This window comes from Saccharomonospora sp. NPDC046836, from assembly GCF_040645195.1.
GTDB lineage: Bacteria > Actinomycetota > Actinomycetes > Mycobacteriales > Pseudonocardiaceae > Prauserella_A.
Window position 1 is genome coordinate 1 of record NZ_JBEYXW010000019.1, and the last position, 113,750, is coordinate 113,750.

The window sequence follows — 113,750 nt, forward strand, 5'->3', positions numbered from 1 at the left end:
CCACCACCGCCGCTATGGTCCACATCATCTGGTAGTCGAGGTAGCCGCGGGACTCGCCGAGCACGCCGCCGAGCCCGGTGCCGGTGATCAGCTGTTCGGCCAGGACCACGCCGAGCAGCGCCCTCGGCACCGCCAGCCGCGCGGAGGCGAACAGGTGCGGCATCGCGTGTGGCAGCGTCACCATCCGCAGCACCGTCCACCGCCCGGCGTCGACGGACCTGAGCACGTCGAGTGCACCCTTCGGTGTGGCCGCGATGCCCTGGGTGATCGTCACGAAACTGGGGAAGAACGTCACCGAGATCGTCACGACGACGGTGGTGAGCGTCCCCCTGCCGAAGATCAGCGCCAGCAGCGGGGTGAGCGCCACCAGCGGCATGGTCTGGCTGACGAACGCGAACGGCAGCACCGTGCTCGCGACGGCGGGGAACTGGCTCAGTGCCACGGCGAGCAGCAACGCGACCAGCAGCCCCGCGACCACGCCGAGCAGTGCGACCGGCAGGCTCTCCCCCAGACCGGTCAGCAGGCGCTCGCGGGCGGTCGCGGCGGCAGGCGAGGAAGTGAGGCCCTCGACGAGGTCCACCGGCGAGTTGACGACCGGACGGGGCAGGCCCGTCGACCACAGGAACGCGTACCAGGCGAGCAGCACGACGCCGAGCCCGGCGAGCAGCACCGCTACCCTGCCCGCGCGCCCACCGCCTGCGCGGCCCAGCATGTCCGGCGACACGACGGCCAGCTGCTCGCCGGTGCCCCTGAGCGAGCGGCGCAGCGCCGCGAACAGCCCGTACCCGATGGCGCACACCGTGGTCGCCACGAGCCCGATGGCCCACAGTTTCGCCGGTTCGCCGCGGCCCATGGAACCGAGCAGGTAAACGCCGAGCCCGGTGCTCCCACCGAGGAACTCACCGAGGATGGCGCCGAGCAGCGCGCCGGGCGCGGCGACCTGGAAGCCGGCCAGCAACCCCGGCAACCCGGCGCGCAGCCGCACGAGCCACAACTGCCGCACCCGGCCGCCGCCCGCCGAGCGCACGACCGCGAGTGCGCCCTCCGGCGCCGAACGTAGCCCGACGAGGGTGGACACCGTGGTCGGGAAGAACACCGACAACGCGGCCAGAATGATCTTCGGCTGGTCACCGTCGTACGCGACGCCGAGAATCGGCGCCACGACCACGATCGGCAGGCAGAACAGGGTCACCAGCAGAGTGCGACTGACCCGCTCCAGCACGGGCACCAGCGCGAAGAGCACGGCCAGCAGCACGGCAACCGTGTTGCCCGCGACGAAGCCGATCCCGGCCACGCGCAGGGTGGCCAGCAGGTGCGGCGGATAGTCGGCCCAGTCGGCCGCGAGGCTCTGCCCGATCGCCGACAACGCGGGAAAGGCGCCACCGGCGATGAGCCCGAGCCTGCCGACGACCTCCCACAGCAGCGCGACGACCAGCCCGGCCAGCACGACGTCGAGCACCCTCCGCCGGAGGGTCACGGCACCGCTCCCGCGCTCGCCGGCGCGGCCAGCAGTTCCGACAGCTCGTCGCACAGCGAGTGGAACTCCGTGCTGCGCAGGAGATCCGGGGCGCGGGGCCGCTCGAACGGCACGTGCACGACCGCGGTGACCCGGCCTGGCCGCGGGCTCATCACCACGACCTGATCGGCGAGGAACACCGCCTCGGAGATCGAGTGCGTGACCATGACGGTGGTGTGCCGGTGCCGCAGCCAGATCCGCTGCAGCTCGGCGTTCATGCTGGTGCGCAACAGTTCGTCGAGCGCGCCGAACGGCTCGTCGAGCAGCAGCAGGTCCGGCTCGATCGCCAGCGCACGCGCGATGGCAACGCGCTGGCGCATACCACCGGAGAGCTGCCCGGGCAGGCTGCGTTCGAACCCGGTGAGCCCGACCAGCGCGATGAGACGGTCGATGGCCTCGCGGGACGGTTTACGTCCCGACGCCTGCAGGGTCAACGCGATGTTGCGGCGCACATCGCGCCACGGCAGCAGCGATGCGTCCTGGAAAGCCACCCCGATGCGCCCGCGCTTGCGCAACGACGCGGGCGCATCGCCGTGCACAGTCACGGTGCCTTCCGTCGGGTGCTCGAGATCGGCGAGCAGCCGCAGCAGGGTCGACTTGCCACAGCCCGATGCCCCGATGACCGCGGTGAACGACGAAGCGGGCAGTTCGAGCTCGATGCCGTCGAGCGCGTGCACCTCCTGCCCTTTGGCGCGGTAGCGATGGGATACCCCGCTCAGGTGGATACCGCTCATGCCTTCGCCAGCTCGCGCGCGAACGCGATCGTGTCGACAGGGCGCTCCTGACGAGCGCGGGTCCCGTCATCCTCAATGGCGCCCCGCCGCCCCGATAGCGGGCCTGACGGCACTGCGCGCGCGTTGTGGTCACCTTGACTGCCGCGGCTTGACACAGCACCGCTCATCAGTGCGCCTCCTCGGCGAGCAGCCCCCTGAGCTCCTCGATGGGCGGCAGGTGCTCGTGCTCGGTACCTGGCAACAGCTCCCACCGAACGCGTCCCGGTTCGCGGCCGTGGTCGGGCACGTGGATGGTCCGCGTTGGCGTGACGATCCAGTCGACAGGGACGTCGTGCGGCTCGCCGGTGAGCACCTCGTCGACGACCTGCGCGTCGTGCACGATGTCGACGATCTCGGACTCGCCGGTGGTCAGCCCGATCTCCGACAGCATCGCCCACTCCAGGTCGAAGTACCCGTGCCCCTTGCCGAAGCGAATGCCGTTGCGGCTGATCGCGGAGCCGCCGGTGACCAGGAGCCGCAGCGGTTCACCGCCGCGCAGCCGGGCCAGCGGCGTGGGGGTGGCGTAGCGGTCGAGGCCGTCGAGTGTGGCGGCGTAGCTGACCTCGTGCGGCGGCACGTCGGCTGGATCGAGCTGGAGGAAGCCACGCCGGATGCCGTAGGTGGTCGCGAGCACCGTCTTGCCGGCCCTGATCGCTTCCCTGCGGAGCAGTTCGGTGGAGTTGTCCGGGGTGATGAACACCCGCTCGGCCTGCTGCCAGGCAGGCAGCTGGAGGATGCGCGCGGTCGCGGCGTCGCTGCCGGCGAAGTCGGCGATGAAGGACGAGAAGTCCCAGTGGAACCGGGAATCCGGCCTGCCGACCCGGCGCAGTGCCGCCCAGATGCGTTCCCGGTGCTGCTGCGTGCCGTCAGCGCGCATGATGCTGGTGCTCCATTTCGGCGAGGTAGGCGATGGTGTTCACGAGGTCAGGGCGCAGTGCCTGCCACGTGATCCCGTGCGGGCGGGGGAAGGCGGCACCGGTGTCGAGCACACCGTCCGGGGTGACGATCGTGTCGAGCGGCAGGTCGAACCGCTGCGGGCGCAATGGCGCGTCGACGACCTGCACCGGGTGGACCACGGCGGCGACCGTGGTGGCCTGCCCGGCCAGCCCGAGTTCGGTGAGAATGCCCCACTCCAGGTCGAGATAGGCCTGACCGCCGCCGATGTGCACGCCCTGGCTGGTCACCGCCATGGCACCGGTGACGAGCAGGTCGACACCGCCGATGTCGGTGAGCTGCGCCAGTGTCAGGCGCTGCCCCTTGCGTTCGAGGCCGTCGAGCGTTGCCGCGAGCTCCCTGTCGGCGGGCGGCACGGCGTCCGGGCGGAGCGCGACGATGCCCCTGCGCATGCCGAACGTCGGCACCAGCACGGTCTTGCCGTCGTCGAGGGCAAGCGCGCGGAGCCGTTCGAGGCTGTTGTCCGGCGTGATGAACACGGTGGCTGCGGCGTGATAGGCGGGCAGCTCGCGCAGAAGCTCGTGGCAGCGCGCCGAACCGGCGAAATCGGGGACGAACGCATCGACGTCCAGATGCCAGCGGCTGTCCGGCAGCGCGATGCCGGCGAGCGCGTCGTGGATGACCAGCCGCACCTGGGTGCGCCGGTCCACGAACGTCCCCCGCCCGGGTTCCGCACGTAGCAGCCCAGCGCGGACGAGCTCCTCGGTCGCTCTGCGCACGGTGCCCCGGCTCGCACCGAAGCGCTCCATGAGCTGCCCCTCCGGCGGCAGCGGCTGGTCGTCACCCCACGGGTGGGCCAGTGCCAGCTCCCGGAGCGCGACGGCGATCTGCTGGTAGATCGGCGGCGCTCCGGCATGCCGGGCGAGCTGGGAACGGGGTGCGCTCATAGCTCGGCGATGAGGGAGGCGTCGAACATCTCAGGGGTCGCTGCCAGGCCGAGCTGCTTCAGTGAGTCCACGCAGTCGGCGATCGCCTGCTCCGACATGGCGAAAACGCCGCCGCCTGCTTCGATGAGTGGCTTGCTGTGCTCGTTGAAGTAGATCTCGTTGTCGATGGTGCGGCCAGTGCCCTTGAACCAGCTGTCGGCGTAGCGCGGCGGGAACGCCGTCGGGTCGGCGAAGTTGCGTTGCCACCCCTCGCGGCTGGCCCGCAGCCACGCGACGAGTGTCTCGCGCTTGTTCTGCAACACATCGCGGGTGACCACGACCGTGTCGTTGAAGATCTTGAACCCGACGTCGTAGAGCAGGAACGACGTGGGCTCACCGCCGGCTTGCCTGATCGTGTAAGGAATATTGACGGTGAAGTCGACCGTGGCGTCGACCTCGCCCTTGAGCAACGGTGTTGGGTCGTAGGCGTAGGGCACGATGCGCACGTCGTCGACCGGGATGTCGTTGATCTTGAACATCGCCTCGACAGCGAGCCGGTTGACGTCCGGCACGGCGAGCCGCTTGCCGACGAGGTCCTGCGGCTTCGTGATGCCGTTGCCCTCGAGGCTGACGACGCCGAGCGGGTTCTTCTGGTACTGCGCGCCGATGATCACGAAGGGCGCGTTCTGCTCGGCGATGGCCTTGATCGTGGTGTCTGGCGTGGTGAGCGCGACGTCGGCACGGCCGGCGAGCAGCGTGCTCTCCGGGATGACGCTCGGACCGCCGGACAGGTAGGTGAAGTCGATGCCGGCGCGCTGGTAGTAGCCCTCGTCCTTGGCGATGTAGTAGCCCATGAACTCGGCGTCGTTGATCCACGCCGACTGCAGAGTGATCGCCTTCGGATCGCTGCCACTGGAGGCCGCGCCGGGCGAACCGCAGCTCGCGAGCATCCCGGTCAGCCCGGCTCCCGCGCCGACGACGGCGGCGGCACGCACGGAGTTTCGCAGAAAGGCACGGCGGTTGGGTGTGTACATGGCGCTCCTGGACTCGCTCGGGGTGAGCCCACAGTGCGCCGCCGATGTGACGATCACACGCCGCCGTATTGCAGCGGTGTAAACGTATAGACGTTTGAACCGTTGCTCACGCCGACGCGGCGTCGGCAATGCTCCTGGCCTCGCGGGCCCCGGCCTGCAACGCCTCGCACGAGAACAGCAGCCACTCCCGCACCCCATCGGCCTGCCCGGTGGCGAACGACTCCGCAGCCGCGCGGTAACGCCGCACGTGCCGGAAGTACGTCACCTCCGGCACCGTCAGTGCCTTGGGATCGAGCCCCGTCGCGAGCATGGTGAGCCGCGCGGCCGCTCTGGCGACCACGCCGTCGGCGGAACCGAACGGCCGCAGTGCCAGCAGCTCGCCGTGCACCACCGCCACCAGCACCGGGCCCGGCACCGCCGTCGCACCGGTGACGAGCTGGGCGAGCAGCTCCAGCCGGGCCGTGATGTCCTCGACAGCCCGTGGGCGGCCCAGCTCGTCAGGCTCGGTGACCAGATCGGCCGCGGCGAGGACGTGCAGCCGCGCGAGTGCCTGCAGCGGCGCCCTGCGCCAGGTCGGCAGCAGCGCCTCGGTGGCCTGTGCGGCACGAAGGGCTCCGGCCAGCACCGGATCCGTGACCGCGCCCTCGGCAGGCAGTTCCGGATCTGCGCCCTCGACACCCGCCGACGCCCGTGCGGCGCGGACCGACGCCTCCGCGGCGGTCGCCGAGCCACCACGCAGGTTGGCACGATGCCGGTGCACAGCGAACACGGCGTCCTGCGCGGTCTTCGCCGCCGCGGCGACCCCGTCGAGTTCCAGCAGCGGCGCCAGCACGTCGGCCATGAGTCGAGAACCTGACCCTTCCGGTTGGTCACCGGCGGGTCCGACCGCCGGTACGGCGAGCCTATTCGCCTGTGTCCGACCGCTCGTCAGCCGCTCGTCGTGTCGTGCTTGTCGCCTCCCCGACCTGGCTGCAACCTTTTAGGTGCCGTACTAACGTCGTATCCGTCACCGCGGACGTAGCCCATTCGCCTTCCAGGAGGGCCTTGCACAATGACAGAGCAGTCGCCGGCACTCGCTAACCTGCTGACCGAGAGCCGTACCTTCCCACCGAGTGAGGAATTCGCCGCGGAGGCCAACGCGACCGCCGACTGGTACGCCGAAGCCGACACCGACCGGGAGGCGTTCTGGGCCCGGCAGGCCGAGCGCCTGCACTGGGACACCAAGTGGACGCAGGTGCTCGATTGGTCGCAGGCGCCGTTCGCCAAATGGTTCGTGGGCGGCAAGCTCAACGTGGCCTACAACTGTGTCGACAGGCACGTCGAGGCCGGGCACGGCGACCAGGTGGCCATCCACTGGGTCGGGGAGCCGGGCGACAGCCGCGACATCACCTACGCCGAGCTGCAGCGGGAGGTCTCGAAGGCCGCGAACGCGCTGGTGTCGCTCGGGGTGACCGCGCATGACCGCGTCGCCATCCAGCTTCCGATGATCCCCGAGGCGATCGTCGCGATGCTGGCCTGCGCCCGCATCGGCGCCACACACAGCGTCGTCTTCGGCGGGTTCTCGCCAACGGCGCTGCGGCAGCGGGTCGACGACGCCGAGGCCAAGATCGTCATCACCTCCGACGGGCAGTTCCGCCGCGGCAAGGCCGTGGCGATGAAGGCGAACGTGGACGAGGCACTCGCCGGGGCCGAGACCGTCGAGAAGGTCATCGTGGTGCGGCGCACCGCAGGCAACCTCGACGGCGACGTGCCGTGGTCCGAAGGCCGTGACCTGTGGTGGCACGAACTCGTCGACAGCCAGCCCGACCACCACACGCCCGAGGCGTTCGACTCAGAGCACCCGCTCTACATCCTGTACACCTCAGGGACCACCGGGAAGCCGAAGGGCATCCTGCACACCTCGGGTGGCTACCTGACGCAGGTGGCCTACACCCACGACGTGGTGTTCGACCACAAGCCAGGTGAGGACGTCTACTGGTGCACCGCCGACATCGGCTGGGTCACCGGGCACTCCTACATTGTCTACGGGCCGCTTGCCAACCGCGCGACCCAGGTCGTGTACGAGGGCACGCCGAACACCCCGCACGAGGGCAGGCACTGGGAGATCGTGCAGAACCACAAGGTCTCCATCTACTACACGGCGCCCACGCTGATCCGCACGTTCATGAAGTGGGGCGCCGACATCCCCGCCAAGTTCGATCTGTCGTCGCTGCGGGTGCTCGGTTCCGTCGGTGAGCCGATCAACCCGGAGGCGTGGATGTGGTACCGGGAGAACATCGGCGCCAACGGCTGCCCGATCGTCGACACCTGGTGGCAGACCGAGACCGGGGCGATCATGATCTCCCCGCTGCCTGGCGTCACCAGCACCAAGCCCGGCTCGGCACAGCGCCCGCTGCCCGGCATCTCGGGCAAGGTCGTCGACGACCAGGGCAACGAGGTCGGCAAGGGCGGTGGCGGTTACCTGGTGCTGGACAAGCCTTGGCCGGCGATGCTGCGCGGGATCTGGGGCGACGACGAGCGCTACCGGGAGACCTACTGGTCGCGGTTCGCGGAGCAGGGCTTCTACTTCGCCGGTGACGGGGCGAAGTACGACAACGATGGCGACATCTGGCTGCTCGGCAGGGTGGACGACGTCATGAACGTCTCCGGTCACCGCATCTCGACCACCGAGGTGGAGTCGGCGCTGGTGTCGCACCCGACGGTCGCCGAGGCCGCCGTGGTCGGCGCGACCGACCCGACAACGGGCCAGGGCATCGTCGCGTTCGTCATCCTGCGTGGCGGCGTCGCGGAGGACCAGGCCCACGGCGAGGAAGCCATCCAGGCCCTGCGGGACCACGTCGCCAAGGAGATCGGGCCGATCGCCAAGCCACGGCAGATCATGATGGTGCCCGAACTGCCGAAGACCCGATCCGGCAAGATCATGCGCCGCCTGCTGCGGGACGTCGCGGAGAACCGGCAGATCGGTGACGTCACCACGCTGGCCGACGGCTCAGTCATGGACCTCATCGCCAGCGGCCTGAAGTCGCGCGGCGACGAGGACTGACACCCGGCCTGCAAAGAAATGCGGCCTTCACCCCGGGCGGGGTGAAGGCCGCATTTCTTGTGGCCGTTGCCGGTCAGACGATCAGCCGGTCACGTCCAGGTGGGCCGCGACCGGGGTCGGCACCGGGGCCTTGCCGTTCGCGTCGGCCTGGGTGCCCGAGCCGCCGTTGTTGTTGCCACCGGAGCCGTTGTCGGTACCGGAGCCGTTGTCGTCGCCCCCGTTGTCACCGCCGTTGTCACCGTCGTCGTCGCCACCGTTGCCGGGGGTCGTCGTGGGCGGAGCGGTGGTGGTCGGCGTGCCGCCACCGTTGTCGTCGTCATCGTCCTCAGCCGGGGCACAGGTCGCCGACGCGATGTCGAGCGTCTGCAGCTCGCTGACCTTGACCGACAACGCGGTCACCGTCACCGAGCCGTCCGGGTTGGTGACCTGCTTGTTGAGCAGCACCGAGGCGAGGCCGGGGATGTCAATGCCGGTGTTCGGCGGCGCCGTCACGTCGACGGTGACACCGGCGACCGCGACCCTGGCCAGCGACGAGGTGGCGACGCCGTCCTCGCAGGAGGCCTCGATGGCCTGGGCGGACACGAGCGGCTCGGTCAGCCCGAGCTGGCCCAGCGAGCTGACGTCGACCCGCAGGTCCGCCACGCTGGCCTTGGCGTAGCCCTCACCGGCGCGTGCGTTGAGCAGGTCGAGCCCGACCAGGTTGCCGGGGAGGTTCAGCGAGGCGAGCGACTGCTCCGCGGCGCCGTTCGAGTCGTCCACGTAGGGGGTCGGGTCGATCGTGAGCAGACCCGTGGCGGCGATCGCGTACGCCGAGTTCGTGGGCTCCTCCTGGGCCGCAGCCGCGGGAGCGAACACCAGGCCGGCTGCCATGACGGCGGAAGCCGCACCGACACCACACACGGCCAGAGACTTTCTAGACAATGAACTACCTTTCGAGGTATTGCGAGCAATTACCGCGTTCAGCGGTTCTTTCCAGTGCTGAATTGCTTCCGATCGAGAAATCAGACGATGTTGACGATCGTGCCGAGCGGAAGCTTGACGAGCTCGTCGAGGGCCTCTTTCGTCACCCTGATGCACCCGTCACTGTTCGCCTGCCCAACGAAACTGTCGTCGGGCCAGGTGTGAATGCCGACGGTGCCTGGGCCACCGCCGAATGTTTCGTGCGAGTCCGAGTGATAGCTCAGCGGAAGCACGATGGGGCTGTAGGTGTTCACCGTCTCCGCGATGGAGGCGATGATGTAGGCACGCCCCTTCGGCGTCGGATACTGCGCCTTACCGATGCCGATTGTCCATTTACCGAGAGACTGGCCGTTCTCGGTGATTTCGAGTTCGAACGCGTCGCGGTTGACCGTAACCACGAAATCGTTCTGCGCCGTTTCCACCTCACTGCCGGTGTGCACCCAGCCGCTGGCCCCGTTGGGGCGGCTCGGCAGCAGGATCTGCGCCCAGCCTTCCTGCTCGGCGATCACGGGCACCCAGGTCGGCGAACCCATCTGCCGCGAGGGCAGCTTCGCGAACGGCTCGCCGTTGACGGACTTGTAGACGACCAGGTCCTGCTTCGGGTGCAGCACCTTGCCGGTGCTCTCGGCACCCGGGTCCAGTGGCGCACCCGCGAGGTCGCCGAATGTCGTGGCGTCGGGCAGGGTGGTCAGGTCCTCCTGGCTGACGGCCACGGGCTCGACGGCCTGCGGCTCCTCGCTGCCACTACATCCGGAGACGAGCAGCGCCAGCAGCGCCGCACTCCCAGCCGCAACGAGCCTTGCCGACCGAATCCTCCCGCGCAGGCGGAAGGTGCCACGTCTATCCATCGATCACTGTCCTGAAGCAGTAGGGACACGGGTAGCGCGCAGGCGGAGACCCCGACGCCTGCGCCGACGAGCACAGCAACAACTACTGACTGCGCACGAGATGATTCGCATTGTTAACCCGTTAAGAACCCGCGATCAAACTCGTTGCTTTCTCACTGCGAGCCCCACAACTGGGCAAACATCGCGTTTGCGCAGGCCAGCGCCTCGGGAGTGGATCACACGATCGTGTTACTTCGAATCACTCCAGGCAACCTCCGGTTCAGCGCATAGTCGTGACGCTCCGGAGAAGAGCCCCCGGATAGTGATCATTCGGTCGTGGATTCCCCCACCTGAAAGTGCGAGAAGGGCCACATAGTCAGCCGTCCCGACAGCCGGGAACAATCGCCGTCGCACGAGAAACACCACGACCCCGCGCCGACCTTTGTCGAACGTGTGTTCTACAATTGGCGGTCGTCGTAGCCGGACGTCACCGACAGGGAGACACCCGCATGAGCTTGGACACTTCGATCACTCCGGACGCGCAGGTGGATTTCGCCGGCGCGGCTGTCACCGAAGAGGCACCACTGGCGGAAGCCGCCGAGCAGGAACCGGCTGCGGAAGCCGGCGAGGAGGGCAAGCCGAAGCGGGGCCGCCCCAAGGGCACCGCCGCACGCAAGACCCGCACTGTCGAGCTGACCCTCACGGTCACCGGCACCGCCGACGGCGACTGGCAGGCCGAGCTCAAGCACGGCAGCAAGTGGGTCGCTCGTGGTCTGGACATCCCGGCGTCCGCGGTCTCGCGGGCCGCGAAGGAACTGCACGCCGACCTCTCCGCCCCGATCGACGAGGTCATCAACGCCGCGCGGGACCAGCAGCAGGCCAAGGTCGCCGAGCTGGAAGCCCAGCTGGAGCAGGCCAAGCAGGCGCTCGCCGAAATGGAGCGCTGACCCCATTCCGGCGTGCCGCGGACAGCCTCGCCCGCGCCGGAGTGTTTGCGTTGCCTCACCTGGCATTGCGTCTTGTTGAATGAGGCGGTGACGAACGCACCACAGCCGCCGCACACCGGTGAGCCGCACCACGAGGACCTCAGCGGCAAGCTCAACTGGCTGCGCGCAGGCGTGCTCGGCGCCAACGACGGCATCGTGTCCGTCGCAGGCCTCGTGGTCGGCGTCGCCGGTGCCACGACGGATCGCACGGCGCTCATGCTCGCCGGTATCGCCGGGCTGGTCGCAGGCGCGCTGTCGATGGCAGGCGGCGAGTACGTCTCAGTGAGCACCCAGCGCGACACCGAGCGGGCGATGCTGCGGCTGGAGACGCACGAGCTGCACACGATGCCCGAGGCGGAGGAGCGCGAGCTCGCCGAGATCTACGAGACGAAGGGCCTCTCTCCCGAGCTGGCCAACCGGGTTGCCAAGGAGCTGACCGCGAACGACGCGCTGCAGGCGCACGCCGAAGCGGAGCTGGGCATCGATCCGGCGAACCTCACCAGCCCGTTGCAGGCAGCGTTCGCGTCGATGGTCGCCTTCACGACCGGCGCGCTGCTGCCACTGCTCGCGATCATCCTGCCGCCCACGCCGGTACGGATATGGGCCTGCGTGGCCGCCGTGATCGCCGGCCTCGCGCTCACCGGCTGGACGAGCGCGCGGCTCGGCAACGCGCGCGCCGGCCACGCCATCGCCCGCAACGTCGGCGTCGGTGCGCTGACAATGCTCGTGACCTACCTCGTGGGCCTGCTCTTCGGTGTGACAACGAGTTAGCGCACGAGGTCGCTATCGGCTGGACTGGTCCACCGTTCGGAGAAGAGCTCGTATCCCGGTGGGTCTCCTGGCAGCACGTGCGGCGCCGGAGCGCGGAGGCCATCGAGTGCGATGGCGGTGACGCGGGTCCGGGCGTTCAGGGCCGCTTCGGCCAGGTCGGTTCGCCCTTGCCTGTTGAGTTGGTCGAGTAGCGGCGACTTGGCGAGCTGTTCGATGAGCAGTTCCAGGTCCACGGCGGTGACGTCAGGCCGCAGCGCACCCGCGGCGTGTGCGCGATCGACCAGTGCCTTGACCGCCGCGTCCGCACGCTTGTTCTTGTCGGCCATTTCCGGGGTGACGGTAATGGTGCCGGCGATCGGTGCAAGCGAGCCCGGGCCGCGCGCGATCGAGGCCATGGCGTAATGCACTAGACCTTCCCACGGGTCACCGTGAGCGAGCCCTTCTTCGGCCGCGGCGCTGTACTCCTCGAGGGCGATTACACACAGGCGTTGGAACAGCTCGTCTTTGCTCCGGTAGCGGCGATACAGACTCCCGATCCCGACGCCCGCCCGCTCCGCGATCGTGGCCACCGACGCATGTGCCCCGTCGGCCGCGAGCGCCTCTCGCGCGGCTTGCAGCAAGGCGCGGTCGTTGCGTTCAGCCTCGGCTTGGCGAGGGGCTCTCCGGGTGTGCTCGGTCATCGACGATCATCTTAGCTCTTGCGGAGCGGATCACTCCGATTGTAGGTTGGTGTTCAAACGGAGCGTTTTGCTCCGATATGCGCATAAGGAGAAAGACCATGGAACACGGCGCTCACGACACGATTCGAGATGACGACACGACGGCAATCCGGCAGGTGGTTGCGGACGCGCAGCGGTACCAGAGCGAGCCCGAGCCGTTCGTTGCTCTGCACGCCCCTGATTCGCTCGTTGTCAACATCGCGGGACGCCGGGTGTTCGGCAGGGACAGCATCCACCACAACATGAAAAGGGCACTCGACACGCCGTTGGCACACGTACTGACACGAACCGAGATCGAGGACATCCGTTTCGCGACCCCCGACGTCGCCATCGTCAGTTGCATCAAGCACGTATCAGACAAGCGCGACGCTGCACTGAAACAGGACGCGGGTGCAAGGCTTCCCGAAAAAGGCAGCCTCACCTACGTCATGGTCAAGGACCACGGCGCATGGCGCATCGCCTCCGCGCAGACCACCCCGATCATCGAACCCTGATCAGAACTACTTAGCGCACGCCGCTCATCAGCCTGGACACGAACGGCGACACCGCGGCGATCAGCAGGCCGATGCCCACCGCGACGGCGCCGACCACGCCGAAGTAACCCGCTTCGGCATTGACGTTGTAGTACTTCGCCAGTGAGCCGGACAGCGCGGTGCCGAGCGCAACCGAAAGGAAGTTCAGCGCGACCATCTGCGTGCGGAACGCCGTCGGCGCGAGCTTGGTGGAAAGCGAAAGGCCGACCGGGGAGAGCAGCAACTCGGCAACCGTGAAGACCAGCAGGACGCCGACCAGCGCGAGCACGGGACTCGTGTTGCCGTGGCCGCCCGCCATCGGCAGGAACAGCAGGAACGCGCAACCCATCAGCACCGTGGCGAGCGCGAACTTGATCGGTGTCGACGGCTGGCGCGGGCCGAGCTTCGTCCACAGTGCGGCGAAGATCGGCGCGAGCGCGATGATGAACACCGGGTTCACCGAGTTCACCCAGGACACCGGCATCTCCCAGCCGAAGAGGTGCCGGTTGAGCCGTTCGTCGGAGTACACCGTGACCACGGTGAACTGCTGCTGGTAGAGGGAGAAGAACGCAGCACTGGCAATGAACATCGGGATGAACGACAGCACGCGTCTGCGTTCGACCTGCGTGATCTTCCGACTGGTCAGGATCACCGCGAAGTAGACGACCGATGCCGCGCCGATGACCCACACCGTGACGTCGGACAGGTTGGCCGACGTCACCACGCCGGACAGCACGAGCAGCAGGATCACGGCCACCAGCGCAGCGAGCACCATGGCAGCCAGCGGCCACCGGGAGGACGGCAGCGGGTTCGGCACGACACTCGCCCGCTCGCCGAGGTTCTTCCGGCCAAGGGTGTACTGGATCAGGCCGATCGCCATACCAATCGCAGCGAGCCCGAACCCGAGGTGGAAACCGACCTCGGACTGCGCGAGCCCGGTGAGCAGCGGGCCTGCGAACGCGCCCAGGTTGATCCCCATGTAGAAAAGCGTGAAACCGGCGTCGCGGCGCTCGTCCCCTTCTCGATAGAGCGTGCCGACCACCGCTGTGGCGTTGCCTTTGAGCCCGCCACTACCGAGTGCGACGCAGGCGAGGCCGACACCGATGCCGGTCACACCGGGCAGCAACGCGAGCGCGATGTGCCCGATCATGACGAGCACGGCGCTGTAGAAAAGGGTGCGCTCCGGTCCGAGCAGCCGGTCGGCAATCCACGCTCCGGCGATCGTGGAGAGGTAGACGAGCCCGCCGTAGGCGCCGACGATGCCGACCGCGGTGGCCTTGGGCATCGCGAGCCCGCCATCGGCCACCGAGTAGTAGAGATAGATCGGCAGGATGCCGAGCATGCCGTAGAAGGAGAAGCGCTCCCACATCTCGACGCCGAAAAGATTCGCCAGCCCTCGCGGGTGACCGAAGAACCGGGTGTCCTGGCTGGCCTGTGTGGTGGCGGTGGGTTCCACTGGCTATCGGTCCCTACGTGCTCGCTGATCGAAAACGACCAACGCGATAGGCTATCAGTAGGTAAACGATCTACCTGCCCGGTTCTCGGGTCATGCGTCGCGGCAGCTAAGGTCGATGGTAGGTGTGCCGGGAAGTCTGGTCGGCGTCGACGAATCGCCGACCCCTGGAGACGCCCGTGAGCACCGAACGCCGCCCCACCGTGGCCATTTCCGAGTTCGCCCGCTTCCTGCGCACCGAGACCACCGGCGGGATGATCCTGCTCGCCGCCACGGCGATCGCGCTGCTGTGGGCGAACTCCCCACTGGGCGACGTGTACCGGGACATCCGCGATCTGCACATCGGCCCGGAGTCGCTGCACCTTTCTCTGTCCATTGGGGACTGGGCGAAGGACGGCCTGCTCGCGCTGTTCTTCTTCGTCGCGGGGCTCGAGCTCAAGCGCGAGCTGGTGGTCGGCGAGCTGTCGAACGTCAAGGCCGCCGCGCTGCCGATCATCGCCGCGTTCGGCGGCATGGTCGCGCCTGCGCTCATCGCGCTCAGCATCGGCTGGGGTGAGCCCGGCATCGAGCGCGCGTGGGCGATCCCCGTCGCGACCGACATCGCGTTCGCGCTCGGGGTGCTCGCCCTCACCGCCTCGAGCCTGCCCACCGCGGCCAGGGTCTTCCTGCTCTCCCTGGCCGTCGTCGACGACCTCGGTGCGATCGTCGTCATCGCGGTGTTGTTCACGGAGACCTTCAGCCTCGTCGCCGCCGGAATCGCGGTGGCGGGGCTCGCGCTCTACGCCTACCTGCAGCACAAGCGGGTGCGCGCATGGTGGCTCTACGTACCGCTGGCCCTCATCGCGTGGGGCGCCGTGCACGGTGCGGGCATCCACGCGACGATCGCCGGTGTCGCGCTCGGCCTGCTCACCCGCGTCCGTGCCGACGAGGGCGAGGCCGAATCGCCCGCCGTCCGCCTCGAGCACCGGCTGCAGCCGTGGTCGGCCGGCCTGGCGGTGCCCGTCTTCGCGCTGTTCGCCGCCGGCATCGCGATCAGCGGCGACTCGCTCGCCGCGGTGTTCGGTGACGCCATCCCGCTCGCCGTGCTCATCGGCCTCCTGGCGGGCAAGGTAGTGGGCATCCTGGGCGCGAGCGCCCTCGCCGTCCGGCTGGGGCTGGCCAGGCTGCCCGGCTCGCTGAGCTGGCTGGATCTCGGCGCGCTGTCGATGCTCGGCGCCGTCGGCTTCACGGTGAGCCTGCTCATCGCCGAGCTCGCGCTGGAAGGCGAGGCAGCCGAGCTCGCCAAGACGGCCGTGCTGATCGCGTCCGCGATCGCCTCGCTCACCGCCGCCGTGCTGCTGCTGGCGCGCGGCAAGGTGCATGCCAGGGGCGCGCCTGCCGAGCCTGCTAAGTGATCACATGGCACGATGAGGCCCGTGAGCAGCCCCAAAAACGATCCGGTCGGCGGTGATCGCGCGGGTTCCGTGCCCTACCTCCCGCTGTCCGAAGACAACGAACCCACGGCCGACGCCCAGTCGATCGGTGCGCTCGTCAAAGACGCGACGCAGCACCTTTCGACGCTGTTCCGCGCCGAGGTCGAGCTGGTCAAGGCGGAAACGGTCGGTGAGGCGAAGAAGGCAGCGAAGGGCAGCTTGTTCTTCGCCGTCGCCGGCGTGATCGCGCTGTACAGCTCGTTCTTCTTCTTTTTCTTCCTCGGTGAGCTGCTGTCCGAGTGGTTGCAGCGCTGGGCGGCGTTCGGCATCGTGTTCCTGCTGATGCTGATCAGCGCAGGCCTGTTCGGCTTCCTCGGCTACCGGAAGTGGAAGAAGGTCAGGGCTCCACAGCGCTCGATCGACAGCCTGAAGGAGACGGCCGCCGCCCTCAACCCGCGGCGCCTGGCCGAGCCGGCCGTTGCGGAGCCGGGCCCGCCGGTGCAGCGCTGACCACAGTGGCGCAGGTGACCGTGGAGCCACCCGATCCGTCGACCGTCCGGCTGCCCGGCCCGTGGACGCATCGTGACGTCTCCGCCAACGGCATCCGGCTGCATGTCGCCGAGGCCGGAACCGGCCCGCTGGTGCTGCTGCTTCACGGGTTCGGGGAGTTCTGGTGGACCTGGCACCACCAGCTGCGCTCGCTGGCCGAAGCCGGGTTCCGTGTTGTCGCCGCCGATCTGCGCGGTTACGGCGACTCGGACAAGCCGCCCCGCGGCTATGACGCGTGGACGCTCGCCGGTGACATCGCCGGGCTGGTCCGCGCGCTCGGGGAGCGGCAGGCGCACCTGGTCGGCCACGCGTGGGGCGGCATGCTCGCCTGGACGGCGGCGACCTTGCATCCGCGAGTGGTGAGCTCGGTCAGCGTGGTCTCCGGCGCGCACCCGCTGGCGCTGCGCTCGGCGATCTCCCGCACCGTCCTGCGCAGGCGGGGCAGCCAGGCACGGGCCATGGCGCACCTGCTGCGCTTCCAGGTACCCATGGCTCCGGAACGCTGGCTGGTCAAGGACGATGCCGCGGCGGTGGAACGGTTGATGCGGGCCTGGTCGGGAGAGGCGTGGCGGCGCAGCGCCGATTTCGCCGGCACCGCCGGCACGTTCCGGCACGCGATGCTCGTCGCCGGTGTGGCGCACAGTTCGCTGGAGTACTACCGCTGGGCTTTCCGCTCGCAGTTCCGCGGGGAGGGCAGGCGGTTCACCGAAGCCGTCGACGCGCGCCTGCGGATGCCGGTCCTGCAGCTGCACGGCTCGGCAGACCCCTGCATCCTGCCCGCGACAGCCCGCGACTCGGCGCCATGGCTCGGACCGCGTTCCCGGTTCGAGACGTTGCCCGGCATCGGCCACTTCCCGCAGCTCGAGGACCCAGAGCACACCACGAAGGCACTGGTCGCCTTCCTGCGCGGCAGCTGATCATGCCGTGCAGGGACCGGTGCTCACCTCCGCGTCCAGCCTCGGTGCCGACGCCACCTCGTCCCGCACCTCGTCGGCGGTGAGCACGAACCCGGTCTCCGGGTCCTCCACCGACGCACCGAAGACAACCCCGGTCACCCGCCCCTCCGGGCTGATCATCGGACCACCCGAGTTACCGCTGCGCACCTGCCCGCGCACCGTGTAGACGTCACGCTGCACGGTGTTGGCGTCGTAGATGTCCGGGCCCTGCAGGTTGATCCGCTGGCGCACTCGCAGTGCGCTCGCGGTGTACGGGCCGTCCAACGGGTAACCGAGCGCGATCGCGTCATCGCCCTCCTGCGCGGACTGGTCGGTGAGCGTGAGTGCACGCGCGGTCAGCCCCGGCACCGCGAGGATCGCGACATCGGTCTCCGGGTCGTACAGGACGACCTGGGCGCTTTCCTGGCCGTCGACCGTCTCCACGGCAACCTCGTCGGTACCGGCGACGACGTGTGCGTTGGTCATCACCCGCTCCGGCGCGATCACGAAACCGCTGCCCTCCAGCGAGCGCGAGCACGAGGGCGCGACGCCGCGGATCTTCAGCACGCTGTCCTGCATGCCGCGAACGACCCTGCTGTTCTGCAACGCGGCGTTCGGCGGGCCGATCTCGCGTACGGGCGCCCTCTGAAACGGGTCTACAATGGACGGAAAGCCGGACGCATCCAGCAGCTGGCGGAGGTCACCGGGCAGGCCACGCGCTTGTTCTGGCATCACCGTGTTGACGCCACCGAGAACGACGGAGTTGTTGATCTCCCTGGCCAGTCCCGGAATCGCCGCGACACTGGTGAGCGGAAGTGCGATCAACCACGCCACCAGGAACACGACAGCGCCCTGCACAACGGCGCCCAGCGCGCTGTCCACACTCGAGACCTTCGGCGAGTGGATCCTGCGTTTGAGCTTGTTCCCGAGCCAGACACCGATCGTCTCGCCGAGCGCCACCAGGATCACCACCGTGGCAACGGCGAACGCGACGCGTGCGGCTGGCTGCTGGAAGAAGTCGATGATGATGGGGGCGAGCTGGATGCCGAGGATCGCGCCGCCGAGCACACCGAGGAAGGCTGGCAGCGCGATCACCACCCCCTGACGAGCACCGGAGATCGCCGCCAGCACGGCCAGCAGTATCACCAGCACATCGACCCAGTTCAACGTCTCTCCCTACTAGGCCACCTACTCCGGCCGCGCCGACTCCGCGCGGCGGCTGCGAGCCTCGTGTCGAGCCAACGCTACGTCAAGGTCCCGCACATCCGTGTGATCCCACTCCTGCTCCCAGCCACCGAGAGTGAGCAGGACCGAGAGCAGACCGGCCGTGAAGCCCCACACGAACATGTCGCGAACCTCGAAGGCCGGACCCTTCCACTCGACACCCGGCCTGCTCACCTGGAACCGGTTGGCCGGGTCGGTCAGCTCCCCCAGCGGAACGCGCGCCACCGCCGCCGTCTCGGCGGGGTCAACGGCGTGTACCGGCGATGGCGCATGCCAGTGCGCGAGTACCGGGGTCACCGCGAAACCGGATACCGGCACGTACAACTCGGGCAGGATGGCGACCGGGGCGACACCGGCAGGGTCGACGCCGGTCTCCTCCTCCGCCTCCCGCAGCGCGGTGTCCACGGGCCCGTCGTCGTGCGGCTCCGCACCTCCGCCGGGGAACGCGACCTGCCCGGCATGCGCACCGAGCGTGTCGGCCCTGCGCAGCAGCAGCACATCGGGACCGTCGGCACCGTCCGCGCCGAACAGGATCAGCACGGAAGCCGGCCGGGCCGCCGTGCCCGTGGGCACAGCGAAGCGGGTGAACGTCTTCGAGCTCAGCCCACCGCTGAGCTCAACGAGCCCGCGCAGCCATGCGGGGGCGTCGGCCGGGTCGATCAGCGGCCCGTTCACCGGGCGGCTCCGACGGCGGCACGAATCTGCTCGATCGAGGTGAACAGCCGTGGGTTGCTGATGAAGTGCACCGTCCCGTCGGCGGTGATGAGGTAGGACGCCGGAAGCGCCCGCGGCACCTTCAGCGCCTCGCGCGCCGGTCCCGAGGCGCCCTCACCGTCGTACACGGTCGGCAGGCGCACGCCGAGCTGGGTCAGCAGGTCGAGGCCGTCCTTGGCGTTGCTCTGCACCTGCACGGTCAGTACCCGCACGGCACCGGGCTCCGCCGCGTAGGCGGCCAGCAGCGGCAGCTCCTCCCGGCAGGGCGCACACCAGGTGGCCCACACGTTGACGAGGGTGGCCTGCCCGCCCAGCGCGCTGCCGAGGTCGACGGTGGAACTGTCACCAAGGCATGGCACCTCGACACCGGCCAGCTGCTCGACCGAGCCGCTGTCACCGGTGGGGCATGGTTGCAGCGCGGCGGCCGCCCTGGCAGGCCCGAGGTCCGCGGCGGGAAGCTCCGGGCCGCGGTTGGAGACCACGGGCAGCACAGCGATCAGCGCGGCGAGCGCGAGCACACCCACCGCCAGCGCCCATTTCGTCGCAGTGGTCATCGCCGTGCCGTCCTGCCGTCAACTCGCATCGTGTACCAGTGACAGAAGGTGATCGCGCTCCGCGCCCTTGACGAGCTTGGCCGCGACCTCGAACTCGGTCGGCCCAGTCCCGTAGGAAGGACAGTCGACCGCGAGCGGGCACGCGCCGCAGGCGGGCTTGCGGGCATGGCAGACCCGCCTGCCGTGGAAGATCACGCGGTGGGAGAGCATCGTCCACTCCTTGCGCGGGATCAGCTCGCCGACCTCGTTCTCGACCTTGACCGGGTCCTCGTCGCTCGTCCATCCCCAACGGCGCACGAGCCTGCCGAAATGGGTGTCCACAGTGATGCCGGGTACGTCGAACGCCTCACCGAGCACGACGTTGGCGGTCTTGCGGCCGACACCGGGCAGGCGCACGAGGTCCGCGAGTGTGCCGGGCACCTCGCCGTCGTGGCGTTCCACCAGCGCCGCACCGAGTCCCATCAGCGACGTCGCCTTGTTGCGGTAGAACCCGGTCGGCCGGATCAGCTCCTCGAGCTCGATGCGGTCGGCTCCGGCGTAGGCGGCGGCCGTCCGGTAGCGGGCGAACAGCGCCGGGGTGACCTCGTTCACCCGTTGATCGGTGCACTGGGCCGAGAGGATGACCGCAACCAGCAACTCGAGCGGCGTCGTGAAATCCAGTTCGCAGTGCGCGTTTGGATAGGCTTCATCAAGGCAACGCTTCATCCGGCGTGCCCGCCGCACCAGCGACAACCTGGTCTCATTGGCAAAAGAGCGCCGCTTGCGGGGGGCGCGACCGACGGCTGACGACACCCAGCTAGCCTACGTGCGCCGTCCGACCGGGTGGCATGTGCTTCGCTAGGGTCGGTCGGGACACACCACGAGCGAGGAGTCGGAGACTCATGACAGTCTGGTTCGTCATCGCGGTGCCGCTCGTGGTCATGCTGTTCGCGCTCGGCATGGAGCGGGTCGAGAACCGCCTGCGCTATGTCGCCGTCCGCGGTGAGGACGTCGAGGAGTTCCTGGAGCAGGCAAGGCCCGACGAGGTCAGAGCACTCTACGGGCACGGCATCGGCCGCGCGCTCGAGCTGTTCCGGCTGCGCAGACTCGGCGGAAAGGCAGCTAGGCAGAAGCCGCGCCGCGTGCGGAACTAGGCCCGTCTCCCGCCACCACCCAAACAGAGACGCGGCGCGTCGCAGTTAGACTGCTCGGTCGGACGAGATCACGCCCCTACCTGAGTGACACGCGGTAACCGTGCAAACGCGCTGCGATTGCCGCGGATATCACCCGCTCAGGGTGCTTTCGCGGTGTAGCGGCAAGCCGGGAAGTGATCTCGGGGGCACGCCCTACACTGCACGTAGTGATCGGCGACACGCTCCTCCTCTCGAGGATCGTGAGCGCTTCTCAAAGGAGGCACGAGGTGGACGAGACCCTGGCCCGGGCGGGCATTTTTCAGGGTGTGGAACCGGCAGCAGCCGAGGCGCTCGCACAGACCTTGGAGACTGTGGACTTTCCTCGCGGCCACGTGATCTTCAGCGAGGGCGAGCCGGGCGACAAGCTGTACATCATCAAGTCGGGCAAGGTGAAGATCGGGCGCAAGTCGGCGGACGGCCGCGAGAACCTGTTCCAGATCATGGGCCCATCCGACATGTTCGGTGAACTTTCGATCTTCGACCCCGGCCCGCGCACCTCGACCGCGACGACCGTGACCGAGGTCAGTGCCGTGACGATGGACCGGCCTGCTCTTCGGCAGTGGATCTCGACGCGACCGGAGATCGCGGAGCAGTTGCTGCGCGTGGTGGCGCGCAGACTGCGTCGCACGAACAACATGGTCGCGGAACTGATCTTCACCGACGTTCCCGGCCGCGTGGCGCGGGCGCTGCTTCAGCTGGCGCAGCGCTTCGGTAGCCAGGAAGCCGGACTGCTGCGGGTCACGCACGACCTCACGCAGGAGGAGATCGCGCAGTACGTCGGCGCTTCGCGGGAGACCGTCAACAAAGCGCTGGCCGACTTCGCGCACCGCGGCTGGCTGCGGCTCGAGGGCAAGAGCGTGCTCATCCTCGACCCGGAACGCCTGGCTCGCCGCGCGCGCTGAAGCGAACCGCCTGATAGGCACGTTCTGCGGGCGACGGTCCACATTGGAACGTCTCGCCGGCTGAACGTGTCCCAGACATGACAAGGGGCCGGGCGCCACCCCCGACGTGGCGCACCGGCCCCTTGCCTGTGCGCGGACCATCCCCCGACAGCCCGCGCTCCCCGCCCTCCGGTTGTAGGCCCCGACCCGAATCCGGAGGGAAGTATTCAGTTCACTACCACGATCGCACGAACCCCACCGGGTAGTTCAAGGTCGTTCACTCTCAAGGACGCTTCAGGTGGACGTGCGATGCCCGGAACCTGCGCACCGTTATCCAACTGAGATCGAGTACCCCACCCAGGCGCTTTCACACCTCGAGCCGCAAGAAAATAAGTGGTACTGTCGTACCATTGTGCGGCATACTAGTCCGCATGCCCCAGCCCGACTCCCATGGCAGCACGTCGCTGTCCGATTACCGGCTCGCGCTCAGCGCCCCGAATGCCCGCCGCCCCATGGTGGCGGCTCTGTTCGCACGGCTGCCGATCGCCATGATCGGCATCTCGGCATTGCTTTACGTGCAACGTGAAACGGGCTCGTTCGCCGCAGCGGGTCTGGTGTCGGCGAGCTCGCTGGTCGGCGTGGCGGTCGGCTCGGTCGCCCAGGGCAGGATCATCGACCGCTTTGGGCCGACCCGGCCGTTGCTACTCGTGTCGGCGCTGTTCGTAGTCGCCATGGCCGCACTCGTGGTGGCCATCGAGGCGCACTCACCCACCCCGTTGCTGGTCGTGCTGGCGGCTGGAATCGGTGTCACCGAACCGATGACCGGATCCGCATCCCGCGCACTGTGGGGGCGCCTGCTGCCCGAGGGACCCGCCCGCAACGCCGCGTTCTCGTACGAGGCGATCAGCATGGAGGTGTTCTTCATCCTCGGCCCCGGGCTTGCCGGCCTGCTGATCGCGGCGCCGTGGCCCGGAACCGGAATGGTGCTTGGCGCGGTGTGCATGGTGGGCGGTGCGGTGATGTTCGCGCTGAGCCCGGCGGTGCGGGCATGGGGTCCGGCGCAATCCGGTGGCGGGCGGCTACTAGGTGCGCTCGCGAGCCCCGGGATGCGCACGCTGGCACTCGCCGCGCTCGGCTTCGGCATGGTGATCGGTTTCGTGGAGGTCGCCGTGCCCGCCGCCGCCGAGGAGGCGGGTCAGGTCGCGATCGGCGGGCTGCTGCTGTCGCTGTGGTCGGTCAGCTCCGTGGCGTTCGGTGTGGCCTACAGTCTGCGCCCGTGGCCCCGGCCGATGGCACTGCGGCTGCCCGTGCTGCTCGCCGGGTTCGGTGCGCTGGTGGCGTTGCTCGCGCTGCCGTCGACGCTGTGGGGCCTCGCGCTGGCGATGCTCGCTGCCGGTGCGCTGATCACGCCGCAGTCCACGACACACTCCGCGGCCATCGAGATCGTCGCGCCGAAGGGCACCGCCGCGGAGGCCTTCGGCTGGGTGATCACCGCCGTCACGCTGGGCCTGGCCTTCGGGCAGTCGGTGAGCGGGTACCTCGTCGAGCTCAGCGGCCCGCCCGCGGCGTTCCTTGCAGGCGCGGCGTTCGGTCTCGTACTCGCCGTGGTGGTGTGGTTGCTGCGCGGCACTGTCCGCGCACCCGACTCCGCACCGGCATCGCGGCGCACCGCCGTTTCCGCGTAGCGGATTTCTTTCACAGGAGCAGTTCGGTTCCGTCGGTGGGGACTTCGGCACCTGCGGCGTCGAGATCGGCTCGTTCAGCCGAGCCGGGATCCAGCACCGGGTTGGTGTTGTTGAGGTGCGTGAAGAGCCAGCGGGTGCGGCCGGTTGCCTCCCGGATCCTGGCGAGGCTGCCGTGCGGGCCCGCCATCGGCAGGTGGCCCATCGCCAGTTGGGCCCGCGCGCCGACATCGCCCCTCGTCGCGCTCGCCATCTCGTCGGGGGCATAGAACGATCCGTCGAGCACCACGCAATCCGCCCCGGCGCAGAACTCGTCGAAACCCGGCGGCCACGCGGCCAGGCACGGCGCGTAGACGAGCACCCCGCCGGTCGCCGGATCGGTGATGCGGTAGGCCACCACCCATGGACCGGCCACAGTGGACTCCGCGGCGTACTTGGGCCGCTTGTCGCTGACCGGGAACACCGTGACCCGCAAGCCGTCGAGCCGCACCTCAGACGCCGACGGCGACCACGTCCAGGTCTGGTAGCGGCCAACGACATCGCGTGCGGGCACATGCCGCACCACGGCATCCGGTGCCCACACGCACAGCCCGGCGGCCTCCTTGAGCTGGAACAAGCCGAGCGTGTGGTCCAGTTCGCCGTCCGTCAGCAGCACGCCGCGGATCGGGGTCTCCCGCGGTCCCGGCCCCGCCGCCAGCGCCGCAGACGACGTCAGCTGTGTGCGGATGTCCGGCGAGGCATTGAGCAGGTACCAGTTCCGGTCATCCGCACTCACCGCGAGGCAGTCCTGGGTGCGGGCCGGCGCCCTGCCACGCCGTGCCGCCACGCAGTTCGGGCACGCACAGTTCCATTGCGGCACACCGCCACCCGCGGCCGTGCCGAGCACGATCATCCTCATCGCGGCCCACTATCCCTGCGAGCGCAGATACTCCAGCTGCGCCACCACACTCGCCTCCGCGGGACGCCACAGCGAGCGGTCGACCTCGGCGTAGACCACCTCGACGACCTGGCGTGCCGTCGCGTCCGCACCGAGTTGCCGTAGCGCGGCACGCACCTGATCGAGCCGCTGCTCGCGATGCTCGGCGTACTCGCGAGCCGTCGCGGCCAGATCGGTCAGCTCCGGTCCATGGCCGGGCAACCCCAGCGCCGCACCGGGCAACGCACACAGTAGCTGCAGCGAGCGGAGGTAGTCGCCGAGGTCGGACAGCACGGTGGTGCCCCGGCCGAGCACGGTGTCCCCGGTGAGCACGTGTGTGCGGCCGGCGTGGTCGAAGCGCAGGGTCACCGAGTCCGTGGTGTGGCCCGGTGTGTGCAGCACCTCGATCTCCAACCCGGCAGCGGATACCGCCTGCCCGTGCCCGATCGGCTCGCCGCCACGGCACAGCTGCTCGTCGAACGCCCGCACCGGCGCGCCCATCCGCTCGGCCAGCCACGGTGCGCCCTCGGAATGGTCGGGATGATGGTGGGTGAGCAGGATCAGCTCGATCGGCCCCACACCGGCGACACGCTCCAGATGTTCGAGGTCCTCGTAGCCCGGGTCGACCACGACGCAGCCCGCGGCACCAGGCGCGCGCAGCACCCACGTGTTGGTGCCTTCCAATGTCATCGCCGACGGGTTGTTCTCCAGCAGCACCGAGGCCACCGGCGACACCGGGCGCAGGACACCGTACGCGGGATGGTTCATGGCACCTCCACTCTGATCACCTCACCATCGACCACGATCCGTGGCGTGACCTTAGGAATGGACCGCGTCATCGCCAGCGCCTGGCCGACCGACGTGCACCGGGACAGCTCGTCGAGCATGAACCAGGTGGGCGGCAGCAGGGCGCTCGTGCCGGCCGCGGCCTCGTCGATCGCATCGGCGGGCCTGCGCCAGCCCGTCGACTCCGCCTCGGTGGTCCTGCCGTCGGCGTGTTGCCCCTCGGGGAGCGCGGCGACGAAGAAGCGCGCGTCGTAGCGACGCCGTTCCTCCTCGGGGGTCACCCAGTTCGCCCACGGCCGCAACAGGTCCGCCCGCAGCAGCAGTCCGGCATCGGCGAGGAACTCCGCGAGCGACAGCTCACGGGAGACGAGCGCGGCACGTGCGGCGCGATACCGTGCGGTGTCGGGGACCGTGGCCGACTCCGAACCGGCCAGCAGCACACCGGACTCCTCGAAGGTCTCCCGCACGGCGGCGCAGACCAGGGCGCGCGCCAGCGACTCCGAGCAGCCGAACCACTCCGCCCACTGCCCAGGCGGCGGACCGGCCCAGCGCACCGGCGCGTCGGCGTCCCTGGCATCGACCCCACCACCAGGGAAGACGGTCATCCCGCCCGCGAACGCCATCGCGGCGACGCGGCGCTGCAGGAACACCTCCACGCCCCCGGCGTCCGCCGGACGCAGCAGCATGACCGACGCGGCGTCCTTCGGCACGGCCGGGATCACGGGCGGCTCGGCAGGCAAGGGCGGCACGGAATGCTTCGGCACATGGAACGTCGCTGGCACATACCGCAACATACCCGCCGCGCAGGCCGGTCGAGGGTCCTGTCAGCTGCCGGCCCAGCGCTGCTCGCTGCCGTTCAGCTTGGCCTTGGCTGCCTCCGCACGCTCGCGTTCGGCCAGCTCGGCATGCAGCTCACGCAACAGCTGTCTGTCGCGTTCGGACAGCTGCGGATCGTCGAGGTCGAGCTCGGGCAGGTCCACCACGTCCTCGGCCCCATCGGACCGGATGCCCACACCGGCGATCAGGCGGCCCTTCTCCGGGTCCTCCGCGATCGCGGCCCGCAGCTGCGCGACCTCCTCCGCGCTGAGCTCGGTGGTCGCAGCCGCCCGGTTGCGACGCTCGTCCTCGGTCGGTGCCGGTTCCGGCTCCGCGGGCTGGTCCTGCTCATCCACCGCGGCGCTCTGCGCTGGCACGACTAGAGCAGGCTCCTCGAAGTCGGGAGCCGCATGTGACGGCTCGCGGGAAACCTCCACGCTGGCGTGGGCGCGTGCCGTCGCCCGGGAGGTGCGCTTGCTCCACGACGAACGGCTGCCGGACGACTCTGAGGTCGCCAGCCACACCGGCGTCGCGGCCGCCAGCGCGGCCTCGTGGTAGTCGGCCCGCTCGGCACTCGGCCCCGTGACCTCCACGACCGACCGGATGCCGGCCTTGCGCAGTGCATCGTCGACGCGGAACGCCACGGCAGGCGGGTGCGCCTCCGGGCCGATCTCCACGAGCACCACGCGCTGGGGCAGCGGGCCCGGCACGCTGCCAGCCGGGGTGTTGCGCCAGACCGCGTGTACCGAGCGCAGGTCGGGCAGCACCTGCAGGGTGCGCTCGAGCGCCTCGGCGATGCCCCGCTCCGGTTCGTTGTCCCGGCTGAACCGGTGGGTGTAGGCCGGGACCCCGTCACCGACGGTGAGGTGGTCGGCCAGCGTCGCGTCGGAGCGGCTCATCTCGAGCACGAGCGCCAGCTCCCGCTGTTCCGCGGGGCGGACCATGATCCGCCCCGCGATCAGTGTGCCGGCGATGAGCTCCGCCGAGTCGTCCAGGTGCGAGCGGGCAACCAGCTCGCGGGCGTCCGACAGCGCACTGTCGTCCAGCCGGCCTGCCAGTGCGAGCAGGACGTTGTGCAGTCGCAGCGGTACCGCGAAGCCGTCCTGCGGCAGGCCGTCGTGGACCTCCACCATCGCCGATCTCCCTCCAGCCCGCTGGCCGAGCGAGCGTTACGCGGGTACGAGTGTGTGATGACCGGCGTCCACGGAGCCCACGCACACGAACCGGGAGTTCGCGAGCGCCGCCCGGTGATACGGGGGTAGGTCGGCCTGTGTTGGCAGTACCTCCACGCTGGGTGCTTCTTCACCAAGCACCCGGAGGACCCGTTGCAGCTCCCCAGTGAGGCGCGGGAGTCCGGCGACGGCGGTGACGAGCAGAATGCGCTTCGCCTCGCCTTCACCGGATTCACGGTCGTGCCGCCAGCTCTCCCGGACCTCGCCCACATCCGGGCGTCCACGCAGAGTCGCGTGAACCACCACGGACACCGAATCGACGGTGTTCACCCAATCGGGTGCACCCGTCGTGAATGTGTACCGGTTCTCGGCTGAGGCGTCTACCCCAAGTGTGGAACTCACCTGGTGCCAGTCGGCACCGTGCGGGATCAGACCAGCGACCAGCAGGCGATACTCTGCCTGGTCAAGATCGATCCTGTGCTTAAGCAAAGACTTCGGGAGCGTACGGGCGAGGGTGCCCATCGCGCCCTCACCCAGCCAGTCCCGAAACCGCCACAACAACTGGTCCGGCATGCGCCCGGCCAGCCGCAGCAGCAGCTCGTGACAGGCGTTCTCGATGTCGGGATCCACTGCGCCTCCCTATTCGCCGGCGGACGTGTCCACCTCGACGATCAACTCCACCTCGACAGGGGCCCCCAGCGGCAGCTCCGCGACCCCGACGGCGGCGCGAGCGTGCTTGCCCGCGTCGCCGAAAACCTCACCCAGCAACTCGGATGCGCCATTGATCACAGCCGGCTGCCCCGTGAAGCCCTCACTGGACGCCACGAAACCGGTGACCTTGACGACCCGGACCACCGCGTCGATACCGACGAGGTCGTCCACCGCGGCGAGCGCGTTGAGCGCCGCGGTGCGGGCGTGCTGCTTGGCCTCCTCAGGGCTGACCTCGCCGCCGACCTTGCCGGTCGCCGCGAGCGAGCCTGCAACGAAGGGCAGCTGCCCAGAGGTGTAGACGAGTGTGCCGCTGCGCACCGCGGGAACGTAGGCGGCAACCGGCGCGGCTACACCGGGCAGTTCGATACCGAGCTCGGCGAGCCTCGCAGTCCAGCTCATGCTCAGCCCTTCGGCCGCTTGAGGTAAGCGACGTGCTGCTCACCGCTCGGGTTCGGCAGCACCGTGACCAGTTCCCAGCCGTCCTCGCCCCACTGGTCCAGGATCTGCTTGGTCGCGTGGATCAGCAGGGGAACGGTGGCGTACTCCCACTTCGTGGCACTCATGCCGCACACCCTAACCAGTACCGTGTGCTCGCGTGGAGACCTGGCGGATCATCGCGACAGCACTGCTCGGTATCGCCGGTGTCCCCGGCATGCTGATCGTCATGGCGAAGGTGCGCGATCGACTGGACAGCTCGGCGGCCGTCGCCATCGCCGGGCTCGTGGGGATCACCACGCTGGCCGTGTTGTGCGTGCTGACACTCACCGTGCTGCCCGCCGCCGTGACCTGGGGACTCGTCGCGGTGATCGCGGTCGCGCTCGCCGTGCTCGTCCTCGCCAGCTGATGGCTTGGCTTACGCTGCGAAGGTGACCACGCTGGCTGGCTGGACCGATGAGCTCGCCCGGACCCGGCTTCACTTCGTCACCGGCAAGGGCGGCACGGGCAAGACGACCCTCGCCGCGTCGCTCGGTCTGGCGCTGGCCAGCGGCGGCAGACGAGTGCTGCTGATCGAGGTCGAGGGACGGCAGGGGTTCGCCCAGCTCTTCGACACCGAGCCGCTGCCCTACGCCGAGCAGCGCATCGCCGCCGCACCGGGCGGCGGTGAGGTCCGCGCGCTGCACATCGATGTCGAGGCGGCGCTGCTCGAGTACTTCGAGATGTTCTACAACCTCGGCTTCGCGGGGCGGACACTGCGCCGCATGGGCGCGATCGAGTTCGCCACCACGCTCGCGCCCGGTCTGCGTGACGTGCTGCTGACCGGCAAGATCAAGGAGTGCGTCGGGCGAGCCGAGTCCGATGGCAGGCACACCTACGACGCCGTGGTGGTCGACGCACCGCCCACCGGGCGCGTGGTGAAGTTCCTCGACGTCACCAAGGCCCTCACCGACCTCGCCAAGACCGGGCCCATCAGCACACAGGCCGAGGGCGTGGTGCGGCTGCTGCACTCCGGCGAGACGGCGGTGCACCTGGCGACGCTGCTGGAGGAGATGCCCGTACGGGAGACCCTCGACGGCGTCGCCGAGCTCGACGGCGCGGACCTGCGGCCGGGCGCGGTGCTGATCAACCGGGTACGCCCGCCGCGGCTGCCGGCCAGGTCGGTGACGGCCGCCGCCGACGGCAGGGTCGACGCGTCACGGGTACGCACGGGGCTCGCCTCCGCCGACGTGCGGTTGCCCGAGAGCACTCTCGACGCACTGGTCGAGGAGACCGTCGAGCATGCGATCCGGCTCGCCGCCGAGCAACGCGCACGCGAGCAGCTGGCCGAGAGCGACCTGCCGACGCTGGAGCTGCCCGACCTCAGCGGCGGGGTGGATGTGGCCGCGCTCTACGAGCTGGCCGAGGCGCTGGTCGAACAGGGGGTGCGATGACGACGACGCTGGACGTCGACGCCCTGATCGATGACCCGCAGACCCGGATCGTCCTGTGCTGCGGTTCGGGCGGTGTCGGCAAGACCACCACCGCGGCGGCACTGGCACTGCGGGCCGCCGAGCGCGGCAGGCAGACGGTGGTCCTGACCATCGACCCGGCACGCAGGCTCGCTCAGGCGCTCGGCCTGCGGGAGCTGGGCAACCACCCGCGCAAGGTGTCCGTCGCCGGGTTCGAGCCCAAGGGTGAGCTGTGGGCGATGATGCTCGACATGCGGCGCACCTTCGACGACATGGTGCGCAGGCACGCCGGGCCGGAACGCGCAGAGCAGCTGCTGCAGAACCGCTTCTACCAGACCATTTCCACGTCGTTCTCCGGCACGCAGGAGTACATGGCGATGGAGAAGCTCGGCCAGCTCGCCGCGACCGGCGAATGGGAGCTGATCATCGTCGACACCCCGCCCAGCCGCTCCGCTCTGGACTTCCTCGACGCGCCGACCCGGCTCTCCTCGGTACTGGACGGCCGGATGATCCGGCTGCTGACCGGGCCGGCGAAGGCAGGCGGGTGGGGCCTGCGCAAGGTGGTCACCGCGGGCTTCTCGATGTTCGCCAAGGCCGTCTCGACCATCCTCGGTGGTCAGCTGCTTGCCGACGCGTCGGCATTCATGCAGGCGTTCGACTCCACGTTCGGCGGCTTCCGCGAGCGCGCCACCAAGACCGCCGAGTTGCTGCGCTCGCAGGGGACCGCGTTCCTGGTGATCGCCTCGCCAGAGCCGGATGCGTTGCGCGAGGCCAGTTACTTCGTCGAGCGGCTGTCGTCGGAGTCGATGCCGTTGACCGGGCTGGTCGCCAACCGCACCCACCCTGTACTGGCCGACCTGTCGGCCGTCGACGCGCTGGCCGCCGCCGACGCTCTCGACCGCAGCGGCACGAGCGCGCCGCTGGCGACCGCGGTGCTGCGCCTGCACGCCGACCGGGTCGCGCTCGCCGACCGGGAGAACCGGCTGCTCGCTCGCTTCACCCGGGCCCATCCCGGGGTGGCGGTGACGCAGGTCCCCGCGTTGCCGGGCGACGTGCACGACATCGCAGGCCTGCGCGACATCGGCGACCGCCTCGCGGGCCTGTCCGGCTAGAACTACTGGGCTCGTTAGTCAAACAGCTGTTCTACATTGTCCGCGGTGGCGGCTTGGCGGATCCACGTCACGAGCTGTTCGGGATCGGTGCATGCGGTGATACGGGCCAGGTCGTCCTCGGTGACGTCGATGCCTCGGGCAGCCAACACGGCCAGCAGCGCCTGGGCCTCACCTTCGACGCGGCCCTCGGCGCGGCCTTGGTGGACGTACTTGCGGACGAAGTCACTTTGGTACTCGTATGTACCAGTGGTCATCAGTGCCTCCAGGTGGCGTCGGGCTGCCCCGGGCAGCGCCGCAAGCACAAGGTCATGATACAGCGTGGTGTGCTGTGCATCGACGGTCGTGAGTGCGGTGAGCAAGGCATGGAAGATCTTGTCCCGGTCCGGGTGAGTGCTGTGAGCGATGGCCGACAGCACCGCCAGCTCCGGTGCCCGAGTGGCCTGATCGGTATCGGTCACGACCGGGACCCGGTCAGGGCCGATCACCAGAGGTATGAGCACCCAGCCAGGATGCCCGAGTTCGATCGGGGTAGCGCACCACGCGGCTGTCGCCGCGTCAGCGCACAGGACCAACAGCATCGTTGGGCAGCCCAGCCGCGCTCGCAGTGTTGTGAGGTACACAGGCCAGCTTCGGCGCTTGCCCGGGTCGCGGCGGAGCTGCGCCTCCACGACCACGGCAAGCGCCGGCGTCGTGGCACGACTGAGCACTATTACGGCATCGGCCCGATATTCGGTCGGATTCAGGTCGGTGAGGTCGCCCGATTCGAGCCGTGCGTGCTCGTAGGCAGGCAGCTCTATCCCGAGCGGTTCGGTCAGCAGTTCGGCTGCCAGGGAAGGCCGATGCCGGAACAATTCCAGCAGCCCTTCGTGGAGGTAGGACGGCACGGATTGTGACGATATCGGTACCTACCGACAACTCTGATTGCCTGTAGTACTAGGAACCCTGCCCGGCGGGCTCGTACTGTCGTTTGGCGGTCTCCAGCAGGTCACGCCAGCTGTCGACGTCCGGGCGCCTGCGCAGCAACGCCCGCCGCTCCCGCTCGGTCATGCCTCCCCAGACCCCGAAATCGATGCGGTTGTCCAGCGCCTCGGCGAGGCATTCGGTGCGTACGGGGCACCCCATGCACACGATCTTCGCGCGGTTCTGCTCGGCGCCCCGGACGAACAGGCCGTCCGGGTCCACTTCCCTGCAATAGGCGCGAACCCGCCAGTCCGGCTGCTCGGTCTTCATACCCCCAGCTCCTACCCTGTCGTGACCCCCGTGGGCAGCGAAGCCGTGCCGACCTCACCCCCGCGAGCCGGTCGATGTGCTCACGTCCCTCCAAGCAGTGCCTCCCCTGGCACCGTTTTCGTGAGATGTTGACGGACTGTAGGGGTCAGCGGTTCCATCCGCCAACCCCGCCAGCGGAACACGTCACCCCCAGCCAACGCCGCCTTGCGTACTCTGGCGGGGTGCGCACGAGGGACGGTCTGATCAAAATGCTCGGCCTCTGCTTGCTCGCGGGGGTACTGGTGGCGGGAATTCTGTTCCCGGTCGTCGGCGCGGCCGGCGTGATCTCCAACCAAGCCAGCGACACCGTGGAGTCGATGTCCTCGGACCTGGCCGACGAACCGCCGCCGCTGGTCACGACCATCACCGACCGGGACGGCAAGCCCATCGCCACGCTCTACAGCCAGTACCGGATTCCGACCAAACCCGACCAGATCTCCGACGCCATGAAGTGGGCGCTGATCTCCGTCGAGGACCGGCGCTTCTACGAACACCACGGCGTCGACTGGCGGGGCACGCTGCGAGCGGCCATCAGCAACAGCTCCGGTGGCGACACGCAGGGCGCCTCGACACTGACCCAGCAGTATGTGAAGAACTACCTCATCAACGTCACGTACCGGGACGACAAGCTCGGGCAACAGCGCGCACAGGAACAGACCATTGCGCGCAAGATCAAGGAAGCGCGGATCGCGATCCAGCTCGAGACGAAGATGAGCAAGGAGGAGATCCTTGCCGGTTATCTCAACGTCGTCGAGTTCTCCCGGCAGATCTACGGCGTCGGCGCCGCGGCGCGCGCGTACTTCGACACCACGGCCGACAAGCTCACGGTGTCGCAGGCGGCGATGCTCGCCGGCATGGTGAACAACCCCGCGGTGAACGACCCGTGGAACAACCCGGAGCGCGCCACCGAACGGCGCAACTCCGTGCTCGACAGGATGGTCGACAACCTCAAGCTGTCCCGCGAGGACGCCGACCGCCTGAAGAAGGAACCGCTCGGCGTCGTGCCGGACGGCCCGAACAAGTCCGCGGCGAACTGTGTCGGCGCAGGCCCGGAGAACGGCTTCTTCTGCCAGTACGTCGAGGACTACCTGCTCGAAGCCGGCATGTCGAAGGACGATCTCTACAGCGGTGGGTACACGGTCCGGACGACGATGGACGGCCGCGCCAACCACCTGGCCAAGCAATCGGCCGAGGAGCAGGTCCGCAAGGATCAGGAGAACGTCGCCAACACGCTGTCGCTGATCCGGCCTGGTAAGGACCGGCACGAGGTCATCGCGCTCGCCGCGAACCGCGACTACGGACCGGACGCCTCCGCTGGCCAGACCGAGTTCGCCCTGCCCTCGGAGATCGCCAATGTCACGGGCGTCGGGTCGAGCTACAAGATCTTCACCGCGGCGGCCGCTCTGGAGCGGAAGGTCCTCGGGATCTACGACTCGATCGACGTGCCGAACTTCTACACCTCGCGCGTGTTCATCGGTGGCCCCGAAGGCTGTCCGATCGTCGCGCCGAACACGACCGCCTACTGTCTCGGCAACGCGAGTGAGGGCTCCGGAGGACGGATGAGCCTGCAGCAGGCGCTGGCGACCTCGCCCAACACCGCGTTCGTCATGCTCGAGGAGCAGGCAGGCATGCGGTCGGTCGTGGACATGGCCAGCAGGCTGGGCCTGCGCAAGACGATGGCCTCCAACGCCGCCAACGGCGGCACGCCCGATCCCAACGCCGAGAGCGCGGAAGCGCGGCAGACCCAGACCGAGTGGTTCGGCCCGAAAGCGAACTCGCCGGGCCTTGGCGCCTTCACCCTCGGGGTGAGCCCCACCAGCGGGCTCGAGATGGCGAATGTCGCGGCCACGATCATGAGCGGCGGCGTGTGGTGCCCGCCGACACCGCTCATGCAGGTCACCGACCGCAACGGCAACCCGTACCCGATCAAGGAAGAGCCGTGCGAACAGGCTGTTCCGGAAGGCCTCGCCAACACCCTCGCGGTGGGCATGAGCAAGGACGACCAGGCGGGCGGCACCTCGGCCGCCGCCGCGGCGGCGGCCAACTGGACCCGGCCGATGATCGGCAAGACGGGAACCACCCAGGTCAACGGCTCTGCCGCGTTCATCGGCGCAACACCGCAGCTGGCGGGCGCCGCCATGGTGTTCCGGCCCGACTACCCCAACGGCGGGCTCATCGATGGCGGTCCTGGCAATGTCTACGCGGTGGAGGGCGCCAACAGCACCGGCAACATGTTCGGCGGCAGGACGCCGGCGCGTACCTGGTTCGGCGCCGTGAGCAAGATCCTTGAGGGCCAGCCCGCGCTGCCGCTGCCACGGTCGGACCCGCAGTACGAACGGGCGCGGGGTTGAGCCACTGGGGCCTAGGGCCCACTGACGTCCACCGATCAGCGGGCCCTAGGCTACGCCAAACGGGTTCCCCAGCCAGGTGAACGAACACGCATCTTGGATGACGCGGGTACGCTGGGTAACACAAGCAGCCCCAAGGATGAGTGATGAAACGCCTTGTGACGGGGACGGCGGCGGTGGGTGCCGCGACCCTCGGTTACGCCGTCGGCATTGAGCGCCGGCGCTGGACACTACGTACCGCGGAACTGCCGGTACTCGGCAACGGCGCGCGGCCCATCCGGGTGCTCCACGTGTCGGACCTGCACATGCTGCCCGGGCAGGAGTCGAAGCAGCGCTGGGTCGCTGCGTTGGACAGGCTCGAGCCCGACCTGGTGGTCAACACCGGCGACAACCTCGCCCACCGGCGTTCCGTGCCCGCCGTCCTGCGTGCCTTCGGGCCACTGCTCAACCGGCCTGGTGTCTTCGTGTTCGGCAGCAACGACTACTACGCCCCCAAGCCGAAGAACCCCGCCCGGTACCTCATGCCGAAGGGCCGCAAGAAGCGCACCCACGGCAAGCACCTGCCATGGCGCGACCTGCGTGCTGCGTTCATCGAACGCGGCTGGCAGGACCTGACACACGTGCGGCGCTCATTCACGGTCGCGGGGCAGGAGATCTTCGCGGCCGGGGTCGACGACCCGCATCTACACCGGGATCGCTATGTCGACATCTCCGGACGCGCGACCAATGGCGCAGTCCTGCGGCTCGGCATCACCCACTCGCCCGAACCGCGGGTGCTCGATCCCTTCGCCGCAGACGGCTACGACCTCGTGCTGGCCGGGCACACCCACGGCGGCCAGCTGCGGATCCCCGGCATCGGCGCACTGGTGACCAACTGTGATCTCGATCGGTCACGGGCACGTGGCGTCTCGCGATGGGGCGCCGACATGTGGCTGCATGTCTCGGCCGGGCTCGGAACCTCGCCTTACGCCCCCGCGCGGTTCGCCTGCCCACCGGAAGCCACGCTGTTGACGCTGGTCCCGCACGATTCCGCAGCGCCTGCGCAACGGAAGGCAGCCCGCCGGAAGGCCTCCAGCGACGTCCGCTAAACTGTGTGCCGACCCAAAGAGCAGTACCTCGGGGTGTGGCGCAGCTTGGTAGCGTGCCTCGTTCGGGTCGAGGAGGTCGTGGGTTCAAATCCCGCCACCCCGACGGAAGAGCTGGAAGAGCCGTGTTCGCTGGAAAGCGCGAACACGGCTCTTCCTTTTTGTCTTGTGGGGGCGCAGCCCCCACGCCCCACCCGGGGGGCCCGCCCCCCGGACCCCCGGTGACCCGGCCCCGGATCGGCTTCGGTGGAACCGGTCATTCGTGAGTCGTGAGGGCTATCGTCTCTGCCTCGTGCCTAATCGGACGGTCTCCTCAGCGGGTGGCTAGTAGTTCTGTCCAGCATTGGCTGAACTCGCCCTTGCCGTCACGCACCCACATCCATGCCGACCGCGCGGCGCTCGCCAGCTGCAGGTCGTGCTGGACCCCGATCGCCGCGGCGAGGTTCGTTTCCACCTGCTCGGCCAACTCCCCGTAACCGACACCCGGATGGTGCCGGGCACGGGTCCGGACATCCCGGAACCCTGCACGCTCCGCCCAACCGGCCACATGTCTGCCCGCGAAGGGGTCACCACCCGCCCTGCGCTGCAACAAGTACAGCCCGCGCAGGGCGGCGTCGACATTCGCCGTCCTCGGCCGCAGCTTCGCTCGACTCCAATCCGATGTGGACAGAGCAAGCAGTCCGCCGGAACGCAGAACCCTGGCGAACTCCGCCAGCGCCAGAAGCGGATCGGCCAGCTGCTCCAACAGCGCATGCGAATACACGACATCGACGGTCGACGGCGGCAGGGGAATCCGGTACGGCTCCGCCACCACGAAGTCCACTGTGGACACATGGGCGCGGTCCGCCGCCTTGCGCGCGAATGCCACGCTGGCCGGATCGGCATCCATCCCGAGCACGTGTATCGGGTGCGTGGCGGTGCCGAGACTCAGCGTGATCGCGCCACGGCCGCAGCCGACGTCGAGTACCCGCATCCCCGGCCGCAGCAAGGGCAGGACGAAACCCGCGTAACCCTCCAGCACCCCGGTAAGACTACGGACCTGGCAAAATTGCAGGGGTGACCACACAGCATCCGGCAGCTCAGGTTCCCGACCAGCTCTTCGCCGACCCGGTCGTCGAAGCGCGGTGGCGGGCCCGGTTCGAGGCGCCCCGGGTGTCGGTGCCCGACTGGACGCTCGACGCCCCGGACGCCAACACCTACGTCTCCAATGCCAGTGGGGTGTGGGAGGTCTACGCGTGGGACCGCTCCACCGGCGAGCATCGGCAGGTCACCGACCGGCCGAACGGCACCCTGCACGCGACGACCTCCGCGGACGGCAAGTGGATCTGGTGGTTCAACGACACCGACGGTGACGAGTTCGGCTCGTGGGCACGAGAGCCCTTCGCCGGCGGCAGCGCGGCGGCCAAAGCCCTCGCTGATGTGCCCGACGGCTACCCTGCCGGGCTGGAGATCGGCCACCAGCTCATCGCGGTCGGCGTGTCGACCGACGACGGCAGCGCGCTCTACGCGCACCGCGACGGAACCACCGTCTGCTTCTACACCCACGAGGACGACGCGGGCGTGTCCGTGCTCTCCCGGGACGAGCGCCTGCTCGCCATCTCGCACTCCGAGCACGGCGACTCGCGCCACCCCGCGGTGCGTGTGCTCGCGTGTGACGGCTTCACCACCGTCGCCGACAAGTGGGACGGCGAGGGCAAGGGCCTCACGGCGCTGGCGTTCTCCCCCAGGCACGGCGACACCCGGCTGCTCGTGGTGCACGAGCGCCGCGGCCGCGAGGAACTGCTGATCTGGGACGTCGCCACCGGCGCCGAGCAGGAGATCGAACTGGACCTGCCAGGAGAGGTCTCCGGTGACTGGTACCCCGAGGCCGACGCGCTGCTGATCATGCACTTCCACGAGGGCCGCAGCACACTGCACCGCTACGACCTCGCCACCGGTGTCCGGTCGTCAGTGGACACACCGGCGGGCTGGATCGGCGACGCGAGCGTGCGGCCGGACGGCGCGGTGGAGTACTCCTGGTCGAACGCGGCACAGCCCACGCTCGTGCGGGCACGGGCGGCCGACGGCACCGACGCTGTGCTGCTCACGCCACCCGGCGACCAGGCACCCGGATCGCTGCCGGTGACCGACGCGTTCGTGACCGGACCGGGTGGGCGGATCCACGCGCTCGTCTCCCGCCCAGAAGGCGATGGCACCGCGCTGCCGACCGTCTTCCTGCTGCACGGTGGCCCGCATGCCGCTGACGAGGACCGCTTCTCCGGCTACCGGGCAGTCTGGCTCGATGCCGGATTCGCCGTGGTGGAGGTCAACTATCGCGGTTCGACCGGATACGGGTCGGCGTGGCGGGACGCGATCGAGGGCAGGCCCGGTATCACCGAGCTCGAGGACGTCGCGGCCGTGCACGACTGGGCGGTCAGCAGCGGGCTGGCCGATCCTGCGCGGTGCATCGTGGCCGGTGCGTCCTGGGGCGGGTACCTGACGCTGCTCGCGCTCGGCACCCAGCCGGGGCGCTGGGCGGCCGGGGTCGCGGGGGTACCGGTGGCCGACTACGTGGCTGCCTACGAGGACGAGATGGAGCAGCTCCGGTCGTTCGACCGCGCCCTCTTCGGCGGATCGCCGACGGATGTGCCCGCTGTGTATGAGGAATGTTCACCCATCACCTACGTCGACAACGTCGACGTGCCGGTACTCGTCCTGGCCGGCGACAACGATCCGCGCTGCCCGATCCGCCAGGTCGAGAACTACCTCGACAGGCTCGCCGCACGAGCGGTGCCGTATGAGTTCTACCGCTACGACGCCGGTCACGGTTCCCTGGTGATCGCCGAGACCATCAAACAGACCGCCATCGAGGTCCACTTCGCACTGCGCGCACTGCGCTGAAGTCGTCAGGCCTGCTGGGCCTGCCACATCCAGTGCTGCTTCTCGAGCTCGGCAGCGATGTCGAGCAGCAGGTCCTGGGTGACGAGGTCACTCTTGTCCGTCTCGTCGATGCGAGCGCGCAGTCGCCGGATGATCCTGGCGAGGCTCTCCACGATGGCCTCGATCGTGGCCTGCGTGGTCTGCCAGTTGTCGGGATACTCCGGCATGCCCGAACTCGTCACGACCGTCTTCGCCTTGCCGTTGGGCGACACACCGATCGCGTTGGCACGCTCGGCGACATCATCGGTGTAGCCCCGCGCGGCCGACACCAGGTCGTCGAGCTGCAGATGCACGCTGCGGAAGTTCTGGCCAACGACGTTCCAGTGCGCCTGCTTGGCGATCAGCGAAAGGTCGATGAGGTCCACGAGAGTCGACTGCAGCACGTTCGCCGTCTGCTCCTTGTCGCTCTCCTTGAGCGGGCTCGTGATCGGCGAGTTGGCCATCATCCCTGTCCTCTCTACGCGAGTGCCTGGACGGGGCTACCCGTTTCGGGTTGGCCGAAACCGCTACAGGGCGCGCCGGGCGATGCCGAACTCGACGACCTGGCGCCCGATCAGTCGCAGGTTTTTGACGACCTTCTCCTCGGAGGCGCCGCCGGCCTCGTCGAACTTGACCTCGGCCGTGTTCACGGCGGCGCCGAGCGGGGTCGGCCACCCGCGCAGCGCATGCGCGATCGTGCGCAGCTGGTTGAGCGTGGTGACCGCGGCCTGCCAGCCGTATGCGACGGCGATGAGGCCGACGGCGCGCCCGTCGAGGTAGGGCCGGGTGTCACCGCGCAGGTCCTCGACGTAGTCAAGGGCGTTCTTCACCAGCCCGGACAGCGCACCGTGGTAACCGGGTGACACCACGATCAGCCCGTCGGCAGCGCGGATCGCCTCCACCAGCTGCACCGCTTCGGCAGTGCGGTCACCGATTCCGGCGTCGTAGAACGGCAAAGTCAGCGCGCTCCCTGTGACCGCGGAGACCTCGGCGCCGGCGTCCTGTGCACCGGCGAGCGCGATTCGCATGGCACGCTCAGACTGTGAACCGTCGCGGAGCGAGCCGCCGATACCGAGCACCCTGATCGCACGAGTCGAAGTCACCAGTCGAGGCTAGACCTTCTAGTTAGGTCGAGGGCTAGGCCGATTGACCGGGACCTCGATCACACCTGGCACCGATTGCTACTGACGGGAGCAAGCATGGCCGTACCGCTTCAGATTCGCGTGCAGGCCGCTGCAGCACAACTGCTGTACTCGCTGCCCCGGCCGCTCCGCCGACTTCTCGCGGGCTCGCCGATTCGCCTCGATGGGCAGGAGCTGGCACTCGACGCACAGCTGCTCCTGCGCCTGCAGCGGTTGTCAGGAGCATCGCTGACCCGCGATGGCGTGCCCGTCGAACGCGCCAGGGCCGAACTCGAGATGTCGCGGCAGCTGGTGAGCGGCAAGCCCATCGAGCCAGTGCGAACTCGGGACATCGCCATTCCCGCCGACCACGGGGAGCTGCCTGCGACGCTCTACACGCCGGAGAATCTCGCGCCGGGTTCAGGGCTGCTCGTCTTCTACCACGGCGGCGGCTGGGTGCTCGGCAACGGCGCCAGCCACGACAACACCACGCGGTTCCTCGCCAAGCACGCGGGAGTGCGCGTGCTGTCGGTGGACTACCGGCTCGCCCCGGAACATCCGTTCCCCGCCGCGCAGGAGGACGCGATCACCGCGTTCGACTACGCCCACGCCAAGGCCACCGAACTCGGCGCCGACCCCAGCCGGATCGCTGTCGGCGGCGACAGCGCGGGCGGCAACCTGGCAGCCGTGACCGCGCAGGTCACCACCCGGCGTGGCGGCCCGGCGCCTGCCTTCCAGCTGCTGATCTACCCCGCCGTGGACGCATCCGTCCGCCGCCGCTCGCGGGAGCTGTTCGGCGATGGCTTCTTCTTGACCGACGAGGGCATGACGTGGTTCCTCGACCGCTACGCACCGAATGCGGTCGACTGGACCGACGCCCGGCTCTCCCCGCTGCTCAGCGTGGACCTCACCGGGCTGCCACCCGCCTACATCGCCACCGCAGGGTTCGATCCGTTACGCGACGAAGGCGAGGCCTACGCCGCACGGCTGGCCGACGCGGGGGTGCCGGTCGCGCTGAGCAGGCAGGAGGACCTGATCCACGGATACGTCATTTTCCTGGGCATCGGCACCCGATTCCGCGAGGCGACGGCGGAAGCAGCAGGCGCATTGCGAATGGGACTCGGAATAGCCAACGCAAAATAGCGGAATCCGGCGTGGAATTGCTTCCACGCCGGATTCCGCTCCCCCCTCAGGTGATGTGGATCAGGGCACCGGCACCGGGACCGGCAGCGGGGGCAGCGCCGGTACCGGAAGCGCGCCGAGCAGGGAGCCCAGCAACGCCTTCAGTGTGTCCAGCAGCCCCTGCAGCAACCCGTTGAGCATGCTCAGCGGATCAGGCAGCCCAGGCAGGCCCGGCAGCTGGTTGGTGTACGCGCGCGGCTCAGCGGCCGAGTCGGCGAGGATCCTGCTGGCCTCCGACTGCTGGTCCTTTGCCATGCCGGCCTGGTCCTTCGCCTCGGCCTGGATCGAGTAGACCTGTCCCACGGCCAGGTCCGTGAGCAGCGGGTCCAGTGCCGCAAGGGTGTCCTGCGTGCCCTTGACGTCGCCCGCGTAGGCGACCCTGGCCAGCTGGTCGCGCAGCTCGAGAACCTGCGCGCTGGCGGCCTCGGTGCTCGACGATCCCTTGCCCCCGCCGACCGTGCCCGCCGCCGCCACTCCCGACGACGTCACAGCCAGCACCGCTCCCGCAGCAACTGCAGCGATAGCGCGAGCAATTTTGCCTTTCATTTTCTACCTCCCGGCCTCCATAAGCCCAACGGGATAAATGAATACCAACCGTGTCGGGGATCCACCACCGGATCACCGAGAGGGGAAGTTTCCAACAATTACCGGACGGATTCGCCAGCGGCACATGAGACCCGCAACTGATGAAAATCGCGGGTCCCTCGTTCGCCCGGAAGACCACAGTGTCCGCAGTGGACACTACGCTCCGCATGCGGTTCACCCGTGCGCGCAGCCGGGTAACCCGTACCGGCGTAATCGGCAGCGGCCGCGTCAGGTCACCCCGTGGTGCGGGCGTGTCGGGTAGACCACAGCTCCTCGGTTCACCCACGCATGTCGCAACCACCACAAGCGAACGGATCCAAAAGAAGTTGCACGAGCGTACCAACTTGGGGTTATCTCGATGCCGTGCCGCTGCAGCCATACCTCCGAGTCCTGCGCATCCCCGGAATGCCGGCATCAACCGTGGCGATCGCACTCGCGCGACTGCCCATGACCGCGATGAGCATCACGCTGACGCTGCACATCGTCAGCGACCTCGGCCGCGGCTACGGCGCCGCGGGGCTCGTCGGCACAGCGACGACGGCGGGGACGGCCGTGGCTGCCCCGCTCGTCGGGCGGATGATCGATCGGCACGGGCTGCGCCCGGTCGTGGCGGTCTGCGGCATCGTCTCGGCGGCGTTCTGGACGAGCTCGCCGCACCTGCCCTACCCCGTGCTGCTGGTCGCGGCCCTGCCCGCCGGTGCTCTCGTGCTGCCCGCAGGTTCGATCGCACGCCAGGTGATCACCGCGCTCGTGGCCGAACCGCAGCGACGGACGGCCTTCTCGCTGGACGCGATCTCGCTCGAGGCGACGTTCCTGATCGGCCCGGCAATCGGCATCGCGGTGGCCACCGGGCTCTCCTCGACTGTCGCGCTGACCGGAATCGGCGCGGTCTCCGCCGTCTGCGCCGCGGCGCTGTACCTGCTCAACCCACCGACCCGCACCCCGGAGGAAGCCGAGCGGTCCACTGGCCGGCGGCCTCCGCTGCGGGTGTGGCTCGACCGGCGCCTCTTCGCGACGCTGCTCATTGCGATCGGCGCGCTGTTCGTCCTCGTGGGCACCGAGCTCGCGGCACTGGCGGCCCTGCGCGAGTCCGGCGACGTGGCCTGGACCGGCGCCTTGATCGCGGTGATGGCCGTTGCCTCCCTACTGGGCGGATTGGTACACGGCGCGGTGCGGCGTTCCCTGTCGCAGCTGCCGTTGATGGTCCTGCTGGCGGTCCTCGTGCTCCCGGCGGGGCTCGTGACCGAGCCGTGGTGGTTGCTGGCGCTGGTGCTGATCCCGACGAACGTGGTCTGCGCACCGACGCTGGCCGCCACCACGGAATCGGTGAGCAGGCTCGCGCCGCCCGAGGTGCGGGGCGAGGCAATGGGTCTGCAGGACTCGGCGACCCGCATCGGGCTCGCCCTCGGCAGCCCCGTCGTCGGGTTCGTCATCGACAGTTCCCAGCCCGGCTGGGGTTTCGTGGCCGCGGGCGCGGGCGGGTTGGTGTTCGCCGCGGTGGGCGCGGCGCTGCAACGGCGCCCGGCCCGCGCTCGCGTTCGGGTGCCCGTCTAGAGGCAGGCCTGCCGCAGCTGTTCCAGGTTGTTGAGGTTGCGCTGCAACCACTGACTGAACGCCGACAGGTTGTCCAGCCGCTGCCGCTCCAGCTCGAGATAGCCATCGGCCATGGTCAGCAGCGTCTGCTTGACGTCCTGCTCGGCCACCTGGCTCGCCAGCTCCTGCAGGCGGTTGGCTTTCTCCTCGGCCTGCGCGATCACCTGCTCGGGGTCCACATTGGGGTTCAGGTTGGCCAGCCCCAGCGCCTCAGTGCAGACACTCGCCTTGCTCGCCACGGTGTTCACCTGGTCCACCGCCTCGTTGACCTCATCGCAACCCGTCAACAGCAGTAACCCGAGCGCGGCAAGCACACACCTCGTCAGCATGTGCCGAACTTACCGGTGCGGCTCGATCTCATCCTTTGTGCCCACCCTCGGTCCGACCTGGGGACGACGCCTTGAGCGCATCCCGATCCCTAACGTCGACGCGCGGTGGAACATCGAACAGGGGAGGGACATGGTGCGCACCGAACGGGTCGTGGCGCTCGACGTCATCCGCGGCGTCGCGATCCTGGGCACGCTCGGCACGAACATCTGGATCTTCACCGATCCGCAAGGCGCGGCGGGCTTTCTCACCCTGCCGGAGCCGGACTCGTTCGCCGGCGCCGTGGAGACATTCCTGCGGTTCACGACCAACGGGAAGTTCCTTGCGCTGCTGTCGATCCTGTTCGGTATCGGGCTGGAACTGCAGTACCGCGCGGCGCGGCGGCGGGGTGAGCGGTGGCCGGGCTGGTACCTGTGGCGATCGGCCCTGCTGCTCGTCGAGGGACTGCTGCACTACGTGCTCATCTTTGAGTTCGACGTCCTCATGTACTACGCGGTCGTGTCGGTGCTCGTGGCGTTCCTCGTCGGCCGCAGCGATCGTGTGGTCCGCGTCTGGATCGCGGTACAAGCCGCGTTACACGTGACGATCATCGGCCTGCTCACGACGGGCCTGCTGATCTCAGGGGACTCGCTGACCGGTGGCAGCGGCAGCAGCACTGGTACCGACAGCTGGCCGGCGCAGGTGAGCGACCGGCTCACGGGCATGGCGCTCTACCGCTCGGAGGCGCTGTTCGTGATCCCGCTGAGCACGGTGCTGTTCCTGGCCGGCTCGCGGCTGTGGCGCGCGGGGGCTCTGGAGAATTCCGCGCGCGGGCTGGGTATCCAGCGACGGCTCATGGCCGTCGGACTCGGCGTGGGCGTTCCGCTCAACCTGCTGACGTCGTTCGCCGGGCCGGAGTGGTTCCTCCTCGACCGGTACCTGGCCGCCCCCCTTGTCGCTTTCGGCCTGCTCGGGCTGGTGCCGTGGCTGCTGCACCGGATGCATGCCGAGTCGGGACCGTTACGCCGCGGGCTGACCGCCGTCGGCCGCACCGCGCTGTCGTCTTACGTGCTGCAGAACCTGCTCGCCGGAATCCTGTGCTACGGCTGGGGTTTCGGGCTCGCCGCCGCGCTCGACGATGCGCGGCCGTGGTGGGTCCCCGGCCTTTTCGTTGCGCTGTGCGGGCTGCTCATGGTCCTCGCGACGGTGTGGTTGCGCCGGTTCTCCCGCGGCCCGCTGGAACTGGTCTGGCACCGTGCGTACCTCGCCCCGCAACGGACCGGCGCAGCACACGAACCGGGCGGCGACCGGGCCGATATGCCGCGATGAGGCGTGTGCCCCGCTCCGGAACGCGGAACTCGCGCTCCGGAGCGGGCAACTCGCGGGCTTGAGCGGGGGACTCGCGGCTAGGCGAGCTTGGCGGCCACCTGCTCGGCGATCTCGTAAGTGTTGAGAGCGGCTCCCTTGCGGAGATTGTCCCCGCACACGAAGAAGTCGAGCGTGTTCGGGAAGTCCAGCGCCTGCCGGACCCTGCCGACATAGGTCGGGTCCGCACCCACCACGTCGGCGGGCGAGGGGAACTCGCCGTTCTCCGGATCGTCAACGAGCACGATCGACGGCTGGGCCTCGAAGACCTTGTGCGCGGCCTCGAGGGTCACCTCCCGCGCGAACGTCGCGTGCACGGCGAGCGAGTGCGTGGTGACCACCGGAACCCGCACACAGGTCGCCGAGACCTTGAGGTCCGGGATGCCGAGGATCTTGCGCGACTCGTTGCGCACCTTGAGCTCCTCGGAGAACCAGCCATCGCCCTTGTACGAACCGGCGGAGGGAATCACGTTGAGCGCCAACGGTGTTCCCGCGAACGGAGTGTCCGCAAGGGACAGTCCCGCCGCCTCGACGGCGGCACGCACGTCACCGGCCTTCGCCCCGAGACCCTTACCAGCCACGGCTTCCAGCTCGGCGTAGAGCCGGTCGATGCCGCCCTGTCCCGCACCGGACGCGGCCTGGTACGACGCGACGACGAGCTCGGTGAGGCCGAACTCGCGATGCAACGCACCGAGCGCGGCCATCATGGACAGTGTGGTGCAGTTGGGGTTGGCGATGATGCCCTTGGGATAGGACTCCCGCGCGGCGAGCTTGCCTGCGTTGACCTCGGGCACGACGAGCGGCACCTCGTCATCCAGCCGGAAGGCGCCGGAGTTGTCCACCGCGACGGCGCCACGCGCGGCGGCGATCGGGGCCCACTCGGCGGACACCTCGTCGGGCACGTCGAACATGGCCACGTCGACGCCGTCGAACGCCTCGGGCTTCAGCTCGATGACCGTCAGCTCCTCGCCGCGCACCGTGATCTTCTTGCCGGCCGAGCGCGCCGAGGCGATCAGCCGGATCTCACCCCACGGCACGCTCGCGCGCCCGTTGATGATGTCGATCATGACGGTGCCGACCGCGCCGGTAGCACCGACCAGTGCGAGCGTGGGTCCCATCAGCGTCCACTCCCTGCGTAGACGACGGCCTCTTCGTCGCCGCCCAGTTCGAATGCCTCGTGAATTGCGCGCACCGCATCGTCGAGCTGCGCATCCCTGATCAACACCGAGATCCGGATCTCCGAGGTGTTGATGATCTCGATGTTCACTCCCGACTTCGCCAGCGCTTCGCAGAAGGTCGCGGTGACGCCAGGATGCGAGCGCATTCCCGCGCCGACGAGCGAGACCTTGCCGACGTGGTCGTCGTAGAGCACCGCGGCGAAGTCCAGTTCGGACTTGATCTTCTCCAGCTCGCTCACCGCCTTGGGACCGTTCGCCTTCGACAGGGTGAACGTGATGTCGGTACGACCAGTGGTGTTGGAGATGTTCTGCAACACCATGTCGATGTCGATCTCCGCATTGGCCACGGTGCGGAAGATGCGGGCGGCCGCACCGGCATGGTCGGGAACGCCGGTAACCGTGATCTTGGCCTCGGACCGGTCGTGGGCCACACCGGTGATCAACGCTTGTTCCACGGAGAGCTCCTCGATAGAACCGGTCACCGTCGTGCCCGGCTTGTCACTGTAGGAAGAACGGACCCGGATCGGCACGCCGTAACGGCGGGCGTACTCGACCGAGCGCAGGTGCAGAATCTTCGAGCCACTGGCGGCGAGCTCGAGCATCTCCTCGTACGGCACCGTGTCGAGCTTGCGCGCGTTGGGCACGATCCGCGGGTCGGCGGTGTACACACCGTCCACATCGGAGTAAATCTCGCAGACGTCGGCATTGAGAGCGGCGGCCAGCGCCACCGCCGTGGTGTCCGAGCCACCTCTGCCGAGTGTGGTGATGTCCTTTGTGTCCTGAGAGACGCCCTGGAAACCGGCAACCAGTGCGATGTAGCCCTGTTCGAGCGCCTCGGTCACGCGACTCGGCGTGACATCGATGATGCGCGCGTTGCCGTGCACAGATGTGGTCACCACGCCCGCCTGTGAACCGGTGAACGACCACGCCTCGGCGCCGTGCGCCGAGATCGCCATCGCGACAAGCGCGTTCGAGATCCGCTCCCCCGCCGTCAGCAGCATGTCCATCTCACGCTCCGGCGGAACCGGGTTCACCTGCTCCGCGAGATCGAGCAGCTCGTCGGTGGTGTCACCCATCGCGGAGCACACCACGACGACCTCGTTGCCCGCCTTCTTCGTGGCAACGATGCGCTCGGCGACGCGCTTGATCCGGTCTGCGCTCTCCAGTGACGAACCGCCGTACTTCTGGACTACGAGCGCCACTTGCCCGAACCTCCTCGCTCGAACAGGAACACCTCGCGGCTGGATTCGCAAAGGCCCTGCTCACCGTCTTCCGAAACAGCGTACCGGGGCTGCCTTTCCCAGACACCTTGCTTTGTGGCGGCGACCACTCACCGGACGCCTACAGTGGGCGCATGAGCGACAAGGAAGCCGAGACGAGCGTCGCCGTCCACGACCTGATCGCCCGCCGCTGGAGCCCCCGCGCGCTCGACAGCATGGCCGAGGTCACACCCGAGCAGTTGCAGGCGCTACTGGAGGCGGCACGGTGGGCACCCTCGTTCGGCAACACCCAGCCGGCACGCTTCCTGGTCGGACGGCGCGGCGATACGACGTTCGACCGCATCCTCAGCACGCTGACCGTGCGTAACCAGTCGTGGGCGCATCGGGCGGGTGCACTGCTCATCGGGCTCGCCCGCACGCACAACGAGAAAGGCGAGATTCCCTACGCCGAGTACGGCGTGGGACTGGCCGCGGAGAACCTGGCGCTCCAAGCCGTCGCCGAAGGGCTGGTCGCTCACCAGATGGCGGGGTTCGATCCCGGCGCGGTACGCGGAACGTTCAGGGTGCCCGACGGGGTACGCCCGCTCGTCGCGATCGCTGTCGGCGTGCTCGCCGACCCGGAGGTCCTCGGCGACGAGCGAGCCATCACCCGCGAGACGGCGCGGCGCGAACGGGTCCCGCTTGCCGAGTTCGCGCTGCGCGACTGGGACGACCCCGCGTTCTGAGCTACTCCGGCCGCCCGTTCCAGTGGACGATGCCCGGGGGCCCCAGGTACTTCCGCAGGTGCTGGTTCTCGGTGTTGCCGTGCAGCGGGAACGTGAAGCTCGATCCGTCCGGCCAGCTGATGGTCCGCGTGCGCAGGTTGACCTCCGGAGCCTGTGGTTTGCGCGCCTGCCAGACAATCTGTGGCTGGGACGCGTCGGCCGGGTCGAGGAACGTCGATCCGGTGTCCACCACTGCGAGGCACGACGGCGAGTACACCAGCCAGGGCCCCTTCGCCGACCTGAGCCTGTCGACCAGGTCGAGTGCCATCGCGTTCGCCGGGCCCTTGACGTGAAATTCCCGCTTGGCCGACGTGCCACTGCCCGCGTTGTGCGCCAGATAGAGGACGTAGGCCACCGCAGCGCCGATGCCGCGCGCGATGTTCCAGAAGAAGCGCCGGACGAGCTTCTTTCCCTTGACCGTGCCGTCCAGGCGCCTGCCGGACACGTCGAATGCCAGACCGTTGTCACTGAGGCGCAACACGATGACCGGCTCGCGCCACTGACCCCGCATCAGCTCCTCGACCCGTTCCCGGAAGCCGGGTCGAACCAACGTGTCGTCGCGTTTGGCCTGAACGCGGTCTTCGTGAGCGAAGATCTTCTGCGCCGCCCTTCGCCGAGCGTCGGTCGGCGCCCGCTCGGCGAACTCGCTCGGTTCGGCGGCTAGATGTCCAGGTTCCCGCGGGTCTCCTCCGGGCTCTGGTCCCCGCCGATCTCGCTCTTGTTGAACCACGGCTCGTCCCCTCCAAGGCTGACGTCTTCCGTGCCTTCGCCGTAGACGGTTTTCCCAGCGCCGATACCGGCCTTCGTACCCATACCGGCGATCAGCGGTTTGGCACCGACCGAGGTGCCGAACATCGTGGTCAGCATCCGGTTGCTCGGCTGGAAGCCCTGTGCGACCGCGCCGAACCCGAACTTGGTTTCCCCAGGCATCACGCCGACCCGCAGCTTCCTGGCGAAGACCTCGATCTTCCCGGAGTACCTGACCAGGAACTCCATGAAGGTGTCGAGCAGCTTGCCGAACTTGCCGAGGTAACGGGTCACCTTCTGCAGCACGCTGGCCGCCTTGGCGATGGACGCGGTCATCGCGGCGGCGACCGAGCCGCCGAAGCTGATCACGGACGCGGCCAGCGCGGGCAACCAGATGGTGATCAGCCAGGAAACCAGCTCGGTGATGATCGCCTTGATCACCTCTTCGATGACCTGCATGACGATCGACCACATCTGCAGCACCTCGGCCACCGAACCGGCCGCCGAGCCGATACCGCGGATACCGGAGGAGAAGTCGCCGAGCGCTTCCTTCGCCGCGTTACCGGCCTCGTCCACCCACTCGGCCAGCGCGGTGTCGCCGGTCTGCTCGAAGTCCTCGGCGAGCGCGACGAAGCCCTGCGCGATCGTGACGAAGTTGTCGGAAGCGTGCGCGATGGCCGGGCCGTCCCCGGTGACCTGGTGCAACGCGTCCTGCAGCGGCTGGACCAGTTCGAGCAGCATGTTCAGCCCGTGGCTGACCAGCCAGCCGATCGGGTCCATGGCGAAGGTGACCATGTCACCGGCCGCCGCACCGACGAACGCGGCCCCGTCGCCGACCAGCGCGGCACCCGCGGAGGCCAGTTCGGCCGGGTTGTCCGCCTCGGCCGCCTGCTGGGCGTGCGAAACGATCGACTTGCCGGAGTTGTAGATCGTGCCGGCCACCGGCACATGGCCCATCGCGCGGTCGAGGTTCGCGCTCGTGCTCTCGTCGTACCCCTGGACGTTCAGGGCGTCGGCGATGCTTTCCCGCTCCGTCATCGGCCCTGCTCTCCCATCGCATCGATCTCCGCCTGGTGCCGGCCGAACGTGATCGCTCCGGCGTCCTCGGCGTTCTGGTACATCTCCGCAGCCTTGTTCAGCTTGGTGACGAACGCGTCGACGCCGTCCTTCATGTCGGTCAACAGCGAGCGCAGTTCAGCCAGGCGCTCGGTGTAGCCCTGCTTGGCGAAGATGCCGACGACTCCCCACGCCTCGTCGGTCACGTCGGCGGCGTCGATCAGGTTGCCGAACTTGTCCGCTTCCCCTTCGTAGTGCGGGAGCTGCCGAGCGTAACCGGAGATCGCTTCGATACTTGTCTGTATTCCCTCTGGCATCGGGGCCCCTCGGTCGGATTGGTCAGCGGCGGAAGATGGAGCTCTGGTCGAAGTAGTCGTCGTTGTCGTCGTTCGGCCGGCTGGGCCGGCGACTGGACGACGGCGCTTGTTGCGGCGACTGCTGTTGCGACGCAGGCTCCTGCTCAGGGGTTCCGAACGCCTCCGCCTGTGCCTGACGAACCTGCTCCGAAGTGTTGATGCCGAAGGCATCCCCGAACGCGTTGTCCACGATTCCGGCTTGCTGCTGGACGGCATCCGCGACGGCCCGGCGCATGGTGCTCATGATCATCGCGGACAGCTGCGCCGCGTCGAGGCGCATGGCGCCCGGGGCGAGCCGCAGGTCGGTGACAGTCCCGCTGGCGCCCGCGACCACCGTCACGTTGCCGTCCGGCGAGGTCGCGGTGCTCTCGACCTGCGCGATCCGCTCCTGCATGTCGCTTACCCCGGCGAAGTTGGCCTCGGCCTGCCGCACTTTGGCCCGGAAGTTCTCGAACTGGGCGAGCAGCTGATCCATGTGGGCGGACATCGTTTCCCCTGTGCGGTACGTGGATAGGTGGGGCGATTATGACAGGTCCGCACCTGTGCCGATCAGTTTTCGCCGCCGATCCGGCGGATGATGCGGGCGACGACGCTGGAGACGATCAGCCAGAACAACGCAGCGATGCCGTAGTTGACCAGCACGGTGAGCTTGGGGTCATCCGGCTGGAACAGGTCCTTGAAGCCCATCAACAGACTCTCCGACCAGCCGGCCACCCACGAGACGATGCCATTGTCCGGGTTGGCCTCGCCGATGACGAAGACCACGTGCAGGACAAGGATCAGCGCGAAGATCAGGCCGACCCAGCGTGCGATGCCGGCCAGCAGGCCGACCACCTGGTCCTTGATCGCCTTCCAGTCCGCCCCGCCCTTGGGCGCAGGCTCGGCCTGCCCGCCGCTGAACGTCGACGTGGTCCAGGCGGGCGGATGCACCTGCGTGGCCTCGCCGCCCTGCTCCCTGTCCTCGGCCTGCTCACCCATCTCGGCAGTGTCCCACGCACCCCAGCCGATTGCTACGCGCCAGTAACCGATGCGGTCACGCTGTGGTCTCGTGCCCGGCTTTCCCATTCGATCAGCCCGTGGTTAAGCTGGCTGACGTGGCACGTGCTCTCCTGCTTCGCTGCCGCGACGGGGCCTGATCAGACCGGCTCCCCGTCGCGGGGCCTCGTGGTGCCGCCGGTCGTTCACCGAGCCATCCACCAGTGAGCAGGAGCCATTCTCATCATGACCACGTCCGAATTCCCAGTATCGTCGTCCAGCCGTGTCCGCAAGCCATCCCGGCCCACGCCGCAAGGGCAGCCCTCGTGGAACCCCCAGCGCGGCTCGTCGATGCCGTTTCACCGCTACCAACCGTGGTACCGCCTGGTCGAGGACATCACGCTGCCCGACCGGACCTGGCCGGACAAGCGCATCGAACGCGCGCCGCTGTGGTGCGCGGTCGACCTGCGTGACGGCAACCAGGCCCTGATCGACCCGATGTCGCCCGCCCGCAAGCGCAAGTTCTTCGACCTGCTCGTGCGCATGGGCTACAAGGAGATCGAGGTCGGCTTCCCGGCGGCGAGCCAGACCGACTTCGACTTCGTGCGCGAGATCATCGACGACGGGGCGATCCCCGAAGACGTCCGCATCCAGGTGCTGACGCAGTGCCGTCCCGAACTGATCGAGCGCACGTTCCAGGCTCTGGAGGGCGCACCGCGCGCAATCGTGCACATCTACAACTCGACGTCGATCCTGCAGCGGCGCGTCGTGTTCCGTGAGGAGCGCGAGGGCATCAAGAAGATCGCACTGCAGGCCGCCGAACTGGTGGTGGAGTACGCGGGCAAGTACTCCGACACCGAGTTCCGCTTCCAGTACTCGCCGGAGTCCTACACCGGCACAGAGCTTTCCTACGCGGCCGAGGTCTGCAACGCGGTGACCGACATCTGGCAGCCGACGCCCGAGCAGCCGGTCATTCTCAACCTGCCGGCGACCGTGGAGATGGCGACGCCGAACGTGTACGCCGACTCCATCGAGTGGATGAACCGGAACCTGGAGCGCCGGGACGCCGTGATCCTGTCGCTGCACCCGCACAACGATCGCGGCACCGGCATCGCCGCCGCGGAGCTGGGCTACCAGGCGGGCGCGGACCGCATCGAAGGCTGCCTGTTCGGCAACGGCGAGCGCACCGGCAACGTGGACCTCGTCGCGCTGGGCATGAACCTGTTCAGCCAGGGCATCGACCCGCAGATCGACTTCTCGGACATGGACGAGATCAAGCGGACCGTCGAGTACTGCAACCAGCTGCCGGTGGCGGAACGCAGCCCATGGGGTGGCGACCTGGTGTTCACCGCGTTCTCCGGCAGCCACCAGGACGCGATCAACAAGGGCTTCGACGCACTGCACGCGGCGGCCGAGAAGGCAGGTGTGCCGGTCGACGAGTTCCCGTGGGAGGTGCCGTACCTGCCGATCGACCCGAAGGACGTCGGCCGCACCTACGAGGCCGTCATCCGGGTGAACTCGCAGTCCGGCAAGGGCGGCATCGCCTACATCATGAAGACCGAGCATCAGCTCGACCTGCCGCGCAGGCTGCAGATCGAGTTCTCGCAGACCATCCAGCGCCACACCGACACCGCGGGCGGCGAGGTCGCCCCGGAGACCATGTGGAACGCCTTCGCCGCCGAGTACCTCGAGCCGAACACCCCGCTGGAGCTGGTGCGCCAGCACGTCACGGCCAACGGTGACTACGAGCTCAGGGCGACCGTGCGGGTGGACGGGGACGAGCAGGAGATCACCGGCCGCGGCAACGGTCCGATCGCGGCGTTCTTCGACGCGCTGAGCACGGTGGGCTACGACCTGCGGTTGCTGGACTACAGCGAGCACACACTCACCCCCGGCGACGACGCGAAGGCCGCGTCGTACATCGAGTGCGCCATCGACGACAAGATCTACTGGGGTGTCGGCGTCGACCCGTCGATCGTCACCGCCTCGCTGCGCGCCGTCGTCTCGGCGGTCAACCGCTCGCACCGTTAACGGGCAACTCGCGTCGCTCTGAAAACACCCAAGGCCACCTTGGTTGCATTCAACGCAACTAAGGTGGCCTTGGGGACAGCCCGCTGAGGGGTTCTCAGTTAGCTCGACGTTCTGTAGTACGTGGACGTCTCGACCGTCAGCCTGCTCGTGCTGTTCGTCATCGCGGTGGTGCCGCTGGCGCCGACCGAGGTCACCCTGGTCGGCATGGGGGTGGTGGCCGCGGCGCAGGACGGCCCGCTCACGCCGATCATCCTCGTCGCCTCGGCAGGCTGCCTGCTCTCCGACTACCTGCTGTACCTGGCCGGGCGGCGAGGCGGACCACGGGCACTGCAACGGCTGCGCAGGCGTCCCAACGCCGACGCGACCCTGCGCTGGCTGACCAGGCGCGTCGAGCGCAGACCGGCCACCGCCCTCGTCATCGCACGCTGGCTTCCCGCGGGCGGTACCGGCGGATCGCTGCTCGCCGGGTCGCTGCGCTGGCCGCTGCCGATGTTCCTGATGGCGTCCGCGATCGGCGTGACGCTGTGGTCGGCCTACGCCACTTTGCTCGGCTACCTCGGGGGCACGTTCGTACAGGAGCCGTTCGTGAGCCTCGGGCTGTCGCTCGCCATCGCCGTCGTGCTGGCCACCACCGTCGCCGTGCTGTTCCGCCGCCGCACGGGGCATGATCTGGGTTATGCGAGCAGAACGTCTGGTGGCACTGCTGTTCACCCTCCAAAGCCGGCGTAGCGCCACGGTGCCCCAGCTCGCCGAGGCGCTCGGCGTTTCCGAGCGCACAATGCACCGCGACGTCGCCGCGTTGCAGGCGGCGGGCGTTCCGCTGTGGACGGAGCCGGGGCGCTATGGCGGTGTCCGGCTCGTCGAGGGCTGGCGGACCAGGCTCGACGGGCTGACCTCGCGCGAGGCGGTCGCGATCTTCGCAATGGGCGTACCGCGCGCGCTCGCCGAACTCGGGCTCGGCACGGCCGTGTCCGCCGCGCACGCCAAGGTGTCGGCGACCCTGCCGACACCGCTGCGCGAGCAGGCTCAGCATCTCGCGCAGCGGTTCCACCTCGACGCACCAGGCTGGTTCCGCTCCGCCGAGGACGCCGAGCACCTGGCCACCATGGCGCAGGCGGTGTGGGAGCAGCGGCGCACCAGGATCACCTACCGGCGGGGGGACGGCACGATCGAGCGCGTGCTGGACCCGCTCGGGTTAGTGCTCAAGGCCGGCGTCTGGTACCTGGTGGCCCGCATCGGCGAGCCGGTGCGGACCTACCGCGTCAGCAGGATCAGCTCGTCGGAGGCATTGGAGGAGACCTTCGAACGGCCTGCCGACTTCGACCTCGCCGGCTGGTGGCAGCGCTCGTCCGCACAGTTCGAGCGCTCGCTGCAGCGGCATCGGGTACGTATCCGGCTGAGCCCCGCGGGGGTCCGGCTACTGCCCCGGCTGGTCGACGCCGACCTCGCGCTGGCGGCGCTGGACGAGGCGGGCCCGCCCGGCCCCGATGGCTGGACCGAGGTGGAACTGGGTTTGGAGGAACCGGACGTCGCCGCAGGCCAGTTGCTCGGGCTCGGCGGCACCGTCGAGATCATCGAGCCACCCGCCGTGCGGGCCGCGTTCGCCGACGCCGCACAGCGGATGGTCGATCGTCACCGGTAGCCAGTGGCGTCCGCGGGCTTGCCGGTCTCCTGCACCTCGTCGATGTATCGCCACGCGTCGGGCCTACTGCCGTCGACGTCGGTGAAGCCATAGATCTGCGCCAGTTGCCCGCTGTTCAGGGTCTCGCCGGAGAACCGATCGCGCTCGGGGTCGGCGGCGAGCGCGGCGACCGCCCTGCCGACGAACGTCGGTGACTCCGAGATGCAGAAGTGCGGCTCCCTGATCAGCGCGTCGCGCCAGTTCTCCTCGGTGACCCCGAAGTGCTCGAGCATGGCCTCCGAGCGCAGCCAACCCGGGGTCAGCGCGACAGCGGTGCCGCCGTGCGGCTGGAGGTCGTGCGCCTGCGCGCGGGCGAGATTGTGCGCCGCGGTCTTGGCGACGTAGAACCCCACCGAGGTGTCCTTGCGGTACCGCGCGTTGTACTCCGCCGTGCCGTCGGTCATCTCGACCACCAGCCCACCGGGGTTGCGGATCACGAGCGGCAACAGGTGGTGACTGGTGATGATGTGGGCGTCGATGCCTAGCCGAACCGAGCGCAGTGCGAACTCCAGCGGCAGCTCCCACACCGTCTTGCCCCAGCCGATGTAGTCGTCCCCGCCCCACAGCCCGTCGACAAGGATGTCGAGGCGCCCCTGTTCCTGGTCGATGCGTTCGGCCAGCGCTCGTACCTGCTCGGATTCGAGGTGGTCGACCCGGATCGCCACGCCCTCGCCGCCCGCCTCGGCGATCTTCGCGACCGTGCCCTCGATCGTCTCCGGGCGGTTGACCTCGGACCGGTGCTCCCCCGATGTCCGCCCGGTGACGTACACGTATGCGCCCCGCCTGCCCAGTTCCACCGCGATCGCTCTGCTCGCGCCCCGCGTTCCGCCCGCGACCAGCGCCACCTTGCCTGTCAGATCTTTGTCCATGACTCGACTGTTCCTGCTAACCCTGCCAAGTCGTGGCAGGGTTTGCCGTGTTCTTGCCGTAGACGATTAAGGTTGGGTTCTTGGGTTTCAGGCACGCCTTCGGCGCGCCGTGTGAAACTGTCGCTCCACGGGCTGGGTTGGTCTCACTGTCCACTAGCGACAGTTCCCCACGGTCCGGGTATCGTTGCCAGGTTCCTTGTAGTGCGCTACACGGTGCGGTATGATGGGTCTTGTGGGGGATTCCTTGCGAGACCAGCAAATTCTGGCCCGGATTGAGGGTCTCAATCGGCTCAAGATGTGGGTTGATGCCTCGTTGCATCGGGCCGTGAACTCGCTCGATGACCATCGGGGGCATGCTCCCGATGTGGCTGCTGAATTGGCGTTGGTGTTGTCGGTTAGTGAGCAGCATGCTCGGCGGGTTGTGGATCTGTCTACTGCTCTGGTTCATCGGTTGCCTCGGACTTTGGCTGCTATGGAGTCTGGTGTTGTCGATTCTTATCGGGCTTCGAAAGTTGCCAGCGCTACGGCTTGGTTGAGTGACTCGCAGGCTCGGGAGGTCGACTCGACCGTCGCCCCCAAGCTGGCTGGCAAGAATCCTCATCAGGTGCGGCGCGTTGCCTCCTATTGGGCGTTGAAGGCCGATCCGGATGGTGCTGCCCTGCGGGCGGACCACCGTCGGGCGGAGCGGTCGGTGCAATTGCTGCCAGGCGAGGACGGGATGTCCACCTTGCTCGCTGACCTGCCCGCCGAGGTCGCCTCATCCGCCTACGCGCGGATCGATCGGATGGCCCGCACCCTTCGCGGCGCCGATGAATCGCGCACCCTCGACCAACTCCGTGCAGATGTGTTCGCCGAGCTCCTGCTCGGCTCGAACAGCACCGGTTCCGGGGCGAAGGCCGATGTGCACGTCTACGTCGACCTTGCCACCCTCGCCAGACTCAACGACAATCCCGCCCAGTTAGCCGGGTACGGTCCGCTCCCGGCTGGCATCGCTCGGCAGATCGCCGACGAACCCTCCTCGACGTGGCAGCGGATCGTCACCGACCCACTCACCGGGACACCAGTCGACGTCGGCCGACAACGGTACCGCCCACCAGCGGTCACCGACGAGTTCGTCCGGGTACGGGACCGGGAATGCCGGTTTCCCTCGTGCCACCGGCCCGCCCACTTCGGCGACAACGACCACCACACCCCCTGGCAGCAACGCGGCCGAACTAGTCCGTCCAATTTGGTCAACTACTGCCGCCGACACCACCGATTGAAGGACCGACCCGGGTGGACATATCGGCTATACCCGACCACGGGAGCCGCCACCGTCACCACACCAACCGGCTACACCTACACCAGCAGCCCCGAACCACTCCACGACCCACCACCGTCCTAGACCACGGGCCGTTCGACCCACGGGGTCGTAGACCTGCGCGGCCTGCACCCTCGGGTGATGGGACGAATAGCTTTCCGTTGAACCGTCAACCTCGCGCACAACCAGCGAAGTACCACCGCCTCGCGAGTCGTCGAGGTACGTCGCAGTAATGGCCGACGTTTCATACCGCGCGAACTCGTCGAGAGCGTTGCCAGGCCAAGGGGTTAGCCTGCCCCCGCTCGGCCAGGCCCGCCCTCCTCAGTATGGCCGACGTCGGCGGCCTCGGCTTGCACGGCGTCGAGGACCGCCGCCACCGCCGGGCGGACCGGCGCACCCGCGCGCAGCACGGCCTCGACATGGCGGGCCGCGCGGATACCTGCCAGTGGTCTGCGCAGCACCCGCCTCGTGTCCATTGTGTACCGGGGGAGCAGCGCGATCCCGTGCCCGGCCGCGACCAGTGCCTCCGTGATACGGAAGTCGTTGAACCGATACGCGATTCTGGGCCGGACGCCCGTGCGGATGGCGACCGAGCGCAGCACGTCGTCGACCGGGAACCCCACATCGACGCTGATCCAGCGCTCCGCCGCCAAATCGGTGAGCCCCACCCGCTCGCGTGCACCGAGCGGATGCCCCGGCGGCAGCGCGACATCGAGCGGCTCCCTGAGCAGCGGTACCACGCGCAGCCGGTCCGAGCCGAACGGCTCCGCGAGCTCGTCCCGGTGGGCCACCACGACATCGAAGTCGGCGAGCAACCCGGGCACCTCGGACGGGATCATGTCGACATCCCGTACCTCCACCTCCAGCCCCTCGACGGCGGCGAACCGAGACAGCAGGCCGGGCAACAACATCAGCCCCGCGGACGGGAAGATCGCGAGCCGCACCCGGCCACGCGGCGAATGCCGGTACGCGTCGAGCTCCGCCTCCACGCGGTCGACCGCGGCCAGCACGTCATCGGCCCTGGCCACCAGCGCCCGCCCGGCATCGGTCAGCCGCAACCCGCGCCCCGCCGGCTCAGTCAGCACCAGCCCGACCTCGGCCTGCAGCGCCCGCAACTGCTGCGACACGGCCGACGGGGTGCAGTGCAGCGCCCGCGCGGCGGCGGAGACGCTGCCCCGGTCGGCGAACTCCCGCAACGTACGCAGCCTGCCGATATCCACCTCGACAGTGAAGCATGGCTACAAGGTCTGTGAAAACAATATCGATAGTGCTACAGGGTTGTAATCGACCAAGGTGGAGGCATGGGGACCCGCGACCGTCTGCTCGCCGCCTGCACCGCTGCGCTCTGGGGCGCCAACTTCCTGGCCATCCACGCGACCTTGACACACTTTCCGCCCCTGTTCGCCGGTGCGCTGCGGTTCATCGTGATCGCGATCCCGACAATGCTGCTGGTGCCGTGGCCGAAGGTGAAGCTGCGCTGGCTGATCGGCTTCGGGCTGGGCTTCGGCACGCTGCAGTTCGCCTTCCTGTTCGTAGGCATGGACGCGGGCATGCCGACCGGGCTCGCCTCGCTGGTACTGCAGGCCTCGGCGCCGTTCACCGTGCTGCTGGGCGCGGTGTTCCTGCGCGAGCGGCTCAGCGCCTGGCAGGTCGCCGGCATCCTGCTCGCCGTCGCCGGGATGGCCGCGATCGCCTGGCAACGTGCCGAGCAGGCCGCCCTCCTGCCGGTGCTCCTCACACTGCTCGGCGCGTTGAGCTGGGCCGCAGGCAACCTCTGCTCGCGGCAGGCACAGCCGGAGAACCCACTGCATTTCACACTGTGGATGTCGGTCGTACCACCGTTGCCGATGCTCGGCCTTTCGCTGCTGTTCGAGGGCCCCGCCGCACAGTGGGAGAGCCTCAGCACGATCGGCGCGGACGGCGACTGGCTGCCGCTCGCCGGGCTCGGCTACACGGTCGTGTTCGGCACCGTGATCGGTTCCGGCATCTGGACCGTGCTGCTGCGCCGCAACCCCGCCAGCACCGTCGCGCCCTTCTCCCTGCTCGTGCCGGTGGTCGGCCTGTCTCTGGCCTTCCTCGTCCTCGACGAACGCCCCACCGTCGTGGAGATCGCCGCCAGTGTTGTGGTCGTCGGCGGCGTGCTACTCGGCTCAGTGCGCAGCGCGGCGGCTAGGTCGGCAGCGCGTCCGGATGAACCAGTTCCGGCTCCACCTCGTGCCGGGTGATCCGACCCGCCAGGATGTCCTCCGCGTGGTGGCAGGCCACCCGGTGCCCAGCGCCGATCTCCCGCAACACCGGCCGCTCCGTGGCACAGCGCGTCTCCTGCTTCCACGGGCACCTGGTGTGGAACCGGCACCCGCTCGGCGGCGCCGCAGGCGAGGGCAGGTCACCGGCGAGCAGGATCTGCTCCCTGCTGTCCTCGACCACCGGGTCCGGCACCGGAATCGCCGACAGCAGCGCCCTCGTGTACGGGTGCAGTGGCTGCTCGTACAGTTCATCCGACCCGGCCTCCTCGACCAGTGAACCGAGGTACATCACGCCGATCCGGTCGGAGATGTGCCGCACTACCGCAAGATCGTGGGCGATCACGAGGTAGGTCAGGCCGAACTCGTCCTGCAACTCCTCCAGCAGGTTGATCACCTGAGCCTGCACCGAGACGTCGAGCGCCGACACCGGCTCGTCGGCGACGATGAGATCCGGCTGCACAGCAAGCGCCCTCGCGATACCGATCCGCTGCCGCTGCCCACCAGAGAACTCGTGCGGGTACCGGCGCAGCGCGCTGGCCGGCAAGCCCACTGCCGCAAGCAGTTCCTTGAGCCTGCGATGCGTCGCGTCCTTGCCGTTGTCCAGCCCATGCGCCCGCATGCCTTCGACTAGCAGCGACTCGACCGTCTGACGCGGATCCAAACTGGACAGTGGGTCCTGGAAGACCATCTGCATGCGGCGGCGCATGGTGCGCAGCTGCTCACCCGTCAGCGTGGCGAGGTCAGTGCCGTCGAACACCGCACGCCCGCCCGTCGGCTCCACCAGCCGCAGCAGCGCCCGACCCAGGGTCGTCTTACCACAACCGGATTCGCCGACGAGACCATAGGTCTCACCCCGCCGGATTCGGAGATCGACACCGTCGACGGCGTAGACATAGCCGACCGTGCGATCCAGCAGGATTCCCCTTTTGATCGGGAAATGCACCTGCATGTCCTCGATAGTGACCAGCGCGTCGTCGCTCATCACGCTCCCTCCGCCACCGTGGTCACGGCCTGTACCGGGTTGTGGCAGCGGAGCATGCCGGCGCCGTCCGACACGAGTCCCGGTGCCGCGTGCCAGCACTGCTCCACCGAGTTCGGGCAACGGGGCGCGAACGCGCAGCCGTCCGACCACGGGATGTTGTCCACAACCGACCCACGGATCGGCACCAGCTTCTCCCCGCGCGGCGCATCGAGCCGCGGGATCGAGGCCAGCAGGCCGTGTGTGTACGGGTGGCGTGACTCGGCGAACAGTGCATGCCGCTGCGCCCGTTCCACGATCCGGCCGCCGTACATCACGTTGACCTCGTCGCACATACCGGCGACGACCCCGAGGTCATGCGTGATCATGATCAGCGCAGTGTCCGTAGTGGACACCAGCTCCGACAGGAGGCTGAGTATCTGTGCCTGGATGGTGACATCCAGCGCGGTCGTCGGCTCGTCGGCGATCAGCAGCCGAGGCCGGCAGGCCAGCGCGATCGCGATCAGCGCGCGCTGCCGCATCCCACCGGACAGCTGGTGCGGATACTCGTCGAGCCGCCGGTTCGGGTCCGGAATACCGACTCGGTTGAGTAGCTCCGCAGCCTCCACTGTGGCCTTTTTACGGGACAGTTTCCGGTGCCGCTCCAGCACTTCGGTGATCTGCAGCCCGATCGGCACGACCGGGTTGAGGGAGGAGAGCGGGTCCTGGAACACCATGCCGAGATCCCGCCCCCGCCGCTCGTCGAGCTGCCGCTGGGAGCGCCCGAGCAGCTCCTCGCCCTCGAACGTCACCGATCCGCCGACCTCCACGCCGCGGGAAGGCAGCAGGCCCATGATCGCCAGTGAGGTCACCGACTTGCCACAGCCGGACTCCCCCACCAGCCCGACCGTCTGGCCGGGCTCGACGTTAAAGCTGATCCCGTCGACTGCGATCGTCGGCCGCTCGCCCTTGCGGCGAAACGTCACCGAGAGGTCGCGTACCTCGAGTAGTGCCATGTCCCCTCACCGCCGTTGCCGTGGATCAAGCGCTTCCCGCATCGACTCGCCGACCAGCGTGAAGCCCAGCGCCACCGCGACAATGCACCCGGCGGGCCAGAACGCCAGGTGTGGCTGGCTGTCGAAGAACTCCTGCGCGTTGCCCAGCATCTGGCCCCACTCCGGAGTGGAGTCATCCGCGGCGCCCAGTCCCAGGAAAGACAAGGCGGCCGCATCGAGTATCGCCATCGCCAGCACCAAAGTGGACTGAACGATCACCGGTCCGAGAGAGTTCGGCAGAATGTGCCGGAACACGATCTCGCGGCGCTTGACACCAAGCGCCCTCGCCGCGAGCACATGATCGCTTTCCCGAACGCTCAGCATGGTGCCGCGCAGCAACCGCGCGAATATCGGAATCTGCACGATCGCCACCGCGAGAATCACCGAGAACTGCGTCTGCTGGGCGAACAACGCACCGATGGACACCGCCAGCAGCAGAGACGGTATCGACAGCAGCACGTCTACGGCCCGCATGACGACCGAGTCGACCCAGCCGCCGAACGCGCCGGCCAGCGTGCCGAGCACCAGACCGCCACCCAGTCCGATCACGGTTGCCAACAGCGCCACGAGCAGTGTCTGCTGCGAGCCGAGTAGCACGCGTGAGAACAGGTCCCGCCCGTACTGGTCACCCCCGAGCGGATGCCCTTCCTGCGGAGGCGGGAGCTGGTTGCTGGCCCGCGACACCTGACTCTCCAGCATTCGCAGCGCGGGATCGTGCGGCGCGATGAACGGCGCGATCACCGCCAGCAACACGAACAACCCGATCACGATCGCGCCGACCCAGAAGGTCGGGCTGCGCCGCAGCCGCCGCCACGCCGAGGCGGCGAGGCTGACGCCGGCGTCCTCGGCCCGGTCCGGATCGGAATCGAGATCGCGCCGCCCTGCCACGCCGGCGAGCTGATCGATCTTCGTCGCACGCGACATCATCAGCCCACCTTCTGCATAGCGCGGATACGGGGATCGATCACGGCATACGACAGGTCGACCACGAGATTCACCAGGACGTACGCCATCGCGGCAGCGATGATCACGACCTGCAGCACCGGGAAGTCCTTACGTTCGAAGCCGATCGCCAGCGCCTGGCCGATGCCCTGCCAGGCGAACACGGTCTCGGTGAGCACCGCACCGGAGAGCAGCGCACCGGTCTGTAGACCGACCGTGGTCACCACGGGAAGCATTGCGTTGCGCAGGATGTGCCGGTCACGGATGATCCGCCGGGTCAACCCCTTCGACCGCGCCGTGCGCACGTAGTCCTCGTCGAGCACGTCGATCACCGCCGCCCTGGTGATGCGGAAGATCACCGCGAAGGGGATCGAGGACAGCGCAAACGCGGGCAGCAGCAGGTGCTTCAGCGCGTCGAGCGCCGCGTCCCACTCTCTGGTGAGCAAGCCGTCCAGCACGAAGAAACCGGTGATCCGGGTGGCGTCGATGCCTGCACTCTGCCTTCCGCCCGTCGGCAGCCAGCCGAGCTCGATGGAAAGCAGGTACTTGAGCAGAAAGGCCAGGAAGAAGATCGGGATCGACATGCCGAGCATCGAGACGACGATGCCGGCGTTGTCCAGCCAGCCACCCCGGCGGCGGGCCGCAAGGTAACCGAGCGGAATCGCTGCCGCCAGCGCAATCAGGATCGCCGCGACGCCGAGCTCGATGGTCGCCGGAAACCGTTCCAGAAACAGTTCCAGCGCAGGCTTGCCCGGCGAGACCCCCGTTGAGGTACCGAAGTCACCGGTGATCGCCCTGCCGAGAAAAGCGAAGTACTGGACGAAGATCGGGTCGTTCAGACCGAGGGCCTCGGTCAGCTCGGCGCGCATTTCCGCCGTGCCGCGGTCTCCCAGGAGGGCCGAGACCGGCCCTCCTGGAAGTGCCCGCAGCCAGGCGAAGATCAGCACCGAAAGCACTAGTACAACGAGTGCGAGTTGCAGCACCCGCCGAATCGCGTATCGGAGCACAGTGCCGTTGTCAGTCGGACGACGACATACTGACGGTCGCGAACTCTTCCTTCGTCAGCGGGCTCGGGACCAGCCCCTCCACGTCGGAGGCGACCACGATCGCAGGCGGTGAGTGCGACAGCGGGATGGCAGGCAGGTACTCCGCCATCAGCTTGCGGTTGATCTCCTGGTACTTCGTCTCTCGCTGTGCGGCGTCCACAGTGGAGTCCGCGTCGACGAGAGCGTCGGCCAGCTCCTGGCCCCACGGCGAGCCGGAGGTCCAGAACTGGTTCTCGGTGGTGCCGAAGAACGTGCCGATGAAGTTGGCAGGCGAGTTGTAGTCACCGGTCCAGCCGAGCATGAACAGCTGCGCGTCGGCGACCTCCACCTGGTCGAGGTAGCCACCGGCCCAGGGCTTGCTCACCGGTGTGACGGTGATGCCCGCCTGCTCCAGGTCCTCTTGGATGGCACCGAAAATGGCCTGTGGGTTCGGCATGTAGGGACGGGTGACCTGGGTCGGCCACCACAGTTCGACGGTCAGGTCCGGGAAGCCGGCCTCGTCGAGCAGTTGCCGTGCCCGCTCGGGGTCGTGCGGGTACTCCTGGACGTCGTCGGCGTAACCGTCCACTGACGACGGATAGAATTCCTTCGCGACCTCGGAGTTCTCCGGCATGATCGCGTTCACCAGGCTCTGCCGGTCAATCGCGTAGGCCAATGCCTGGCGCACCTTGAGGTTCTGCAACGCCGGGTTGTTCCGCTGCGTGATGCCGAGATACAGGATGTTGAACGGGTCCCGGATCATCAGGTTGAAGCCGTCCTGCTGCAGCGAGTCCCAGTCCGCCGGCCCCGGAAGGTCGTAGCCGTCGATGTCACCGGCTTCGAGCGCCTGCTTGCGCGCGGTCTCATCCTCGATGACGCGGAAGATCAACCGGTCGAGCTTGGCTTTTTCGCCCCAGTAGTTGTCGTTGCGCTGCAGCTCGATGGTGCCGTTGGCCTCGTCGTAGGAGCCGAACGTGAACGGCCCCGTGCCCGTCGGGTGCGAGCGCGCGTACTCGGAGAAGACAAAACTGTCGCCCTGCGCCGTGACGTCGTCGGCCCCGAATTCATCCATCGCCTGCGGGCTCTGCATGGCGAAGGAGTCCTGGCTGAGCATGGTCGGGAAGCGGGCGGTGAAACGGGTCAGCTCCAGCACGACGGTGGTCGGGTTCTCCGCCGTGCACGACTTGTACAGCGACGGATTGGCGCCGTCGCTGAAACCGCCGAAGTTCTCGATCCAGTAGTAGGAGAGCGCGGCGGTGGCACCGGCACCGGTCTGGTTGAACATCCGCTCGAAGTTCTTGCAGACCGCGTCGGCGTTAAACGGCGTGCCGTCGTGGAAGTTCACGCCTTCCTGGAGGGTGAAGGTCCACGTCTTGCCGTCCGGGCTGGGCTCCCATGCGGTGGCCAGTTCCGGCTCCAGCTCAGCGGTACCGGGCTTGATGCCGACGAGACCTTCGAACATCTGCCGGGTCACGCGGAACGTCTCACCGTCGGATGCGAAGAACGGGTCGAAGTTCGACGGCGCACCGGCGGCGCCGAACACGAAGGTGCCGCCCTCACCACCTCCGCCATCGCCGCGGTCGGACTCGGCGCAGGCCGCCAATGACACCACGAGCGCGCCGGCGAGCCCGATCAGGGCAAACTGGCGCGGTCGGGATATCCCCAGTTGGAGCATTTCTGACACTCCTCGAAGAAACGTGCGATTCTGTCACGTCCACGCAGCGCGTGACCGCGGATGGTGGCTGACCCTAGCGGCTAACTGACCGCCCGCTTAAGTGCTGAAGGTTACGATCAGGCTACGCAGAGCAGGAAGCAGTGACGAACACGCCGTTACGACTAACACTGGGTAACAATCCACCGCTGCGCTACCGCCTTTCGTCGGTTAATGCCCGCCGATCACCACGTGCGCATTTGAGTGCGTGCGATCGACGGCGAACCAACCACGTTCGAACCGCTGCCATGCAGTGAGCTGTGGTCTGGACGACTCACCGTCACGCGCGACAGCGCGTTCCAGCCGCGCCGCGGGGCCGGGACCGGCAATCCAGCACAGCAGGGAAAGGAGGGGCCGGACCGAAGCGCGACCCGCCGAGACACCCTCGACAACCAGCACGTCCGGCACCGGCACCACGATCCGCGGACCTGGCCGCGGTTGCCCAGTGGTCCAGTCCCATTGCCGGTAGTGCCCAGGCTCGCCGCGGGCGAGCGGGTCGAGTACGCCGTCGGCCAGCCGCAGCCACCAGGCGACCGGATCGTCCCACGTGGCGAAGTGGTCGGTGCTGATGAGCGTGGTGGCGACGCCACGGGCGCGGAGCACGCCGACGACGGCCGCCGCCAGCGTCGACTTGCCGGAGCCGGACGGCCCATCGATGGCAAGCACCCTGACCCGGCCGAGCCGGGGCGGCGCCGCCAGGACGCGGTCGGCGAGCGTCACCGTGGAGACGTCAGAGGGCGCGGCGGCCGGACAGCGCGCGGCCGAGGGTCAGCTCGTCGGCGAACTCGAGGTCACCGCCCATCGGCAGACCGGACGCCAGCCGGGTGACCGTGAGCCCCGGGAAGTCTCGCAGCATCCGCACCAGGTAGGTCGCGGTGGCCTCACCCTCGGTGTTCGGGTCGGTCGCGATGATCACCTCGGACACCTCTTCGGCACCGAGTCGCGCGAGCAGCTCCCTGATGCGGAGCTGGTCGGGGCCGATGCCGGACAGCGGGTCCAGCGCACCGCCGAGTACGTGGTAGCGGCCCCGGAACTCACGGGTCCGCTCCACGGCCAGCACGTCCTTGGGTTCCTCGACCACACAAATCATCGTGGCGTCCCGCCGGACGTCCCGGCAGATACGGCACTGCTCCTGCTCGGAGACGTTGCCGCAGATGTCGCAGAAGCGCACGCCTTCCCTGACCTTGCCGAGCACCTCTTGGAGCCTGCCGATGTCGGCCGGGTCGGCGGCCAGCAGGTGGAAGGCGATGCGCTGCGCGCTCTTGGGACCGATGCCGGGCAGCCGCCCGAGCTCATCGATCAGGTCCTGAACTACGCCTTCGTACAAAGTTACTGTCCGGGCAGGCCGAGGTTGCCGAAGTCGGGCATGCCACCGCCACCGAACCCACCGGCGAGCGGGCCCAGCTTCTCCTCGGTGAGCTTCTGCGCATTGTGGGTCGCGTCGCGGACGGCGGCGATCACCAGGTCCGCGAGCGTCTCGGTGTCGTCGGGGTCCACGATCTTCGGGTCGATCACCAGGCTCTTGAGCTCGAGGCCACCGGTGACCGTGGCGGTCACCAGCCCACCGCCGGCCGTGCCGGTCACCTCAGCGGCCGCGAGTTCCTGCTGTGCCGTGACCAGTTGCTCCTGCATCTTCTGGGCCTGCTGCAGGATCTGCTGCATGTCGGGCATTCCGCCGCCGGGCTGCACCATGATTGGCCTTCCGCCTCTCGTCGAGTGCTGGATGTACCGCCCAGCCTAGTAGCCGCGTTCATGGCACCGTGTCAGCCGTGCACTCTCGCCGTGTTCTGCTGACTTTACTCGGTGTGCTGGCGCTGGCCGCCTGCTCCAGCGGCGGCACCACAGCGTCCACACCCAGCGCGCCACCCGCGACCACACCTCTGCACACCAGCACACCGCCCCGGCAGGCCGTCGTGGTGCTGGACCCGGGACACAACGGCGGCAACGCGTCCGCCGCGGCGGCCATCAACCGGCACGTGCCCGCGGGACGCGGACGGACCAAGCCGTGCAACACGACCGGCACCTCGACCGATGCCGGCTACCCCGAGCACGCGTTCAACTTCGACGTTGCGCAGCGCACCGGGCGCATCCTGTCGGCAGAGGGGATCCGCGTGGTGTTCACGCGGGACGCCGACGACGAGGTTGGCCCCTGCGTCGACGAGCGCGCGGCCATCGGCAACGCGGCGGAGGCCGACGCCGTGGTGTCCATCCACGCCGACGGTGCTGCGGCAGGCGCGCGCGGTTTCCATGTGGCCTACTCCGCGCCGCCCCTCAACACCGCGCAGGGACAACCGGCGCGCCGCCTGGCGGACGCGTTGGTGAGCGGCCTGGCGGACGCCGGGTTTCCTGTCGCCGACTACATCGGTGCGGCGGGGTTGTCCGCCCGCGACGACCTGGCCGGGCTGAACCTCTCCGAACGGCCGGCGGCGCTCGTCGAATGCGGCAACATGCGCAATGCGACGGAGGCGGCGGCCATGTCGACACCGGAGGGCCGCCAGCGCTACGCCGAAGCCATCGCAGCCGGGACCCTCGACTTCCTGGGCCGCTGAAGGCTTCTAGTCGATTGGCCGGGCGCCAAGGTGGTCGGAGAGGAGCCGGTGGGCACGAGCCTCCGGGTCCTCCTGCTGTTCAGGGGCGGGTGCGGCCGCGCTGTCGGATTCGTATGGCTCGTCCTCGTCCGGTTCCGGCGGCAACGGGATGTCCGGCTCGGTCGTGGTCGGCGCCGGCTTGCGCGGCTGCTCGCCTGCGGACGGGCGCTGGTACGACCGCTGCTGCTGCTCGGGCTGGGACTGCTGCTCCGGCGGTGGCGCCGGGTTCTGCGGCGCGGGGCGGGTAGGCGCCTTGCGGGGTGTCGCCGCCGGGGCGGCGGGAGCCTGCTGCACGGTACCGGCGGGCACGCAGCGCACCACCCACTGCCCGGAGAGGACCTGACCGAGCGCCGTCGCAACGCAGTCGGTGTTGCGTGCTTCGGCCAGCCGGCGCGCCAGCGGCTCGGATGCGTGCGTGAGCACGACCGTCGAGCCCTCGACGCTGTGGACGGTCGCTTGCGTGAGCATCGCCTCTGTGCTGCGGCTGAGCTTCCGGACGGCGGCGAGCAACTGCGGCCACAGCTGCCGCAATGCTGCGGCGTCGATCTGGCCGGGCGCACTCGCCGCCGCTTGCGGCGGATCAGCGGGCGCCTCGGGTTGGGCGGCGGGTGCGGGTGGCGGCGACTGCCGTGCCTCGGGGGCCGGCGCGGGGTCGGCTGCCGGGGCGGGCGCGGGGGTCGGTTCCGCCGGACGCCGCGACGGTCGTTCGAAGGTCCGCTCCGGCGGAGCTTGCGGCGCAGAAGCCTGCGGCGCGGAGACCGCCGGAGCCTGTTTCGCGGGGGCCGTGGCCGTGGGAGCTGCGGGCGCGGTGCCCCCGGCCGCGAGCCTGCGTTCCAGCCGTTCGAGCCGCTGCAACATCGCGGCTTCGTCGTCGGCGACCTCGGGCAGCAGCATCCGCGCGCACAGCAACTCGAGCAGCAGCCGCGGTGCCGTCGCGCCACGCATCTCGAGAAGTCCATTGTGGATGATCTCGGCGTAGCGGGTGAGCGTACCGGGCTTGAGCCGCTCCGCCTGCGCCACGAGCTGGCTCAGCTGCTCTTCCGGCACGGACACCATTCCCGAGGACGCGGCGTCGGGAACGGAGCGCAAGAGGATCAGGTCCCGCAACCGGTCCAGCAGGTCGGTCGCGAACCGACGCGGGTCGTGCCCGGCCTCGGCGAGCCGATCGACGGTGCCGAACACAGCCTTGTGGTCATCGGCTGCCAGCGCGTCGACCATCGCATCAATAAGGGCGGAGTCGGTGACACCGAGCAGCGACAGCGCCCGCTCGTAGGTGACGCCTTCCGGGCCGGCGCCGGCGAGCAGCTGGTCGAGCACCGACTGGGTGTCGCGAGCGGACCCACCGCCCGCCTTGATGACCAGCGGGTACACGGCGGGTTCCACGGCAACGCCCTCCGCGGCCACGTTGCGTTCCAGCAGCTCACGCATCGCGCTCGGCGGGATCAACCGGAACGGATAGTGATGCGTCCGCGAGCGGATGGTGGCCAGCACCTTGTCCGGCTCGGTGGTGGCGAAGATGAAGATCAGGTGTTCCGGTGGTTCCTCGACGATCTTCAGCAGGGCGTTGAAGCCCTGCGTGGTGACCATGTGCGCCTCGTCGATGATGAAGACCCGGTAGCGGGATTCAGCCGGCGCGTAGAACGCCCGGTCCCGCAGTTCCCTGGCATCGTCCACACCACCGTGGCTGGCCGCGTCGAGTTCGGTGACATCGACGCTGCCGGGGCCTTCGGGCGCGAGCGCGCGGCACGGGCCGCATTTACCGCACGGGTCCGGCGTGGGGCCTTCCACACAGTTGAGCGAGCGCGCCATGATCCGCGCGCTGGACGTCTTGCCGCAGCCGCGCGGGCCGGAGAAGAGGTACGCGTGGTTGATCCGGCCTGCCGAGAGCGCCGTGCGCAGGGGCTCGGTGACGTGCTCCTGCCCCACGACCTCGGCGAAGGTCGCCGGCCGGTACTTGCGGTACAGCGCGAGAGCCACGAGGCGAGGGTACCGGCAGGCTCCGACACTCAGACACGCGCACGGAGGCGCCATCGGGTGGGCGCCACTGGATCCCACAGCGCGCTGGTTCAAGGCCTACGCGCCCAGCGCTCGCCAGAGGCGAGGAGCTCGCACCGTGGGGGTCTGGGGGCTCGGCCCCAGGTATCACCGGGTGCCGGGCGGGGGAAGGTGACCATAGCCACCGAACAAGGGGACCCCCGCACCCGTCAGAGCCTGCTTATCCTTGCTGCCTTCCGGCCCTGGGGAGGTTCGCAGGGTGGACGCCGCGGGGGTCCGTCACACAGTCTAGGCGACCGCTCACGCGGTGCGGGAGACGGGGAGCGTCAAGGTGAACTCGGTGGCCCCCGGCATGCTGGTCACGCCCACCTCGCCGCCGTGCGCCGCCACGACGGCCTGCACGATCGCCAGGCCGAGACCGGTGCTTCCGGCAAGGCGCGAGCGCGAAACGTCGCCACGGGCGAACCGCTCGAACACCTCGGGCAGCAGGTCGGAGGGAATGCCGGGACCGTTATCCCGTACACGCAGCACCGCCATGCCCGAACGCTCGGCGAGCTCGATCGCGACCTGCGTGCCGGGCGGTGTGTGGGTGCGGGCGTTGCTGAGCAGGTTCAGCACCACCTGATGCAGTTGCTCGGCGTCACCGAGCACGATGATCGGCTCGGCCGGAGCGTCGAGCACCCAGTGGTGCCGCGGTCCGGCCACGTGCGCATCGGCCGCGGCATCGGCGACCAGCCGGGACAGGTCGACCGGTTCGTGTGGGTGCACCCGTCCCGCGTCGAGGCGCGCGAGCAGCAGCATCTCCTCGACCAGGTTGGTCATCCTGGTGGACTCCGATTCCACACGGGCGAAGGCGAACCGGACCTCACCGGGCACCGAGTCGCCGTCCCGCCGCACCAGTTCGGCGTAGCCCTTGATCGCGGTCAGCGGAGTGCGCAGCTCATGACTGGCGTCCGCGACGAAACGGCGGAGCCTGCTCTCACTCCGCTGCCGGGCATCCAGCGCGGCCGCGACGTGGTCGATCATCTGGTTGAGCGCGTTGCCGACCTTGCCCACCTCGGTGCGGGTGTCGGTGTCGGCCTCCTGCACGCGAACGGGCAGCGCCACCTCGCCTTTGTCCAGCTGCAGCTCGGCGACGTGGCTGGCGGTCGCCGCCAGCCGGTCCAGAGGACGCAGCGTACGGCGCACGGTCCACGCGCCGACCAGGCCGGTGATCGTGACGCCACAGAGCGCGACTCCGCCCAGGATCAGCCCGACGTTGCGCATCGTCTCGTCCACCGAGGCCAATGGCAGCCCGGTGACGACCGTCCTTCCGTCCCTGGTGGTCACGGCGGAGAGCCGGTAGGGACCGAACTGGCCGAGGTCACGGGTGTAGGCGCGGCCGTCGGCGGGCAGGGTGGTGAGCACGCCGTGTAGGTCGGGGGGCAACTGCTGGCGGGCCGCCGTCGGCCCGGTCAGCCGCTCGGCTCCCACCACCGTGCCGTTGGCGATGATCGCGTTGAGCGTGCCGAGGCTCTGGCCGGGCGCCCAAAGCGGGTCATGGCGCTGCCGCTGCCCGCCAGGGTGCGGCCTGTCCGGGTTGTCGGTGTACACCCGCACACGCTCGCTCGTGGCGCGTAGTTGGTCGTCCAGCCTGCCGACGAGAAAGGCGTCCAACGCGAACTCCGTGACCACGCCGATGAGCAGGCAGGCCACAGCCAGCAGGCTCACCAGCTGAGCCAGCAGCTTGCGACGCAGCGACCACGGCCTGCGTTTGCTAGGTAGTCGGCCTGAGGACATACCCCACACCGCGCATGGTGTGGATCATGGGTTTCCTTCCCACGTCGATCTTCTTTCGCAGGTAGGAAATGTAGAGCTCCACGATATTGGCCTGGCCGCCGAAGTCGTAGCTCCACACCCGGTCGAGGATCTGCGCCTTGGACAGCACCCGCTTGGGGTTGCGCATGAGGTAGCGCAACAGCTCGAATTCGGTCGCGGTCAGTGAGATCAGGTCCTCGCCGCGGCGGACCTCGCGGCTGTCCTCGTCCAGCGTCAGGTCGCCGACCACCAGCGTCGCCTCGTCGGCCACGGGCACCACCCGCGCCCTGCGCAGCAGTGCGCGCACCCGCAGCGCCAGCTCCTCGAGGCTGAACGGCTTGGTGACATAGTCGTCCCCTCCCGCGGTCAGCCCCGCGATGCGATCCTCGACCGCGTCCTTCGCCGTGAGCAGGAGGACCGGCAGCTGCGGCGACTCGGCCCGCATCCGGCGCAGCACCTCCAGCCCGTCGAGGTCGGGCAGCATCACGTCCAGCACGACCGCGTCCGGCCGGAACTCGCGGGCCTGCGCGATGGCGTTCATGCCGTCGGCGGCGGTGCGGGTGTCCCAGCCCTCCATACGCAGGGCCATCGAGACGAGCTCGGCGAGGCTCGCCTCGTCATCGACGACGAGAACCCGGACCCGTGTGCCGTCGGGACGCCACGACTCGGACTTCCGAGATTCCGACTTCAGGCTCGCCATGGTGTCAGGGTGCCCCGCGAGCGTGTGGCCAAGCTGTACTCAGCCTGTGCATTGGCTGTGAATCACAGGCTACCGATGGGCCATCCAGGGGACGCCGGTGCCCAGCGCCGCCGTTCAGGCCGGCAGGTCGAACTGCCCGGCTTTGACAGCGATCAGGAACGCCTCCCACTCCCGCGTGTTGAAGACGAAGACCGGGCTGTCGGGGAGCTTGGTGTCACGCACGCCGACCTTGTCCGCACCCAGGTTGACCTCGACACAACTGCCACCGTTCGGCTCGCTCGCGAAGGACTTCTGCCAGCCTGCGGCATCGAACATGGTCGCCGCCGTAGTCGGGTCGTAATAATCCGATCGAGTGGCGTAATCGGCCATGCCCGTACCTCCGTGCCCGGTCCCGCGAACACAGGCGGCGTGCGCGCTGAGTCACACGATCCCTGTGTCCCTCGTCGATCCGACTGATGGATGCGGCCATCCGTGCGATATCCGCTCAGTCGGGTCGACAGCATGATTAATCTGTAACTAGGATTATTCCGGAGAGCCCACGGGACGCAACTCCGGGGCGGCTCAGTGAGATATCGGCAACACACCACTGGGGGTGGAGCAACATCATGACGGTACGACTGGACGTGGAGCCGCGGGTGGCCCGACCGAGCTGTCAGGTCGAGGATGAGCAGGTTCTGGCACACCCGCAGCGGGTCCGGAGAGTCGATCTGGGTGTCGGCAGACTGTGGCCGCGGCCGCTGATGCTTCTCGAGCACCACTTCACGCGGCGTTATCCCTGCCGTGTCTGAGAATTCAACTCCGCGCGGTACTGCTCTGCCAGTTCCTTGAGGAACTGGCGCGTCTCGTGGCGCTCCAAAGCCGCGCCACGCAAGCGGTCCCACGCGTCGACGAAGATCTGGAAGTCCTTGATTTCGTCGAGGTACGTTCCGCCCGCCGAATGCTCGATGTAGACGAAGTCGCGTGTCCGGTCGGGAAAGCGCATGATCGTGAAGTCGTTCGGCACCGAGGCCAGCTTGGCGTCGAACGGCAGCACGTGAAGGTAGACCCTGGGCTGCCGCTCCAGCTCGAGCATGTGTTCCAACTGGTCGAGCATCACCGCCGGCGAGCGGCCACCCGGGGCCCTGCGCAGCGCCGACTCGCTGAGAATGAAGCGGTAGTACGGCGGCTGCGCCTGCTCGAAAACAGCCTTACGGTCGAGGCGGTTACGCACCAGCGAAGTGATGTCGGTCGCGCCGAACTCCGTGAACTGCTTGAGCATGTAATGCTCTGACTGCAATGGGCCGGGAATGCGCTCACCGTGCCACGTCATGATCTCCGCGGCGGCCGGCTCCAGGTCGGTGAAGGTCCGAAACCAGTGCGGCACAACGGATCGGTACCCCGACCAGTGCCCCCGCTGACCGGCGGCGGCCCGAGCCAGGTTCAGCAACGTGTCGGCCTCATCGCCTGCGATACCGAATGCGTCGAGCATCGCGCGGACATCGCCGAGCTTGACGCCGACCGCGCCCGATTCGATCTTGTTGACCTTGCCCTGAGTGCAGCCGAGGATCTCGGCCACCTGTTGCTGTGTGAGGCCCGCCGAAGTACGCGCGTGCCGCAGCTCGTTACCGAGCTGCTTTCTTCGGGAAGTGACGGTACTGGCCATGGCTCCTCGACGTTACCTGTTTTACCTGCCAACAAGAAATCGCCGCTCCGGCGTAATGTGCAACATATGACGAAGAAGGCGAGCATTGGCGTGACCGGACTCGCGGTGATGGGCCGCAATCTGGCACGCAATCTGGCGCGGCACGGGCACACGGTGGCGCTGCACAACCGGTCCGACCAACGCACGCGCGACCTGGTCGATCAGTTCGGTTCGGAAGGTGACTTCATCCCTTCCTACTCCGCCAGGGAGTTCGTCGAGGCGCTCGACCGCCCGCGGCAGGTGGTCGTGATGGTCAAAGCGGGCCAGCCGACCGACGCGGTGATCGAGGAGTTCGCCCCGCTGCTCGAACCCGGCGATGTGATCGTGGACGCGGGCAACGCGCACTTCGCCGACACCCGGCGCCGCGAGGCAGCTCTGCGGGAGCGCGGTTTGCACTTCGTCGGTGTCGGAGTCTCCGGTGGCGAGGAGGGCGCGCTGCACGGGCCCAGCATCATGCCCGGTGGTTCAGTGGAGTCCTACCGCTCGCTCGGCCCGCTGCTCGAAGACATCGCGGCGAAGGTCGACGGCACGCCGTGCTGCGCCCACATCGGACCGGACGGCGCGGGACATTTCGTCAAAATGGTCCACAACGGCATCGAGTACTCCGACATGCAGCTGATCGCCGAGTCGTTCGATCTGCTCCGTGGCGCGCTCGGCTACGAGCCGGCGCAGATCGCCGAGGTCTTCCGCACGTGGAACACCGGGCGGCTCGAGTCCTACCTCATCGAGATCACAGCCGAGGTGCTCGCGCACATCGACGCCACGACGGGCAAACCGTTCGTCGACATCGTCGCCGACCAGGCCGAGCAGAAGGGCACCGGCCGCTGGACGGTCCAAATCGGACTCGACCTCGGCATCCCGATCAGTGGGATCGCCGAGGCGACGTTCGCCAGGTCGCTGTCCGGCCACACCGACCTGCGGGCCTCGGCGAGGGGCCTGGCCGGACCGGTGCGGGCGCCACTGTCCGGCAGCGCTGCAGAGCAGTTCGCCGACGACGTCGAGCATGCGCTGTACGCGTCGAAGGTGGTCGCGTATGCGCAGGGCTTCAACCAGATCCAGGCGGGCAGCACCGAGTACGGCTGGAACATCGACCTCGGCTCCGTCGCTTCGTTGTGGCGCGGCGGGTGCATCATCCGCGCGAGGTTCCTGGATGACATCCGGGCGGCATTCGAGGCGGCGCCCGGCCTGCCGACGCTGCTCACCAGCGGCGACTTCCGCAAGGCGGTCGAGGACGCGCAGGACGCCTGGCGCTCGGTGGTGTCCGCGGCGATCCGGCTCGGCATTCCGACGCCGGGCTTCTCGACCGCGCTCGCCTACTACGACGCGTTGCGTGCCGACCGGCTGCCTGCCGCGCTCATCCAGGGGCAGCGGGACTTCTTCGGCGCGCACACCTATCGGCGCGTTGACGCCGAAGGCAGCTTCCACACCGAGTGGGCGACCGACCAGCGCCCGGAGCACCCCGCCTGAGCCCCTTGGCCGGGGCCGTGGCCCCGGCCAAGGGGTTCTCACTCGTAGGGCAGGCCTACGTAGTTCTCGGCCAAGCTGGTGGCGGCTGCCGAGGAGGAAGCCGTGTAGCGCAGCTGGGACAGCTGCAACCGGTTCTGGAACTCGTCGGCGTTCGGGTCGCGGTGCAGCATCGAGGTCATGTACCAGGAGAAGTGCTCGGCCCGCCACACCCGGCGCAGGCATCTGTCCGAATAGGACGCCGCGAGCTCGCCGTCCTTGTGCCGCAACAGCGCCGTGAGCGCACGGGACAGGTTGCGCACATCGGCGACGGCGAGGTTCATCCCCTTCGCCCCGGTCGGGGGGACGATGTGTGCGGCGTCGCCTGCGAGGAAGAGCCTGCCGTACTGCATGGGCTCCACGACGAAACTGCGCATCGGTGTGATGCCCTTCTCCAGAACGGGTCCCTCGTGCAGGGTGAAGCCCTCCTTCGTCTCCAGCCGCAGCTGCAGCTCCGACCAGATCCGGTCGTCGGACCAGTCCTCGATGCGCTCGGCCGGATCCACCTGCAGGTAGAGCCGGGTGATCTCCGGTGAGCGCATGCTGTGCAGTGCGAACCCGCGGTCGTGCCGGGTGTAGATCAGCTCCTCGTGCGACGGTGGTGTCCTGGCCAGCACACCGAGCCAGGCGAACGGGTACTCGTGGTCGAACACAGTCAGCTCACCGTCCGGAATGGACGGCCGACTCACGCCATGAAAGCCGTCGCAGCCGGCGATCACTGCACAGCGCAGCTCACGGGCAGTACCCGCGGCGTCGCGGTAGGTGATCCATGGCGACTCGGTGCGCAGCCCGTGTAACTCCACATCGGACACGTCGAACTCGATCGGCATGCCCTTGTCGACGTGCGCGGCGATCAGGTCCTTCACTATCTCCTGCTGGCCGTACACCGTGATGGAGGATCCGGTCAGCTCGGTGAGCGCGATGCGGTGGTCGGCACCGTCGAAGCGTAGCGATAAACCGTGGTGCGGCAAGCCTTCTACGGCCAGGCGCGAGCCGACGCCGATCTCGCGCAGCAGTTCGACGGTCGGCTGCTCGCATACCCCCGCACGCACACGCTTCTCGACGTACTCCCGGCTGCGTGCTTCGAGCACGACCGCGTCGATCCCCTCGAGCCGGAGCAGGTAGGACAGGAGCAGGCCGGCCGGTCCGGCTCCGATGATGCCAACCTGCGTGTCCGTCACCGGGCCCTCCATCTCGTCAACGGCGTTGTCGCCAACAGAGTGCGCTCGCCGAACCTGCCCCGCCCAGACCGGCTTCCATTCAACGGAAGCCATTCCTGCGACGACTCACAGCGTCTCGCGGCGCGCGTCGGCCGAGACCCGCCCGGCACGCGGTGCACCGAGGGCACGGGAAATACCCCTGGCCGCGGCACGCACGGCGGGCACGAGCGTGCGCGGATCGGTCGACCGCACCGGGACGACGACGGACAGCGCGGCGACCACCGCGTCCCCGTCGCCGTACACGGGTGCCGCCACGGACACGACGTCCGGTTCGATCTGCCCATCGCTGATCACGTAGCCATCACGCCGCACGTTGGCCAGCACCCGGCGTAGCTGTGTCCCCGAGGAGATCGTCTTCGGCGAGTAGCGCCGCAGCGGCGTGGCCAGTACCTCCTCCTGGGTCACCGGCGGCGAGAACGCCAGCAGTACCAGGCCCACCCCCGTCGCGTGGACGGGGAGCCTGCCACCGACGCGGGACTGGATCTTGATCGCGTGACGAGCGGAGATGCGCTCGATGTACACCACTTCGGCTGCATCGAGCACGGCGAGTTGGACGTGCTGGTGCGTTGCCTCGTACAGGTCCTCCAGGAACGGCATCGCGTTCTCCCGCAGCCCCGCCCCGTGCGGAGCGAGCGAGGCGACCTCCCACAGCCACAGCCCGACCCGGTAACCGCCGTCGGAATCCCGCTCCAGCGCACCCCGCGCGGTCAGCTCGCCCACCAGCCGGTGAGTGGTGGACAGCGGCAGGCCGGCGCGTCTGCTCAGCTCGGACAGGGTCAGGACGGGGTGGTCGGCGCTGAACGCCCCGAGCACGTTGAGCACGCGCGCCGCCACCGACGGTGCCACCTCTGCGTTGTGCCGCACCCATCCAGCCAACGTCACAGGGGACGAACTTCGCAACCTCCCGCCAAAGAGTGCGGCCAGGCAGCGGATTGACTAGTTTTGCGCACGAAGGACCGGCTGACCAGAACGGAGCACCCTGTGGCGCAGGCGCTGTCCGGCACCGCGCTGCGCCGGCTCCGCCCCACCTGGCGGCACCCTGCCCGCGTCGTGGTGCTCGGCTTCGCCGCGGTGGTCGCGGTGGGCACCGTCCTGTTGTCCCTGCCGATCGCCACGACCTCGGGTGAACGGGCCGACCTCGTCTCCGCCCTGTTCACGGCGACATCGGCGACCTGCGTGACGGGCCTCGCGGTGGTCGACACGCCGACCCACTGGTCCGCCTTCGGTGAGATCGTCATCCTCGGCCTCATCCAGGTGGGCGGTCTGGGCATCATGACCCTCGCCTCATTGCTCGGGCTGCTCGTCGCCCGGCGCTTCGGCCTGCGGATGCAGCTCACCGCGCAGGCCGAGACGAAGGCGCTCGACCTTGGCGACGTCCGCAAGGTGGTGCGCGGCGTGCTCCTGGTGACCCTGGTCTTCGAGGCCGCCACCGCCGCCGTCCTGGCGGCGCGGTTCGCCACGGGCTACGGCTACGACTGGCCGCGGGCCGTCTACCACGGGGTATTCCACGCCGTCTCGGCATTCAACAACGCCGGTTTCGCGCTCTACACCGACAACCTGATCGGCTTCGCCACCGACGCGTGGATCTGCGTACCGATCGCGATCGCCGTGCTCGCGGGCGGGCTCGGCTTCCCGGTGTGGCTGGAGATCTGGCGTCGTCGGCGTGGGCGGCAGCGCTGGTCGGTGCACGCCAAGATCACGTTGATCACCAGCGGCATCCTGCTCGTGGTCGGCTTCGTGGTGATCACGATCGCGGAGTGGAACAACCCCGAGACGCTCGGCCAGTTCGGTCCCGGCGGCAAACTGCTGGCGGGGTTCTTCCACGGCGTCATGCCACGCACGGCCGGGTTCAACAGCCTCGACATGGGCGAGTTCGAATCGGGCACACTGCTGATCAACAACATCCTGATGTTCATCGGCGGAGGCAGCGCGAGCACCGCGGGCGGCATCAAGGTGACCACGTTCGCCCTGCTGGCTTTCGTGATCTACGCCGAGATCCGCGCCGAACCCTCGGTGCACGTGATGGGCCGCAAGGTGCCCGCGTCGGTGCAGCGGCAGGCGCTGGCCGTCGTGCTGCTCAGCGTGGGTGCCGTCATGGCGGGCACACTCGCGCTGCTCACGCTCACCCAGTTCCGGCTCGAGGTCGTCCTGTTCGAGTCGATCTCGGCCTTTGCCACCGTCGGCCTGTCCACCGGGATCACCGCTGATGTCGGTGCGGCCGGGCACCTCGTGCTCGTGCTGTTGATGTTCCTCGGCAGAGTCGGACCGATCACCCTGGCCTCGGCGCTCGCCCTGCGCGAGCGCTCGCGGCGCTACGACCTACCTGAGGAAAGGCCGATCGTTGGGTAACCGCAACAGCGAATACCGCGTCGTCGTCATCGGGCTCGGCCGGTTCGGCAGTTCGCTGGCCATCGAGCTCGTCAACAGCGGCTGTGAGGTGCTCGGCATCGACAGCGACCCGAAACTCGTCCAGCGCTACGCCGACGAGCTCACACACGCGGCGATCGCCGACACCACCGACGCCGAGGCGCTGACCCAGCTGGGCGTGCCCGAGTTCGAACGTGCCGTGGTGGGTATCGGAAGCGACATCGAGGCCAGCATCCTGTCGACCTCGGTGCTCGCCGACTTCGGCATCCCGCACATCTGGGCGAAGGCGATCAGCAGGCAGCACGGCCGCATCCTCGAACGCGTCGGTGCCCACCACGTCGTGCTGCCCGAACACGACATGGGTGAGCGAGTGGCGCACCTGGTGACCGGCCGGATGCTGGACTACATCGAGTTCGAGGACGACTACGCGATCGTCAAGACGACGGCGCCCACCGAGGCGGTGGGCAAGTCACTGAGCGAGGCGAAGCTGCGTAACAAGTACGGCGTCACCGTCGTCGGGATCGGGCGGCCGGGCGCCGGGTTCACCTACGCGACGCCGGAGACCGTCATCGCCCGGCGGGACATCCTCGTGGTCGCAGGCCGCCGCGACGAGGTGGAGATGTTCGCCGACCTGACGTGAGCGAGGTACCTAACCCCACACCGCGGCAGCGGTTTCCACGATGCGCTCGAGCTTGCGGATCTCCTGGTCCTCGGTGAGGTCGTTGCCTTCCTCGGTGGAGGAGAAGCCGCACTGCGGCGACAGACACAGCTGGTCGAGGTCGACATAGCGCGCCGCCTGCTCGATCCGCCGCTGCAACGACTCCATCGACTCCAGCTCGCCGCGTTTGGTGGTCACCAGCCCCAGCACGACGTACTTGCCCTTCGGCACGAAACGCAGCGGCTCGAAGCTGCCCGAGCGCTCGTCGTCGAACTCCAGGAAGTAACCGTCCACGTCGAGCTCGTTGAACAGCGCTTCCGCCACGAAGTCGTAGCTGCCTTCAGCTGCCCACGACGAGCGGTAGTTGCCCCGGCACAGGTGCGTGGTGATGGTCATCCCGGCCGGTTTGGCCGCGATGGCCGCGTTCATCGTCTTGATGTTACGCAGGTGCAGTGTCTCGGGGTCGCCACCCATCCTGGCGACGACCTCGCGCTGGTTCGGATCGTTGAGGTAGGCCAGGCTGGTGTCGTCGAGCTGCAGGTAGGTGCAGCCCAGCTCGCCGACGCCCCTGACCTGCGCCGCGTAGGCGGCGGCGAGGTCGGTGAAGAACTCCTCGAGATCCGGGTACACGGTCTCGTCCACCGCCGCCCTGCCGCCGCGGTAGTAGACCATGCTCGGCGACGGGATGGTCAGCTTCGGCGTCACCCCGGGGTCCACAATGGACTTCAGGTAGCCGAAGTGGTCGCCGAAGATCGGCGTGCTGAGGCCGACCTTGCCGCCGACCTGCAACCCCGGCGGGCTGAACTCCAGATCCCCTGCCGCATTGTGGAACTTGACGTGCAGGCGTTCGTCGCTCTTCGAGACACCATCGAGCTGGTAGATGAAGTCCATGTGCCAGGAGGCGCGGCGGAACTCGCCATCCGTCGCTGAGCGAAGACCGGCCTTGCGCTGCAGCTCCACCACGGCGCGGATGGCGTCGTCTTCTACTGCTCTGAGCTGCTCGACGGTGATCTCGCCCCGCGCGGCCCGGTCCCTCGCTTCGTGCAGCTGGGGCGGCCGCAGCAGGCTACCTACGTGGTCGGCGCGGAACGGCGGTGTCGAACGCTGACTCATTACGGAATCTTCACACGTGGTACGACCTCGGGACAACCACTTGAAGCGGCTGTCCCGATAGGACTTCACGCCGAGCGGGTTACCTGACCGGGTCCACCGGGTATCCCGCACGTATGTTGAGTTCGATCGCACGCGGCATCGCGGCGGGCGCGGCCGGGATCACCGCTCTCAACGCCGCCTCTTACATCGACATGACCCTGCGTGGCCGCAGTGCCAGCGACACCCCGGAGCAGACGGTCGAGAGGCTGGCGCGGACCGCGCATGTGACCGTTCCCGGCGATGAGCAGGCACGACGGAACAGGCTGACCGGGCTCGGTGCGCTGCTGGGGATGATCACCGGCACCGCGGTGGGAGCGGGATACGGCGCACTCCACGGATTCGGCTGGCGACCTCCGGTCGCCGTCGGCGGGCTCGTCGCCACCGGCGCCGCGATGGCTGCCACCACCGGGCCGCTGGCGGCACTGGGAGTGTCGGACCCGCGCACCTGGAGCGCCACTGACTGGCTGAGTGACGTCCTGCCGCACCTCGCCTTCGGCATGGTCACTGCTGCCACGTTCGACGCCATGCGCCCTCGCAGGCGCGCCCGCCGCCGGTTCCCCGTTGCGCTGCGGTGCTGAGCGCAGAGGGGAACACTGAAGTTCCGGTGTCCTGCCGTCCCACTCACTGGAGGCACCCGATGACCCAGGCTCACGACGTCGACCCGACGTTCTACCGAACCCCCGCCGACGCGATCGCGGCGCCACCGGAACGGCTCGCCTACGTTGTGGCGTTCGATCGCAAAGCCGAACAGCCCGATGCCCTCATCGTCGTCGACACCGACCCGGATTCGTCGACGTTCGGCGAGGTGGTGGGCTGGGCGGACCTGCCGACGCGCGGCGACGAGCTGCACCACTTCGGCTGGAACGCGTGCAGTAGCGCCTTCGCACACGCCGGTCACCACACCGATGGCCTGCGCCGCCGCTACCTGCTGCTGCCCGGGCTCCGCTCGTCGAACATCCACGTCTACGACACCTACCCGGACCCGCGGGAGCCAAGGCTCGTGCGGACCATCGAGGCCGGCGAGCTGGCCGCCAAGGCGGGCTACTCGCGACCGCACACCCTGCACTGCGGACCGGACGGCATCTTCGTCTCCTGCCTCGGCGGCGCGGCCGGGGCCGAGGGGCCGGGCGGCATCGCGCTGCTCGACCACGACACGTTCGAGGTGCTGCGGGCGTGGGAGACCGACCGCGGTCCGCAGTACTTCGCCTACGACGCGTGGTGGCATCTCAACCAGAACACCGCGATCACGTCCGAATGGGGCACGCCCTCGATGATCGAGGACGGCATCGACCCGAAGCTGCTGCTCGGCAACGCCTACGGCCACGCACTGCACTTCTGGGACCTGAAGCAGGGCAGGCATCTGCAGCGGGTGGACCTCGGCTCGCAACACCAGATGGTGCTGGAGCTGCGGCCGTCCCACGATCCCGAGGCGACCTGGGGATTCGCCGGCGTCGTCGTCAGCACCGAGGACCTGTCGGCATCGGTGTGGCGCTGGCACCGCGACGGCGGCACCTGGCGCGCCGACAAGGTGATCACCATTCCCGCCGAGCCTGCCGATCCGGCGGACCTGCCACCGGCGCTGAAGCCGTTCGAGGCCGTGCCGCCGCTGGTCACCGACATCAACCTCAGCGTCGACGACCGGTTCCTGTACGTCTCGTGCTGGGGTACCGGCGAGCTGAAGCAGTACGACGTCAGCGATCCCGCGCGGCCGAGGGAAACCGGCTCGGTGCGGCTCGGCGGCATCACCGGCCGCGTCGCCCATCCGTCAGCGCCGCAGGAGCCGCTGGCCGGCGGGTCGCAAATGGTGGAGGTGAGCCGGGACGGGCGGCGGATCTACGTGACCAACTCGCTGTACGGGTCGTGGGACGACCAGTTCTACCCGGATGGCGTCGGCGCGTGGTTCGCCAAGTTCGACACCGATCCCGGCAAAGGTGGCGGCCTGACGATCGACGACCGGTTCTTCCCGCACCGCGCGGACTTCCGCGGCCTGCGGCCACATCAGGTGCGCCTGCAGGGCGGGGACGCGTCGTCCGACTCCTACTGCTTCCGCTGACCAGCAGGCGTGGCAGCCGGGGACCGACCAAGATGGACACATGCTGGCCGACATCTTCCCGCTGGTCGCGCTGCGGCTCACCACACCACGGCTCGAGCTGCGCCTACCGGCGCCGGAGGAGCTGGCCGAGCTGGGCCGGCTTGCGGCGAACGGCGTGCACGATCCGGCGGTGATGCCGTTCACCGTGCCGTGGACCGACCAGCCGCCCGCCGACATCGCCCGATCCGTTGTGCAGCACCACTGGCTGCGGCTCGGCGACTGGTCGCCGGAGGACTGGGCTCTCAACCTCGCCGTGTTCCGCGACGGCACGGTGGTGGGACAGCAGTCACTCAGTGCACGGGATTTCGCCGTCACCCGAGAGGTCGGTACCGGATCGTGGCTGGGAAAGGCCCATCAGGGCCAGGGCATCGGTACCGAGATGCGGGCCGCCGTGCTGGAGCTGGCGTTCACCGGGCTGGGTGCCGAGGAGGCGGTGTCCGCCGCGTTCGCCGACAACACCGCGTCACAGACGGTGTCCCGCGAACTCGGCTACCGCGCCGACGGCACTGGCCGGCGCGTGGTCCGCGGCGCGCTCGCGATCGAGCGGCGGCTGCGCCTGACCCGCGCGGACTGGCTGCGGCACCGCCGGGTGCGGGTCGGCATCGACAGCCTGCCGCCATGTCTGCCACTACTGGGAATCGCTGCAGCTCAGACCCCATAACCGCTGGTCATAACGGCATCCTGTACCCTCTCCCACGGAGGATTGGCCGAGCGGCCTAAGGCGCACGATTGGAAATCGTGTTGGGTGTTAAAGCCCTCACGGGTTCGAATCCCGTATCCTCCGCCGCCGAAGCAGAACGCCGGAACCCGTTATTGGGTCCGGCGTTCTGTCGTAGGCGGGCGCGCAGAGTAATCAGCAGCTTCCCCCCACCGTCATCTGTCCGGAGTCGATCGGTCACGCTAGGTTTGAACCGATTGACCCGACTTCCCCAAGGAGTCCGTTCCATGCCCGGAGTGGAAGAGATCCGCGCGGGGATCGCCCTCGCGAACGAGAAGGCTTCCGCTAGCATCGCCGCCCTGCAGCAGGCCGCCCAGTCACTCGAAGAAGCGCAGCAGACACTGTCGATGGCGACGTCCGGCAGCACACAACAAGAGGTGAACCAGGCACACGGCCTGCTCGCCGAGGCACTGCAAGGAATCAACGGCACCCAGAGCACCATCCAGGCGTGCATTTCCTCCGCCGAGAGCTACTCCGCGCGGCTGTAGCCGATGTCCTTCGACCAGCTGCGCCAGTCGCTCGCCGCGGTCCACAGCGGGCTCACCGACGCCCGCGCGCACACCGAAAGGGCCCGGGAACTGCTGGAGGAATACCAGCGGGTCATCGTCGACGCACAGGTCCAAGCCGAGCCGTGGCTGCCGCCGCAACTCGCCCGCGCGCTCGAACAGCTCGAGAGCCAGCTCACCTGCCTCGCGGGCGCGGGTGGGCTGCTCACCACCTACGAGGCCAGGCTGTAGGGCAGGGTAGGCAGGACACATGGGCAGGAAGGCCACCGAGCAACGGGCCAGCGTCATCCAGGCGCTCGATCAGCTACGGCACCAGATCGGGCTGGCACTCGGTGCCGCGCACAATGCCCGCTCCTCCGCCGAGCTCGACCTGGCCAAGCTGCGGCTGGAACAGCTGATCGTCCACGCGGGAATGGAACGCGCTGCACAGGACCCGCAGCTGGCCGAACGCGCGAACGATCCGGCGATGGCCGATGTGCTGTCCTGGCTCGCCAGCGTGCGCAGCCAGTTCTACGCCGAATGGTCCGACGGGCCGAACCGGCTGCGTGAGCTCGTCGCGGCGAGCGCACCGGGCCCCGCGGGACGCCCACCCGGTGAGTGGCTCGGCCGCGTCGGAACATCCACTGGCGTGCGGACACCTGAGCTGTGGCGCATCGGTTACTCCACAGTGGACGGATCAGCTGCGGGCCGCACGGCGGGCACGGAACTGACCTTCGACGTGGCGGTACCGCTGCTCGACGAGTCCCACCTGGCGATCACCTCCGCCCCGCGCACGCGCGCCGCGGTCGACGCGCTCGTGGAGAACCTGCTGATGCGCGTGCTCAGCACGTTCGAGCCGGGCGCGGTGAAGATCCACCTCTGGGACGTCGGCCAGCTCACGGCCGTGCTGCCCAGCTTCTACGCGTTGAGCCGCACCAGCGCGGTCACCGTGCACGATCCGACCCGGCTGGTGGACCTGCTCGACGAGTTCGCCGGGCACATCCGGCGCATCCACAACCAGACCATGCAGGCCGGGTACCCGTCGCTGCGCGCCATGCGCAAGGCCACCGGCAAGCGCACCGAGCCGTGGCGCATCGGCGTGCTCTACGGCAATGGCGAGGACCTCAGCGCCGAGCAGGCCCGCGACCTCAAGCGGGTGGCCAGCGGAGCGCTCGACGCCGGCATCTCGCTGGTACTGGTGGACGTGCCGACCGTGCTCGGCGGCTCCGTGGAGACGATCAGCCTCCGCAGCGAGCATGAGGCGGTGACCAGCATGACCGGCGCCGATCTGGTGGTCAGGCTCGATCCGCCGTTGCCTGCCGGGCAGGTGACCACCGCCGCCGGGCGCATTGCCGAGGCGCTCATCGCCAAACAGGGCGGACCCCGCTCGTTCGCCGACCTGCTGCCGACCGAGTACGGCCGCGAACGCTCGGCCCACGAACTGCGCGCACCGGTCGGCTTCTACGAGGGCGAGCCCGTCGAGGTCGTGATCGGTGACGCCACACCGCATGCGCTGATCGGCGGGCCGAGTGGTTCGGGCAAGACGAACTTCCTGTACGCGCTGCTGGGCAGCCTCGCAGCGCGGTACTCGCCGGACGAGCTTGCGCTGTACCTGCTCGACTTCAAGGAAGGGGTGTCCTTCGCCGGTCTCGCCCCAGGTCGCAAGGATGAGAGCTGGCTGCCGCACGCCCGGCTGGTCGGCGTCAACGTCAACACCGACCGGGAGTTCGGGCTCGCGCTGCTGCGCTTCCTCGCCGACGAGCTGCGCAGGCGGTCGGCCGCCGCGAAGGAACACGAGGTCACCAACCTGGCCGAGCTACGCGAGCAGGATCCGGACGGGCACTGGCCGCGGATCGTCGCCGTGATCGACGAGTTCCAGTACCTGTTCGCCGAGCGGGACACCGTGACCGCGCTCGCGACGTCGCTTCTGGAGGACCTCGCGCGCCGTGGCCGCTCGCAGGGCATCCACCTGATACTGGCCAGCCAGGACATCGCCGGTATCGACGCGTTCTGGGGCAAGCCCGCCGTTTTCGAGCAGTGCACCCTGCGCATCGCGATGCCGAAGGCCCGCCGGGTGCTCGCCGAGACCAACCAGGCCGCCGTCGCCGCACCCCGCTGGCACGCGGTGATCAACCACGATTCCGGTGTGGCACATGGCAACCAGCTCGCGCACGTCCCCGATGCCAGCGGCAAGGGGGTGTTCCCGGCACTGCAGCGGGAGCTGTGGCAGCGTTACGGCGGGCAGAGCAGGCCCCGGCTGTTCGACGGGGCTCACGCGCCACTGTTGAGCGAGTCGGCGGTGTTCACCGCACTCACCCCGGCCGCGCGCCCGCGCGCACTGGTGGGACAGGCGATCGAGGTCACCGACAGCGCGCATGCGGTGGAGCTTTCCGGGGCTCCGGGCCGTAACTTCGCCGTGCTGGGCACCAGCACGAGGGAAGCGGTGTCCATCCTGGACTCGGCAACGCGCTCACTGGCCCGCCAGTACCAGCAGGGTGCCGTCGAATTCGTACTGTGCTGCCCCGTCGAGAACTGCCTGCCCGCCGTCAGCGAGCTGACCGATCACCTCGTCACCGAAGGGCACAAGGCCGGCCTGGTCGCGGCCGACGAGCTCACCGAGTTCGTGACGACCGCCGCCGGCGAACTGTCCGAGCTGCCGACGCCACGGATCCTGGTGCTGTATGGCGTCGATGCCGCGTTGCCCGCGCTCGAGCGTAAGGAACCGGGCAGGCAGAGCGGGCTGGACCACCTGCGCACGCTGCTGAAACAGGGGCCTGGTGCGGGGATGCACGTGCTGGGCTGGTGGCGCGGCGTCGCGCGGCTGAAGGACACTCTCGGCTTCGGCGGTACCGACGACATCGGCGCGTGGGCCGCGCTGGACGTGCAGGGCAACGAGCTCGCACCGTTCTGCGCCGGGCAGGTCGTGTACTGGTCGCCGCGACCGGGACGCGCGCTGTTCTTCGACCGCACGGCACACGCGACGCCCGAGGTGATCATCCCCTTCCGCCGGCAGGAGGCCGACGATGAGTGACGGTTCCCCCGCTGCCATGCGGTACAAGGAGATCATCGGCCTCGCCCGCAGGGGGGCCGACGAGCTGCGGGCCTGGGAACGGGCGCGGGTGGAGGAGCTGACCGCGGAGATCGCAGCGGCGGCCGAACGCGTCACGGCGGCGGCCGAACGCGAGGAGGCCATGACCGGGCGGGCCAACCGCTGGTGGCGCATGGCGGGCGACAACGTGTCCCGGCTGTCCTGGCTGGACGTCGGCACGCCGCCGGAGCCGGTCGCCTCGGCACGCGGTGAGTGGCTCGACCGCTACGCCGAGGACGTCCGGCCCGCCTACCACGAGCTCACGCAGGCCATCCTCAAACTCGGCTGGCGAGCGCGCTAGTTCCCCCGCCCTTTGGGGACCTTTATCGAACCGGAGCGGGCAACTCGCGGTCCTGAGTGGGCAACTCGGGCGCTGGAGTGGGGGACTCGCGCGCCTGAGTGGGGGACTCGCGGTGGGGCAGGTCAGTTGGCCGGCTGGAACCGCACCACCTGCGGGTCGTGGTCGCTGGCCTGCTGGGCGAACTCGGCGTTGATGTGCACCACGTCGTAGTCCACCTTGCGCAGCGAACGCGACACCAGCAGGTGGTCGAGCACCTGCGAGCTGCCGTCGTAGACGTAGCTGTACCGCTGGTTCTCCGGCAGTGTGTCGATCAGCGCCGTGAGCGCCCCACCCTCGGTGAGGGTCCGCAGCGTCGGTGAGAACTGGAAGTCGTTCAGGTCACCGGCCACCACGATGTTCGCACCAGGATCGGCCGCGAGCAGCTTGTCGACGAACGTCCGCAGTACCTTGGCCTGTTCGAGCCGCTGCACCTCCGAGCTGCGCGTCGGCGGCTGGTTGATGCCGTGCACAGCCTGGTCGCCGCCCTTGGACGCGAAGTGGTTCGCCACGACGAACACGGTGCGGCCCTTGAAGACGAACTCGCCGACGAGCGGTTTGCGGCTGTCCTCCCAGGCGGGGTTGGTGGGGTCGACCCGGCCGGGCGAGACGGACAGCTGCGGCTTGCCCCGCTTGCCGACCACCTCGACCGCGGTCGTGGCATCGCCACCCGGACGGTCCACAAACGACACGCGCGCCGGGTTGAACAGGAACCCGACCCGGATGTTGCCGCCGGGCTGGCCACCGTCGGTCAGGTCCTGCGGGTCGATCTGGCGCCACTCGTAGCGCGGCCCACCAGCGGCCACGATCGCCGCCACGAAACGGTTCAGCGTCTCGTCGGCCGCGACGACACCGTCGTTCACACCGGACGGGCCGTTGTTGTCCTGGATCTCCTCCAGCGTCACGACGTCCGGCGAGGCCAGGTGGTCGACGATGCCGCCGGCGAGCTCATCGAACTTGGCCTGCTCGTCGAGCGCCGACAGGTTCTCCACGTTGTACGTGGCCACCGCGAGCTCGCCGCCCCACTGCTTACGGGTGACCTCACGCTTCAGACCGTTGTCCTTGACCTCGCCGAGCACCGATGCCATCACGGTGTAGCCGCCGAACTGGTCGTATTCGACCGGACCGGAGGTGATGCCCGTGAGCACGTCACCCACGTTGGCCTGCGGGAACGGGCGCTGCGAGAACGGGATCAGCGACTCGATCTTGACGATGCCGGTATTGGTCTGGTCGTAGCCCAGGTACATCGCACCGCCGCGGACGCTGGGGCGCTCATTGGGCTTCGTGGTGACGAACACCTCGTTGTAGTCCGTGCTGCGGCTGACCGTGCGGACGTCGGCGACACTGACGAGCTCGCCCTCGTGGGCCTCCCAGAAGTCGAGCGAGTACTTCTCGGGCTGCAGCGGCAGCGCCTCGATGCTGCCGCCCGGCTGCGCGACGAACTCGCCCGGCACGGTGTCCTCGGTGATCACGACCGCCTCGGGCAGCTCGTTGCCGCGCGAGGACGTGGTCCACGTGGCGCCGGTGAGCTGCGTGGTCGTCTGGTAGCCCGAGGAAGGCCGGTACTCGGCGACGGTGCCCGCAACGGTGACCGCGTCGCCGACCGCGACCGAGGGGGTCACGGAGCCGGTGAACACGAAAAGACCCTCGCTGGTGCGAGGGTCGTTGTCGGGTTCGGGGTCCTGCAGCCAGAAGCCGCGGGCCGAGCCGAACGCTCTGATCGCGGTGACGATGCCGGGGACCCGAACGGCCTTGCCGGTCAGCGGCGACAACCGCGTGGTGCCCTGTACGTCGTGGATACGGGTGTCCAGCGGTTCAGTGGCCGGACCACCGGGGCCCTCACCCGCGGAGTTGAGCGGGGTCGGCTCGCCTGCTGCGAAGTCGGCGGAGTTGTCGTCGGTGTCGACCAATGTGGTGCGGGCGACCGACGTGGTGTTGCTCGCGGCCGGCGCCGGGCTGGTCTCGCGCACCACCGCGCTGCCGTAGCCGACGAGGTCGACGATCCGGGAGTCGGCGGCGCAGTCCGCGGCCGTGAGGCAGGTCAGCGGGGTCGCGCCGGTCACGAGCGCGACGGTGCCGGAGGCAGCGGCCATCGCAATCGAGCCGCTCGCATCCGGCTCCGGCAGCGCGACCGTGCCGCCGGAGCCCTTCGCCTCCGCGACGAGGTAGCGGCTGCCGGGCACGATGGCACCGGACAGCGGGGTTGCCTGCCAGCGGCTGCTCGCGCTCGGCGATCCGGGCAGGTACTGAACGCTCATCCCGGCCAGGTCGGCCGGCGCGGTGCCGATGGTCGCCAGCTCGATGAAGTCCTGGGTCAGGGTCGCGCCGGAGTTGCCGCCGCCGCCGTACACCTCGGCGATGACCGGTCCGGTGCTCGGCGCCGCGGTGGCGGGCGCGACGACCAGGGCCAGCCCGCCCACCGCGGCGACGGTGGTCGCCGCAAGGACGCGGCGGGTGTTACCTATCAGTGAAGTCACCGGCGCATCCTTGCCCAATTGGGTGAACGGGGAGGGGGTTTCCTCGTTTCCGGCGGGTCACTGTTAGGTATCGACGGCCCGTCCTTACCCCGTCGTGAGCGCGAGCGCCGCACAGCTGCGCACCACAACAGCGGCCGCCTGCCGCTCGGCGGCGCCGAGTACCGGATTCTCCGCATACTCCTGCCACAGACCTAGCGCGCTCATGGCGAGCTGCCGCGGTGGCACGCCCGTGTCCCCCAACCGCTCCGCCGCATCGGTGCCGTACGCCCCGACCAGCCGCAACGCCTCTTCACGGAGTTCGTCCGGCAACCGCGCCCGCCCGGTACGCAGTGCCGCGAGCACGCGTAGTTCCGCGAACTCGTGTGCACCGGCGAGCACCTGCTCCAGCTCGGCGACGAGCGGTGCGGCGGCCGGGCGCGGTTCCCGTCGCAGCACCACTTCCAGTCCAATGAGGGCAGAACGGGCCTTGAGCACCTCCCGCCGGTCGGTGAAGTACCCGGAGATCGCGTCGCGTAGGTCGGTGAAGCCGCTGCGCTGCAACAGCTGCGCGGCCAGTGCAGGCCGCGTGTCGGCTCCACGCCGCACCAGCGTGATCGCGAGCCGGACGCCGAAGAGTCCAAACCGGACAAGCAGCCGGGCGCGCTCGGGATCGGCGGCGAAGCGGTCCGCCGACAGCAGCAGCGCGTCCAGCTCTGCCTTGTCCGCGGCGACCAGTCCGGCGAGCAGGTCGAACTCGGCCTCGGTGAGCGTTCGTCCCGCGCAGGCGGCCAGCGCGGCAACCGGCACGACGTCCTGGCACAGGCTGCTCAGCACGTTGCCGCGCCTGTGCCTGCGCGCGACCTGCCGGGCCGAGACGATCGCGTCGACCCGGCCACCGCCGAGCTCGTCCGCCCTCGACAACACGACGAGCGCGTTCACCGGCGCCACGCCGGCGATGGGATGGTCCTGCAGCGCACGAAGCAGCGAAAGGTCGGCACTGTGCGGGTGCGCGGTGAGCTGCAGGACGGCATCGGCGTCCAGACACATCCGCTCGACCGCGGCCGGGTCCGCGTGGTAGGGCGGGGTGTCCAGCAGGACCAGCTCGGGCTGCGAGCGGCCGGCGGGTAGGTGGTAGCGCCCACCGCCCGCACCGGCGACGGTCTCCCCCGCAAGCGCGTTCACCAGCGTCGACTTCCCGCTTCCGCGCGGCCCGACGACCGCGAGGCGCACCGGTTCGGTGAAGCGCGCGAGCTGTCCGCGCAGCCAGTTCGCCGCCCGCGGACTGTCTACATAGGCCTCGAGCGCCCGGTTGAGCAGTGACCAGGCCTGCTCGGGCAGGGTCACGCCGTCAGCCCACGCGGCTCGGCGGCGCCTGCGAGCGCATGCCCGCGCCGGTACAGCAGGTTCAGCTCCTCGATTCGCCGCGCGACCTCCCGAGCCCTGGCACCCCGCTCGGCGGTCTCGGCGTCGATGACCTGCTTGATGCGCTTGGCCGTGTCGGTGATCTCGGTACGCAGCTCGTGCGCGACAGCTGTGCAGCGATCGCGTAGCTCGCGGTGGATCAGCCGGACGGTGTCCTTGCTCTCCTTGCCGTAGGTGAGGAAGAAGTCGTCGACATGCCGGTGCGTGGCCGTCTTCGCCGCCGCCTGCCGCCGTTTCAGCCGGTTGCCGCGCTCCTCGAACACGCTCTTGGCGCCGAAGGCCGCGCCTGCACCGAGCGAGATCGGGTTGATCAACGGCATCCCGGCGAGTGTTGTCGCGAGCCCGAACATGAGCAGGCCGCTGTAGGAACCTCGCATGCCGACGAAGAGCTTCTGCCCGACACCGAACCGCTCGACGGCCGGCATGCGCAGGTCGCCGATGTGGTCCCGGGGCGCCCCGGCGAGCAGCGCCTCCGGAAGCCCTTCCGAGCCGCGCGGGGCGACGTAGGTTGCGATCTTGCGGGCAATCCACTCGAACCGGTCGAGAAGCCAGCCGGAGTTCGTCTTCGCGACGGCCTCGAGGTTGTCGCGCAACCACTGCTCGAACTCCGGCCAGTCCCGCGCCGGATCGGCGACGTCGAAGTACTCGTCGGCCTCCCGCGCGATGCGACGGGTCCGGTCACGCAGGTCGAAGTCGAGATCGGCGATGAGGTCGGCGACCTCGTCGGACAGCACGGTCTGCCAGCGGGTGGACTCCCGCTGCAGCTCCTCCAGCCGCCTGCCCGCCGCCCGCCAGCGCATGGTCAGCTCGTCGGTGCCAGCCGATCGCAGCTCGGTGAGCTGCTCCCGCAGGGGTGTGGCGAGCTGCTCGACGGTCAGGTGCACGAGCGCCGCCACCGAGCGCCGGCGCAGCACCTCGACGTGTCCCATGAGGTCCTGGTGCAGGTAACGCACGAGCGGGGCGTAGCCGGACTCCTCGTTGAGCACCGCGTCGCCGGTGCGGGCAGCGGCCAGCCGCAGCGACGCCGACACAGGGAGCACAGTGGCCGGGAGCCCATCGCGCACCAGCCGCTCGCGGGTGCGCTCGGCGATCTCCCGCCAGCCCGGCGCGAGGTCGATCTTGGTGAGCACCACGACCACCGTCGGGCACAGCCGCACCACCCTGCCGAGCAGATCGAGCTCGGCCGCGGAGAGCTCGCTGGTCGCATCGGTGACGAGCAGCACGGCATCGGCCTGCGCGAGTGCGGCCAGCGTGCGGTGGGTGTGCTGCGCCACGGGGGAACCGACCGGCGGGGAGTCGATGAGCGCGAGACCTGGCTCCAGCAGTTTGCGGGGCAGACCCACCTCGGCACGGATGGCACCGGCGTGGCGGTTGGCGCGCGCGGTGACCGACTCGACGGCCACCGGCACACGCCCCGGCGACTCGATGCCGCGCCGCGGACCGTCGTCGGTGACGATGGCTCCCGACGGGGCCGGGGAATGCTGGACGATCGCGGGAACCGCCGTCGTCACGTCGTCGCCGACCGCGCACACGGGGGCGTTGACGAGGCCGTTGATCAGCTGGCTCTTGCCCTGGCCCGGGCCGCCGAGCACGAGCACTCGGACGCCGGCGCGCCCGAGTTCGGCACGCCGCGTGCGCAGCCGGTCGACCAGGTCGGTCCTGGCATGCACGCCACACGCCCGGATGGTGTCATCCAGTACGTCGAGCCAGGGCGAAGGCGTCATCGAACGGAGAGTGTGCCTCGATCACTCTCCGCAGCAAAGACTGGGCCCGTGATTCCCACGAGCCCAGCCTGTTACCACTCCGAGATGTGGATCTTCGATCAGAGACCGAGGTCCAGGTCACCGACCTGCGGCGCGCTGATCGGCAGATCGCCGGCGGCGCCTGCGATGTCGCCGAGCGGGCTGGCCTCGACGCCGTCCGTAATCGGGCCCTGCTCGATGCCCTGCCCGATCGCGGCGGGCAGGTCCTGCGGTGCGGGCAGCGGGTTGGCCACCGGCAGGTCGGGCAACGAGACCGGCAGGTCCGTCGGCAGGTCGACCGGGAGGTCGGTGGGCAGGTCCGCCGGGAGGTCGGCAGGCACGTCCACCGGCAGCGAACCCAGCTCGGGCAGCTGCGCGGCGGGCAGGTCGACGGGGACGTCGACGGGCAGCCCGGCGGGGACGCCAGTCGGCAGGCCGGCGGGCACGTCCACCGGCAGCGAGCCCAGCTCAGGCACCGCCGGGACGGCAGGCAACGCCACCGGGGCAAGGCCGCCGAGCGCGGCGCCGTCCGAGGTCACGAAGGTCGCGAGTGTGCTGGCAGCGGGGTCGCTGCTGCGGGCGAGCGCGTCGGAGTCGAGCGCACCCGCGAGGTCACCCGTGGTGGCGAAGTCGGGCACACCGGGGGTGGTGGGGTCGCCGAACACCTCGGCGCCGTAAACGCCGAGCGGCGTGTCGACCGAACCACCTGCGGCGATGGAGTCGAGCGAACCGACCGCGGTGGTCTCGACACCGGCGTCGCCGCCGGAGATGGCAGCACCACCCTCGACCCCGTCGCTGCCACCGGTGCTGAAGGCCGCGACCGAGCCCTGCTCCGACCCGACGCCGACCTTGCCGGTGACGCCGTTCACGCCCGCGTCGAGCAGACCGCCCGCGCTCGCCAGGTCGCCGTCGAGAGCCGCGGCGCCGCCGGCGCTCTCCAGGCCCGCGCCGCCCATGGCGGCGAAGTGGCCCGCGGCCGAGTCGGTGCTGGAGCCGAGGTTGACCCCGTCCTCGCTGAACTCGCCGGTGATTTCACCGACGCCGCTGAACGCGTCCACATCGGAACGCTGCTCACCGGCCGCGTCGGCGACACTCTGCAGCTGTGCGATGGCACCCTCGATGCCCTCGGCGCCTGCAGGCAGCTCACCCAGGCCCGCGGGCACCGAGTCGAGCGCGGGAAGCTGGCCGCTGTAGTCCATGACGAGCGGGACCACTTCCTGCACGTCCTGCGCGGTGACGTCGCCGAGGCCCGCCGACTCGAGTGCCTGCGTGGGGTCCTCGCCGAACGCGGACCGCGCGGTCGCGTCGTTCAGCAGGTTCAGCACGAAGTCGTGCAGGGTCTGCTCCTCGTGGATCAACGAACTCTCCTTCTGCGGTGGGAACCTCTCCGGCGGCGAACGGTATGCGCTCCGGCGCAGACGGGCATCGGGGATCGCTCCCCCTTGCCCGTGCAGCGTTCGGGGGGCGGCGTTAGGGGATTAGGGGATCACACCCCCGCACGCGGCTTTGGTACGAAAGGGGCGGCCGCTGGCAGGTCAGTCGAGAAGAACGTGAGGAACCGCGGATCATGCGTTATGTCCTGGGTGTCCACCTCGGCGCGACGCGGACGACCGCCGCGGTGTGCCGATCGGGGACCGGCCCCTGGGGGGAGCCGGAGGTCGTCCCCCTCGAGGAGCCGTGGCTCGAGTCGGTTCTGCACGTCTCGCCCGACGGGGAACTACGTGCTGGCCAGGCCGCGCTGCACCGCGCCGCCGCCGAACCTGAACGCATCGCGCGCAGCCCGCTGCGCCGAATCGGTGACACGGTGCCGTTCGTACTCGGCGAGCTGACCTATCCCGCGGAGACGCTCGCCGCGGGCCTGCTCGCCCTCGTCGCCGACCGGGTGGCCGACTCCGAGGGTGCCGACGCCGAGCGGATCGTGGTGACCCACCCGCCCGGCTGGGGTGGCTACCGGCGCGGCCTGCTGCACGAGGCGCTGGACCAGGCTCAGCTGCCCGGTGTGCTGGCGCTGCCGAGCCCGATCGCGGCGGCCGAGAGCCACGCCGAGGTCGCTGTGGGAGCCACGCTCGCGGTGTGCCGGATCGGCGGCACACACGTCGAGACCGCGTTGCTACGCCGGGGACCACGCGGGTTCGAACTCCTCGCCCACACCGAGCCGCCCGAGCTGGCTGCCGGCGCGCACCTCGACGAACTGCTCGTGCAGCACGTGCTCGAACGGGCGAGCATCGACCGGCAGGACACGGGCGCGATGGCACGCCTGCGGGCCGCGTGCACGTCGGCCAAGGAACGGCTCTCGCAGGTCGGCGAGACCACCGTGTTCGGCGACCTGCGCCTCACCCGCGCCGAGTTCGAAGAGCTGGCGCGACCGGTGCTCGAGGTGGTGGTCGCCGCATTCGAACGGCTGGTGTCCACAGTGGCCGCTGAACAGTTGGCCGGCGCTCTCGTGGTGGGCGGCACGGCCCGGATCCCGCTGGTCCGGGAGCTCGCCGAGGCCGTGCTGCCGTGCCCTGTGGTGATCGGCGACGACCCCGGCACCGCGCTGTGCCGTGGCGCCGCCCTCGCCGCGCGGCCGCGTGTCGCGACCGCACCGGCCCCGGCGAGCACGTCGAGCTCGCTCATCACGACCGGGCACGACCTGCCCGCCGTGTACGGAGGGGGCGCCGATCTCGAACCACCCCCGGCGCGCCCGCCGGTCGAGATCACCCCGCTGGAGCCGCCGCGCCGCAGGTTCGCGCTGGGCCGAAGGGCAAGCACCGAACGAGACGAGGACCGTTGATAGCCGGCCAGATCGCCCCGGTACTGGACGAGCCGACCCGTGAGTTGTGCGCGGCCGTCACGAGCGGGCGGCTCGCGCCTCCGAGGCTGGCGATCGTGGCACCTGGCGGGTTTGGCAAGACCGCGCTGCTCGGCCAACTCGCCCGCGGATGTGCCGAGTCGGGTATCACGGTGGCCCGCTTCGGGGAGCACGACCGCGACTCGGCGCTCGTCCTCGTCGACGACGCGCACACACTCGACGGCGCCAGGCTCGCCGCCCTGCGTCAGCTCGCCGCCAACGGCACCGGCCTGGTGATCGCCGCCCGGCCGTGGCCACGCGCACCGGAACTCTCGGCGGTACTGGCACAGCTACACGGGCAGATCGTGTTGCGGCCACTGGACCGTGGCCGGATCGCGGCCGTGCTGGGGAAGGCGGCGACCGATCGGCTTGCCGAGTTCGTCCATGCGGAAACGGGTGGTGTTCCTGGTTTCGTCACGCGCCTCGCCGACGCCCTCGGCTCCACGACCGAGGTGCGCACCGCCGCACTCACGCGGTTCCGCCCCGAACTCGACAAGCTTCCCGCCGACACGCTGCTCCTGCTGCTGGCGGTCGAGGCAGGTGCCGGGCTCGACGCGGGCCTGCTCGCCGGCCTGCTCGGCCGTCGCCGCGAGGACATCGCCGAGGTGGTCGACGAGGCGCGAGCGAGCGGCCTGCTCAGCCACGACGGCACGCTGCTGCCCATCGTGCGCAGGGCACTGACCGCGTTGGTGCCCACCGACCGCAGGCTCACCGTCTGCCAGCAGCTCGTGCACCTCCAGCTGGAGCGCCGCGGCCCCGTACTGCCATTGGTACGACCGTTGCTCGGCAGTGGGCTCACAGGCAGCGAGCCCGCGGCGGCGTTCCAGGCCGCCGCGAGCGAAGCAACCGGCGCCGATCCGGCACTGGCGGCACAACTGTTCGAGGCTGCCGTGGCGGCAGGCGCCCCGGCGAGAAGCGTCGGCGCGCGGTGGGCCGAGGTCGCCGCGCGTGCGGGCGACCTCGACACGGCGGCTCGGCTGGCCGACCAGGTGATCGCCGACGCGCAGGCGCCCGAGCGGCAGGACTGCGCGCGCATTGCCGGAACCGCACTGCTGTACCGGGGACAGCTCGCCCGTGGCACGCATCTCTTCCGCTGGTCGGGTACCGGGTTGTCCACTGTGTACGCATCAATGGGCTTACTCGGAACCGGAGAGCTCGGCGAAGCCAGGCAGTTACTCGCCGATCCTGCGGGCGGCGACGAACCGCCGACACTGCTGTCCAGCGCGATGTCGGCCATGGTGGAGGGGCTGCTTGAATCGGTGACCGGCCCGCCGACGGCCGCACTGTCTACTGTGGTCAGTGCGGCCGAGATGCTGGAACCGGTCGGGCGCGCGGTGCTGCTGCCCGACAGTCCCGCGGCCGTGGGCGCACTCATCGGCATTCACAGCGGGGAGCTCGGCATCGCCGAGACCCTGCTGCACCGCGCCATCGCGGCTGGCACTGGCGGTCCTGCCCTGCAGCCGCGACACCGGCTGTTGCTGGCCTGGCTGGCCATGTTGCGCGGTAACACCGAACTCGCCGCCGAACGGCTCGATGAAGCCGGCGGGGAGCTGCCCCCGCGCGACTGGCTGTTCGCCGCGGGCCTACGTGCCGGGCTGGCCCGCCGCGCCAGCGACCTCGCCGGGCTGCGGACGATCTGGGGCGCGGCGTGCGACGCCGTCATCCGGCACCCGGTCGACCTGTTCACCCTGCTGCCGTTCGGCGAACTGGCCGTGGCCGCGGCAAGGCTCGGCGACCGCGACCGCCTTGCCCACCACCTGCGGCAGGCGCGGGACCTCCTTGCCGCGCTGGGCAACCCTCCACTGTGGACGACACCATTGCACTGGAGCGGGCTGCATGCGGCGATCATGGCCGAGCAGCACACCGATGCACACCAGCACGTGGCCGCGCTGACCGGCGCCGCCGGGCACAGCCCCTTCCACGCGGTGCTCGCGGCGGCGGCGGAGTGCTGGCTCGAGGTGATCGCGGGCGATGTCGACGCCGACCGCGCCACGACGGCCGCGAGGAACCTGCACGCGGCGGGCTTGTGGTGGGACGGTGCGCGGCTGGCAGGCCAGGCCGCGATCCGCACCACCGACCGCGCGGCGATGGTGGCATTACTCGACTGCGCGCGGCAGCTGCAGGGCAGGGAACCGGGTGACGCGGTCACCGACCCCGGCGGCACGCCGAAGCTCAGCGACCGGGAGGCGCAGGTGGCCGAGCTCGTCATCGCAGGCATGACGTACAAGCAGGTGGGCGATCAGCTGTTCATCTCGGCGAAGACCGTCGAGCACCACATGGCACGGATGCGCCAGCGGCTCGGCGCCACCAGCCGCGGCGAACTGCTCGCCCAGCTGCGCACCCTGCTCGCCAACCGCCCGCCACGCTGAGCCCCCAAGGCCACCTTGGTTGCGTTCAACGCACCAAGGTGGCCTTGGGGAGCGTCTCACTGCCCTGTGGTCGAGGCGCGGATGACGAGTTCGGGGCGCAGGCGTTCGGACTTGACCTCCTCGCCCTGCAGCAACCGGGCCAGCAGGTCGAGCCCGCGGCGGCCCATCTCGTGCATGGGCGAGCGCACCGTGGTGAGCGGCACCGGCAACTCGGCGGCAAGCGGGGTGTCGTTGAAGCCCGCCACCGCGATGTCCGTTCCCGCCCGCAGACCATGGTCGCGCAGGGCACCGAGTGCGCCGATGGCGGCGAAGTCGTTGACCGCGAAGATCGCCGTCGGAGGGCTGCCCGCGGCCAGCAGCTGCTCAGTAGCCGCATGCCCGCCACGCGCGTCGAACCGCGACTGGGTTACGCGATGTGGCGGGAGGTCGATGCCGGCCTCGGCGTAGGCGTCGAGGAACCCCTGCGAGCGATCGATACCGGTGCTGGCATACGGCTCACCGGCGACGACCGCGACGTCGGTGTGGCCAAGGCTCAGCAGGTGCTCGCCGATCATCCGGCCGCCGAGGTAGTCGTCGCAGGTCACGGACGGGAAATCGCCGGCCCTGCGGCTGACGAGCACGAAGGGCACACCCCGAGCTGCGACGGCGTCGAGGAAGGTCGCATCCACGTAGGCGTCGCCGAAGATCATGCCGTCGACCCGGCGCGCGAGCACCATCTCCGTGCGGGCACGCTGAAACTCCGGGACGTCGCGGGTGTTGGTGACGAACGTCGACAACCCTCGCTCGCCCGCCGCCTCCTCGATGCCCTCGTAGATCGTCGCGAGCACGATGTCGGAGAGCCGGGGAACCAGCACACCGACCAGGTTGCTGCGTTGCGTCCGTAGGCTCGTCGCGTGCGGGTTCGGGCGGTAGCCGAGCTCATCGGCCAGCTTGCGAATCCGCTCGACAGTCGCGCTGGATGCCGCGCGGTGGCTCTCGTCGGGCTTCGCGTGCAGGACACGGGACACCGTCGAGACGTGTAGTCCCAGCCGGTCGGCGAGCATGCGGAGCGTCACCGGGGCGGACTTGTCGGCGCTCACTGTGATCGCTTCGCCTCCCCCTCCGGTCCGATTTCGAGGATCGTAACAGCGAGTTATTTGACGCACTCCGACTCTGCATGCATGCTACCCAAACGTTTGGGCGCGCCGTTCACGAGGAGGTCATCGAGTGCGCAAGGTCGCCGTTCTCTCCACCGGCGGAACCATCGCCACCCAGCGTGGTGTCGCGCACGACGGCGTGAGCGCGCTGCTCGAACGCCTCCCGGCCCAGCCAGGGGTTGCCATCGACGGGGTCGACGTGTTCTGCCTCGGCAGCTACCTGCTCACCCCGGCGGACATGCGCGAGGTGGCGCGCGCCGTCCAGGAGGCCCTCACCAGCGACGACGTGCTCGGGGTCGTCGTCACCCACGGCACCGACAGCATGGAGGAGACCGCCTTCCTCACCGAGCTGTTCCACGCCGATGCGCGGCCCGTCGTGTTCACCGGCGCGCAGCGGCCTGCCGACGCTCCGGACAGCGACGGCCCACGCAACCTCGTGGACGCCATCACGGTCGCCACCGCCACCGCGGCGCGCGACCGCGGAGTGCTGATCACCTTCGACGGCCAGGTCTTCGCCGCTCGCGGCACCCGCAAGACACACACGGTGGCCGCTGCCGCGTTCTCGGCTCCGGACGCCGGCGCGATCGGCCGCATCACCGCGGGCACCGTCGAGTTCATGGCGAAACCCGACCGGTTACCCCCACTGCGGTTGGCCGATCTCGACCTCGACGGCGTTCGCGTCGACGTCGTGGCCTGTTACCCCGGCGCCGACACGGTGGCGCTCGACGCGGTGGCGGGGGCGGGGGCGGGGGCCACGGGGATCGTGCTGGAGACCACCGGCGCGGGCAACGCCAATCCCGAGATTCGCGACGCGGTCGCGCGGCTCACGGCACGTGGCGTGGTGGTCGCGCTGTCCACCCGCGTGCACGCGGGCCCGGTCGTCGAGCTGTACGGCAACGGCGGCGGCCTCGACCTCGTCAAGGCGGGGGCCGTGCCCACCGGCAACCTGCGCCCCTCGCAGGCACGCGTGCTGCTCACCGCACTACTCGGCTGCTACCGCGATCCGGTGCAGGCCGCCGAACAGCTGCGCATCCGAAGTGCACCGACTTCGGACAGCGGGTGCGTGCCGGGCACGTCGTGCGTGCCCGGCAGCTCCCCCGTCAGTAACGGCGATCGATCACCGCGCCGGTCGCGGCGGTCCACTTGATGTAGCCGCGCTGGAAGTTGTTCCGCCGTCCACCGGGTACCGAGTACTCACTGCTCGTCGGGTAGCCGAGGTAGGAACGTTCCCAGCCAAGCGCGGCCCACCGCTGCCGGATCGCGCCGTAGATCCCCTGCGCACCGGTCGCGCCGGTCCAGTAGATCGAGCCGCCCTTCGAGAAGTGGTTGTACCGGCCCCTCCCATCGGGCGTCGTCTGCTCATCGGTCGACGGATACCCGAGCGGACTACGCTCCCAGCCCAGTGCGGCCCAGCGCTGCCGGATCCCGCCCCAGATCCCATGTGCACCGGTCGCAGCGGTCCAGTAGATCGAGGCACCCTTCGAGAAGTGGTTGTACCGGCCCTTCCCGTCCGGCGTCACCAGCTCATCCGTCGTGGGGTAGCCGAGCGGACCACGCTCCCAGCCCAGTGCCGCCCACCGCTGCCGGATCCCGCCGTAGATCGCATGCGAACCGGTCGAGGAGGTCCAGTAGATCGAGGCCGGGTAGCCCGGGGTCACACCGACGAAGTGGTTGTACCTGCCCCTGCCGTCCGGTGTGCCCAGCTCGTCCGTGGTCGGCGGGCCGAATGTGGCGTGCCCGCCGAGCGCGAGGTAGCGCTGGTAGATCGAGCCGTAGACCGCCTTGGTTCCCGTCGCGGCCGACCAGTACAGCCGACCGTTCTCGTAGGTCTGGTAGTACAGGCCACCGTCGACGACCTCCGGCCCGGCCGGCGCGCCGAGCTTCTGCCGCAGCGTGGGATCGGCGTTGTACCGCTTGGCAACCGGTGTCGTGTACTCGGCGTGCAGCGTCAGGTCGCTCGATCCCATCGTGAGCGTGCGCGTGCGCTCGGTGGAACCGTCGGACCAGCGCGTGAAGGTGGACTGGCCGTCGGTGGCGGTCGCCGCGGCGACGATCTCGAGTGTCGCACCCTCGGTGACCATCGCGGTGCTTCCGCCGGTGTCCTCCAGCGGCATCTGGACAGCTGCGGGCACGTTGCTCGTCAGCGTGACGCGGTGCTCCCTCGGCAATGCCTTGTAGGTGTAGCTCGTGGACACACCTTCGCTGTCGGTGGCCGTTGCGGTGAGCTCCAGCCAGGTGTCCTGGTGATCCGGGAACGGCATGGTGAACGTCGGCCCTGCCCCGCCCTCGCCCGGATGGTCGTGACAGGTCGTCACGTCACCGCAGTGCACCATGGTGCTCTCCCACTGCACGTCGAGCGGACCGTCCTCGGCGTCGGTCGCGTCGACCGTCACCGTGACCGGCTCGTGGACCGCGAACGTCCGCCCCTCCGGGGTCCGGGAGGTGATGACGGGTGCGTAGTTCCCTGGCACGACCGTGATGTCGGCCGTGCTGCCGGCACCGAGATCGTCGGACACCGTCAGACGCGCGGTGAACCGGTCGGTACCCGCGGCGTAGGTGTGCGACACCCGGACGCCCGAACCCGTCTGCCCGTCACCGAAGTCCCAGTCGTAGCGCAGTTGGTCGCCGTCGAAGTCGATCGAGCCGGAGCCGTCGAAGGTGACAGTGCGCGTAGCCGGATCGGTGCTGCTGACGGCCCGCGCGATCGGCGCGGAGTTGCCGGGTGCGTAGCTGAGCCGCTGGAGCCTGCCGGTGGCGATGTCGGCGTAGACGATGTCGCCACCGGGACCGTTCACGAACTTCACCGGGGCACCGATGCCGGTGCCGAACGGCGGGTTCTCCGGGCCGCGCGTGAGCTTGCCCTGCGTGTCGAAGCGCACCGTCCAGATCTTTTTCGCCGCGTAGTCGCCGTAGAAGTAGGCGCCCTGGTACGGCTCGGGGTAGCTCGTGCCGGTGTAGAACACGCCACCGGTGACGCTCGCGCCCTGATCCGCCGCGCTGCCGTGCTTGTAGGCCACGAGCGGTGCGGCGTTGGAAACGGTGGCGCAGCGCGGATCGTTGGGGTAGGTCGACAGCGGTGTGGCGACGTTGCCCTCCCAGCACGGCCAGCCGTAGCTGCGGCCGGGCTGGACCACGTTGATCTCCTCCCAGGTCCGGTGGCCGACGTCGCCGACAATGGGCAGACCAGTGCGCGGATCAAGAGACAAGCGGAACGGGCTGCGGAATCCGGAGGCGAAGACCTTGCTGCGCGTGGAGCCCGGGGTCGCGGCGTCGTAGTACGGGTTGCCCGGCACGCCGTTGCCGTTCGGCAGGAGGTGCAGGATCTTGCCGAGCGGCTGGTTGACGTCCAGCGCACGGAACGCGGCGGGGTCCGCTCCGTCGTAACGGGACTGATCGCCGATGCCGACCCACAGAGTGCCGTCGGCGGCCGCCACGATGCCCCAGATGGCGTGGACAATCGACTCGCCGGGAAGCTGCAGGATCGTCCGCTCGTCGGCGAGGCCGGTCGGTTCACCGGTTCCCGTGACGGTCCAGCTCGCCAGCCGCAGCACGAAACCACCGGACGTGGGCACCGAGCGGGACAGGTAGATGGTTCGCGAGGTCTCGAAGTCCGGCGCGACCGCGAGACCGACGAGGCCGAGATCCTGCTCCGGGTGGACCGGCAGCGTCTGCACGGTCTTGGTGCGGGAGCCGTCCGCGGAGACCCACGCGAGCTTGCCCTTCTTGCCCGCGCTGAGCAGGCTGCCGTCCGGAAGGTAAGCGAAGTCGGTGAGATCGCCGGCGATCTGGCCGCTGGCCTGGTCGCGGAGTACGAAACCCGCCGGCAGTACCGGTGCGGCGGACGCTTCCTCGGGCGGGGTGGCGGCGATCAAGCCCACCGTGATCAGTCCGGCACCCACCATCGCGAACGCGCGATGGAGTAAACGCTTCCCTGCGAGCGACATGCCAACCATTTCGCCCGATCGTGTGAATGTGTTTCACTCAGCCGAGCGATGTAACATGACCGTGATCACACAGAGGGTGGCCACCGGCGCGATCGAGAGCGATAGCGGTGGGACTTTGCCCCACGAACGGGCTCACCCGTCACACAATTTCCGAGGCTGCTGCGCCTGCCACCTTTGGCCCCCAAGGCCACCTTGGTTGCAGCTGTCAAACACCGCGACGCGAAGCGTCTCCGTTTGGGCGGTGGTGGGAGACGGGTGGGCGCAACCAAGGGGGCCTTGGGTGAATTGGGCCGGTACACACTGATGGACTGGTCCACTGCAGCTGTCGCGACGCTCCGAGACTGGAAGCAAAACGCCGGGCGTCCCATGCGGGACACCCGGCGTTTCACCTATCAGAGCGGTAGCGGTGGGATTTGAACCCACGGACGGGGGTCACCCGTCACACGATTTCGAGTCGTGCTCCTTCGGCCGCTCGGACACGCTACCGCCGGATACGATACTGCATCCGGCTCACCACGCGTCCGACGGGTCAGCCGGGCTCCGCTGGCCTGCGAAGAACTCCGCCAGCAGCGCCGAGCACTCCTCGGCCAGCACTCCGCCCACGACCTCCGGCCGGTGGTTCAGGCGCCGGTCGCGCACGACATCCCAGAGCGAACCGACCGCGCCGGTACGCGGCTCCCACGCCCCGAACACCACCCGCGCCACCCTGGCGAGCACCAGCGCTCCGGCGCACATCGTGCACGGTTCGACGGTGACGGCGAGCGTGCAGCCTGCCAGTCGCCAGCCGTCGCCGAACCGGGCCGCCGCGGCGCGCAGGGCAAGGATCTCGGCATGCGCGGTCGGATCACCCAGCTCTTCCCTGGCGTTGTGAGCGGCGGCCAGCTCGGTCCCGTCGGGGGCGAAGACGACCGCACCGATGGGCACATCGGCCGCGCCCCGTGCACGCCGGGCCACCGCGATGGCCGCCCGCACGGAATCGACGTCGCCCGGGCTCACAGCTCGTCGAGCAGCGCGTTGAACTCGTCGGCGAAGCCGCAGCGCTGGGCGATCATCTGCAACTGCTCGTCCGGGTAGAGCTCCACCTCGTTGACGATCACCTCGAGCTCCGGCCCTGGCATACCCAGGTCCGCGAGCACCTCCAGATCGCCCTCCGGCCAGATCGTGTCGTCGTCCTCGTCCGGCGGCTCCACCCGCAACAGATCGAGCACGTCGGCGGCGATGTCGTAGTCGAGTGCCGCGGCCGCGTCGGACAGCAGCAGCGAGGCCCCGCTCGGCGTGGGCCTGACGATGACGAAGAACTCGTCGTCAACCGCAAGCAGGCCGAACACAGCACCGGTCGAGCGCAACTTCCGCAGCTCCGTGATCGCGGCATCCAGCTCGCCGAGCGCAGCAGCGTCGAGCGCGCTGCACCGCCACTGACCGTCCTCCCGCACGACGGCCACCGCGAACCCCGTGATCGGCTCCTTCACCGCCATGCGCCCACCGTATACCCGTGGGCCTAACGGCGAACGGCGAAACGGCGGCCGGCGAGCGTGTCAATATCGAGCCCATGACCGGACCGACGGAACTCCCCGCCCTGCCGGATGCCCGCTTTGCCGGACTCCGCGCCGAAGCCGAAGCCCTCCAGCCCACGACGATCGCTCTGCGCCGTGCGGTGCACCGCCATCCCGAGCTCGGCCTCCAACTGCCGCAGACGCAACAGGCGGTTCGCGATGCCATCGCGGACCTGCCGCTGGAGATCACGCCGGGCTCGGCCACGACCTCGCTCACGGCCGTACTACGCGGGGCGCGGCCGGGCCCCGCGGTGCTGCTGCGCGGCGACATGGACGCGCTGCCCATGCCCGAGGACACCGGTGTCGACTACGCCTCCGAGGTCGCCGGCGCCATGCACGCCTGCGGGCACGACACCCACACGGCGATGCTCGCATCCGCTGCGCGGCTGCTCGCGGCACGCACCGACGAGCTGGCCGGGTCGGTGGTCTTCATGTTCCAGCCAGGCGAGGAGGGCCACCACGGCGCCCGGCACATGATCCATGAGGGCGTCCTCGACGCGGCGGGCCCGCGCGTGGAGCGGGCCCTCGGGCTGCACATCTTCGCGAACCTGCCCAGCGGGGTGATCGCCACCCGGCCCGGCCCGGTCATGGCCTCGGCCGACAACTTCTTCATCCGCGTCACCGGCAAGGGCGGCCACGGCTCGATGCCGCACAACGCCGTCGACCCGGTGCCTGCCGCGGCCGCCATGGTCGGCGCACTGCAGACGATGATCACCCGCCGGATCAGCATTTCCGATCCGGCGGTGCTGTCGGTGACGCGCATCGAGGCGGGAACGACCACGAACGTCATCCCGGAGACCGCAGTGCTGGAGGGCACCATCCGCACCCTGTCGGAGAAGACGCGTGCACTGGTACACGCCGAGCTGCCAAAGGTCTGCTCGGGCATTGCCGCGGCACACGGCTGCCGGGTGCTGGCCGACATCGAACCGTGTTACCCGTCCACTGTGAACGACGCTGCCGAGGCACAGCGGGTCCTCGACCTCGCGGGTGAGGTACTCGGCGCGGACAACGCGGTGGAGCTGCCCGACCCGTTCATGGGCGCCGAGGACTTCTCCTATGTACTGCAACGGGTTCCCGGCGCGTTCGCGTTCCTCGGCGCCTGCCCGCCGGGTACGTCCCCGGATGAGGCCGCGCCCAACCATTCCAACCGTGTCGACTATGACGAGGCGGCCATGGCCAACGGTGTCGCTCTGTACGCGGCCTTCGCCCTCGACGCCTTGCGCTGATACGGCAGGATGGGCGCCGTGCGAGACGTATGCGTGATCGGGCTCGGGCTGATCGGCGGCTCGGTGCTGCGCGCGGCCGCGGCCGCGGGGCGGACCGTGTGGGGCGCGACGGAGTCCACTGTGGATGCCGAGGCCGCCGCGGCAGAGGGCTACGCGGCCACAACGGACCTCGCCGCCGCACTGCGCAGGGCCGCTGACGCCGACGCGCTGGTCGTGCTCGCCGTGCCGCTGCCCGCGGTCGAAGGTGTACTGCGAGCCGTCGGTGAGCACGCCCCGCGGTGCCTGCTCACCGACGTGACGAGCGTGAAGGGCCCAGTGCTGGACGTGGTACGGCGATGCGCGCCGGACACCCGGTTCGCCGGTGGCCATCCGATGGCGGGCACAGCCCGGTCCGGCTGGACAGCAGGGACCGCGACGCTCTTCACCGGTGCGGCCTGGGTGGTCTGCCTCGAGGAGGACACCGACCTGGACGCCTGGCGGGAGGTGGCGGTGCTGGCGCTCGACGGTGGGGCGCACGTGGTGCCGCTGGCGGCACGGGCGCACGATGAGGTGGTCGCCCGGATCTCCCACCTGCCGCACCTGCTGGCGGCGGTGCTGGCCTCGGTGGGGGCCTACGGCGGCCCGCTGGCGGCTGCGCTCGCGGCCGGTTCCTTCGCCGACGGCACGCGGGTGGCCGGTACGCGACCGGAGCTGGTGCGGGCGATGACCGAGGGCAACCGGACGGCCTTGCTCCCGGTGCTGGACGAGGCGCTGGGCAAGCTGGGTGCCGCGCGTGGATCGCTGGCTTCGACCGGCGGGCTCGCTGCGACGATCGAGGCCGGCAACAACGGGTCCCGCGCGCTGGCGGGGCACAAAGCCGCCGTTCGCGCCGGAGTGCGCCTCGACCTGGGCGCCCCCGACGCGCGCGACGGGCTGCTCGCCTTGGGCGAGCGTGGTGGGCGGATCACGTCACTCGACGGCGACCTACTCACCGGCGAAGTCGCCTGAGGGCTCAGGGTTTCGGGGGATCCTGGGGGTCCTGCGGGCCCTGGCCGCCCTGTCCCGGCTGGTCACCGCCCGAGTTCTTCCGCAGGTAGTCCTTGGCCTTCTGGTTGGCATCGTCGATCTTGTCGGAGTGCTTGCCGAACTTCGACTTCGCGAAGCCGCTGGCCTTGTCCAGCCCCTGACCGATCTTCTCGCTGTTCTTGCTGAGCGCGTCCTGTGCCTTCTTCTTGATCTCGTCGAAGTTGATTCCCATACCACCAATGCACCAGCATCGGCAGCACGTCGCAAGGCGAGCGCCCCGTACGGGTCAGCCGCGGCGCCGGAAGGAAAACCGTGACCTGGTCAGATCCGGGCCGCGCACGGCATCGAAGGCGTTCTCCAACTGGTCCGCTACACCCGCCAGCTCGGCGGACTCGGGCAGGTCGGCATCCTCGAGGTCGCGCTGCTCACGTACCGCGGCGGCAAGCTCGCCGAGTGCGCAGGTGAGCAGCTGAGCATCGGCCTCGGCCGGCGGCGCGGCACCGTTCTCGATTGTGACCACGACGGCGGTGACGGCGTCGGTGACCTGCTCCAACGCGACGATCGCGGGCCACCACGCGGCGGCCTGTCGCCCAGCCGGCGACGGTTCGACCACCAGCTGCTGGAACGCTGTGCGCAGGTCGGCCAGCCCGCGGTAGGCCCGGCGGCGCCGCTTCGACCGCTCGGTTCTGTCGTGCGCTGTGGTGGCGGGCCGCAGGCCGTACTCGACGTACTCCGCGACCGTGTCGGCCACGTCGGCGAGCCGGCCACCGATCTTGGGCTGGCGGCTGCCCGGCCACAGGAGGTAACCGAAGACGAGCACGATCGCGCAGCCGAGCACCGTGTCGATCAGCCGCGCCAGCACGAGTGGCCAGTCGCTGCCCGCCGTGAGGTCCATCTGCACGATGATCAGCGGGGTGATGAAGGCGCTGAGGATTCCGTAGTTGCGTACCTTGCCGATCGCCGCACCGGCGGCGAACAACGCGACCAGCACCACCAGGCCCGCGCCCTCGGTGCCGATGCCGAGCACCGCGGCGCCGATACCGACACCCACGACTGTGCCCAGCCCGCGCAGGATCGCCCGGCCGAAGACCGAACCGAAGTCCGGTTTCAGCACGATGCCGACGGTGAGCGTGATCCAGTAGGAGCGCTCGATCGGCAGCAGCACGCTTACCAGCTCGGCGAGTGCGACGCAGAGCGTCAGGCGCAGCGCGGCGACCCACGTCAGCGGCCCCGAACTCAGCAATGCGAACCACTCGCGGACCCGCTGGCGCGGGCCGGGCCGGTGCCCGCGTTGCCGCTCGTTCTCAATGCCGATCTTGGCCAATGCGCGGTAGAGCGCGGCGACAGCGGGGTCGGGATGCTCGCCGCGGGGCGTGGGCGGCAGGGGCGCGTCCGCCAGAACCGCCGTCGCCAGTGCGGTGAAGTGTTCGATGACGTCTCGCGGTGCCCGCGCTCCGGCGTTGACCATGGCCACCGAGGCCTCGACGGCCGGCGTGCTGGCGGAGAGCAGGTTGAGCAGCTTGCGGTAGGTGACGTCGCGGCCGGACAGCCACGATCGTGCGGTGAGCAGCCGGTCGTAGGCGGTGCTCAGTGCGGCGGTGAGCTGCTGGCGGGCTGCCAGCGAGGTCGCGTCGTCCTGCGCCGAGTGCATGGCGGCCAGCTCGATGTAGACGTGGGCGACGGCTTGCCGCTCCGGCGATGTTCCGTGCACGGTCCAGCCCGCGAGCGCCACGACGAGGCCCCAGACCGCGCCGCACGCGAAACACGCCAGTACCGTCCCTGCCGCCACGCTCAGTGAGTGCTGGCCGGTGCCGAGCACGGTGAAGACGAACAGCTGCAGCGCCGCCACCGAGGCATTGCTGCCCGCGGCACTGATCAGCGCCGAGACCGCCGCGACGGCCACCACGGTGGAAATCGACCAGGCGAGGTTACCGCCGGTGACCAACCCGAGCGCGAACCCGGCGACGGCGGCCAACACTGCCCAACCGAGTCGGTGGGCGCGGTACCGGTACGGCCCACCCACATCGGCGATCAGCGTCGGCAGCGCACCGGCCGAGACGAGCGCGCCGAGCTGCAACTCGCCCAGTAGGTAACCCACGGCGATGGGCGTGGCCAGCGCAATGGCCGCACGAATGGCTCTCGTCCACGGGATCGGTGTGGGGGTCGTGCGCAGCAGATGCACGAGCCAGCGGGGTGCGGGCAGGTCGGCGCGGGGCGAGCTCACACCGACATCTTCACAAACCAGCGGACGATCACACCCTGGTTCAGCCGGCTCCCAGGCACAGGAACGGGCGGCGCAGCGGATCGACGGCGGTCGCCTCGGCAAGCGCGGCGGCCGGGGACGTGCCCGCCGCGAGCCGCTGATGCAGGTCCGCCATGGCCTCCGCCGCCGCGGTGTCGCCGACCCGCGCGACCGCGCCGACCACCGTCCGCGAGCCGCTCGCCAGCAGCGCACCCGCGAACCCGAGTGCCTCCTCGCCTGGCCGGATGTGGCTCTGCGCCAGCTCGCAGGAGGCGAGCACGACGCGCTCCGGGGGGTTGCTCAACCGGGCAGCCTCGTGCGCGAACAGCGGACCGTCGACCAGCTCGAGCCGGGAGAACAGCGCGTTCGCCGGTTCGTGCGTGCCATGCGCCACCAGGTGCGCGACCGCGGAACCATCCAATGCGGACAGCACGGCCGTGCTCGTCGCGGCCTCACCGTCGACGATCTTGGCCGCGGGGTAGATGGCACGCAGCTGCCGGACCTCGCCGACCGCACCGGGCACGCCCGGCCCGCCGACGAGCACGACCGGTTCGGGGCGCGGGCTGAGCGCCGCGGCGGCCCACGCGGTGGCCGACGGCGCGATGGACAGTGCCCGCCCACGCAGCGAGGGCAGCGCGCCCCAGGGCAGCGCATGCAACGAGCCGGTCGGGATGATCACCAGCTCTCGTTCGCCCAGCAGCTCGACGAGCGGCTGAATGAGCAGTTCGTCCAGCGCGCCGGCCCGCCGCCGCGCGGACCCACGCACAGCCGCGGCCAGCTGCGCCGGCAGGTGGTCGGGAGCCAGCGCGTCGAGATCGGCATGCAGTTGCTGCGCGCTCTCCACGGCCTCGGCGAGCGAGCCGAGGCGCAGCAGCCGGAACCGGCCATCGCGCACGATGACGGCGGCGAGCGTGTCGCCATGCCCGGCGAGACTCACCAGCACCCGTTCACCGAGCTGGGCGGCGACCTCCTCGGGGGAGCTCACGGGCCGTGGCCGGCCCCACCGGCTGGTGTACCAGCCGAGCCTGCTCGCCTCCCGCTGCAGCCAGCGATACCGCTGCTCCAGCACGGTGATCGGCTTGCCCGCGAGCCGGTTCTGCTGCACGGCACGCCGCACGTGCCGCATCTCGGTGAGGTGCTTGACCAACACCGGGTCGTCGATCGCGGGCAGCGGTTCGTACCTGTACGCCTGCGCGCGGGTGCGCTCCTGCCACGCGAGCAGCCGGCGCGCGCCTGCCTCACCCCGTGCGCTGTCCAGCACGAGCCCGACCGCGAGCGCACCCAGTTCCAGACCGTGTACGGCGGTACCGCAGAGCAGGTCGAGCCCGCCCATCCGGTCACGGGCACTGCCCAGTTCGGTGAGCCCGGAACGCGCCTGCCCGAGCGCCGCCCGCGTCCGGCCGGTGGCGACGGCCAACTCGGCGCGGCACAGCCGCAAGAGCATGCGGTGATCGACCGGAGTGGTCCGGTGTGGCCGGGGCACCCTGGCCAGCTGGTCGGCTGCCGCCTCGGTGTCGTCCCTGCGCAGAAGCAGGCGCACGGCGAGCAGCCGCGCCACGGCTGCTTCGTCCCGCAGACCGAGCCCGGCCAGCCGGTCGGCGAGCCGCACCAGCCCGGCAGGCAGGCGCGCCGGTGGCCTGCCTGGCGCGGCCAGTACCTCCATGGCCTCCGCCCGCTGCCGGGTCAGCGCCGCGACCTCGGCCCAGCGCATGTTGCCGCGGCGGAGGAACCGGTGCCGCGCCGCGATCGCCAGCTGGCGGGCGAGCGCGAAGTCGCCGTCCAGCAGCGCTGCGGCGGCCCTCGACACCTCGGCTTCGGCGACGTCCTGCATGACCCGGTTGCGGCGCAGGTCGGGCAGAGCTTCATCGAGGTGCCGAGCCGCCTCCTCCGCGAGCCCGGCGACGAGCAGTGCTCGTGCCTGGTCGAGACGGACCCTTGCCACCCAGCCCGGCGCGACGGTCTCCAGGATTCGGACGGCTTCGTCGTAGTGCCGGAGCGCGCCGGGGATGTCACCGGCCAGCTGAGCAAGGTCACCGAGACCGTGCCGGGCCTTGCCGGCCAGCCGGGTCAGATCGTGCTCGGCGGCCAGGGTGATGGCGCGGACGAAGTCGCGTTCCGCGGCGTCGATGTCGGTGAGCTCGGCGTGCACCTGTGCTCGGTTGAGCAGGGTTCTGGTCAGCAGCAGGCCGTCCCCGCCGCCAATACGCGCCAGCACCGGAATGATCTTGTTGAACAGCGCGAGCGATTCGGCGGGTTGCCCGACCCGGAAGAGCAACAATGCCCGCTGCCCGGTGACCACGGCCCGCAGTTCCTCGCGCTCCCGCCCGACGGGGAGCAGGCGCACCTGCTCCTGTGCGGCCTTCAGCCCGCGGAAGCCCTCGGTGGTCGAGCCAATTTCCGCCGTGGCCAGAGCCAGGCTGATCAACAGCCGGACTCTGGCGGCAATCCATCCCGGCCCCGCACCACCGCCAGCGTCGAGCGTGCGCAACGCCGTGCGCAAAAGCCGGACCGCGTCGACATTGAGCGCGCTGCCCGCCGCATCGTTCGCCCGCCGGTGCAGCGCGAGGACGGTGTCAAGAACAGGACTCTCTCGTGGCTCCCCAGGCACAAGATCTATAGGAGCACATCAACCCGGGCTACGCAGCAGTCGGTCCTTTTACAACACAACTGCCGGCGTGACAACGGTCCGCCGCCACAAATCTGCCTCAATGTGTACCACTATCTGGGTGGTTCCATGGGGAACGTCGTGCAGCACGAACCTGCCACCGTCATCGGCAACCGTCGAAACGCTTTCATGCCCCGCGACGCGAACCTCCACACCGTACTGCGCGCCCGGCACGAGCCACCCGTCGATACGGTACCGCTTACCGATCTTCGTCAGGTTGATCATCACGGTGAGGTCGCTGACCGTGAAGGTGATCGTCCCCTGTGCACTGCCGCGCACACCGGCCAGCGCGTCCGTCCGCTCCCAGCGCGCCACCTCGACGTCGAGGTCCTGCAGCGCGAGCGCGAACTGCGCCCGCTCAACGAGCCCCTCCGGCGGCGGATCGAGCTCGTTGACGAGCCTGTCCAGCTCACTCAGCAGCGCCTCGTCGTCGGGAAAGGTACCGCCCTCGTTCATGCGCTGTCCCCTTGAGCGTCAAGCAAACCCCGCATCTGCTGCAGACACCGGCCGCGGGTGGGGCCGATACTCCCGTGTGGCATGTGCAGGGCGTCCGCCACGAGCCGGTACTCGGCCCGGCCCCCGAGCACGGTCAGCCGCAGCAGCTCCTGGCAACGCTGCGACAGCTGGGCGAACGCCGTCCACAGCCGACGGTCCCGGTCGGCACGCAGGGCCTCGGCCTCCGGCGCGGGTTGCGTGCTCGGCACCAGCTCGGCGAGCTCGTCGGTGAGTGGCACCTGCCCGGGTCTGCGACCGGCGGCCCGCTGCGACTCCCGCCGTGCCGTGGTGATCAACCACGCGGCGAGCGCACGTGGCTCGGCGAGCCGGTCGAGGTGCCGGAAAAGGGCCAACCATACGGTCTGGACCACATCCTCCGCGCAGTGCTGATCGAGCCCATTGCCCCGAGCGACATGCCAGATGAGGGGAGTCAGCTCGGCGACGAGCCGGTTCATCGCCTTCCGGTCACCCGCACGCGCCGCGTGCATGCAGGCCGCGTACAGCTCATGGCCGTGCAGTCCCTCCCAGGGAGGGTCCGCCTCGGCGGTTCTGACCTCGGTCACCGTCTCCGCCCTCCGCTGTCGCGCCTTTCCGGTAGGGGCAGGAAGTATCACCAGCCTGGGGGGCCAGTGAAGGGCTGCGGCGGGACTCCGGTACATAGCTCATTCGTTTGGAGTAGCGGACACCACGAAATTCGCCGAGCGGCGCGGCGTGTCCTCCCACCGCCGCGCCCGCTCGGTTTCGCTGAGATGCGGCCCCGAACCGGCAACGTCAATACGCCGCCGGCAGTGTTCCGCCTCTCCCGGGCGCTCCCATTCCGCGAAACGCCCAACCGGATGGTCATCACCCCCATGGACGTGCATGTCGACGACCAGCCGGCCCCCCTGGGGAGAGCGTGGTGGCCACTGGTAGCCCGGCACACGGACCTCCTGGAGCCGTCGCTCCACGGTGCCCGCGCCGCGCAACTCCGCTGTTATCCCCGCACCGGACTGCGCGAGCCGGACCAGAACCACCACGCCTCCCCGTTCGCCCCCTGCGATCCCCGTCAACAGTGGCGGCCGACGGCCCCCTCGACTGCCGGCCACCACCTGCCCGATCACGCGAACGTCAGACCAGCAACTGGTCGATCTGCCCGCGCGCGTCTTCGTGGTAGGTCACCGGCAGCCGGTAGTTCTTCGCCAGCAGGGCGAGCAACGTCACATGGCTGTGCCCGGACTCTGCGGCTGGGGACAGCCGCTTCCAGCCGACCCCGTGCACCGCGACCCACACGCCCGGCGAGCTGCTGGCGGACCACAGGTGAGTGATCGCTCTGCCGCTGACCCAGCCACCCGAGGGCACCGGAGCGTCACCGGGCGCGGGCTGGGGCGTGCCGTTGGGCGGCGAACTATAGGGGTCCCAGCCCTTGGGCGCCGGCGGCGGGCTGTAGGGGTCCCAGCCGTCGGGCGGCGGTGCGTACGGATCCCAGCCGGTGGGCGGCTC

Annotated in this window: 108 protein-coding genes, 3 tRNA genes and 1 other RNA gene (1 of these 112 running past the window's edge); 43 read left to right on the plus strand and 69 right to left on the minus strand. The window is 69.3% G+C overall.

The window, feature by feature from the left end; all coding sequences use genetic code 11:
• The 6 genes from ABZ863_RS21130 to ABZ863_RS21155 all read right to left on the minus strand — a co-directional run.
• Positions 1–1,477: ABC transporter permease subunit (locus ABZ863_RS21130; RefSeq protein ID WP_358538190.1), on the minus strand; the 1,477-nt coding region annotated here is incomplete at its 3' end.
• The gene (locus ABZ863_RS21135) at positions 1,474–2,250 is read right to left on the minus strand and encodes an ABC transporter ATP-binding protein (protein WP_358538193.1); all 777 of its coding nucleotides are present in this window, start codon (positions 2,248–2,250) and stop codon (positions 1,474–1,476) included. The genes ABZ863_RS21135 and ABZ863_RS21130, both read right to left, overlap by 4 nt.
• A 166-nt stretch (positions 2,251–2,416) precedes the next feature.
• Entirely contained in the window at positions 2,417–3,166 is a 750-nt protein-coding gene (locus tag ABZ863_RS21140) for a 5-formyltetrahydrofolate cyclo-ligase (protein ID WP_358538196.1), read from the minus strand.
• Positions 3,156–4,130: a 5-formyltetrahydrofolate cyclo-ligase gene (locus ABZ863_RS21145; RefSeq protein WP_358538199.1), complete on the minus strand. Its 975-nt coding sequence runs from the start codon at positions 4,128–4,130 to the stop codon at positions 3,156–3,158. The genes ABZ863_RS21140 and ABZ863_RS21145 overlap by 11 nt, the downstream gene beginning before the upstream one ends.
• Positions 4,127–5,143 carry an ABC transporter substrate-binding protein gene (locus ABZ863_RS21150; RefSeq protein WP_358538202.1) on the minus strand — a complete coding sequence of 339 codons (1,017 nt, stop codon included), beginning with the start codon at positions 5,141–5,143 and terminating at the stop codon, positions 4,127–4,129. Before ABZ863_RS21150 ends, ABZ863_RS21145 begins: the two co-directional genes overlap by 4 nt.
• A gap of 106 nt (positions 5,144–5,249) precedes the next feature.
• Entirely contained in the window at positions 5,250–5,984 is a 735-nt protein-coding gene (locus ABZ863_RS21155) for an oxidoreductase (RefSeq protein WP_358538205.1), read from the minus strand.
• A 210-nt stretch (positions 5,985–6,194) separates the two neighbouring features.
• Between ABZ863_RS21155 and acs the strand changes: the two genes are divergently transcribed.
• A complete protein-coding gene (gene acs, locus ABZ863_RS21160) occupies positions 6,195–8,186 on the plus strand; it encodes an acetate--CoA ligase (RefSeq protein ID WP_358538208.1) in 1,992 nt (663 codons plus the stop codon).
• Between the two features lie 81 nt (positions 8,187–8,267).
• On the opposite strand, the gene ABZ863_RS21165 is transcribed toward acs, so the two are convergent.
• Both ABZ863_RS21165 and ABZ863_RS21170 read right to left on the minus strand, forming a co-directional pair.
• Complete coding sequence (locus ABZ863_RS21165) at positions 8,268–9,107, minus strand: choice-of-anchor P family protein (RefSeq protein ID WP_358538211.1); 840 nt, start codon at positions 9,105–9,107, stop codon at positions 8,268–8,270.
• Between the two features lie 80 nt (positions 9,108–9,187).
• Positions 9,188–9,994, minus strand: a complete 807-nt coding sequence (locus ABZ863_RS21170; protein WP_358538214.1) for a L,D-transpeptidase — start codon at positions 9,992–9,994, stop codon at positions 9,188–9,190.
• A gap of 488 nt (positions 9,995–10,482) precedes the next feature.
• Here ABZ863_RS21170 and ABZ863_RS21175 point away from each other — a divergent pair, with 488 nt between their 5' ends.
• Together ABZ863_RS21175 and ABZ863_RS21180 are read left to right on the plus strand one after the other, a co-directional pair.
• A complete protein-coding gene (locus tag ABZ863_RS21175; protein WP_358538217.1) occupies positions 10,483–10,920 on the plus strand; it encodes a DUF6319 family protein in 438 nt (145 codons plus the stop codon).
• A gap of 87 nt (positions 10,921–11,007) precedes the next feature.
• Entirely contained in the window at positions 11,008–11,730 is a 723-nt protein-coding gene (locus tag ABZ863_RS21180) for a VIT family protein (protein WP_358538219.1), read from the plus strand.
• On the opposite strand, the gene ABZ863_RS21185 is transcribed toward ABZ863_RS21180, so the two are convergent.
• A complete protein-coding gene (locus tag ABZ863_RS21185) occupies positions 11,727–12,410 on the minus strand; it encodes a helix-turn-helix domain-containing protein (protein WP_358538221.1) in 684 nt (227 codons plus the stop codon). The genes ABZ863_RS21180 and ABZ863_RS21185 overlap by 4 nt on opposite strands.
• A 98-nt stretch (positions 12,411–12,508) precedes the next feature.
• On the opposite strand from ABZ863_RS21185, the gene ABZ863_RS21190 reads away from it, so the two are divergent.
• Positions 12,509–12,943 (plus strand): SgcJ/EcaC family oxidoreductase, encoded by a 435-nt coding sequence (locus tag ABZ863_RS21190; RefSeq protein WP_358538223.1) that lies wholly within the window; start codon positions 12,509–12,511, stop codon positions 12,941–12,943.
• A gap of 10 nt (positions 12,944–12,953) precedes the next feature.
• Here ABZ863_RS21190 and ABZ863_RS21195 read toward each other — a convergent pair whose 3' ends face one another.
• Positions 12,954–14,417, minus strand: a complete 1,464-nt coding sequence (locus ABZ863_RS21195; RefSeq protein ID WP_358538225.1) for a peptide MFS transporter — start codon at positions 14,415–14,417, stop codon at positions 12,954–12,956.
• Positions 14,418–14,593: 176 nt separating this feature from the next.
• Between ABZ863_RS21195 and nhaA the strand changes: the two genes are divergently transcribed.
• The 3 genes from nhaA to ABZ863_RS21210 are packed head-to-tail and all read left to right on the plus strand — an operon-like array spanning position 14,594 to position 17,292.
• Entirely contained in the window at positions 14,594–15,808 is a 1,215-nt protein-coding gene (gene nhaA, locus ABZ863_RS21200; protein WP_358538228.1) for a Na+/H+ antiporter NhaA, read from the plus strand.
• A 12-nt stretch (positions 15,809–15,820) separates the two neighbouring features.
• Positions 15,821–16,336: a phage holin family protein gene (locus ABZ863_RS21205; protein WP_358538230.1), complete on the plus strand. Its 516-nt coding sequence runs from the start codon at positions 15,821–15,823 to the stop codon at positions 16,334–16,336.
• 20 nt (positions 16,337–16,356) lie between these two features.
• The gene (locus tag ABZ863_RS21210; RefSeq protein WP_358538493.1) at positions 16,357–17,292 is read left to right on the plus strand and encodes an alpha/beta hydrolase; all 936 of its coding nucleotides are present in this window, start codon (positions 16,357–16,359) and stop codon (positions 17,290–17,292) included.
• Here the strand turns inward: ABZ863_RS21210 and ABZ863_RS21215 are convergent, their stop codons facing one another.
• The 4 genes from ABZ863_RS21215 to nth are packed head-to-tail and all read right to left on the minus strand — an operon-like array spanning position 17,293 to position 20,507.
• Positions 17,293–18,477: a MarP family serine protease gene (locus ABZ863_RS21215; RefSeq protein ID WP_358538232.1), complete on the minus strand. Its 1,185-nt coding sequence runs from the start codon at positions 18,475–18,477 to the stop codon at positions 17,293–17,295. It lies immediately after the preceding gene.
• Positions 18,478–18,498: 21 nt separating this feature from the next.
• Positions 18,499–19,209 carry a CoA pyrophosphatase gene (locus ABZ863_RS21220; protein WP_358538234.1) on the minus strand — a complete coding sequence of 237 codons (711 nt, stop codon included), beginning with the start codon at positions 19,207–19,209 and terminating at the stop codon, positions 18,499–18,501.
• On the minus strand, positions 19,206–19,802 hold the full coding sequence (locus tag ABZ863_RS21225; protein WP_358538236.1) for a TlpA disulfide reductase family protein: 597 nt from the start codon (positions 19,800–19,802) through the stop codon (positions 19,206–19,208). The genes ABZ863_RS21220 and ABZ863_RS21225 overlap by 4 nt, the downstream gene beginning before the upstream one ends.
• A gap of 18 nt (positions 19,803–19,820) precedes the next feature.
• The gene (nth, locus tag ABZ863_RS21230; protein WP_358538495.1) at positions 19,821–20,507 is read right to left on the minus strand and encodes an endonuclease III; all 687 of its coding nucleotides are present in this window, start codon (positions 20,505–20,507) and stop codon (positions 19,821–19,823) included.
• Between the two features lie 176 nt (positions 20,508–20,683).
• Here nth and ABZ863_RS21235 point away from each other — a divergent pair, with 176 nt between their 5' ends.
• From ABZ863_RS21235 to ABZ863_RS21245, 3 genes are all read left to right on the plus strand, one after another.
• Positions 20,684–20,935: a hypothetical protein gene (locus tag ABZ863_RS21235; protein ID WP_358538238.1), complete on the plus strand. Its 252-nt coding sequence runs from the start codon at positions 20,684–20,686 to the stop codon at positions 20,933–20,935.
• 266 nt (positions 20,936–21,201) lie between these two features.
• Entirely contained in the window at positions 21,202–21,876 is a 675-nt protein-coding gene (locus ABZ863_RS21240; RefSeq protein WP_358538241.1) for a Crp/Fnr family transcriptional regulator, read from the plus strand.
• A gap of 410 nt (positions 21,877–22,286) precedes the next feature.
• Positions 22,287–23,540, plus strand: a complete 1,254-nt coding sequence (locus ABZ863_RS21245) for an MFS transporter (protein ID WP_358538243.1) — start codon at positions 22,287–22,289, stop codon at positions 23,538–23,540.
• A gap of 10 nt (positions 23,541–23,550) precedes the next feature.
• Here ABZ863_RS21245 and pqqB read toward each other — a convergent pair whose 3' ends face one another.
• From pqqB to ABZ863_RS21280, 7 genes are read right to left on the minus strand one after another with little or no spacing between them, the layout of a single operon-like run.
• Entirely contained in the window at positions 23,551–24,435 is an 885-nt protein-coding gene (pqqB, locus tag ABZ863_RS21250; protein ID WP_358538246.1) for a pyrroloquinoline quinone biosynthesis protein PqqB, read from the minus strand.
• Positions 24,436–24,444: 9 nt separating this feature from the next.
• A complete protein-coding gene (locus ABZ863_RS21255) occupies positions 24,445–25,221 on the minus strand; it encodes an MBL fold metallo-hydrolase (RefSeq protein ID WP_358538249.1) in 777 nt (258 codons plus the stop codon).
• On the minus strand, positions 25,218–26,033 hold the full coding sequence (locus ABZ863_RS21260; RefSeq protein ID WP_358538252.1) for an NUDIX hydrolase: 816 nt from the start codon (positions 26,031–26,033) through the stop codon (positions 25,218–25,220). The genes ABZ863_RS21255 and ABZ863_RS21260 overlap by 4 nt, the downstream gene beginning before the upstream one ends.
• A gap of 30 nt (positions 26,034–26,063) precedes the next feature.
• Positions 26,064–27,188 (minus strand): hypothetical protein, encoded by a 1,125-nt coding sequence (locus tag ABZ863_RS21265; protein ID WP_358538254.1) that lies wholly within the window; start codon positions 27,186–27,188, stop codon positions 26,064–26,066.
• 36 nt (positions 27,189–27,224) lie between these two features.
• A complete protein-coding gene (locus tag ABZ863_RS21270; RefSeq protein ID WP_358538257.1) occupies positions 27,225–27,857 on the minus strand; it encodes a hypothetical protein in 633 nt (210 codons plus the stop codon).
• 9 nt (positions 27,858–27,866) lie between these two features.
• Positions 27,867–28,337, minus strand: coding sequence for a RidA family protein (locus ABZ863_RS21275; RefSeq protein ID WP_358538260.1), 471 nt, complete (start codon positions 28,335–28,337; stop codon positions 27,867–27,869).
• 2 nt (positions 28,338–28,339) lie between these two features.
• Positions 28,340–28,501, minus strand: coding sequence for a DUF4177 domain-containing protein (locus ABZ863_RS21280; protein WP_003068074.1), 162 nt, complete (start codon positions 28,499–28,501; stop codon positions 28,340–28,342).
• A 32-nt stretch (positions 28,502–28,533) separates the two neighbouring features.
• Here ABZ863_RS21280 and ABZ863_RS21285 point away from each other — a divergent pair, with 32 nt between their 5' ends.
• From ABZ863_RS21285 to ABZ863_RS21295, 3 genes are read left to right on the plus strand one after another with little or no spacing between them, the layout of a single operon-like run.
• Positions 28,534–28,782, plus strand: a complete 249-nt coding sequence (locus ABZ863_RS21285; RefSeq protein WP_358538264.1) for a hypothetical protein — start codon at positions 28,534–28,536, stop codon at positions 28,780–28,782.
• A gap of 22 nt (positions 28,783–28,804) precedes the next feature.
• On the plus strand, positions 28,805–29,806 hold the full coding sequence (locus tag ABZ863_RS21290; RefSeq protein ID WP_358538266.1) for an ArsA-related P-loop ATPase: 1,002 nt from the start codon (positions 28,805–28,807) through the stop codon (positions 29,804–29,806).
• Positions 29,803–30,936, plus strand: a complete 1,134-nt coding sequence (locus tag ABZ863_RS21295) for an ArsA family ATPase (protein WP_358538268.1) — start codon at positions 29,803–29,805, stop codon at positions 30,934–30,936. The genes ABZ863_RS21290 and ABZ863_RS21295 overlap by 4 nt, the downstream gene beginning before the upstream one ends.
• Positions 30,937–30,950: 14 nt before the next feature.
• Here ABZ863_RS21295 and ABZ863_RS21300 read toward each other — a convergent pair whose 3' ends face one another.
• Entirely contained in the window at positions 30,951–31,820 is an 870-nt protein-coding gene (locus ABZ863_RS21300) for a hypothetical protein (protein WP_358538270.1), read from the minus strand.
• Between the two features lie 49 nt (positions 31,821–31,869).
• On the minus strand, positions 31,870–32,166 hold the full coding sequence (locus tag ABZ863_RS21305) for a WhiB family transcriptional regulator (RefSeq protein WP_358538272.1): 297 nt from the start codon (positions 32,164–32,166) through the stop codon (positions 31,870–31,872).
• A gap of 221 nt (positions 32,167–32,387) precedes the next feature.
• Between ABZ863_RS21305 and ABZ863_RS21310 the strand changes: the two genes are divergently transcribed.
• The 3 genes from ABZ863_RS21310 to ABZ863_RS21320 all read left to right on the plus strand — a co-directional run bounded on the left by ABZ863_RS21310 (position 32,388) and on the right by ABZ863_RS21320 (position 35,744).
• Positions 32,388–34,556: a transglycosylase domain-containing protein gene (locus tag ABZ863_RS21310; protein WP_358538274.1), complete on the plus strand. Its 2,169-nt coding sequence runs from the start codon at positions 32,388–32,390 to the stop codon at positions 34,554–34,556.
• A gap of 143 nt (positions 34,557–34,699) precedes the next feature.
• A complete protein-coding gene (locus tag ABZ863_RS21315) occupies positions 34,700–35,641 on the plus strand; it encodes a metallophosphoesterase (protein WP_358538276.1) in 942 nt (313 codons plus the stop codon).
• Positions 35,642–35,670: 29 nt separating this feature from the next.
• Positions 35,671–35,744, plus strand: a tRNA-Pro gene (locus ABZ863_RS21320).
• 207 nt (positions 35,745–35,951) lie between these two features.
• Here the strand turns inward: ABZ863_RS21320 and ABZ863_RS21325 are convergent.
• Positions 35,952–36,659, minus strand: a complete 708-nt coding sequence (locus ABZ863_RS21325; protein WP_358538278.1) for a methyltransferase domain-containing protein — start codon at positions 36,657–36,659, stop codon at positions 35,952–35,954.
• A 35-nt stretch (positions 36,660–36,694) separates the two neighbouring features.
• Between ABZ863_RS21325 and ABZ863_RS21330 the strand changes: the two genes are divergently transcribed.
• The gene (locus tag ABZ863_RS21330) at positions 36,695–38,518 is read left to right on the plus strand and encodes a prolyl oligopeptidase family serine peptidase (RefSeq protein WP_358538280.1); all 1,824 of its coding nucleotides are present in this window, start codon (positions 36,695–36,697) and stop codon (positions 38,516–38,518) included.
• Between the two features lie 5 nt (positions 38,519–38,523).
• On the opposite strand, the gene dps is transcribed toward ABZ863_RS21330, so the two are convergent.
• Together dps and ABZ863_RS21340 are read right to left on the minus strand one after the other, a co-directional pair.
• Positions 38,524–39,000: a DNA starvation/stationary phase protection protein Dps gene (gene dps, locus ABZ863_RS21335; RefSeq protein ID WP_358538282.1), complete on the minus strand. Its 477-nt coding sequence runs from the start codon at positions 38,998–39,000 to the stop codon at positions 38,524–38,526.
• 63 nt (positions 39,001–39,063) lie between these two features.
• Positions 39,064–39,639, minus strand: a complete 576-nt coding sequence (locus ABZ863_RS21340) for an NADPH-dependent FMN reductase (protein WP_358538284.1) — start codon at positions 39,637–39,639, stop codon at positions 39,064–39,066.
• Positions 39,640–39,735: 96 nt separating this feature from the next.
• Here ABZ863_RS21340 and ABZ863_RS21345 point away from each other — a divergent pair, with 96 nt between their 5' ends.
• Positions 39,736–40,800, plus strand: a complete 1,065-nt coding sequence (locus tag ABZ863_RS21345; RefSeq protein WP_358538286.1) for an alpha/beta hydrolase — start codon at positions 39,736–39,738, stop codon at positions 40,798–40,800.
• Between the two features lie 60 nt (positions 40,801–40,860).
• On the opposite strand, the gene ABZ863_RS21350 is transcribed toward ABZ863_RS21345, so the two are convergent.
• On the minus strand, positions 40,861–41,328 hold the full coding sequence (locus tag ABZ863_RS21350) for a hypothetical protein (RefSeq protein WP_358538289.1): 468 nt from the start codon (positions 41,326–41,328) through the stop codon (positions 40,861–40,863).
• A 459-nt stretch (positions 41,329–41,787) separates the two neighbouring features.
• Here ABZ863_RS21350 and ABZ863_RS21355 point away from each other — a divergent pair, with 459 nt between their 5' ends.
• Entirely contained in the window at positions 41,788–42,978 is a 1,191-nt protein-coding gene (locus tag ABZ863_RS21355; protein ID WP_358538291.1) for an MFS transporter, read from the plus strand.
• Here ABZ863_RS21355 and ABZ863_RS21360 read toward each other — a convergent pair.
• Positions 42,975–43,346 (minus strand): hypothetical protein, encoded by a 372-nt coding sequence (locus ABZ863_RS21360; RefSeq protein WP_358538294.1) that lies wholly within the window; start codon positions 43,344–43,346, stop codon positions 42,975–42,977. The two genes, ABZ863_RS21355 and ABZ863_RS21360, sit on opposite strands and share 4 nt — an antisense overlap.
• A gap of 130 nt (positions 43,347–43,476) precedes the next feature.
• Between ABZ863_RS21360 and ABZ863_RS21365 the strand changes: the two genes are divergently transcribed.
• On the plus strand, positions 43,477–44,652 hold the full coding sequence (locus ABZ863_RS21365; protein ID WP_358538296.1) for a DUF418 domain-containing protein: 1,176 nt from the start codon (positions 43,477–43,479) through the stop codon (positions 44,650–44,652).
• Between the two features lie 77 nt (positions 44,653–44,729).
• Here ABZ863_RS21365 and ABZ863_RS21370 read toward each other — a convergent pair whose 3' ends face one another.
• Complete coding sequence (locus tag ABZ863_RS21370) at positions 44,730–45,806, minus strand: aspartate-semialdehyde dehydrogenase (protein WP_358538298.1); 1,077 nt, start codon at positions 45,804–45,806, stop codon at positions 44,730–44,732.
• Positions 45,806–47,068, minus strand: coding sequence for an aspartate kinase (locus ABZ863_RS21375; RefSeq protein ID WP_358538300.1), 1,263 nt, complete (start codon positions 47,066–47,068; stop codon positions 45,806–45,808). The genes ABZ863_RS21370 and ABZ863_RS21375 overlap by 1 nt, the downstream gene beginning before the upstream one ends.
• A gap of 152 nt (positions 47,069–47,220) precedes the next feature.
• Here ABZ863_RS21375 and ABZ863_RS21380 point away from each other — a divergent pair, with 152 nt between their 5' ends.
• Positions 47,221–47,811, plus strand: coding sequence for a nitroreductase family protein (locus ABZ863_RS21380; RefSeq protein ID WP_358538302.1), 591 nt, complete (start codon positions 47,221–47,223; stop codon positions 47,809–47,811).
• 1 nt (position 47,812) lies between these two features.
• On the opposite strand, the gene ABZ863_RS21385 is transcribed toward ABZ863_RS21380, so the two are convergent.
• From ABZ863_RS21385 to ABZ863_RS21405, 5 genes are all read right to left on the minus strand, one after another.
• Positions 47,813–48,361 (minus strand): hypothetical protein, encoded by a 549-nt coding sequence (locus ABZ863_RS21385; RefSeq protein ID WP_358538304.1) that lies wholly within the window; start codon positions 48,359–48,361, stop codon positions 47,813–47,815.
• Positions 48,362–48,510: 149 nt separating this feature from the next.
• Positions 48,511–49,635, minus strand: coding sequence for a hypothetical protein (locus ABZ863_RS21390; protein WP_358538306.1), 1,125 nt, complete (start codon positions 49,633–49,635; stop codon positions 48,511–48,513).
• The gene (locus tag ABZ863_RS21395; protein ID WP_358538309.1) at positions 49,632–49,970 is read right to left on the minus strand and encodes a hypothetical protein; all 339 of its coding nucleotides are present in this window, start codon (positions 49,968–49,970) and stop codon (positions 49,632–49,634) included. The genes ABZ863_RS21390 and ABZ863_RS21395 overlap by 4 nt, the downstream gene beginning before the upstream one ends.
• A gap of 22 nt (positions 49,971–49,992) precedes the next feature.
• Positions 49,993–50,496 (minus strand): YbaB/EbfC family nucleoid-associated protein, encoded by a 504-nt coding sequence (locus ABZ863_RS21400; RefSeq protein WP_358538312.1) that lies wholly within the window; start codon positions 50,494–50,496, stop codon positions 49,993–49,995.
• Between the two features lie 62 nt (positions 50,497–50,558).
• Entirely contained in the window at positions 50,559–50,987 is a 429-nt protein-coding gene (locus ABZ863_RS21405) for a hypothetical protein (RefSeq protein WP_358538315.1), read from the minus strand.
• A gap of 243 nt (positions 50,988–51,230) precedes the next feature.
• Between ABZ863_RS21405 and leuA the strand changes: the two genes are divergently transcribed.
• From leuA to ABZ863_RS21420, 3 genes are all read left to right on the plus strand, one after another.
• Positions 51,231–53,015 (plus strand): 2-isopropylmalate synthase, encoded by a 1,785-nt coding sequence (leuA, locus tag ABZ863_RS21410; protein ID WP_358538317.1) that lies wholly within the window; start codon positions 51,231–51,233, stop codon positions 53,013–53,015.
• A gap of 120 nt (positions 53,016–53,135) precedes the next feature.
• Positions 53,136–53,744, plus strand: a complete 609-nt coding sequence (locus ABZ863_RS21415) for a DedA family protein (protein ID WP_358538320.1) — start codon at positions 53,136–53,138, stop codon at positions 53,742–53,744.
• On the plus strand, positions 53,692–54,657 hold the full coding sequence (locus ABZ863_RS21420) for a YafY family protein (protein WP_358538323.1): 966 nt from the start codon (positions 53,692–53,694) through the stop codon (positions 54,655–54,657). Before ABZ863_RS21415 ends, ABZ863_RS21420 begins: the two co-directional genes overlap by 53 nt.
• Here the strand turns inward: ABZ863_RS21420 and ABZ863_RS21425 are convergent.
• Positions 54,648–55,565: an SDR family oxidoreductase gene (locus tag ABZ863_RS21425; protein ID WP_358538326.1), complete on the minus strand. Its 918-nt coding sequence runs from the start codon at positions 55,563–55,565 to the stop codon at positions 54,648–54,650. The two genes, ABZ863_RS21420 and ABZ863_RS21425, sit on opposite strands and share 10 nt — an antisense overlap.
• Before the next feature lie 295 nt (positions 55,566–55,860).
• Here ABZ863_RS21425 and ABZ863_RS21430 point away from each other — a divergent pair, with 295 nt between their 5' ends.
• Positions 55,861–56,949 carry a DUF222 domain-containing protein gene (locus tag ABZ863_RS21430; protein WP_358538329.1) on the plus strand — a complete coding sequence of 363 codons (1,089 nt, stop codon included), beginning with the start codon at positions 55,861–55,863 and terminating at the stop codon, positions 56,947–56,949.
• A 203-nt stretch (positions 56,950–57,152) separates the two neighbouring features.
• Here the strand turns inward: ABZ863_RS21430 and ABZ863_RS21435 are convergent, their stop codons facing one another.
• The gene (locus ABZ863_RS21435) at positions 57,153–58,085 is read right to left on the minus strand and encodes a LysR family transcriptional regulator (protein WP_358538332.1); all 933 of its coding nucleotides are present in this window, start codon (positions 58,083–58,085) and stop codon (positions 57,153–57,155) included.
• A gap of 81 nt (positions 58,086–58,166) precedes the next feature.
• Between ABZ863_RS21435 and ABZ863_RS21440 the strand changes: the two genes are divergently transcribed.
• Entirely contained in the window at positions 58,167–59,090 is a 924-nt protein-coding gene (locus ABZ863_RS21440; protein ID WP_358538335.1) for an EamA family transporter, read from the plus strand.
• On the opposite strand, the gene ABZ863_RS21445 is transcribed toward ABZ863_RS21440, so the two are convergent.
• The 8 genes from ABZ863_RS21445 to ABZ863_RS21480 form a co-directional block, all read right to left on the minus strand.
• On the minus strand, positions 59,035–60,093 hold the full coding sequence (locus tag ABZ863_RS21445; RefSeq protein ID WP_358538337.1) for an oligopeptide/dipeptide ABC transporter ATP-binding protein: 1,059 nt from the start codon (positions 60,091–60,093) through the stop codon (positions 59,035–59,037). The two genes, ABZ863_RS21440 and ABZ863_RS21445, sit on opposite strands and share 56 nt — an antisense overlap.
• Positions 60,093–61,085 carry an ABC transporter ATP-binding protein gene (locus tag ABZ863_RS21450; protein ID WP_358538340.1) on the minus strand — a complete coding sequence of 331 codons (993 nt, stop codon included), beginning with the start codon at positions 61,083–61,085 and terminating at the stop codon, positions 60,093–60,095. Before ABZ863_RS21450 ends, ABZ863_RS21445 begins: the two co-directional genes overlap by 1 nt.
• A 6-nt stretch (positions 61,086–61,091) precedes the next feature.
• On the minus strand, positions 61,092–62,051 hold the full coding sequence (locus ABZ863_RS21455) for an ABC transporter permease (protein WP_358538342.1): 960 nt from the start codon (positions 62,049–62,051) through the stop codon (positions 61,092–61,094).
• Positions 62,051–63,073 carry an ABC transporter permease gene (locus tag ABZ863_RS21460; RefSeq protein WP_358538344.1) on the minus strand — a complete coding sequence of 341 codons (1,023 nt, stop codon included), beginning with the start codon at positions 63,071–63,073 and terminating at the stop codon, positions 62,051–62,053. Before ABZ863_RS21460 ends, ABZ863_RS21455 begins: the two co-directional genes overlap by 1 nt.
• Positions 63,074–63,083: 10 nt before the next feature.
• Positions 63,084–64,766 carry an ABC transporter substrate-binding protein gene (locus ABZ863_RS21465; RefSeq protein WP_358538347.1) on the minus strand — a complete coding sequence of 561 codons (1,683 nt, stop codon included), beginning with the start codon at positions 64,764–64,766 and terminating at the stop codon, positions 63,084–63,086.
• Between the two features lie 207 nt (positions 64,767–64,973).
• A complete protein-coding gene (locus ABZ863_RS21470; protein WP_358538350.1) occupies positions 64,974–65,522 on the minus strand; it encodes a uridine kinase in 549 nt (182 codons plus the stop codon).
• 10 nt (positions 65,523–65,532) lie between these two features.
• Positions 65,533–66,129, minus strand: a complete 597-nt coding sequence (gene recR, locus ABZ863_RS21475) for a recombination mediator RecR (protein ID WP_358538353.1) — start codon at positions 66,127–66,129, stop codon at positions 65,533–65,535.
• Between the two features lie 2 nt (positions 66,130–66,131).
• Positions 66,132–66,494: a YbaB/EbfC family nucleoid-associated protein gene (locus tag ABZ863_RS21480; protein WP_358538355.1), complete on the minus strand. Its 363-nt coding sequence runs from the start codon at positions 66,492–66,494 to the stop codon at positions 66,132–66,134.
• Between the two features lie 188 nt (positions 66,495–66,682).
• On the opposite strand from ABZ863_RS21480, the gene ABZ863_RS21485 reads away from it, so the two are divergent.
• Entirely contained in the window at positions 66,683–67,351 is a 669-nt protein-coding gene (locus ABZ863_RS21485; protein WP_358538497.1) for an N-acetylmuramoyl-L-alanine amidase, read from the plus strand.
• A 6-nt stretch (positions 67,352–67,357) separates the two neighbouring features.
• On the opposite strand, the gene ABZ863_RS21490 is transcribed toward ABZ863_RS21485, so the two are convergent.
• The 6 genes from ABZ863_RS21490 to ABZ863_RS21515 form a co-directional block, all read right to left on the minus strand.
• A complete protein-coding gene (locus ABZ863_RS21490; RefSeq protein WP_358538357.1) occupies positions 67,358–69,367 on the minus strand; it encodes a DNA polymerase III subunit gamma and tau in 2,010 nt (669 codons plus the stop codon).
• Positions 69,368–69,569: 202 nt separating this feature from the next.
• Positions 69,570–69,668: signal recognition particle sRNA small type (ffs, locus tag ABZ863_RS21495), an RNA gene on the minus strand.
• Between the two features lie 17 nt (positions 69,669–69,685).
• Entirely contained in the window at positions 69,686–71,164 is a 1,479-nt protein-coding gene (locus ABZ863_RS21500; protein ID WP_358538360.1) for an ATP-binding protein, read from the minus strand.
• Positions 71,142–71,882, minus strand: coding sequence for a response regulator transcription factor (locus ABZ863_RS21505; RefSeq protein ID WP_358538363.1), 741 nt, complete (start codon positions 71,880–71,882; stop codon positions 71,142–71,144). The genes ABZ863_RS21500 and ABZ863_RS21505 overlap by 23 nt, the downstream gene beginning before the upstream one ends.
• Positions 71,883–71,996: 114 nt before the next feature.
• On the minus strand, positions 71,997–72,251 hold the full coding sequence (locus tag ABZ863_RS21510) for a DUF397 domain-containing protein (protein WP_358538366.1): 255 nt from the start codon (positions 72,249–72,251) through the stop codon (positions 71,997–71,999).
• Positions 72,252–72,651: 400 nt separating this feature from the next.
• The gene (locus tag ABZ863_RS21515) at positions 72,652–73,524 is read right to left on the minus strand and encodes a helix-turn-helix transcriptional regulator (RefSeq protein ID WP_358538368.1); all 873 of its coding nucleotides are present in this window, start codon (positions 73,522–73,524) and stop codon (positions 72,652–72,654) included.
• Between the two features lie 66 nt (positions 73,525–73,590).
• On the opposite strand from ABZ863_RS21515, the gene gndA reads away from it, so the two are divergent.
• Positions 73,591–75,030 (plus strand): NADP-dependent phosphogluconate dehydrogenase, encoded by a 1,440-nt coding sequence (gene gndA / locus ABZ863_RS21520; protein WP_358538371.1) that lies wholly within the window; start codon positions 73,591–73,593, stop codon positions 75,028–75,030.
• A 38-nt stretch (positions 75,031–75,068) separates the two neighbouring features.
• Here gndA and ABZ863_RS21525 read toward each other — a convergent pair whose 3' ends face one another.
• A complete protein-coding gene (locus ABZ863_RS21525) occupies positions 75,069–76,247 on the minus strand; it encodes a 4-hydroxybenzoate 3-monooxygenase (RefSeq protein ID WP_358538374.1) in 1,179 nt (392 codons plus the stop codon).
• A 105-nt stretch (positions 76,248–76,352) separates the two neighbouring features.
• On the minus strand, positions 76,353–77,150 hold the full coding sequence (locus ABZ863_RS21530; protein ID WP_358538377.1) for an IclR family transcriptional regulator: 798 nt from the start codon (positions 77,148–77,150) through the stop codon (positions 76,353–76,355).
• Positions 77,151–77,336: 186 nt separating this feature from the next.
• Here ABZ863_RS21530 and ABZ863_RS21535 point away from each other — a divergent pair, with 186 nt between their 5' ends.
• Positions 77,337–78,635 carry a potassium transporter TrkG gene (locus tag ABZ863_RS21535; RefSeq protein ID WP_358538500.1) on the plus strand — a complete coding sequence of 433 codons (1,299 nt, stop codon included), beginning with the start codon at positions 77,337–77,339 and terminating at the stop codon, positions 78,633–78,635.
• Complete coding sequence (locus tag ABZ863_RS21540; RefSeq protein ID WP_358538380.1) at positions 78,628–79,293, plus strand: TrkA family potassium uptake protein; 666 nt, start codon at positions 78,628–78,630, stop codon at positions 79,291–79,293. The genes ABZ863_RS21535 and ABZ863_RS21540 overlap by 8 nt, the downstream gene beginning before the upstream one ends.
• Before the next feature lie 9 nt (positions 79,294–79,302).
• On the opposite strand, the gene ABZ863_RS21545 is transcribed toward ABZ863_RS21540, so the two are convergent.
• Positions 79,303–80,424 carry a 5-methyltetrahydropteroyltriglutamate--homocysteine S-methyltransferase gene (locus ABZ863_RS21545; protein WP_358538383.1) on the minus strand — a complete coding sequence of 374 codons (1,122 nt, stop codon included), beginning with the start codon at positions 80,422–80,424 and terminating at the stop codon, positions 79,303–79,305.
• 113 nt (positions 80,425–80,537) lie between these two features.
• Between ABZ863_RS21545 and ABZ863_RS21550 the strand changes: the two genes are divergently transcribed.
• The 8 genes from ABZ863_RS21550 to ABZ863_RS21585 all read left to right on the plus strand — a co-directional run bounded on the left by ABZ863_RS21550 (position 80,538) and on the right by ABZ863_RS21585 (position 87,147).
• The gene (locus tag ABZ863_RS21550; RefSeq protein ID WP_358538386.1) at positions 80,538–81,041 is read left to right on the plus strand and encodes a hypothetical protein; all 504 of its coding nucleotides are present in this window, start codon (positions 80,538–80,540) and stop codon (positions 81,039–81,041) included.
• A gap of 59 nt (positions 81,042–81,100) precedes the next feature.
• Positions 81,101–82,516 (plus strand): selenium-binding protein SBP56-related protein, encoded by a 1,416-nt coding sequence (locus ABZ863_RS21555; RefSeq protein WP_358538389.1) that lies wholly within the window; start codon positions 81,101–81,103, stop codon positions 82,514–82,516.
• Between the two features lie 40 nt (positions 82,517–82,556).
• On the plus strand, positions 82,557–83,216 hold the full coding sequence (locus tag ABZ863_RS21560) for a GNAT family N-acetyltransferase (protein ID WP_358538392.1): 660 nt from the start codon (positions 82,557–82,559) through the stop codon (positions 83,214–83,216).
• 36 nt (positions 83,217–83,252) lie between these two features.
• Positions 83,253–83,339: transfer RNA gene (locus ABZ863_RS21565), tRNA-Ser, on the plus strand.
• Between the two features lie 161 nt (positions 83,340–83,500).
• Positions 83,501–83,761, plus strand: a complete 261-nt coding sequence (locus ABZ863_RS21570; protein WP_358538394.1) for a hypothetical protein — start codon at positions 83,501–83,503, stop codon at positions 83,759–83,761.
• A gap of 3 nt (positions 83,762–83,764) precedes the next feature.
• Positions 83,765–84,010 (plus strand): hypothetical protein, encoded by a 246-nt coding sequence (locus tag ABZ863_RS21575; RefSeq protein ID WP_358538396.1) that lies wholly within the window; start codon positions 83,765–83,767, stop codon positions 84,008–84,010.
• A 19-nt stretch (positions 84,011–84,029) separates the two neighbouring features.
• Positions 84,030–86,789, plus strand: a complete 2,760-nt coding sequence (locus ABZ863_RS21580; RefSeq protein ID WP_358538399.1) for an FtsK/SpoIIIE domain-containing protein — start codon at positions 84,030–84,032, stop codon at positions 86,787–86,789.
• Positions 86,782–87,147, plus strand: coding sequence for a hypothetical protein (locus ABZ863_RS21585; RefSeq protein WP_358538401.1), 366 nt, complete (start codon positions 86,782–86,784; stop codon positions 87,145–87,147). The genes ABZ863_RS21580 and ABZ863_RS21585 overlap by 8 nt, the downstream gene beginning before the upstream one ends.
• A gap of 122 nt (positions 87,148–87,269) precedes the next feature.
• On the opposite strand, the gene ABZ863_RS21590 is transcribed toward ABZ863_RS21585, so the two are convergent.
• The 4 genes from ABZ863_RS21590 to ABZ863_RS21605 form a co-directional block, all read right to left on the minus strand.
• Complete coding sequence (locus ABZ863_RS21590; protein WP_358538404.1) at positions 87,270–89,660, minus strand: endonuclease/exonuclease/phosphatase family protein; 2,391 nt, start codon at positions 89,658–89,660, stop codon at positions 87,270–87,272.
• An 84-nt stretch (positions 89,661–89,744) separates the two neighbouring features.
• Entirely contained in the window at positions 89,745–90,983 is a 1,239-nt protein-coding gene (locus ABZ863_RS21595) for a GTPase domain-containing protein (RefSeq protein WP_358538406.1), read from the minus strand.
• A complete protein-coding gene (locus ABZ863_RS21600) occupies positions 90,980–92,785 on the minus strand; it encodes a dynamin family protein (protein ID WP_358538408.1) in 1,806 nt (601 codons plus the stop codon). Before ABZ863_RS21600 ends, ABZ863_RS21595 begins: the two co-directional genes overlap by 4 nt.
• A gap of 98 nt (positions 92,786–92,883) precedes the next feature.
• A complete protein-coding gene (locus ABZ863_RS21605; protein ID WP_358538410.1) occupies positions 92,884–94,161 on the minus strand; it encodes an IniB N-terminal domain-containing protein in 1,278 nt (425 codons plus the stop codon).
• Positions 94,162–94,370: 209 nt separating this feature from the next.
• Here ABZ863_RS21605 and ABZ863_RS21610 point away from each other — a divergent pair, with 209 nt between their 5' ends.
• Positions 94,371–95,579 carry an Hsp70 family protein gene (locus tag ABZ863_RS21610; protein ID WP_358538412.1) on the plus strand — a complete coding sequence of 403 codons (1,209 nt, stop codon included), beginning with the start codon at positions 94,371–94,373 and terminating at the stop codon, positions 95,577–95,579.
• Positions 95,576–98,005, plus strand: a complete 2,430-nt coding sequence (locus ABZ863_RS21615; RefSeq protein WP_358538415.1) for a helix-turn-helix transcriptional regulator — start codon at positions 95,576–95,578, stop codon at positions 98,003–98,005. The genes ABZ863_RS21610 and ABZ863_RS21615 overlap by 4 nt, the downstream gene beginning before the upstream one ends.
• 56 nt (positions 98,006–98,061) lie before the next feature.
• Here the strand turns inward: ABZ863_RS21615 and ABZ863_RS21620 are convergent, their stop codons facing one another.
• Entirely contained in the window at positions 98,062–99,084 is a 1,023-nt protein-coding gene (locus tag ABZ863_RS21620) for a substrate-binding domain-containing protein (RefSeq protein ID WP_358538417.1), read from the minus strand.
• A gap of 127 nt (positions 99,085–99,211) precedes the next feature.
• On the opposite strand from ABZ863_RS21620, the gene ABZ863_RS21625 reads away from it, so the two are divergent.
• Complete coding sequence (locus ABZ863_RS21625; RefSeq protein ID WP_358538420.1) at positions 99,212–100,288, plus strand: asparaginase; 1,077 nt, start codon at positions 99,212–99,214, stop codon at positions 100,286–100,288.
• On the opposite strand, the gene ABZ863_RS21630 is transcribed toward ABZ863_RS21625, so the two are convergent.
• The 4 genes from ABZ863_RS21630 to ABZ863_RS21645 all read right to left on the minus strand — a co-directional run bounded on the left by ABZ863_RS21630 (position 100,242) and on the right by ABZ863_RS21645 (position 104,560).
• The gene (locus tag ABZ863_RS21630) at positions 100,242–103,043 is read right to left on the minus strand and encodes a PQQ-dependent sugar dehydrogenase (protein ID WP_358538502.1); all 2,802 of its coding nucleotides are present in this window, start codon (positions 103,041–103,043) and stop codon (positions 100,242–100,244) included. The genes ABZ863_RS21625 and ABZ863_RS21630 overlap by 47 nt on opposite strands.
• Before the next feature lie 440 nt (positions 103,044–103,483).
• Positions 103,484–103,571 (minus strand) — tRNA-Ser (locus tag ABZ863_RS21635).
• 24 nt (positions 103,572–103,595) lie between these two features.
• Positions 103,596–104,081 carry a nucleoside deaminase gene (locus ABZ863_RS21640; RefSeq protein WP_358538423.1) on the minus strand — a complete coding sequence of 162 codons (486 nt, stop codon included), beginning with the start codon at positions 104,079–104,081 and terminating at the stop codon, positions 103,596–103,598.
• Positions 104,078–104,560: a tRNA adenosine deaminase-associated protein gene (locus tag ABZ863_RS21645; protein ID WP_358538426.1), complete on the minus strand. Its 483-nt coding sequence runs from the start codon at positions 104,558–104,560 to the stop codon at positions 104,078–104,080. The genes ABZ863_RS21640 and ABZ863_RS21645 overlap by 4 nt, the downstream gene beginning before the upstream one ends.
• 74 nt (positions 104,561–104,634) lie before the next feature.
• Between ABZ863_RS21645 and ABZ863_RS21650 the strand changes: the two genes are divergently transcribed.
• Entirely contained in the window at positions 104,635–105,864 is a 1,230-nt protein-coding gene (locus tag ABZ863_RS21650) for a M20 family metallopeptidase (protein WP_358538429.1), read from the plus strand.
• A 9-nt stretch (positions 105,865–105,873) separates the two neighbouring features.
• Complete coding sequence (locus ABZ863_RS21655) at positions 105,874–106,851, plus strand: prephenate dehydrogenase (protein ID WP_358538432.1); 978 nt, start codon at positions 105,874–105,876, stop codon at positions 106,849–106,851.
• 4 nt (positions 106,852–106,855) lie between these two features.
• On the opposite strand, the gene ABZ863_RS21660 is transcribed toward ABZ863_RS21655, so the two are convergent.
• From ABZ863_RS21660 to ABZ863_RS21685, 6 genes are all read right to left on the minus strand, one after another.
• Entirely contained in the window at positions 106,856–107,101 is a 246-nt protein-coding gene (locus ABZ863_RS21660) for an antitoxin (protein WP_358538435.1), read from the minus strand.
• Between the two features lie 54 nt (positions 107,102–107,155).
• Positions 107,156–109,093 (minus strand): FUSC family protein, encoded by a 1,938-nt coding sequence (locus ABZ863_RS21665; RefSeq protein WP_358538437.1) that lies wholly within the window; start codon positions 109,091–109,093, stop codon positions 107,156–107,158.
• Positions 109,094–109,133: 40 nt separating this feature from the next.
• Positions 109,134–111,719, minus strand: a complete 2,586-nt coding sequence (locus ABZ863_RS21670) for a CHAT domain-containing protein (protein WP_358538440.1) — start codon at positions 111,717–111,719, stop codon at positions 109,134–109,136.
• 48 nt (positions 111,720–111,767) lie between these two features.
• Complete coding sequence (locus tag ABZ863_RS21675) at positions 111,768–112,232, minus strand: carboxypeptidase regulatory-like domain-containing protein (protein ID WP_358538442.1); 465 nt, start codon at positions 112,230–112,232, stop codon at positions 111,768–111,770.
• Entirely contained in the window at positions 112,229–112,834 is a 606-nt protein-coding gene (locus ABZ863_RS21680) for a sigma-70 family RNA polymerase sigma factor (protein ID WP_358538445.1), read from the minus strand. The genes ABZ863_RS21675 and ABZ863_RS21680 overlap by 4 nt, the downstream gene beginning before the upstream one ends.
• A 544-nt stretch (positions 112,835–113,378) precedes the next feature.
• Positions 113,379–113,750 carry the 3' portion of a hypothetical protein gene (locus tag ABZ863_RS21685; RefSeq protein ID WP_358538447.1) on the minus strand. 78 nt of this gene lie beyond the right edge of the window, so only the last 372 of its 450 coding nucleotides appear in the window; the start codon falls outside the window, past its right edge — the gene reads right to left on this strand; the stop codon is at positions 113,379–113,381.

Bases quoted from the DNA above. Each gene is read 5' to 3' on its own strand.
- ABZ863_RS21135 (WP_358538193.1), bottom strand. From the start codon at position 2,250: ATGAGCGGTATCCACCTGAGCGGGGTATCCCATCGCTACCGCGCCAAA.
- ABZ863_RS21140 (WP_358538196.1), bottom strand. From the start codon at position 3,166: ATGCGCGCTGACGGCACGCAGCAGCACCGGGAACGCATCTGGGCGGCA.
- ABZ863_RS21145 (WP_358538199.1), bottom strand. From the start codon at position 4,130: ATGAGCGCACCCCGTTCCCAGCTCGCCCGGCATGCCGGAGCGCCGCCG.
- ABZ863_RS21150 (WP_358538202.1), bottom strand. From the start codon at position 5,143: ATGTACACACCCAACCGCCGTGCCTTTCTGCGAAACTCCGTGCGTGCC.
- ABZ863_RS21155 (WP_358538205.1), bottom strand. From the start codon at position 5,984: ATGGCCGACGTGCTGGCGCCGCTGCTGGAACTCGACGGGGTCGCCGCG.
- acs (WP_358538208.1), top strand. From the start codon at position 6,195: ATGACAGAGCAGTCGCCGGCACTCGCTAACCTGCTGACCGAGAGCCGT.
- ABZ863_RS21170 (WP_358538214.1), bottom strand. From the start codon at position 9,994: ATGGATAGACGTGGCACCTTCCGCCTGCGCGGGAGGATTCGGTCGGCA.
- ABZ863_RS21175 (WP_358538217.1), top strand. From the start codon at position 10,483: ATGAGCTTGGACACTTCGATCACTCCGGACGCGCAGGTGGATTTCGCC.
- ABZ863_RS21185 (WP_358538221.1), bottom strand. From the start codon at position 12,410: ATGACCGAGCACACCCGGAGAGCCCCTCGCCAAGCCGAGGCTGAACGC.
- ABZ863_RS21190 (WP_358538223.1), top strand. From the start codon at position 12,509: ATGGAACACGGCGCTCACGACACGATTCGAGATGACGACACGACGGCA.
- ABZ863_RS21205 (WP_358538230.1), top strand. From the start codon at position 15,821: ATGAGGCCCGTGAGCAGCCCCAAAAACGATCCGGTCGGCGGTGATCGC.
- ABZ863_RS21225 (WP_358538236.1), bottom strand. From the start codon at position 19,802: ATGACCACTGCGACGAAATGGGCGCTGGCGGTGGGTGTGCTCGCGCTC.
- nth (WP_358538495.1), bottom strand. From the start codon at position 20,507: ATGAAGCGTTGCCTTGATGAAGCCTATCCAAACGCGCACTGCGAACTG.
- ABZ863_RS21235 (WP_358538238.1), top strand. From the start codon at position 20,684: ATGACAGTCTGGTTCGTCATCGCGGTGCCGCTCGTGGTCATGCTGTTC.
- ABZ863_RS21245 (WP_358538243.1), top strand. From the start codon at position 22,287: ATGCCCCAGCCCGACTCCCATGGCAGCACGTCGCTGTCCGATTACCGG.
- pqqB (WP_358538246.1), bottom strand. From the start codon at position 24,435: ATGAGGATGATCGTGCTCGGCACGGCCGCGGGTGGCGGTGTGCCGCAA.
- ABZ863_RS21255 (WP_358538249.1), bottom strand. From the start codon at position 25,221: ATGAACCATCCCGCGTACGGTGTCCTGCGCCCGGTGTCGCCGGTGGCC.
- ABZ863_RS21260 (WP_358538252.1), bottom strand. From the start codon at position 26,033: ATGTTGCGGTATGTGCCAGCGACGTTCCATGTGCCGAAGCATTCCGTG.
- ABZ863_RS21265 (WP_358538254.1), bottom strand. From the start codon at position 27,188: ATGGTGGAGGTCCACGACGGCCTGCCGCAGGACGGCTTCGCGGTACCG.
- ABZ863_RS21275 (WP_358538260.1), bottom strand. From the start codon at position 28,337: ATGAGCTGGACTGCGAGGCTCGCCGAGCTCGGTATCGAACTGCCCGGT.
- ABZ863_RS21280 (WP_003068074.1), bottom strand. From the start codon at position 28,501: ATGAGTGCCACGAAGTGGGAGTACGCCACCGTTCCCCTGCTGATCCAC.
- ABZ863_RS21295 (WP_358538268.1), top strand. From the start codon at position 29,803: ATGACGACGACGCTGGACGTCGACGCCCTGATCGATGACCCGCAGACC.
- ABZ863_RS21305 (WP_358538272.1), bottom strand. From the start codon at position 32,166: ATGAAGACCGAGCAGCCGGACTGGCGGGTTCGCGCCTATTGCAGGGAA.
- ABZ863_RS21315 (WP_358538276.1), top strand. From the start codon at position 34,700: ATGAAACGCCTTGTGACGGGGACGGCGGCGGTGGGTGCCGCGACCCTC.
- dps (WP_358538282.1), bottom strand. From the start codon at position 39,000: ATGGCCAACTCGCCGATCACGAGCCCGCTCAAGGAGAGCGACAAGGAG.
- ABZ863_RS21345 (WP_358538286.1), top strand. From the start codon at position 39,736: ATGGCCGTACCGCTTCAGATTCGCGTGCAGGCCGCTGCAGCACAACTG.
- ABZ863_RS21360 (WP_358538294.1), bottom strand. From the start codon at position 43,346: ATGCTGACGAGGTGTGTGCTTGCCGCGCTCGGGTTACTGCTGTTGACG.
- ABZ863_RS21365 (WP_358538296.1), top strand. From the start codon at position 43,477: ATGGTGCGCACCGAACGGGTCGTGGCGCTCGACGTCATCCGCGGCGTC.
- ABZ863_RS21370 (WP_358538298.1), bottom strand. From the start codon at position 45,806: ATGGGACCCACGCTCGCACTGGTCGGTGCTACCGGCGCGGTCGGCACC.
- ABZ863_RS21380 (WP_358538302.1), top strand. From the start codon at position 47,221: ATGAGCGACAAGGAAGCCGAGACGAGCGTCGCCGTCCACGACCTGATC.
- ABZ863_RS21385 (WP_358538304.1), bottom strand. From the start codon at position 48,361: ATGCGGGGTCAGTGGCGCGAGCCGGTCATCGTGTTGCGCCTCAGTGAC.
- ABZ863_RS21390 (WP_358538306.1), bottom strand. From the start codon at position 49,635: ATGACGGAGCGGGAAAGCATCGCCGACGCCCTGAACGTCCAGGGGTAC.
- ABZ863_RS21395 (WP_358538309.1), bottom strand. From the start codon at position 49,970: ATGCCAGAGGGAATACAGACAAGTATCGAAGCGATCTCCGGTTACGCT.
- ABZ863_RS21400 (WP_358538312.1), bottom strand. From the start codon at position 50,496: ATGTCCGCCCACATGGATCAGCTGCTCGCCCAGTTCGAGAACTTCCGG.
- ABZ863_RS21405 (WP_358538315.1), bottom strand. From the start codon at position 50,987: ATGGGTGAGCAGGCCGAGGACAGGGAGCAGGGCGGCGAGGCCACGCAG.
- leuA (WP_358538317.1), top strand. From the start codon at position 51,231: ATGACCACGTCCGAATTCCCAGTATCGTCGTCCAGCCGTGTCCGCAAG.
- ABZ863_RS21420 (WP_358538323.1), top strand. From the start codon at position 53,692: ATGCGAGCAGAACGTCTGGTGGCACTGCTGTTCACCCTCCAAAGCCGG.
- ABZ863_RS21425 (WP_358538326.1), bottom strand. From the start codon at position 55,565: ATGGACAAAGATCTGACAGGCAAGGTGGCGCTGGTCGCGGGCGGAACG.
- ABZ863_RS21430 (WP_358538329.1), top strand. From the start codon at position 55,861: ATGTGGGTTGATGCCTCGTTGCATCGGGCCGTGAACTCGCTCGATGAC.
- ABZ863_RS21440 (WP_358538335.1), top strand. From the start codon at position 58,167: ATGGGGACCCGCGACCGTCTGCTCGCCGCCTGCACCGCTGCGCTCTGG.
- ABZ863_RS21445 (WP_358538337.1), bottom strand. From the start codon at position 60,093: ATGAGCGACGACGCGCTGGTCACTATCGAGGACATGCAGGTGCATTTC.
- ABZ863_RS21450 (WP_358538340.1), bottom strand. From the start codon at position 61,085: ATGGCACTACTCGAGGTACGCGACCTCTCGGTGACGTTTCGCCGCAAG.
- ABZ863_RS21455 (WP_358538342.1), bottom strand. From the start codon at position 62,051: ATGATGTCGCGTGCGACGAAGATCGATCAGCTCGCCGGCGTGGCAGGG.
- ABZ863_RS21465 (WP_358538347.1), bottom strand. From the start codon at position 64,766: ATGCTCCAACTGGGGATATCCCGACCGCGCCAGTTTGCCCTGATCGGG.
- ABZ863_RS21480 (WP_358538355.1), bottom strand. From the start codon at position 66,494: ATGGTGCAGCCCGGCGGCGGAATGCCCGACATGCAGCAGATCCTGCAG.
- ABZ863_RS21500 (WP_358538360.1), bottom strand. From the start codon at position 71,164: ATGTCCTCAGGCCGACTACCTAGCAAACGCAGGCCGTGGTCGCTGCGT.
- ABZ863_RS21505 (WP_358538363.1), bottom strand. From the start codon at position 71,882: ATGGCGAGCCTGAAGTCGGAATCTCGGAAGTCCGAGTCGTGGCGTCCC.
- ABZ863_RS21510 (WP_358538366.1), bottom strand. From the start codon at position 72,251: ATGGCCGATTACGCCACTCGATCGGATTATTACGACCCGACTACGGCG.
- ABZ863_RS21515 (WP_358538368.1), bottom strand. From the start codon at position 73,524: ATGGCCAGTACCGTCACTTCCCGAAGAAAGCAGCTCGGTAACGAGCTG.
- gndA (WP_358538371.1), top strand. From the start codon at position 73,591: ATGACGAAGAAGGCGAGCATTGGCGTGACCGGACTCGCGGTGATGGGC.
- ABZ863_RS21545 (WP_358538383.1), bottom strand. From the start codon at position 80,424: ATGAGTCAGCGTTCGACACCGCCGTTCCGCGCCGACCACGTAGGTAGC.
- ABZ863_RS21550 (WP_358538386.1), top strand. From the start codon at position 80,538: ATGTTGAGTTCGATCGCACGCGGCATCGCGGCGGGCGCGGCCGGGATC.
- ABZ863_RS21555 (WP_358538389.1), top strand. From the start codon at position 81,101: ATGACCCAGGCTCACGACGTCGACCCGACGTTCTACCGAACCCCCGCC.
- ABZ863_RS21560 (WP_358538392.1), top strand. From the start codon at position 82,557: ATGCTGGCCGACATCTTCCCGCTGGTCGCGCTGCGGCTCACCACACCA.
- ABZ863_RS21570 (WP_358538394.1), top strand. From the start codon at position 83,501: ATGCCCGGAGTGGAAGAGATCCGCGCGGGGATCGCCCTCGCGAACGAG.
- ABZ863_RS21575 (WP_358538396.1), top strand. From the start codon at position 83,765: ATGTCCTTCGACCAGCTGCGCCAGTCGCTCGCCGCGGTCCACAGCGGG.
- ABZ863_RS21580 (WP_358538399.1), top strand. From the start codon at position 84,030: ATGGGCAGGAAGGCCACCGAGCAACGGGCCAGCGTCATCCAGGCGCTC.
- ABZ863_RS21585 (WP_358538401.1), top strand. From the start codon at position 86,782: ATGAGTGACGGTTCCCCCGCTGCCATGCGGTACAAGGAGATCATCGGC.
- ABZ863_RS21600 (WP_358538408.1), bottom strand. From the start codon at position 92,785: ATGACGCCTTCGCCCTGGCTCGACGTACTGGATGACACCATCCGGGCG.
- ABZ863_RS21610 (WP_358538412.1), top strand. From the start codon at position 94,371: ATGCGTTATGTCCTGGGTGTCCACCTCGGCGCGACGCGGACGACCGCC.
- ABZ863_RS21630 (WP_358538502.1), bottom strand. From the start codon at position 103,043: ATGGTGGGTGCCGGACTGATCACGGTGGGCTTGATCGCCGCCACCCCG.
- ABZ863_RS21645 (WP_358538426.1), bottom strand. From the start codon at position 104,560: ATGGCGGTGAAGGAGCCGATCACGGGGTTCGCGGTGGCCGTCGTGCGG.
- ABZ863_RS21650 (WP_358538429.1), top strand. From the start codon at position 104,635: ATGACCGGACCGACGGAACTCCCCGCCCTGCCGGATGCCCGCTTTGCC.
- ABZ863_RS21655 (WP_358538432.1), top strand. From the start codon at position 105,874: ATGGGCGCCGTGCGAGACGTATGCGTGATCGGGCTCGGGCTGATCGGC.
- ABZ863_RS21660 (WP_358538435.1), bottom strand. From the start codon at position 107,101: ATGGGAATCAACTTCGACGAGATCAAGAAGAAGGCACAGGACGCGCTC.
- ABZ863_RS21675 (WP_358538442.1), bottom strand. From the start codon at position 112,232: ATGAACGAGGGCGGTACCTTTCCCGACGACGAGGCGCTGCTGAGTGAG.